At 65.4% G+C, this 111437-nt stretch carries 108 protein-coding genes, 1 tRNA gene, 5 pseudogenes and 1 riboswitch (2 of these 115 only partly in view); of the genes and pseudogenes, 49 read left to right on the top strand and 65 right to left on the bottom strand.

Features of this window, described 5'->3' with window-relative positions:
- Positions 1–720, top strand: partial view of a porin gene (locus RZE77_RS09660; protein ID WP_319442331.1) — the 3' portion only. It extends 507 nt beyond the left edge of the window; the window shows 720 of its 1227 coding nt (coding positions 508–1227); its start codon lies off the left edge, out of view; its stop codon occupies positions 718–720.
- A gap of 502 nt (positions 721–1222) precedes the next feature.
- Here RZE77_RS09660 and RZE77_RS09655 read toward each other — a convergent pair.
- Entirely contained in the window at positions 1223–2026 is an 804-nt protein-coding gene (locus RZE77_RS09655) for a helix-turn-helix transcriptional regulator (RefSeq protein WP_130422513.1), read from the bottom strand.
- A 332-nt stretch (positions 2027–2358) separates the two neighbouring features.
- On the opposite strand from RZE77_RS09655, the gene RZE77_RS09650 reads away from it, so the two are divergent.
- From RZE77_RS09650 to RZE77_RS09640, 3 genes are all read left to right on the top strand, one after another.
- The gene (locus RZE77_RS09650; protein WP_165403202.1) at positions 2359–3759 is read left to right on the top strand and encodes an amidase family protein; all 1401 of its coding nucleotides are present in this window, start codon (positions 2359–2361) and stop codon (positions 3757–3759) included.
- Between the two features lie 705 nt (positions 3760–4464).
- On the top strand, positions 4465–5460 hold the full coding sequence (locus RZE77_RS09645; RefSeq protein WP_319441640.1) for a Bug family tripartite tricarboxylate transporter substrate binding protein: 996 nt from the start codon (positions 4465–4467) through the stop codon (positions 5458–5460).
- Positions 5461–5474: 14 nt separating this feature from the next.
- Positions 5475–6365, top strand: coding sequence for a dihydrodipicolinate synthase family protein (locus RZE77_RS09640; RefSeq protein WP_319441639.1), 891 nt, complete (start codon positions 5475–5477; stop codon positions 6363–6365).
- A 178-nt stretch (positions 6366–6543) separates the two neighbouring features.
- On the opposite strand, the pseudogene RZE77_RS09635 reads toward RZE77_RS09640, so the two are convergent.
- The 16 genes and pseudogenes from RZE77_RS09635 to RZE77_RS09560 all read right to left on the bottom strand — a co-directional run.
- A pseudogene (locus tag RZE77_RS09635) lies at positions 6544–6855 on the bottom strand (ATP-binding cassette domain-containing protein); the annotation flags it as partial.
- Between the two features lie 42 nt (positions 6856–6897).
- Positions 6898–7581, bottom strand: coding sequence for a malonate decarboxylase holo-[acyl-carrier-protein] synthase (gene mdcG / locus RZE77_RS09630; RefSeq protein WP_319441638.1), 684 nt, complete (start codon positions 7579–7581; stop codon positions 6898–6900).
- Between the two features lie 5 nt (positions 7582–7586).
- Positions 7587–7871 carry a hypothetical protein gene (locus RZE77_RS09625; protein ID WP_319441637.1) on the bottom strand — a complete coding sequence of 95 codons (285 nt, stop codon included), beginning with the start codon at positions 7869–7871 and terminating at the stop codon, positions 7587–7589.
- A gap of 454 nt (positions 7872–8325) precedes the next feature.
- Positions 8326–9030 (bottom strand): annotated as a pseudogene (locus tag RZE77_RS09620) (GNAT family N-acetyltransferase); the annotation flags it as partial.
- Between the two features lie 47 nt (positions 9031–9077).
- Positions 9078–9872, bottom strand: a complete 795-nt coding sequence (locus tag RZE77_RS09615) for a deaminated glutathione amidase (RefSeq protein ID WP_319442330.1) — start codon at positions 9870–9872, stop codon at positions 9078–9080.
- Positions 9873–9916: 44 nt separating this feature from the next.
- The gene (locus RZE77_RS09610) at positions 9917–10732 is read right to left on the bottom strand and encodes a Bug family tripartite tricarboxylate transporter substrate binding protein (RefSeq protein WP_319441636.1); all 816 of its coding nucleotides are present in this window, start codon (positions 10730–10732) and stop codon (positions 9917–9919) included.
- 489 nt (positions 10733–11221) lie between these two features.
- The gene (locus RZE77_RS09605) at positions 11222–13177 is read right to left on the bottom strand and encodes a DUF3363 domain-containing protein (protein ID WP_319441635.1); all 1956 of its coding nucleotides are present in this window, start codon (positions 13175–13177) and stop codon (positions 11222–11224) included.
- 375 nt (positions 13178–13552) lie between these two features.
- Positions 13553–14086 carry a S26 family signal peptidase gene (locus RZE77_RS09600; RefSeq protein ID WP_319441634.1) on the bottom strand — a complete coding sequence of 178 codons (534 nt, stop codon included), beginning with the start codon at positions 14084–14086 and terminating at the stop codon, positions 13553–13555.
- Positions 14083–14532, bottom strand: a complete 450-nt coding sequence (locus tag RZE77_RS09595) for a DUF2840 domain-containing protein (protein WP_455685328.1) — start codon at positions 14530–14532, stop codon at positions 14083–14085. The genes RZE77_RS09600 and RZE77_RS09595 overlap by 4 nt, the downstream gene beginning before the upstream one ends.
- 77 nt (positions 14533–14609) lie before the next feature.
- Complete coding sequence (locus RZE77_RS09590; protein WP_319441633.1) at positions 14610–14873, bottom strand: chromosome partitioning protein ParB; 264 nt, start codon at positions 14871–14873, stop codon at positions 14610–14612.
- The gene (gene parA / locus RZE77_RS09585) at positions 14870–15631 is read right to left on the bottom strand and encodes a ParA family partition ATPase (RefSeq protein ID WP_319441632.1); all 762 of its coding nucleotides are present in this window, start codon (positions 15629–15631) and stop codon (positions 14870–14872) included. The genes RZE77_RS09590 and parA overlap by 4 nt, the downstream gene beginning before the upstream one ends.
- A gap of 200 nt (positions 15632–15831) precedes the next feature.
- Positions 15832–16677 (bottom strand): annotated as a pseudogene (locus tag RZE77_RS09580) (replication initiator protein A); the annotation flags it as partial.
- Between the two features lie 3 nt (positions 16678–16680).
- Positions 16681–16977 carry a helix-turn-helix transcriptional regulator gene (locus RZE77_RS09575; RefSeq protein ID WP_319441631.1) on the bottom strand — a complete coding sequence of 99 codons (297 nt, stop codon included), beginning with the start codon at positions 16975–16977 and terminating at the stop codon, positions 16681–16683.
- A gap of 92 nt (positions 16978–17069) precedes the next feature.
- Entirely contained in the window at positions 17070–17612 is a 543-nt protein-coding gene (locus RZE77_RS09570) for a DUF2285 domain-containing protein (protein WP_319441630.1), read from the bottom strand.
- Positions 17613–17664: 52 nt separating this feature from the next.
- The gene (locus RZE77_RS09565; RefSeq protein WP_319441629.1) at positions 17665–17877 is read right to left on the bottom strand and encodes a transcriptional regulator domain-containing protein; all 213 of its coding nucleotides are present in this window, start codon (positions 17875–17877) and stop codon (positions 17665–17667) included.
- Between the two features lie 109 nt (positions 17878–17986).
- A complete protein-coding gene (locus tag RZE77_RS09560; RefSeq protein WP_319441628.1) occupies positions 17987–18328 on the bottom strand; it encodes a DUF2958 domain-containing protein in 342 nt (113 codons plus the stop codon).
- Positions 18329–18547: 219 nt separating this feature from the next.
- Here RZE77_RS09560 and RZE77_RS09555 point away from each other — a divergent pair, with 219 nt between their 5' ends.
- Positions 18548–18838, top strand: coding sequence for a helix-turn-helix domain-containing protein (locus tag RZE77_RS09555; protein WP_319441627.1), 291 nt, complete (start codon positions 18548–18550; stop codon positions 18836–18838).
- A gap of 29 nt (positions 18839–18867) precedes the next feature.
- Here the strand turns inward: RZE77_RS09555 and RZE77_RS09550 are convergent, their stop codons facing one another.
- The 4 genes from RZE77_RS09550 to RZE77_RS09535 form a co-directional block, all read right to left on the bottom strand.
- Positions 18868–19209, bottom strand: coding sequence for a DUF2958 domain-containing protein (locus RZE77_RS09550; protein ID WP_319441626.1), 342 nt, complete (start codon positions 19207–19209; stop codon positions 18868–18870).
- A 602-nt stretch (positions 19210–19811) separates the two neighbouring features.
- Positions 19812–20120, bottom strand: coding sequence for a DUF736 domain-containing protein (locus tag RZE77_RS09545; protein ID WP_319441625.1), 309 nt, complete (start codon positions 20118–20120; stop codon positions 19812–19814).
- A 710-nt stretch (positions 20121–20830) separates the two neighbouring features.
- Entirely contained in the window at positions 20831–22867 is a 2037-nt protein-coding gene (locus tag RZE77_RS09540) for a ParB/RepB/Spo0J family partition protein (protein WP_319441624.1), read from the bottom strand.
- A gap of 75 nt (positions 22868–22942) precedes the next feature.
- Positions 22943–23770: a DUF932 domain-containing protein gene (locus RZE77_RS09535; protein ID WP_319441623.1), complete on the bottom strand. Its 828-nt coding sequence runs from the start codon at positions 23768–23770 to the stop codon at positions 22943–22945.
- Between the two features lie 543 nt (positions 23771–24313).
- Here RZE77_RS09535 and RZE77_RS09530 point away from each other — a divergent pair.
- Positions 24314–25123 (top strand): NYN domain-containing protein, encoded by an 810-nt coding sequence (locus tag RZE77_RS09530; RefSeq protein WP_319442328.1) that lies wholly within the window; start codon positions 24314–24316, stop codon positions 25121–25123.
- A gap of 31 nt (positions 25124–25154) precedes the next feature.
- Here the strand turns inward: RZE77_RS09530 and radC are convergent, their stop codons facing one another.
- Positions 25155–25685, bottom strand: a complete 531-nt coding sequence (gene radC / locus RZE77_RS09525) for a RadC family protein (protein ID WP_319441622.1) — start codon at positions 25683–25685, stop codon at positions 25155–25157.
- A gap of 321 nt (positions 25686–26006) precedes the next feature.
- Between radC and RZE77_RS09520 the strand changes: the two genes are divergently transcribed.
- The 3 genes from RZE77_RS09520 (at position 26007) to RZE77_RS09510 (ending at position 28335) form a co-directional block, all read left to right on the top strand.
- Positions 26007–27245 carry a hypothetical protein gene (locus RZE77_RS09520; protein WP_319441621.1) on the top strand — a complete coding sequence of 413 codons (1239 nt, stop codon included), beginning with the start codon at positions 26007–26009 and terminating at the stop codon, positions 27243–27245.
- A gap of 53 nt (positions 27246–27298) precedes the next feature.
- Entirely contained in the window at positions 27299–27739 is a 441-nt protein-coding gene (locus RZE77_RS09515) for a hypothetical protein (RefSeq protein ID WP_319441620.1), read from the top strand.
- A 200-nt stretch (positions 27740–27939) separates the two neighbouring features.
- The gene (locus RZE77_RS09510; protein ID WP_319441619.1) at positions 27940–28335 is read left to right on the top strand and encodes a helix-turn-helix transcriptional regulator; all 396 of its coding nucleotides are present in this window, start codon (positions 27940–27942) and stop codon (positions 28333–28335) included.
- Positions 28336–28781: 446 nt separating this feature from the next.
- On the opposite strand, the gene RZE77_RS09505 is transcribed toward RZE77_RS09510, so the two are convergent.
- The 4 genes from RZE77_RS09505 to RZE77_RS09490 all read right to left on the bottom strand — a co-directional run bounded on the left by RZE77_RS09505 (position 28782) and on the right by RZE77_RS09490 (position 32599).
- The gene (locus tag RZE77_RS09505; RefSeq protein WP_319441618.1) at positions 28782–29786 is read right to left on the bottom strand and encodes a Bug family tripartite tricarboxylate transporter substrate binding protein; all 1005 of its coding nucleotides are present in this window, start codon (positions 29784–29786) and stop codon (positions 28782–28784) included.
- Positions 29776–30753, bottom strand: a complete 978-nt coding sequence (locus RZE77_RS09500) for a Bug family tripartite tricarboxylate transporter substrate binding protein (RefSeq protein ID WP_319441617.1) — start codon at positions 30751–30753, stop codon at positions 29776–29778. Before RZE77_RS09500 ends, RZE77_RS09505 begins: the two co-directional genes overlap by 11 nt.
- Positions 30754–30855: 102 nt before the next feature.
- Positions 30856–31161: a DUF4387 domain-containing protein gene (locus RZE77_RS09495; RefSeq protein WP_319441616.1), complete on the bottom strand. Its 306-nt coding sequence runs from the start codon at positions 31159–31161 to the stop codon at positions 30856–30858.
- The gene (locus RZE77_RS09490) at positions 31148–32599 is read right to left on the bottom strand and encodes an acyclic terpene utilization AtuA family protein (RefSeq protein ID WP_319441615.1); all 1452 of its coding nucleotides are present in this window, start codon (positions 32597–32599) and stop codon (positions 31148–31150) included. Before RZE77_RS09490 ends, RZE77_RS09495 begins: the two co-directional genes overlap by 14 nt.
- A gap of 38 nt (positions 32600–32637) precedes the next feature.
- Here RZE77_RS09490 and RZE77_RS09485 point away from each other — a divergent pair, with 38 nt between their 5' ends.
- Complete coding sequence (locus RZE77_RS09485) at positions 32638–33852, top strand: citrate synthase family protein (protein ID WP_319441614.1); 1215 nt, start codon at positions 32638–32640, stop codon at positions 33850–33852.
- Positions 33853–33945: 93 nt separating this feature from the next.
- Positions 33946–34974 carry a cyclase family protein gene (locus tag RZE77_RS09480; RefSeq protein WP_319441613.1) on the top strand — a complete coding sequence of 343 codons (1029 nt, stop codon included), beginning with the start codon at positions 33946–33948 and terminating at the stop codon, positions 34972–34974.
- A 296-nt stretch (positions 34975–35270) separates the two neighbouring features.
- Here the strand turns inward: RZE77_RS09480 and RZE77_RS09475 are convergent, their stop codons facing one another.
- Entirely contained in the window at positions 35271–36164 is an 894-nt protein-coding gene (locus RZE77_RS09475; RefSeq protein WP_319441612.1) for an SDR family oxidoreductase, read from the bottom strand.
- A 125-nt stretch (positions 36165–36289) separates the two neighbouring features.
- On the opposite strand from RZE77_RS09475, the gene RZE77_RS09470 reads away from it, so the two are divergent.
- On the top strand, positions 36290–36811 hold the full coding sequence (locus tag RZE77_RS09470) for a TetR/AcrR family transcriptional regulator (protein ID WP_319441611.1): 522 nt from the start codon (positions 36290–36292) through the stop codon (positions 36809–36811).
- A 336-nt stretch (positions 36812–37147) separates the two neighbouring features.
- On the opposite strand, the gene RZE77_RS09465 is transcribed toward RZE77_RS09470, so the two are convergent.
- Positions 37148–37963: a GntR family transcriptional regulator gene (locus RZE77_RS09465; RefSeq protein WP_319441610.1), complete on the bottom strand. Its 816-nt coding sequence runs from the start codon at positions 37961–37963 to the stop codon at positions 37148–37150.
- Between the two features lie 80 nt (positions 37964–38043).
- Here RZE77_RS09465 and RZE77_RS09460 point away from each other — a divergent pair, with 80 nt between their 5' ends.
- From RZE77_RS09460 to RZE77_RS09400, 13 genes and pseudogenes are all read left to right on the top strand, one after another.
- Positions 38044–38919 (top strand): isocitrate lyase/PEP mutase family protein, encoded by an 876-nt coding sequence (locus RZE77_RS09460; RefSeq protein ID WP_319441609.1) that lies wholly within the window; start codon positions 38044–38046, stop codon positions 38917–38919.
- A 7-nt stretch (positions 38920–38926) separates the two neighbouring features.
- Positions 38927–40336 (top strand): 3-isopropylmalate dehydratase large subunit, encoded by a 1410-nt coding sequence (gene leuC, locus RZE77_RS09455; RefSeq protein WP_319441608.1) that lies wholly within the window; start codon positions 38927–38929, stop codon positions 40334–40336.
- Entirely contained in the window at positions 40336–40965 is a 630-nt protein-coding gene (gene leuD / locus RZE77_RS09450) for a 3-isopropylmalate dehydratase small subunit (protein WP_319442327.1), read from the top strand. Before leuC ends, leuD (RZE77_RS09450) begins: the two co-directional genes overlap by 1 nt.
- Positions 40962–41504, top strand: coding sequence for a YbhB/YbcL family Raf kinase inhibitor-like protein (locus RZE77_RS09445; protein ID WP_319441607.1), 543 nt, complete (start codon positions 40962–40964; stop codon positions 41502–41504). The genes leuD (RZE77_RS09450) and RZE77_RS09445 overlap by 4 nt, the downstream gene beginning before the upstream one ends.
- A 31-nt stretch (positions 41505–41535) precedes the next feature.
- Positions 41536–42531, top strand: coding sequence for a Bug family tripartite tricarboxylate transporter substrate binding protein (locus RZE77_RS09440; RefSeq protein WP_319441606.1), 996 nt, complete (start codon positions 41536–41538; stop codon positions 42529–42531).
- Between the two features lie 14 nt (positions 42532–42545).
- Positions 42546–43724: a 2-methylaconitate cis-trans isomerase PrpF family protein gene (locus tag RZE77_RS09435; RefSeq protein WP_319441605.1), complete on the top strand. Its 1179-nt coding sequence runs from the start codon at positions 42546–42548 to the stop codon at positions 43722–43724.
- Between the two features lie 38 nt (positions 43725–43762).
- Complete coding sequence (locus tag RZE77_RS09430; RefSeq protein ID WP_319441604.1) at positions 43763–44743, top strand: Bug family tripartite tricarboxylate transporter substrate binding protein; 981 nt, start codon at positions 43763–43765, stop codon at positions 44741–44743.
- Between the two features lie 16 nt (positions 44744–44759).
- Entirely contained in the window at positions 44760–46187 is a 1428-nt protein-coding gene (locus tag RZE77_RS09425; RefSeq protein ID WP_319441603.1) for an MmgE/PrpD family protein, read from the top strand.
- Between the two features lie 32 nt (positions 46188–46219).
- Positions 46220–47191 (top strand): Bug family tripartite tricarboxylate transporter substrate binding protein, encoded by a 972-nt coding sequence (locus tag RZE77_RS09420; protein ID WP_319441602.1) that lies wholly within the window; start codon positions 46220–46222, stop codon positions 47189–47191.
- On the top strand, positions 47188–48339 hold the full coding sequence (locus tag RZE77_RS09415; RefSeq protein WP_319441601.1) for a 2-methylaconitate cis-trans isomerase PrpF family protein: 1152 nt from the start codon (positions 47188–47190) through the stop codon (positions 48337–48339). Before RZE77_RS09420 ends, RZE77_RS09415 begins: the two co-directional genes overlap by 4 nt.
- 346 nt (positions 48340–48685) lie before the next feature.
- Positions 48686–50041: an MmgE/PrpD family protein gene (locus tag RZE77_RS09410; RefSeq protein ID WP_319441600.1), complete on the top strand. Its 1356-nt coding sequence runs from the start codon at positions 48686–48688 to the stop codon at positions 50039–50041.
- A gap of 32 nt (positions 50042–50073) precedes the next feature.
- Positions 50074–51066: a Bug family tripartite tricarboxylate transporter substrate binding protein gene (locus tag RZE77_RS09405; RefSeq protein WP_319441599.1), complete on the top strand. Its 993-nt coding sequence runs from the start codon at positions 50074–50076 to the stop codon at positions 51064–51066.
- A 29-nt stretch (positions 51067–51095) separates the two neighbouring features.
- Positions 51096–51390 (top strand): annotated as a pseudogene (locus RZE77_RS09400) (long-chain fatty acid--CoA ligase); the annotation flags it as partial.
- A gap of 693 nt (positions 51391–52083) precedes the next feature.
- Here the strand turns inward: RZE77_RS09400 and RZE77_RS09395 are convergent.
- Genes RZE77_RS09395 through RZE77_RS09365 form a run of 7 tightly spaced genes read right to left on the bottom strand, consistent with a single transcriptional unit; the run spans position 52084 to position 59645 of the window.
- Positions 52084–53055 (bottom strand): Bug family tripartite tricarboxylate transporter substrate binding protein, encoded by a 972-nt coding sequence (locus RZE77_RS09395; protein ID WP_319441598.1) that lies wholly within the window; start codon positions 53053–53055, stop codon positions 52084–52086.
- A gap of 10 nt (positions 53056–53065) precedes the next feature.
- Positions 53066–54505, bottom strand: coding sequence for an MmgE/PrpD family protein (locus RZE77_RS09390; protein ID WP_319441597.1), 1440 nt, complete (start codon positions 54503–54505; stop codon positions 53066–53068).
- Positions 54502–55485, bottom strand: a complete 984-nt coding sequence (locus RZE77_RS09385) for a Bug family tripartite tricarboxylate transporter substrate binding protein (RefSeq protein ID WP_319441596.1) — start codon at positions 55483–55485, stop codon at positions 54502–54504. Before RZE77_RS09385 ends, RZE77_RS09390 begins: the two co-directional genes overlap by 4 nt.
- A gap of 19 nt (positions 55486–55504) precedes the next feature.
- The gene (locus RZE77_RS09380; RefSeq protein WP_319441595.1) at positions 55505–56680 is read right to left on the bottom strand and encodes a 2-methylaconitate cis-trans isomerase PrpF family protein; all 1176 of its coding nucleotides are present in this window, start codon (positions 56678–56680) and stop codon (positions 55505–55507) included.
- Positions 56681–56709: 29 nt separating this feature from the next.
- Entirely contained in the window at positions 56710–57333 is a 624-nt protein-coding gene (gene leuD / locus RZE77_RS09375) for a 3-isopropylmalate dehydratase small subunit (protein ID WP_319441594.1), read from the bottom strand.
- A 12-nt stretch (positions 57334–57345) separates the two neighbouring features.
- The gene (locus RZE77_RS09370) at positions 57346–58752 is read right to left on the bottom strand and encodes a 3-isopropylmalate dehydratase large subunit (RefSeq protein WP_319441593.1); all 1407 of its coding nucleotides are present in this window, start codon (positions 58750–58752) and stop codon (positions 57346–57348) included.
- Positions 58749–59645: an isocitrate lyase/PEP mutase family protein gene (locus RZE77_RS09365; RefSeq protein ID WP_319441592.1), complete on the bottom strand. Its 897-nt coding sequence runs from the start codon at positions 59643–59645 to the stop codon at positions 58749–58751. Before RZE77_RS09365 ends, RZE77_RS09370 begins: the two co-directional genes overlap by 4 nt.
- 139 nt (positions 59646–59784) lie before the next feature.
- Between RZE77_RS09365 and RZE77_RS09360 the strand changes: the two genes are divergently transcribed.
- Positions 59785–60585, top strand: coding sequence for a GntR family transcriptional regulator (locus RZE77_RS09360; protein WP_319441591.1), 801 nt, complete (start codon positions 59785–59787; stop codon positions 60583–60585).
- Between the two features lie 151 nt (positions 60586–60736).
- Here the strand turns inward: RZE77_RS09360 and RZE77_RS09355 are convergent, their stop codons facing one another.
- The gene (locus RZE77_RS09355; RefSeq protein WP_319441590.1) at positions 60737–61516 is read right to left on the bottom strand and encodes a GntR family transcriptional regulator; all 780 of its coding nucleotides are present in this window, start codon (positions 61514–61516) and stop codon (positions 60737–60739) included.
- A 124-nt stretch (positions 61517–61640) separates the two neighbouring features.
- On the opposite strand from RZE77_RS09355, the gene RZE77_RS09350 reads away from it, so the two are divergent.
- Entirely contained in the window at positions 61641–62600 is a 960-nt protein-coding gene (locus RZE77_RS09350) for a Bug family tripartite tricarboxylate transporter substrate binding protein (RefSeq protein ID WP_319441589.1), read from the top strand.
- A 58-nt stretch (positions 62601–62658) separates the two neighbouring features.
- Positions 62659–63825 carry a TauD/TfdA family dioxygenase gene (locus RZE77_RS09345; RefSeq protein ID WP_319441588.1) on the top strand — a complete coding sequence of 389 codons (1167 nt, stop codon included), beginning with the start codon at positions 62659–62661 and terminating at the stop codon, positions 63823–63825.
- Positions 63826–64469: 644 nt separating this feature from the next.
- Here the strand turns inward: RZE77_RS09345 and RZE77_RS09340 are convergent.
- Together RZE77_RS09340 and RZE77_RS09335 are read right to left on the bottom strand one after the other, a co-directional pair.
- Positions 64470–65450 (bottom strand): tripartite tricarboxylate transporter substrate binding protein, encoded by a 981-nt coding sequence (locus RZE77_RS09340; protein ID WP_319441587.1) that lies wholly within the window; start codon positions 65448–65450, stop codon positions 64470–64472.
- 49 nt (positions 65451–65499) lie between these two features.
- Positions 65500–66678: a M20 aminoacylase family protein gene (locus RZE77_RS09335; RefSeq protein WP_319441586.1), complete on the bottom strand. Its 1179-nt coding sequence runs from the start codon at positions 66676–66678 to the stop codon at positions 65500–65502.
- Between RZE77_RS09335 and RZE77_RS09330 the strand changes: the two genes are divergently transcribed.
- Positions 66671–67717, top strand: a complete 1047-nt coding sequence (locus tag RZE77_RS09330; protein ID WP_319441585.1) for a LysR family transcriptional regulator — start codon at positions 66671–66673, stop codon at positions 67715–67717. The genes RZE77_RS09335 and RZE77_RS09330 overlap by 8 nt on opposite strands.
- A gap of 84 nt (positions 67718–67801) precedes the next feature.
- Here the strand turns inward: RZE77_RS09330 and RZE77_RS09325 are convergent, their stop codons facing one another.
- From RZE77_RS09325 to RZE77_RS09290, 8 genes and pseudogenes are all read right to left on the bottom strand, one after another.
- A complete protein-coding gene (locus RZE77_RS09325) occupies positions 67802–69451 on the bottom strand; it encodes a 3-(methylthio)propionyl-CoA ligase (protein ID WP_319441584.1) in 1650 nt (549 codons plus the stop codon).
- A 94-nt stretch (positions 69452–69545) separates the two neighbouring features.
- Positions 69546–70571 (bottom strand): alpha/beta fold hydrolase, encoded by a 1026-nt coding sequence (locus RZE77_RS09320; protein WP_319441583.1) that lies wholly within the window; start codon positions 70569–70571, stop codon positions 69546–69548.
- Complete coding sequence (locus tag RZE77_RS09315) at positions 70568–70987, bottom strand: VOC family protein (RefSeq protein WP_319441582.1); 420 nt, start codon at positions 70985–70987, stop codon at positions 70568–70570. The genes RZE77_RS09320 and RZE77_RS09315 overlap by 4 nt, the downstream gene beginning before the upstream one ends.
- On the bottom strand, positions 70984–72603 hold the full coding sequence (locus tag RZE77_RS09310; protein ID WP_319441581.1) for an FAD-dependent monooxygenase: 1620 nt from the start codon (positions 72601–72603) through the stop codon (positions 70984–70986). The genes RZE77_RS09315 and RZE77_RS09310 overlap by 4 nt, the downstream gene beginning before the upstream one ends.
- Positions 72604–72653: 50 nt before the next feature.
- Positions 72654–73430 (bottom strand): alpha/beta fold hydrolase, encoded by a 777-nt coding sequence (locus tag RZE77_RS09305; RefSeq protein WP_319441580.1) that lies wholly within the window; start codon positions 73428–73430, stop codon positions 72654–72656.
- A 9-nt stretch (positions 73431–73439) separates the two neighbouring features.
- The gene (locus RZE77_RS09300; protein ID WP_319441579.1) at positions 73440–74399 is read right to left on the bottom strand and encodes a Bug family tripartite tricarboxylate transporter substrate binding protein; all 960 of its coding nucleotides are present in this window, start codon (positions 74397–74399) and stop codon (positions 73440–73442) included.
- Positions 74400–74529: 130 nt separating this feature from the next.
- Positions 74530–75453, bottom strand: coding sequence for a LysR family transcriptional regulator (locus tag RZE77_RS09295; protein WP_319441578.1), 924 nt, complete (start codon positions 75451–75453; stop codon positions 74530–74532).
- Positions 75454–75631: 178 nt separating this feature from the next.
- Positions 75632–75830 (bottom strand): annotated as a pseudogene (locus RZE77_RS09290) (IS481 family transposase); the annotation flags it as partial.
- A 278-nt stretch (positions 75831–76108) separates the two neighbouring features.
- Between RZE77_RS09290 and RZE77_RS09285 the strand changes: the two are divergent.
- The gene (locus RZE77_RS09285; protein ID WP_319441577.1) at positions 76109–76276 is read left to right on the top strand and encodes a hypothetical protein; all 168 of its coding nucleotides are present in this window, start codon (positions 76109–76111) and stop codon (positions 76274–76276) included.
- 259 nt (positions 76277–76535) lie between these two features.
- Positions 76536–76658, top strand: coding sequence for a tyrosine-type recombinase/integrase (locus tag RZE77_RS33370; protein ID WP_455685329.1), 123 nt, complete (start codon positions 76536–76538; stop codon positions 76656–76658).
- Between the two features lie 336 nt (positions 76659–76994).
- Here the strand turns inward: RZE77_RS33370 and RZE77_RS09275 are convergent, their stop codons facing one another.
- The 12 genes from RZE77_RS09275 to RZE77_RS09220 all read right to left on the bottom strand — a co-directional run bounded on the left by RZE77_RS09275 (position 76995) and on the right by RZE77_RS09220 (position 88822).
- A complete protein-coding gene (locus RZE77_RS09275) occupies positions 76995–78245 on the bottom strand; it encodes a tyrosine-type recombinase/integrase (RefSeq protein ID WP_319441576.1) in 1251 nt (416 codons plus the stop codon).
- Between the two features lie 193 nt (positions 78246–78438).
- Positions 78439–78515 (bottom strand) — tRNA-Pro (locus tag RZE77_RS09270).
- Between the two features lie 26 nt (positions 78516–78541).
- Positions 78542–79021: a MerR family transcriptional regulator gene (locus RZE77_RS09265; protein WP_319441575.1), complete on the bottom strand. Its 480-nt coding sequence runs from the start codon at positions 79019–79021 to the stop codon at positions 78542–78544.
- A 65-nt stretch (positions 79022–79086) separates the two neighbouring features.
- The gene (locus RZE77_RS09260; RefSeq protein WP_012747012.1) at positions 79087–79458 is read right to left on the bottom strand and encodes an integration host factor subunit alpha; all 372 of its coding nucleotides are present in this window, start codon (positions 79456–79458) and stop codon (positions 79087–79089) included.
- Between the two features lie 5 nt (positions 79459–79463).
- Positions 79464–81905, bottom strand: a complete 2442-nt coding sequence (pheT, locus tag RZE77_RS09255; protein WP_319441574.1) for a phenylalanine--tRNA ligase subunit beta — start codon at positions 81903–81905, stop codon at positions 79464–79466.
- Positions 81906–81947: 42 nt separating this feature from the next.
- A complete protein-coding gene (gene pheS / locus RZE77_RS09250; protein ID WP_319441573.1) occupies positions 81948–83024 on the bottom strand; it encodes a phenylalanine--tRNA ligase subunit alpha in 1077 nt (358 codons plus the stop codon).
- Between the two features lie 113 nt (positions 83025–83137).
- A complete protein-coding gene (gene rplT, locus RZE77_RS09245; RefSeq protein WP_012747009.1) occupies positions 83138–83497 on the bottom strand; it encodes a 50S ribosomal protein L20 in 360 nt (119 codons plus the stop codon).
- Between the two features lie 24 nt (positions 83498–83521).
- Positions 83522–83725 carry a 50S ribosomal protein L35 gene (rpmI, locus tag RZE77_RS09240; protein WP_007832497.1) on the bottom strand — a complete coding sequence of 68 codons (204 nt, stop codon included), beginning with the start codon at positions 83723–83725 and terminating at the stop codon, positions 83522–83524.
- 172 nt (positions 83726–83897) lie between these two features.
- The gene (gene infC, locus RZE77_RS09235; protein ID WP_080515731.1) at positions 83898–84518 is read right to left on the bottom strand and encodes a translation initiation factor IF-3; all 621 of its coding nucleotides are present in this window, start codon (positions 84516–84518) and stop codon (positions 83898–83900) included.
- Positions 84519–84622: 104 nt separating this feature from the next.
- Positions 84623–86530 carry a threonine--tRNA ligase gene (gene thrS, locus RZE77_RS09230; protein ID WP_319441572.1) on the bottom strand — a complete coding sequence of 636 codons (1908 nt, stop codon included), beginning with the start codon at positions 86528–86530 and terminating at the stop codon, positions 84623–84625.
- Between the two features lie 293 nt (positions 86531–86823).
- A complete protein-coding gene (aceA, locus tag RZE77_RS09225) occupies positions 86824–88143 on the bottom strand; it encodes an isocitrate lyase (protein ID WP_124959328.1) in 1320 nt (439 codons plus the stop codon).
- A 247-nt stretch (positions 88144–88390) separates the two neighbouring features.
- A complete protein-coding gene (locus RZE77_RS09220) occupies positions 88391–88822 on the bottom strand; it encodes a gamma-glutamylcyclotransferase family protein (RefSeq protein WP_405547291.1) in 432 nt (143 codons plus the stop codon).
- Between the two features lie 33 nt (positions 88823–88855).
- On the opposite strand from RZE77_RS09220, the gene RZE77_RS09215 reads away from it, so the two are divergent.
- Both RZE77_RS09215 and RZE77_RS09210 read left to right on the top strand, forming a co-directional pair.
- Positions 88856–89782, top strand: a complete 927-nt coding sequence (locus RZE77_RS09215; RefSeq protein ID WP_319441571.1) for a DMT family transporter — start codon at positions 88856–88858, stop codon at positions 89780–89782.
- Between the two features lie 155 nt (positions 89783–89937).
- Complete coding sequence (locus RZE77_RS09210; protein WP_012747003.1) at positions 89938–90381, top strand: SWIB/MDM2 domain-containing protein; 444 nt, start codon at positions 89938–89940, stop codon at positions 90379–90381.
- Positions 90382–90469: 88 nt separating this feature from the next.
- Here RZE77_RS09210 and RZE77_RS09205 read toward each other — a convergent pair whose 3' ends face one another.
- A complete protein-coding gene (locus RZE77_RS09205) occupies positions 90470–92179 on the bottom strand; it encodes a thiamine pyrophosphate-binding protein (protein ID WP_319441570.1) in 1710 nt (569 codons plus the stop codon).
- A gap of 93 nt (positions 92180–92272) precedes the next feature.
- On the opposite strand from RZE77_RS09205, the gene RZE77_RS09200 reads away from it, so the two are divergent.
- The 9 genes from RZE77_RS09200 (at position 92273) to arsC (ending at position 100797) form a co-directional block, all read left to right on the top strand.
- Positions 92273–92929: a TetR/AcrR family transcriptional regulator gene (locus RZE77_RS09200; RefSeq protein WP_319441569.1), complete on the top strand. Its 657-nt coding sequence runs from the start codon at positions 92273–92275 to the stop codon at positions 92927–92929.
- 141 nt (positions 92930–93070) lie between these two features.
- Positions 93071–94054: a tripartite tricarboxylate transporter substrate binding protein gene (locus RZE77_RS09195; protein ID WP_319441568.1), complete on the top strand. Its 984-nt coding sequence runs from the start codon at positions 93071–93073 to the stop codon at positions 94052–94054.
- A gap of 47 nt (positions 94055–94101) precedes the next feature.
- On the top strand, positions 94102–95265 hold the full coding sequence (locus RZE77_RS09190) for a Gfo/Idh/MocA family protein (RefSeq protein WP_319441567.1): 1164 nt from the start codon (positions 94102–94104) through the stop codon (positions 95263–95265).
- 13 nt (positions 95266–95278) lie between these two features.
- Positions 95279–96466: a dihydrodipicolinate synthase family protein gene (locus RZE77_RS09185; protein ID WP_319441566.1), complete on the top strand. Its 1188-nt coding sequence runs from the start codon at positions 95279–95281 to the stop codon at positions 96464–96466.
- 8 nt (positions 96467–96474) lie between these two features.
- On the top strand, positions 96475–97353 hold the full coding sequence (locus RZE77_RS09180; RefSeq protein ID WP_319441565.1) for a sugar phosphate isomerase/epimerase family protein: 879 nt from the start codon (positions 96475–96477) through the stop codon (positions 97351–97353).
- A 337-nt stretch (positions 97354–97690) separates the two neighbouring features.
- Positions 97691–98785, top strand: coding sequence for a DNA glycosylase AlkZ-like family protein (locus RZE77_RS09175; RefSeq protein ID WP_319441564.1), 1095 nt, complete (start codon positions 97691–97693; stop codon positions 98783–98785).
- A gap of 119 nt (positions 98786–98904) precedes the next feature.
- Positions 98905–99074, top strand: a riboswitch (FMN riboswitch).
- A 97-nt stretch (positions 99075–99171) separates the two neighbouring features.
- Entirely contained in the window at positions 99172–99684 is a 513-nt protein-coding gene (locus tag RZE77_RS09170; RefSeq protein WP_319441563.1) for a 6,7-dimethyl-8-ribityllumazine synthase, read from the top strand.
- A gap of 32 nt (positions 99685–99716) precedes the next feature.
- Positions 99717–100403 carry a glutathione S-transferase family protein gene (locus RZE77_RS09165; protein WP_319441562.1) on the top strand — a complete coding sequence of 229 codons (687 nt, stop codon included), beginning with the start codon at positions 99717–99719 and terminating at the stop codon, positions 100401–100403.
- 10 nt (positions 100404–100413) lie between these two features.
- Positions 100414–100797, top strand: a complete 384-nt coding sequence (arsC, locus tag RZE77_RS09160) for an arsenate reductase (glutaredoxin) (protein ID WP_319441561.1) — start codon at positions 100414–100416, stop codon at positions 100795–100797.
- Between the two features lie 19 nt (positions 100798–100816).
- Here the strand turns inward: arsC and RZE77_RS09155 are convergent, their stop codons facing one another.
- Together RZE77_RS09155 and RZE77_RS09150 are read right to left on the bottom strand one after the other, a co-directional pair.
- Positions 100817–101569: a sulfite exporter TauE/SafE family protein gene (locus RZE77_RS09155; protein WP_319441560.1), complete on the bottom strand. Its 753-nt coding sequence runs from the start codon at positions 101567–101569 to the stop codon at positions 100817–100819.
- A gap of 43 nt (positions 101570–101612) precedes the next feature.
- Entirely contained in the window at positions 101613–102866 is a 1254-nt protein-coding gene (locus tag RZE77_RS09150; protein WP_319441559.1) for an MFS transporter, read from the bottom strand.
- Between the two features lie 88 nt (positions 102867–102954).
- On the opposite strand from RZE77_RS09150, the gene RZE77_RS09145 reads away from it, so the two are divergent.
- From RZE77_RS09145 to RZE77_RS09120, 6 genes are all read left to right on the top strand, one after another.
- Entirely contained in the window at positions 102955–103797 is an 843-nt protein-coding gene (locus RZE77_RS09145; protein WP_012746986.1) for an AraC family transcriptional regulator, read from the top strand.
- A gap of 76 nt (positions 103798–103873) precedes the next feature.
- Positions 103874–104590 (top strand): phosphatase PAP2 family protein, encoded by a 717-nt coding sequence (locus RZE77_RS09140; protein ID WP_319431491.1) that lies wholly within the window; start codon positions 103874–103876, stop codon positions 104588–104590.
- A 93-nt stretch (positions 104591–104683) separates the two neighbouring features.
- Positions 104684–104926, top strand: a complete 243-nt coding sequence (locus tag RZE77_RS09135; RefSeq protein ID WP_307654415.1) for an acyl carrier protein — start codon at positions 104684–104686, stop codon at positions 104924–104926.
- Positions 104923–106134 (top strand): beta-ketoacyl-[acyl-carrier-protein] synthase family protein, encoded by a 1212-nt coding sequence (locus RZE77_RS09130; RefSeq protein WP_319441558.1) that lies wholly within the window; start codon positions 104923–104925, stop codon positions 106132–106134. Before RZE77_RS09135 ends, RZE77_RS09130 begins: the two co-directional genes overlap by 4 nt.
- Before the next feature lie 75 nt (positions 106135–106209).
- On the top strand, positions 106210–106632 hold the full coding sequence (locus tag RZE77_RS09125) for a DUF2501 domain-containing protein (RefSeq protein WP_319441557.1): 423 nt from the start codon (positions 106210–106212) through the stop codon (positions 106630–106632).
- A gap of 89 nt (positions 106633–106721) precedes the next feature.
- A complete protein-coding gene (locus tag RZE77_RS09120; RefSeq protein WP_319441556.1) occupies positions 106722–108464 on the top strand; it encodes a SulP family inorganic anion transporter in 1743 nt (580 codons plus the stop codon).
- 5 nt (positions 108465–108469) lie between these two features.
- Here RZE77_RS09120 and RZE77_RS09115 read toward each other — a convergent pair whose 3' ends face one another.
- A complete protein-coding gene (locus RZE77_RS09115) occupies positions 108470–109039 on the bottom strand; it encodes a DUF3299 domain-containing protein (RefSeq protein WP_319441555.1) in 570 nt (189 codons plus the stop codon).
- 113 nt (positions 109040–109152) lie between these two features.
- Here RZE77_RS09115 and RZE77_RS09110 point away from each other — a divergent pair, with 113 nt between their 5' ends.
- On the top strand, positions 109153–109683 hold the full coding sequence (locus tag RZE77_RS09110; protein ID WP_319441554.1) for a hypothetical protein: 531 nt from the start codon (positions 109153–109155) through the stop codon (positions 109681–109683).
- Here the strand turns inward: RZE77_RS09110 and arfB are convergent.
- The 3 genes in view from arfB to RZE77_RS09095 are tightly spaced (at most 49 nt apart) and all read right to left on the bottom strand, a layout consistent with a single transcriptional unit that may run on beyond the window.
- On the bottom strand, positions 109652–110059 hold the full coding sequence (gene arfB / locus RZE77_RS09105) for an alternative ribosome rescue aminoacyl-tRNA hydrolase ArfB (protein ID WP_012746979.1): 408 nt from the start codon (positions 110057–110059) through the stop codon (positions 109652–109654). The two genes, RZE77_RS09110 and arfB, sit on opposite strands and share 32 nt — an antisense overlap.
- A 16-nt stretch (positions 110060–110075) precedes the next feature.
- Positions 110076–111260: an acetyl-CoA C-acyltransferase family protein gene (locus tag RZE77_RS09100; protein ID WP_319441553.1), complete on the bottom strand. Its 1185-nt coding sequence runs from the start codon at positions 111258–111260 to the stop codon at positions 110076–110078.
- A gap of 49 nt (positions 111261–111309) precedes the next feature.
- Positions 111310–111437, bottom strand: the final stretch of a protein-coding gene (locus RZE77_RS09095; RefSeq protein ID WP_319441552.1) for a TetR/AcrR family transcriptional regulator. 574 nt of this gene lie beyond the right edge of the window; 128 of the gene's 702 nt are visible here — the last part of the coding sequence; its start codon lies off the right edge, out of view; the stop codon is at positions 111310–111312.

Here is a 111437-nt window from a genome sequence, read left to right as displayed (position 1 = left end):
GTTGCTGGGATTCCCAGCGTGTCTGGCAATAGCTATGCTCGCGCCAGCAACAGCGTGGGCTACTTCCTGCCCCCGAACCTCGGCGGCTTCTATGGCCAGGTGATGTATGCCTTCCACGAGAGAGACAAGTTCGATCCTGGCACGGTTACCCCAACCGCGCTGAACAACTCGCGCACGGGACGCTATGTCGGCGGACGAATCGGCTACGCAAATGGCCCGCTGGACTTTGCGCTCGCCTACGGCAGCAGCACCATCGGTGACGACTTCTACGCCGGCACAACCACCGCGGTAAAGACCATCAACCTTGGCGGTTCATACGATTTCGGTGTGCTCAAGCTATTCGGTGAGTACTCAAAGGCAAGCAAGGAGGTGGACTACCAAGTCAAGCCGCTCATGGCCGCAGCGGACATCGACCTTAAGGGTTACGTATTCGGTGTCACCGTGCCCGTGGGCCCTGGGCTGATCCGCTTGGGTTACTCGCAAGTGAAGTACGACTTCAACCTGCCGTTCTCATTGCTTGACGATCCGAAGGCAAACAAGGTCGCCATCGGCTACGTTCACAACTTGTCGAAACGCACGGCGCTCTATGCGACGGTTGCTCGCCTGAGAAACAAGAATGGTGCCGCACTGACCGTCGGCGGTCCGGCGTTGATCAATAACGCGACGTTCACTCCACAGACCTCGACGGGCTACGACGTCGGCATTCGCCACGCCTTCTAGTTGCTCCCTGCTCCGGCCGGATTCGTTGGGGGACGTGAACTCAACCCGGCGAAGGCCAAGAGGCCTCTCGCGCCGACAACGCGTAGTCACAATCAGGCCCCGGCGGCGCGTTCGCACTCCATCAGCGTCGTCGGAGCGAAGCGCCGATTCGGCCCCGCATTCTGCATGCGCTACATGGTCGCTTCCTTGCAGTTCGTCCTTGGCGAGGCGCCGGGTCTGAGTGCGTATCACCGCTGCGGCATCCCAGCCCGACATTCGCGTCGAACTTCAGCCGTTGAAACACGCTGGTGCCCGGAATCACCGCGCCAACGACGCAACCCAGATAAAAAGGTCGACCGCGTGAGGCCGAAGGCGGGAGACACAAGCTCACGTACAAGGAAGTGCTCACGGACGTTCGCTGGCGTCAACTAGCTCTCGTCCGTGTAAGCCCTCGCAAGCGGGTCATTCCCAAACAAGCCGCCACAACCCACCCTCCTCGGTCTTCTGTCTACATATACATCTTTCAACGGGTATGTGTGGGAAACAGTTGCTCCGAGTTCGCCAGCAGGCTAAGACGGGCAACCGCTGCAGTACGGTTTCGCACCCCCAGTTTGCGCATCAGGTGTCCCACATGGAAGCGCACCGTCGCGTAGCTAATACCAAGTACACAAGCAATGTCCTTATCGGCTGCGCCTCGATGAAGGAGCCTCGCGACCTCGCATTCACGAGGGCTCAGGTCTTGAAATCGTTCAGGCTGTCGCGCCGCAGCATTCACCATGCCCTCTTGCGCTTGGTTCTCATCGGCCTTACGGATCCGGGTCAACGATGCAAGGATCACCGGCTCGATTAGCCCAAGCATGCCGATGTCGTTGTCGTCAAAGTCGCCTCTGCTGTATGACCGCCAAATCCGCAGGTCCCCAAGGCATTCTCCAGCGTCGAAGAAAAATACATTGATTCCCCAGTGCATCTGCTGCGGTCGCAGGAAGTCGCCGAAGAATTCGGATCGCACAAGCTCCCGACGAGCGACGATCTGAGTGGCAACTGTAGGCACCTGCCGTCGCATGAACTGCATTGTCAAAGGATCGACATGCCGGTAGTAGCGCTGCCAGTCGCGCAAGCGATCATGATCCATATCAACGGCAACCACTCTGCAAAACCGTTTTTCGACTGCACCCCAAACCATGGAGGCATAGGTATCTGCCCGAAGCAGATCCAACAGCGGAACTCCAACTGATTCACGGAGCTGGTCCGAATCGACAGACCCGGCTGCAATCTCCGAAAGACGGCTCCATGCGCGAGTCTGAGAGGTGTTTAAGTGAATGGCCATGATCCCCTGCCGTAGGCATTGCGGACGGACGGCTGGATAGTACCTCGTTGCTCGTCAGGCAACGCAGCATCCATGCACGCGCGCACGCACGCACGCACGCACGCACGCACGCACCTAGCGATGCTGCTAGCTAGCGTCCCTCCCCTAGCGCCAGTAATGTTCGAGAGAGCACTAGAAGATTTCGACACGGTGTCGAAAAAAACAATCAGGAGCTATTAATGGATGGTCTACCCATGACACGTCGCCGCGTTCTATCTGCCGCAACAGTTGTTCCGCTTCTACACGGGTGTAGCGCTGCAAGCTCCCTGAACCCCACAGAGAGCTCCAATTCAATGAGCGCCACGCAGGCCATTGCAGCCATGCGCAGTGGCACCATGACTTCGGAAGACTATGCCAACTCCCTGTTGGCTCGTGCACGTGCACTGCGTGAACTGAATGCCTTCATTTCTCTCAACGAACAAGACATCCTCGACGCTGCGCGAAATGCCGACAAGATGCGCCGCGCCGGCAACACGGGCGGCGTACTTCAAGGGCTTCCGATCGCCATCAAGGATAGCGTCAACACCCGTGCCTACCCGACAACAAACGGAACGCAATCCCTGAAAGCATTTCGGCCCACAGCCAACGCGACGCTGGCTCAGAGGCTGTTCAGTGAAGGGGCAATCTGCTTCGGGAAAACCAATATGACCGAACTGTCCTTCGGTTGGACGAGCAACAATGGGACGTTCGGGGCCGTACACAATCCCCACAACTTCAAAAGAATACCTGGCGGTAGCAGCGGTGGCTCCGCGGCTGCAGTTGCCGCAGGAATCGTCCCTATAGCTGTTGCTGCAGATACCCTTGGTTCCATTCGGGTGCCTGCGGCCATGTGTGGCATCTATGGATTGCGTCCGACATTCGGTCGATATTCGGGCGATGGAATCTTTTCCCTGACGTCCGAAAAATTCGATCAAGCTGGACCGCTTGCACGGTCGGTTGCAGACCTCGCCCTGTTTGATGCGGTTCAAACGGGAGGTGCAGCAGCCACAGCCGTCAAATCATTGAAAGGTGTTCGACTTGGAATTGCACCGTTCTATCACTCCGACCTGGATCCTGAAATTCAGCAAGTAACTCAAGAGGCTTATCGCAAACTGCAACAAGCCGGTGCCGTGCTGGTAAACGTCGACATATCCGGAGAAATGAAGAGTGCCTTTGACGTCGCCGCCACCATCATGTTGTATGAAACGATGCCCTCGATTGCTCGTTTCCTGAAGGAACAACAGACCGGCGTTGGCTTTGACCAGTTGCTTTCTCAGGTTGCTCCCGAAATGCAGGAATTCATGAAGCACACGGCACTGCCTCCGAGCAGGCCACCCGAGGAAGCCTTCCGATCCATGGTCGCGCAGCGTGCCAAGATTCGAGAGGCTACTGCTCGCTTTTATCGCGACCACAGGATAGACGCGCTGGCTTATCCAGCCATTTCGGCGCTGCCCGCACCCATTGGAGAAGAGTCCGATGCACTCGTCTCTGGCAAGAAAATCTCGTTTTTCCAAGCTTATGGACGCAATACTGCACTGGGGCCAGTCGCCAGCCTAGCAAGCCTGGTTGTTCCTGTGGGCCTGTCGAAGGACGGGTTACCGATAGCCCTGGAGTTCTCAAAATTGCCAAATCAGGATCAGGAGCTTCTTGAGCTTGGCTTCGCCTTGGAAAGAGCCATCGGTGCCATATCAACACCGCAGTTTTCGCCGCAATGACCAGGAAGCAGCGAGCTGTCGATTTCGTGCGATGTCGCACTTGCGAGTCCATTGATGCTGGCGAACTCAGGCGGCATGCGCACAGTTCGCTGCGCATGTATCACGGCGTCGCGAGGTCGCCGTCTTGCTGATGCACGCACAGCTGGGCGAACGGACGAACGGACGAACAGGCAAACGGGCAAACGGGCGAGCAACTTCAGGTCACCGGACGGTTGGTTCGCCTTCTGTCCTAAATTTGATGCGCGCCGCCTCGACTTCCCTGGGTGCCAAGCCAGCTCAGTTGCACACGCAATACCTAACGTCTGATGACACTCAGTGTCGCCACGTCAACCCCTCCTGTGCTTCTGTCGCTAAAAACCGCGGTACTTCCGCGGCACCGGCCTGGTGCTGCGCCTATCGAGTACGTAGATGTGAGCGCCACCAAAGGCTGGCGTATGGACGAGATGCTGCCCTCGGCCGAGGTGGTCGCACGCGTAGTCGCCGACTTCCGCCTGCGGCCACACAGCGTGTTAGAGGGTCGACCGTAGACCTAAGGCGCGCGAAGCTAGTGGCCCCGACGGTCTGCGAGTGATCACCACGTTGGTGCGCCATCCACCGGCCTGTGCGCACTGGACTTAGCGTCGGTGTTCAAGTGGTTCTTTGTCTTGCGCTCCAGCACCCGCATGCTCAAGCCCGTGTGCACCCTACTCATTACGAGGAACCATCATGATGCTCGACTTGAAGCGTTGTCTCTGCGCCGCCTTGAGCGTGCTCTCGCTCTCTGCGTTCGCCCAGACAACACGGGGCGCCGTGCCTGCCTCGGACTATCCCAACCGTCCAGTGAAGATCGTGATCGGCTTCCCGGCCGGCGGTCCAACGGACATCATGGCGCGGCTGTTCGCTCACCATCTTGGTGAGTCGCTCAAGGGCAACTTCGTGGTCGACAATCGCCCTGGGGCTGGCTCGACCATCGGGACAGATGTGGTCGCCAAGTCGCCGCCCGATGGCTACACGCTTCTGCTGGGCACGCTGGCCGGACAGGGTATCGCACCTAACCTCTACAAGAAACTTCCTTACGACCCTGTCAAGGACCTCACGCCCATTTCGATGATGGCCAGCGCCCCGAACATGCTCGTCGTCTCGCCCGAGCTGCCCATTACCACGGTCGCTGAGTTGATCGACTACGCCAAGAAGAATCCCGGCAAACTGAACTACGCGTCGACCGGCAACGGGACATCGCAGCACATGGCAGCGGAACTCTTCAAGTCGATTGCACGCGTTCAACTGGTCGGAGTGAACTACCGCGGCAGCGCGCCGGCTATCACCGATCTTCTGGCCGGCCAGACGAACGTCATGTTCGACAACGTCTCAACGCTTCAGCCCTATGTGAAGTCCGGTCAACTTCGCGCGCTTGCTGTGACCAGCTCAACGCGCTTGGCCGCATATCCGCAGCTGCCGACGATGCGAGAAGCCGGCGTTCCCGGCTATGAAATCGTGTCGTGGTTCGGACTACTGGCGCCAGCCGGCGTTCCCACGCCGATCGTCGAGCGCTTAACCGCAGCCTCGAACAAGCTGCTGCGTAACCCCGCGGTGATCCGCCAACTGACCGAGCTGAGCGTGGTGCCGGTGGGATCAACGCCCGAGCAGTTCGACACAAAGATCAAATCCGAAATCCAAAAATGGGGTGCCGTCGTCAAGACAGCTGGCATCGAACTCAACTAACGAAATTTGTAAACATGTCTCCTATCGACTTTTCGGGCGTTCACCTGTTTTCTGTCACGCCGACCGACATCGACGGCCATATCGCGCCGGCCCTCTTCAAGCCCCACTTCGACCGCGCCATCTCGGCCGGCGTTCGTAGTATCACGGTGTTCGGAAGCGCGGGGGCCATTGGCTCATTCGACGAGACTGAGCGCAAGCGGATCGCCGAGGCTGCTGTAGACGCGGCCGACGGGCGCGTGCCGGTATTCGTTGGAACAGGTGCGATGACCACGGACGAAGCTCTCCGGCTGACAGTGCATGCACGCGAAGTCGGGGCTGCTGCGGCCCTGGTGGTGCCGATCACCTACTGGCCGTTGACTGAGCCGGAACTAACGCAACACTACCGCGCGATTTCAGAGCAAGGCGGCCTGCCAGTAATCATCTACAACAATCCCCGTACCACGGGCGTAGACATGGCGCCGCCGTTTCTCGCAACCTTGAGTCGAATGCCGGGTGTGGTCGCGATCAAGGAGAGTGGTCCTGACGTGTCTCGCATCTCCGAGACGCTGCGGCTGAACTCCAACTCGGCCGCTGTTCTTACCGGACGCGACCCACAAATCATCGACGCACTGCGCGTCGGCGCGTCCGGGTGGTTCTCAGGCGGCGCCAACGTCATGCCAGAACTCTGCGTCCAGCTCGACGAACTTATGCGGGCCGACCAAATGTCCGCGGCCCTCAGTCTCTTCGAAAAAATGGTGCCCCTAACCGACTTCGCCATCACCAAAGGTGGTGTGCGGGTCCTGCATACGGCACTTGAACTGATGGGACGGAGCATGGGCGCCCCCCGTGCGCCCCTTCTGCCGCTGCAATCTACAGACCGCAGTAAGCTCAGCGAAATTCTTCAAGGCCTCGGGCTCATGGGCTGAATTGTGCGCCGAGAGTTTCAGCAAGCTCGAGTACGCGCAGTTGGTTGAGCTCCCGTTGACTCGAATCCCAGCCATGGAACTTGATCCTCGGTGGCGAGTGACGAACGCCATTGTCAAAGTGTGAGGCAGGTCTATGGCCAAAGCGTCACCTTGTTGCTCCGCCTCGTCATCACGGGGGATAGAGACCGATCTGCAGGGTTGCGGTGACGGTCAGGCAGGTGAGTATTCCGCGGCCTTCCAGCACCATGAGCAGCCCCTCACCTATCAGGGCCCAGGCGCAGCACACCTTGATGCTCATGCCAAGGAATTCGATGTCGCCACCTAGGAGCGGCAGCGTCCCGACGATCGCCTTCTTCGTCGTGGTCATGCCTGCACCGTTGGAGCCGATTAGGGAGACCAGTCCGCCTTCGCGCACTTCGAAGTCCACGCCTATAACTGCCTTCGATAGTGTCGTGAGATGCGCCCGTCGCGGCGTGTCCGACGGCAGCAGTGCGAATCACGGCGCATGTGTCGCGCGGAATCGGGAGCGCAGTCATGCAGCTATCTCCACCGCTGGCGCATGCTGGCGCACGAAGGACGCATCCGCGATCGACGCGCCATGCAGATGCTTGACGAGCACGTGCCGCACACGGCCGGCGCGCCATGCCCGCCATTCACACCATGCCACGGCCGTGCCATCCTCGAAGATTAACTCGCCGCCGAGCCTCTGATGACGTAGCGCGAGGCTTTTAAGGTGGTGTGCGACAGAGTCCGCATGACCAGTATCACGTACGCCGATCCACAGGTCGATGTCGGAAGTCTTGCAAACATAAGGGAGTCCCGTCAGCAACTGCCAGCCGTAAGCACCGTAGACGCGCGCCGGGGCAAGGCATCCCGCGAGTTGCCTGCCCAGCGTGCGCCAGGCGACGCGAAGATTGCGCGGCAGCAGGCAGGCTGCATCGTCGAAACGCGGGAACTCGTCAAACCATGCCAGCGCACTGAGTGGGACATGGATCAAGAGGCGCCGCCGTTCCCATTGCAGCGGGGCCGGCAGGCCGAGTGCAATCGGCGCGTTGCCCGATGCGTCCAAGGGCTGCCGCGCGACGACCAGCGGGAGCCGATGCGCGGCCCAGTGATCGATGCATACCCGCGACTGTGCGTCCCATGAGCGCGCGCGGACCGCGGCCCAGCCCGTCTCCGAAAGAAAAGCCAGCCGGTGGCGGCGCAGCGGCACCATGGCGATCAGGCTACTTCAAGTACGCGCGGCCCGACCGCGGCAATGGGGCGCCGTCGGCGGCGCTCGGCGCCGTTGATGGCCCATCGATCTTTCTTCGGCGTGACGCCGAACGGCGCGACGGCCGTGGTCGGCCGGCCGCCGAACTGCATGGCGGCGTGCAGCAAGTTGTCATCTACTTTGATGCCATGCTCCCCGCCGAAGCGCCGGGAGCCGATAACGTTCCAGTCCATGTTCTTATTTCTCATGCAAGGCGCAGCACCGCGCACTTCGGGCACATCGAAATCAGGCACGCCCGCACCTTCCGAAACACTCAACCGCGGCTACTGCGCGGGTCGCGTCGTCGCCCTCCTCCCTCGTTCGCAAGCATGCGCGGGCGAGCCGCCAAGCAGGGGCCTGTTCGCTAAGGGCCGAAGATCGTTGACGACAACCAGTACTAAGGCACTAAGTGCAAACGAGATGGGGCAATAGTGCTGAACCAGCTTTGACTCGGATGCCTGGTACTGCCGTAACAATGCACCCGGCTCTGTACGATCGATTCGGTCCAAACAAGGTGGTGGCAAATGTGGCGCGCGGGGCGCCCCCTGTCGCCCATGCCGGGTCGCGCGGCCCTGACTCTCCTGCACACGACGACGGACTAAGTTCAACTCCCACCTTTTGGAGCGCAGTGAGGCAATGGCGTCAATGCCCTACTTGGCGTCCCAAGTGGCCTTGCGTCGCAGGGGAATATTAGACCGTTGCCGGTTGCCGCAGATCTGTCAAAGACCGACGCTGAATGCCATCTGCGTCAAAGTTGGATGGACTGAGCCAACATTCCAACGCGGAACGAATTGCAGGCCACTCGCTGTCGACGATGGAAAACCACGAAGTATCGCGAGAACGCCCCTTGTAGAGCATATGTTGGCGAAAGGTTCCTTCGAACTGGAAGCCAAGCCGCGCAGCCGTCTTTCGCGAGGGTTCGTTGAAGCTATCGCACTTCCACTCGTAGCGCCGATACCCCAGTTCATCGAACACATACTTCATCAACAGAAACTGCGCCTCCGTGGAATACGGCGTGCGCTTGAGCAGCGGTGAGAACATCACGCTACCGACTTCAACCACACCGTTTGCCGGGTCCATTCGCATGAGGGCAAGCGTCCCGACCGCCTTGCCAGAGGTGCGATCGATGACGGCATAGTGAAGTGGGTCCTGCGATGCAGCGGCCTTCTTGATGTATTCCTCAAAGGCGATCTGATCAGAGAACGGGCCCATGACCATGTAGGTCCAATCGCGCCCATCTGAAGCAACTCCATACGCCTCATAGAGTTCGCGCGCATGCCGCGGATGGAGTGCCTCAAGATAACAATATCGACCCTCAATTGCCCTTCGCTCAGGACGGGGCCGACCGGACCACTCAGGCATCGGTTGCCCGACCGGTTGGTTGTATTGATTTGAATAGTTGCTCAATTTCATATCTGCAGACAGGTTGAGGGTTGAGGATTGAGGAGCTTGCTGCGACATCATTGCGGCAGAGCAGGCGTCGCGAAACGTCGGTTCTGGAGAACCGGTAGCACTTTCCTTGCATGCTCGATACGCTTCATGTCGACGTCTGCAAAGATCAAACCGGGGCCTTCGGCAGCACGGGCCGTAGCCACACCCAACGGGTCCACTACCATGCTCTGGCCGATGTTGTTGGGCCCGCACTCGCCGCAGGCCAGGACGTAGCAGGTGTTCTCAAGGGCCCGAGCCGTAACCATCACTTCCCAGTGCGCTTCCTTCATTGGGCCCTTGACCCACGCTGCCGGAACCACGAGCACATGTGCGCCGTCAAGCGCCAGTCGCCCGGCCAGGTCCGGGAACCGAACGTCATAGCAAGTCAGGAGACCCATCTTGAGCCCGTCGATCTCCACGATCGGTGGCAATTCGTGGCCGGGCTCCACGTTGTCGGACTCCTTCGTGACGAAAGCGTCGTACAGATGCAGCTTTTTGTATTGGGCGACGATGCGACCGTTCTGCACGACAACAAAGATGTTGCCAACTCGTTCGTTTGCCGTCGGCACGTGCACCGTCATCATGAGGGTCACCGGAATCTCTTTGGAGGCCTCTAGCATGCGCTGCATGAACGGCCCATCGAGTGCCTGGGCCGACTTCTTGGTGTACTGAACATCCTGAGGATCCCGACCAATAACGCCTTCAGGAAGCACGAGCAGCTTCGCGCCCGACTCGCGGGCCTTCACCATCAACGCAACATACTCGCGTGCGTTGTCTTCCCAGTTCCGGCCCACCACAACTTGACCAAGGGCGATCTTCATGATTTCCTCTTCACTTTCAAATAATCAGAATCGTTCCAGCATCTACGCTAGTCCAGCGCGATGTTCTTGCTCTCAGCGAATTTCCGCAGTGCCTCGCGCCCCTTGCGCTGCTCCTCCAAGAGGGCGTTGCCAATGAGGTTGTCTGGCACCTGACCCATGCTCACGAGGCGCGCTTGCATTTCCGGCGACCCCTGGACGGTTCTCAATGCGTCCTGCAATCGCTTGACAACGGGTGCCGGGCTTGCCCGCGGGGCGTAGAGCGCATTCCAGCCCTGCAGCTGCATCTGCGGAAAGCCCAGTTCCGCGAAAGTTGGAACGTTGGGAAGTCCCGGCGGACGCGTGGGGCCTGAGGTGGCCAGAGCTCGGAGCTTTCCTGCCTTAATGAACTCCATGGTGGTTGACTGGGTATCGAACTGCATGTCAACAACTCCGCCGAGCAAATCGGTTTGCGCGGGGGCCGGGCCCTTGTACGGGACGTGCATCAGGTTGATGCCGTATGCCGTATTCATCAACTCCCCCAAGAGGTGATTGTTGGTCCCAACTCCTGCTGTTGCGTACGAGACCCTCCCCGGTGCGGCTTTGGCCTTATCAACCAGTTCGCCAACAGTTCGCACATTTGAGTTCGCGTTGACGACGAGCAGGTAGGGAACAAGGCTCACTCGACCGATCGGCACAAAGTCTTGATCGGGGTCGTAAGGCAACTTCCTCGTGGTCAGTGCAGGCCCAGTCACCATGACGCTTGAGGCACCTGCCAGCAGGGTGTAGCCATCGGGCGCAGATTTGGCCACGAACTCTGCTCCGATCGCCCCTCCCGCTCCTGCTCGGTTATCTACAGTGATGGCTTGCCCGAGCGTTTTGCTCAACGCCGCTGCTAGGAGGCGGGCAGTCTCGTCAGAGGAGGAGCCAGGAGTTGTGTGAACGACAAGCTTTAGCGGGCGAGCAGGCCAACTTTCCTCGGCCGAAGCTTGGCATGCAGCAGCCAACGCAAGCAGGCTAAGTACGGCGCGGCGGCGACCGATGCAGTTCAGAGTCATGTGGAGCCTCTCCGGAAGCAATTGTTGAGGATGAGGTGAATCTATCGACCCGACACCGTCCATCAAAGGGCCACTTTGGCGGTCGCGGAGGGTCCAATCCACTCCGGATCCCAGTGTCACGAGTGAGAAGTTCGTTGAACGACGGCCCGCCAGCACTACCCGCAGCCATCAGAGAGGAGCGCCACGCTGAACCGCCTCTGGAAGGTTCACAAGGCATCTCGAGGCCGACCGTTGATGAAAGCCAGCGCGTCATTTGGGCATGAAAAGGCACTGGCGCTAGCGCTCCAGCCGATGGAAGCCTAAGAGAGTGTGAAAACACTAGCCGACTGAAACTCCACGCTGCCTACCAACTTCCCATGAAACCGCACGACCGCGTACTGTCACAGCGATCTGCTGCCCTAGTCGCCTTTCGATCACAGGCTTCCACGGCACCAGGTTGAATCCCATACCGTCGTCAAGCATGGCGTAGCGCCCACTGGCGAGAATGATGCTGCGGCGGTAGATCCCGGCAACGCGTTGGCCGTCGACGACAGGTCGAGGCTCCAGTCCGGTTTCGGCAGCAATGTCCTTGGCGGCTTGCGCTACCTCCCTATTGCGTAGCGTCGCCAATAGGTTGCGCGCCAGGATCACGCGCTGGCCACGCCGCTCGGCAAGTTCGTGTTCGGCCAGGAAATCGGCACGCTTCTGTAGTGCCTCCTTGACCTCGCTGCCAAAGCCCGAGTCGCCCAGTCCTTTGCCCCCGCCGATCAACTGCCGATCCAGCCAGGTGGCGCCGATCACGCGGGCCTGCCGCTCAATGGGCAGGTTCGATTTGAGTTCCACCGCCACACTCCCGCCCAGGCGTCGCGCGTCATACTGTCGGCCCCGTTCGCCCAGGTCATGGGGCACATGCCAGATGCCTTCGGCCGCGCGCTCCACGATGCCGGCGCGGCGCAGGGCTTCCAGCCTCCGCACATGGGCGGCCACAAGGTCGCGCGGGTCGCAATCTGATGTGACCTGTCGCTGCGCGACAGCCAGATGATGATCGGTGCGGTAGACGCCGTTCACAGCCAGCGTGGAGATAGCGCGGTCAGCAGGATGCACGTCGGCCGAGCCTTTCACTTCCACCACGGCGCCGGTAGGGTACTGCCCCAGCTCCGAGCGGGCCGGTAGTGCGACGTAGTGCGCCTTTCCGTCGATGCCGTCGATGACCAGGTAGCCCTTGTCGGACAGCTCATCGGCTATCCCTTTGCCGATAACACGACCGACAATCGCGCGACCGTCATCGCCGGGTTGGAACACCACGAGTTCACGCTGCTGATCCTTGAGCGCCCGGCGCATCGTGACCAACGCATCCTCGCGCTCGCCCATGGCGGCGAGCATCTTCTCCATGCCGGGCTCGAGCTTCCATCGGTTCGCATCCACTCGCTCAGCTAGCCCCATCCCTTCGAGCCGCTGCAGTCGAGCGCCTAGGACGTTTTGGTGCTCGCGATTCGGAGAGTTGCCCGTCAGGTCGATGCCGTCCCGGCTTGCTTGCCGGATCAACGCTCGATCGAGACTGGTCAGTCGCTGCTGATCCACTTCACGTATCAGGCTCTGCCGTATCTCGGCTTCCGTGCGCGGCCCCAGCCACTCGGTGGCGATCTCGCTCGCTCGCATGCGCATGCCGTGCGCCATGTAGTCCGGTGAGATGACCAGATCCTTCTTGCTGGCGGTGCGACCGTTCAGCACGATGTGGATATGCGGGTTGTCCGTGTCCCAGTGATCCACGGCGACCCAGTCCAGTCGGGTTTCCAGGTCGACCTCCATGCGGCGCATGAGCTGGCGGGTGAACCCCTTGAGATCTTCCAGCTCCAGCCCGTCCTCGGGCGAGACGATGAAGCGGAACTGATGGCGGTCGCCATGGCCGCGTTCCTGAAATGCCGCGAGGTCGGCCACGTCGGTACCTTGCCCGTAGGCCAGGCCCCTCTGTCCGCCGCGGGTGACGCCATCGCGTTCGATGTATCGCAGGTGGACGGAGACGGAGTTCGAGCTGGCGCCCTGGAGCACCACGAAGCGGGTCTTGATAATGACGCGTCTTGCACTCGCACCCAGGCGCTGGCCTGCTATGGTTACCGCGACACGGCCTCGGCCGAAGGTGTTGGCAGGCCTCCCTGCGTTCTTGCCAGAGCGCTTCGCGCCGGCCTTCGACACCTGCTTGAGCACCTGCAAAATGAAGCGCGGCGAGCGCGGCCCGTCGCGCGATCTTGGCACGGCGGGCTTGACGCGAAAGCGATCATCGTCACCTCCGGGCATGGCGAAGCCCTGAGCGCACTCTGGCGCAGTCCATCGAAGACGGCACGCGCCAGACGCTGCAACCATGCGGATTCCCGTGTCTGCAAGGCACCGGCGAGACCGCTCGCGGTGCCGCCGAAAACCCACGTGCAGACTGGCTTGGCGGGTGGTGGCGTGCCACCCCTTTTATCTGGCCCTCCGTCTTCGCCTCCCGCATCCGCTCCCGGCTCCGAACTGCCGCCAGCCGCGCACAAGGTGCGCAACGCTGCCGAAGAGGCAGCGACGGTGCAACTCGCGCTGCACGCTGACGGCGGCCCCTCTGCACGGCGAGGTGCAGCACGGACGCACGTCCGGCTGCAGCTCGGCTGCATGCTCGGTCGCTGGACACGGTGAAGTTCATGGCGCACTCCATGTCCATAAGGGCCGCGCGACCCCAACCACGGCTGACACAGAGACGGGCCCGAAATACCGGCTGTCGAACGACGCCGGGTTTGTGTCACCGAGCAGGAACAGTTCGCCCACCTCGAGGGGACGGCATTGCGACCAGGCTTGCAGCGGGCGATGCGCCCCGTCATGCGTTCGCAGGCTCGCCACCACGGCACCGTCAATGCGCACGAGCTGATCGCAAACACACACCGATTGCGGCGCGAGTGCGCCGATGCGCTTGAGGATAGGCACGCCGCTCGGCAGGTAGCCGCGCCGTGCCGCGAAGGCTGCCACGTCGGCCGGAAGCCGTGCCAGCACGATGCTTCCGACGTGCAGCGAGGCCGCGCTACCCAGGCTGCCGATGCGGTACCAACCGCGCGGCACGCTATCACTCGGGTTGTAGACCACGAGCACGCGGTCGCGTGTCGCCACCAGCATGACGGCCGGCGCGCACAGCGCAGCCAGGCCGACGCCCATGCAGGCGAAGAGCACACGCGGCGTCATCGCAGCGCCCGGCGCGCCAGATGTGCCGCGTGCCGTTCGGCGGTATAGGCCGGCAGCGGCTGGCGTGCAGCCAGCCGGTTGCCGACCGTGTGCCAGTACGTGACGGCCACTGCGGATGGTTCGATGCCCGAGGCCTCGATCGCGTCAATTGCCACCAGCACGGCCTTGACCTGGGCCTCGCCATCGGCGCGCAGCAGAATGCGCGCGCCCGGCTGTACACCGGCAACGCGCTGTGCGCCGTGGGACGGCATGGGGGCCTGCAGCACCATCAGCTGCCAGAGCGCCGCGCCATAGTCGTTGCCGATCCACTTGACACGGCAGCAGACCGCATCCGGCTCGAAGATCGCAACGCGCCGCCAGCGATCGAGGATGGTCTCGCGCGCCGGCCGACCGAAGCGCAGCCAGACGTTCACGCGATGCTCGACGAATGCCAGTGACACTCGCATGGGGGTCGGCCCGCGAGTGGTCCCCGGAGACACGACGGCTGGAGGCGAGGACCGCGCAGAAATCGGCTGCGGCTGCATCACGGTTCACCTCCGCCGTACTCGCGCTCCAGCAACTCGCGCAGCATCTCGGCCGCGGTCACGCCGCGCTTGAACGCGACCACCTTAATGTGACCTCGAAGCGCCGGCGTCACGTCGATGGTTAGGCGCGCGGTGTAAATCGACGCCTTGTCCGCGCTTGCCGGTTCGTCGGCGCGCCGCACCCAGGCCGACGCCGGATCGGCAGCCGGCCTGCGGCCGATCGGTGCGCGCTTCGGCGGTGCCGATGTCGCTCGCGACGTCATCGCAGCATCTCCCGCACGGCCTGCGCCAGCGCAGCGATCTCGCGCGCCGCGGCGCATGTCGGCGCCGCTTCGCAGGCGAGTCGACCGGCAGCAACGCTGTCGGCAAACACGATGCGCTGCGAGATTTCAGCGTGCAGTGCAGCGAACGGCTGATCGGCCAGCGCCGCGCGCGCCTCGCGCCCGATGACAGTGCCGACCACGCGCCGATTGATCACGAAAGCGGCGCGCAATGCGGGGCGAAACACCCTCGCCTCGATGACGAGTTGCACCATCTCATGGCTGGCCCACACGTCGTAGGCACTCGGCTGCACCGGGATCAGCACCAGGTCGGCGGCCAGCAGCGCGGAGCGCGCGAGGGCTGCGACACGGGGCGGCCCATCGATCACCACGAAGTCGGCCTTCAAAGCGATCTGCGGCGCCTCCTGGTGCAGCGAGTCCCTTGCCAGTCCGAAGACGCCGTACAGCCGCTCCTGGCCGCTCTGAAGCCGCCGCTGCGCCCAGTCCAAGGCCGACCCCTGCGGATCGGCATCCAGCAGCGTGACGCGGCTTCCCTGCAGGGCCAGTTCGCCGGCCAGATGCGTGGCCAGTGTCGTCTTGCCTGCCCCGCCCTTCTGGTTGAGCAGCGCGACCACCTTGCCGGGGCGGCTGTCCTCTTTTCCTGGCGAGCTGGTTTCGGAGGCCGGGTCTGCCTGATTTGCAGTCGCCGAACCATTGCCCATTTTTTGAGCAGCATCTGCTCGCGCGCGCGTGACTTCCATTTATGTATCCCTTTAGATGTTTAGGGAGGTCCGAAACCGTTGCTGGGCGCGGCTTGCGGGCTGTTTGGCGCCGGTGATCCACCGATAGATGCGCCGGTGATCCACCGAGTCGCGTGCCGGTGATCCACCGAGTCCGTCCCCACGTCATCCACAGGCTCTTCAACAGAAGTTGTGGACAAGTCGGTTTGGGAGGGCTCGGCTGGGGTTGGGCGGAATGCCAGCCATTCGATGCCGCCGCTGCGCTCGATGAAGAGGCGGTAGCCCGGCAGCGCCTGTCGTACAGACAGCCCGCGCACGTGCGCGGCGAAGTCGCGGTAGCGCTGGAGCGCCCCGGATTTCAGGTACAGGTGGCGCATGTCGAAGCGCCAGCCACCGGGCTGCCGTCCACCGTGCTTGCGCACGAGCCGGTACAGCCAGCGCTCAATTCCTCCGGAAAGCCGGAAGTACGTGGGATCGAGCGTGAGCACCAGGGCTTCGTCCATGACGCCCGAGAAGAACCAGTCGGCCAGGATCAGCTCGATACCGTCGGCGCGGCCATCGGGCCGGAGGTACTCTTTCCACTCGTTGATCCAGGAGAAGCGGTGCACACGCATGGCGCCGTTCGCACGTTCGCGCTGGCGCAATGTGGTGGCGACGGTGGTGGACTGTAGGCGGTCCAGCGCGGCGCGCAGCGCCAGGTAGTCGCTGCGGCCTGTGCCGCGCTGCGCGAAGCGCAGGATCTCGTAGGGCGTGGCCACCATCAAGCGCGAAGGCGCGATGCCCTCCTTCTTGGCCTGGACGATCTGGCTGGCGGCCCAGATCAGCACGTCGGCATCCCAGATCGTGGCAATGCCATGTTCCGGCACGCCCTCGACCGTGAGCGACACGCCACCGGCGTCGAAGCGGATCGGCACGGTGCGCGGCGACTTGGCCAGCGAGAAGAACGGGTAGGCCATCAGGTCCTGTGCATCGCGCAGCGCCATGTCGCCCGGCAGCGCGCGGAACAGCGAGAGCTGCTCGCGTTCGCTTGGGCGCTTCGACATGGATGGAGCCTCCCTGCCCTGCATCAATCAGCGGACGGAATCGCGCTGCACGTAGCCGGGATCGGAGGTCATGCCGTAGGCACGGCTGTCGGCCCAGGCGCGCAGGTCCTCGACCGCGTAGACCACGCGCGCGCCGAACTTGCGGAAACGCGGCCCACCCCCGAGCACGCGGTGCTTTTCCAGCGTGCGCGGGGACAGACGCAGGAAGGCGCCGGCCTCGTCGGTGGTCAGGAACTCGGGGTTGGCGGGCGCGACGGGTGCTGCAAGGGGCTGCGGCGGGGCCGCCGCAGCGCGGACGGGAAACGGGGAACTGGCACTTGCCATGAGGGCCTCCATCGCTGTCGAGGGGCCGCGAACCATTCGCAGCCCAATGGAGGCAGTCTCGAGAGTAAGGGCCTTCTTGCGCAGGGAGATATTCAGCGCATCGGTTCGTCTCCGGCGGGCTCGGCTGCGGTGCGCCGTACGCCCGCGAGGCTCAGATAGCCGCCGCCCATGTACGCTTCGGCGCGCCGCAGCAGGTGCCGGACCTGGGCGCGAAGTTCGCTGTCGGCCTGCCAGCGCAGCGCCACGGCTTCGAGACCGAACAGGGCTTGGGCAATTTCTCGGTGCGTCGCGCCAGCCTGCGCGCCATCGAGCGCCTGCAGGGCACGAAGGTGCAGCAGCGCTGCACGGGTGACAGCCCGCATGGACTCCTCGGCTGGCGCATGGCCCCGAAGAACCTGCGCCTGCGCATTGAACGCATCCAACTGGCCGCGCAGGCCGGGGCCAAGCGGAACGGTGAAGGCACAGGCCGCGCCGTCGACAAGGTCATCAGCCAGTGACATGCGCATGCGATGTGCGGATACCTCGGTCAGCAGCGTGAGGCCTAAGCCGCCGAGCGCCAGGCGCTTGCGGCCGGGCACGCGCCAGAGATCGAAGGACGGCCGAGTCGACGCACCGTGCGCGCGTGAAGCGCGCACGTGCAGCAACTCGTCAGCCGCCGTGATCCAGCACGGCCGCGCTTCGCGCGCATCAAGACGTGGGTCTTCGGCGCTGTCGCAATCCCCACCGCTCGAGCGATGCGGCGCGCCGCGCCCAATCCGCTTGGTACTGTGGATGGCGGCGCAGGTATTCCCACGCGAGTGCGGGGCTGTCGAGGTCGAGCGTGTAGAGGTAGGCCGCCGACGCGCGCCAGGGCGCGCTCGGCAGGCCTTCGGCCTTGCGGTCGGTCATGGCAGAACTCACTTCTTCTTGCTTGGAAGAACACTGCCACAGGCGTGGCCGGCATGGCTGGCTTTTGCGGCGACGCGCTCTCGCGCGGGCGGCGACGATCCCACGCGCCAGCCAATGAAGATCAATCGTTGATCGATCCGTCGCGCTGCGCGTCGACTGTGTAACCCGAGAGCGGCTGCCGCGGCTTGAAATGCGGATCGGCGACGATGCGCAGGCCCCGCGGGCCGCGTACACCTTCGAGCGCCGACAGGCTCACGTGCCCGAGTTCAGGAAAGCCAGTACCGGCATCGGTCAGTCCATAGGCGCGATCACCATCGGCATCGAGTTCGGTGAGCAGCCAGCAGGCGGGGGCGTCCAGCGTGTACAGCTTGACGACAGGATGGGGGTCGACGGCCTGGCCACTGGCGCGCGCCGCGCCATTGGCCAGCATCTGGTCACGCTGCTGTTCAGTGAGGATTGCCATGGCTTCGGGAAGAGACCTTGGATGCTAGCGACGGACGAGAACTTGTAAGTCAAATTGGTGACTTCACGCGACTCAAAGCCTGCATGAAGCACTGCTGCTGCAACGCCTTTCGCGCCGGCACAAAGCCAATGCTTGATGAGAATGCACCGTTGAACACTATAGATTGTAGCCCTATAGAGGTCGATGGGTTGTCATCGCCGTTCTCCGACGAACGACCGAATGACCTCCACCACACACTCTTTCCCCGCGGCCCTCAAGGCTGTCCGGAAAGCCCGTGGCCTGAGTCAGGAAGCGTTCTCCGACGTGTCGAGTCGCACGTACCTGAGTTCGCTCGAGCGCGGCCTGAAGAGTCCGACCCTGAGCAAGGTGAACGACCTGTGCGAGGCCATGGACGTGCATCCACTCACGCTGCTGACGCTGGCCTACAGTGACAACGACAGGACCAGAGACAAGCTCTTCGAGCTTGTACGACGTGAGCTGGCCGAAATCCAGGGCTCGCAAACAGAATGAAAGCGCGGCCGTTGGGCCGCGCTGCGACGCTACGCCACGATGCGGCCTGCCAGCCGCGCTTCACGTGCGTAGCCGCTGAGCCGCTTGTCCGCGACGAAGTAAAGATCGCGCTCGATGGGCAACCCCCACTTCCAGCGCAGGCCATCCAGCTCCGCCAGGCTTACATAGCCCAGTTCGGGAAAGCCTTGCCCGAGATCGCAAAGCCCAAATGCGATTTCTTCCGAATCAAGTTCGGTGAGCAGCCAGGTCGCCCCCGCACTGGGCGTGAACAACTTGACCACCGGCCGCGGGTCGAAGTCGGGATTCTCGGCCGACTCCCGGCCGTTGGCCAGCAGTAGCGCGCGTTGTTCGTCGGTGATGAGCGTCGTCATGGTCTTTCTCCTTGGAAGGATGCCGGGCGGAATTGCCCGAGACCGGAAGCGGCACGGCGCAGCGCAGCCGTCAGGGTTCGAAGACGGCCGCCAGGACGCCAGCGTGCAAGGCACGCGCAGACCTTGACGGCCAGACCGGCGTGCGACGATGAAGGGAACAGCAAGCCAGCCCTCGCCCTGCATGCACCCGCATCGCAAGCGGCTGCGCGCAGCACCGCAGGTGCGAAGGCGTCAGGGATGGAAGCCCGAACGGGGCGAGACGCCATGGGCGGCTCGATGCGCCAGCACGACAGCGCGGTCCGGCACAGCCGGAGACGCACAGAAGCGTGGAACATCGGAAGCGCATCTGCTGATACCCACCGAATCGCGAACCCGGCGTGGCGCATCTCCGCAAAGCCACAGACACACGAACCCGAGACGTCGGCTTTACGACGAAGTGCGAACACGACATCACGCTTTTGCGCCGATCTGCGCTTCCGCAAAGGAACACGGCACCAGGAACTGGAAGCCAGACACGACAAAGGCCCGCGAGCACTCCGCGGGCCGTCGAAGCGATTGGCGGAAGACGGCACCCCGCCGCAGCGGGGCGCCGAGGGCGACTCTCAGTCGCCCTTGCTGCGCGACCAGATCAGGTTGTGCGCGCCGTCGTCGCCCTCGACCAGGCGGGCATAGATGGTCGCCGGGAACGACGGGTCGTCCAGCGTCACCGACAGGTAGGGCCGGTCCGCCTTGCTGACCTTCTTCCACGCCGCGCCGATCTCGAGCCCGTTGCCCGCGATGACGCGGTAGTCCGGGGCGTTCTCGCTCGCCTTGTCGCTGGCGGCGATCTTGACCTTGACGTTCAAGGTCAGGGTGCGAACCGTGCCGGTGTAGCCGTCGCCCGAAGTGGTGAAGTTACCAATGGTGCTCATGATGAAGTCCTTTCGAGGTTGATCCAGGTCCGCGCCCATCGCGGCCTTGGCGTGATCCGGACGGCGCGGGTCCGGGCGCGCCGCACCCCAAAGCAAAGCGCAGGGGCCGCAGCGCAGCGAAGAACCGGGAGTCCCGAGAAATTTGCCTCGCGAGGAATCCGCGTAGCGGAGGGGAAATTTGTCGGGACGGACGGTTGCGGCGATGAAGCCCGAGGCAAGCGAAACGCAGAGCAGCGCCGCCGTGCCCGCGCCAGGATTCACGACACATACAAGGCCGTGGGCGCGGACCTGTCCTCGCAAGGGACGCATGCGCCCGGCAATAGCCCGACGAGACGGCCTCCCAGCACGGATTCGGCTGCGGCCGAATGCGAGGCCGACTGACCAGCGAAACCAAGAGAGAACGCACCGCCGCATGGCGGCGGCACACAAGATCGGCATCGGGGGCGTGGAAGAAGGTCAGCATGGCAGACGGCCCGCCGGTGACACCACCCGTTTTCAGGGGGCCTGTGCCCGCCAGCGTCAGGGACGGCGCCGCATTTCGGAACCCAGCGCAGCAAGGCCTGTCGCAGCCCTGCGCCCGTCCTTCGACGGGTGCTCACTTTTGAGATGTCGGCGACGCAGCCGTTGGATGTGAAAACGCGCGCGGCACACTTGCCGCGCGCGTCGCGCCGATTCAAAAAAGCCCCGGCCCGCAGGCCGGGGCGCCATGCTCACGCGACAGCGTGCATATCCTCGCGGTCTTCTGCCTCGGCACCGCCGCTGGACCCGACATCGGTATCTGTCTTGCCTTTCGGCACGGCCTGCATTTCGGCGACATCCCCCTGCCCTCGGAACATCACGGGCAGCCAGCCCGTCCCCGCCGCCAGCCGTTCGGCCTCGCTCGCGATCTCGGCCTTCCTGAGCTTGCCAAGCCGGTTGACATGATCCGGCGCGAACGCCAGCACCGCTTCCAGCGCCTTGGCTTTCGAGACATGCTCGAAGTAGCCCGCAGCAGTCGGCGTCCACCAGTCGTGCATGTCGAGGTCCACCGCTTGCGCGAGCGCAGCGGCGGGCACTTCTTCCTCATGCGAGGCCAGCGCGCTGACCGTGAAGGCCACGCACACCGCCAGCAGCGACAGCAGTTCCTGCTGCGGGAAGGCCAGCAGTTCGTCGAACAGCGCATCCGGGTCGCCGGGCAGGCGATCGGCCCACGCCTGTCGAACCTTGCGCATGCCCACCGCCGCCGGCGCTTCCCCGATGTCCGGCGCATGCAGCCCGAGCCCGTCCTGCGGCCTGGCGGTGATGTCGACCGGCGAGCCGCCCGAGCCATAGCTGTCCACGATCATGCGCAGCGCAAGCCGATGCACCAGCGCCACCAGCGCGACGTGCGGATGCCGGGCCACCTCGGCCTGCAAGGCCGCCGTGCGGTGCGCGCTCAGGCGCTTCGCCAGCTTCTCCGAGATGCCGGGCTTGGACGGTTCCTCGGTGGCCGCGTCCGAGCCACTGGCGTTCGCGTCCTCCTCCTCCCGCGCCTGTTCCCGCAACGCCTTGGCCTGTTCCTCGCGCAGCAGGCCGCGATGCACGACCACGCCGCCCATCGGATCGAGCGACACCACGGCACCGGCCAGCGCCACCACGGCCGGCGGGTACTCGATCAGCTGGCGTTCGATGGCCTCCAGTTCGTCGCCAAGTTCGTCCATGGCGTTGTGCAGCGCCTGCGCCTGCTCGTCGGTCATGTCCTCGTTGTCGTCATCCAGCCGCTCTTGCAGCTCCGCTTGCCGGTCCTCCAGCTTGGCGATGCGCTTGGCCTCGGCCTTGCTGGGTTCGCGGCGCGTGCTGCGCGCCCGCTGGAACTGGTACAGGTCTGATGACGTGGCGCGTGGGACGGCATCCACCCAAGCCCACCCTTCGGCCCGCACCTGCTCGGCCATTAAGGCGAGCCTGTCGCGCGCCAGTGCGTCCAGCAGCGCGCCGTCCGTCAGGAAGACTCCGTTCTGGTCGTCCGCGAACAGATCGCGGCGAACCCCACCGCCCGCCTGCTCATAGGCCTCTACCCCGACGAACCGCGCCACCGCATCGCGGCTCGCGTCGATCTCGTCGCTCGTCAGGCGATCGCGCAGCGCCTCCGGACTGCGCTGCCATTGCGGCGATTCGTAGAACGCGGCTTCCTGTGCCGAATGATCGTCGGTGATGGCGAGCGCCATCAACTGCTCCAGCGACACGGCCTGCGTTTCAAAGTCCGCCAGCAAACGGGGCGAGACGTTGGCGAGCTTGAGCCGCCGCTGCACCACGAGAGGCGTGACGCCGAAATCGGCGGCGATATCTTCCACTGGCCGGCCTTCGGCCACGAGGTCCTTCCATGCGAACAGCTCCTCGATGGGCGACATGGCTTCGCGCTGCACGTTCTCGGTGAGGCTGACAGTGCGGGCTGCATCATCAAGCACCAACAGGCAATGCACCCCGTGGTTCTTCGCCAGCTTGCGACGCTTGACCAGCAGCTTCAACGCGGCCAAACGCCGCCGCCCGGCCACCACGTCGTAGTGCTCACCATCGGGCCCGGCCACCACGGTGAGGTTGTGCAGCAGGCCGACGCGCACGATGCTCGCGGCCAGTTCGGGAGCCGACGTGCCGCCACTCTTGCGCACGTTGCGGCTCGAAGGCCGCAGCTTGGACAGCGGAATCAGCAGCAGTTCCTGCGAGGCCGCGACGGCGACGGCAGCGCCGGCCGTGGCGACGGTGTTGGCTTCTTGAAAGGTAGCGGTGTTCATGGTGTAGCTCCTATCGGAACAAGATGAAGAAAATGGGGAACGGATGGAGGGGCTGCGCCCCTCCGGGCTGAGGGTTCAGGCCTTGAGCTGGCGCATGCCATCGGCCAGCAGCCACAGGGCGCGGTTCAGGCGCAGGTTCTGGTCGATGCCCTGCACCGGGCGCGTGCTCTGGCGGCGCCCGTTGGCGGCGCGCCCGTTCAATCCGCCCTTGATGAGGTTTTCCTGCGTGCGGTTGAACACGCTCCACAGGTCCCGGCTGTCGTCATCCGTGCGGCGCGGCATCAGGATTTGCGTTTCCGTGATCGGCGCGGACTTGTCCGGATCGTCGTACTTGAGGGCCAGTGCAGCTCGGGCAAACACCTCCGACTCCTCGGCGTCCAGCGTGACCGCCTGCATGGATTCGCGCGATGCGTGCGCCCGGTCGAAACCGCTCAAGACTTCATAGGCGCCTTCGACAACGTGCCCCGCCACATCGCCCTTGTGGGGTACACGCACGTCCGCCACGGTGTCGCCGCACACCAGCCCGTTCTGGCAGACGAAGCGGAACATGCCCGCCAGCATCTGGTAGCTGCTGGTGCCGTCATGCGAGTTCAGCAGGATGATTTCGTTGGCCTCATGGCCGTTGATCTGGCTGGCGTGGCGCAGCCGGACCATGTGCTTGGTGAAGTCGCGCCGCCCCTCCTGCCGCACGCGGGTCTGGCACACCATGAAGGGCTCGAAGCCCTCCCCTCGCAGTTCGGTCAGCACGGTGGCCGTGGGGATGTAGCTGTAACGCTGCGAGCGGCTGCCATGGGGAGCGTCCGCGAAGATGGATGGGGCCACGGCCCTGATCTGGTCGTCCGACAGTGGGGATTCCGAGCGCAGCACCGGCGAAGCCGGTGCGAAACGGGAAGCAAGTTGCATGGTCTTTCTCCTGACAAGGTTGGCTGTTGAACAACCCCACCGGATTCCTAGATTCGGAGCCCTCTTCGGGTCTTCCGGTGGGGTCGGCACGAAGAACCCGGTTGGCCTCGTTGCCACCGTCTTTCCTGAGTTCATCGCCCGCGACGGTCAGGAGCGCGCGGCCGGGTGCCGTCAAGGAGGAAAGCGCCAGGGGTGGTGCGGCCCGCAGGCCGCAGCCGAGGACACGGCCTGGCGCGCCTTGACGTCACCCGGCCGCGGGCTACAGTCGCGCACAAGGTGATGAGGTCAGGAAAGAGGCTGGACAGGCAACGGACGCCTTCTGCGCGGACCCCCGCAAGCAAAGCGCGCAGGCCCGGATCAACGAACCGGGCCGGAGGCGTCAGTCGAGCGGAGCGAAGGAACGATGGAAGCCCACAGGGGCAAGGCGCCAAGGGTGGCTTGATGCGCAAGTACGACAGCGCGGCCGGACATCACCGCCTTGGCCGGCGACGCCCGAAATCAGCTACTGTTGTGAGCCGTTCAAACCAGCAACACGGAATCCGGATGAGCACCACCCCAACAACAGAGACACGCGTGGCCGTCCTGGTCGATTGCGACAACGTGCCGCCCGACATCCTCGAACATGCGCTGCGCATGGTGGCGCAGTTCGGCCGCGTCGTGCTGCGCCGCGGCTACGGCAACCAGGGCACGCTGGCCAACAAATGGCAGGACGCCTTGGTGCGCCTGGCCTTCACACCCTGCCTGCAGTACCAGTACGCCGCCGGCAAGAACACCGCAGACATTGCCCTGGCGCTCGATGCGCTGGAAGCGCTCTTCGACCAACGGGCCGACACCTTCTGCCTGGTCACCAGCGATTCCGACTTCGCCTACCTGTGCCGCAAGCTGCGCGAACGCGGCGCCACCGTCTGCATCGTTGGTGAGCCCAAGACACCCGACGCTCTGCGCAACGCCAGCGACCAGTTCTTCGAATGGGTCCGCCCGGAGCCTCCGGCGGAGGCAGTCGTCGAGGCCGCACCGAAGACCACGGCGAAAGCAGAGGCTGCCAAGGCCGAGCCGCCAAAACAGGAATTGCCCAAGCCGGCGCCGAAGCGCCGGCCACGCTTCCTCGTCGAGGCCGTGTCGCTGCTCGCCAGTGACACGTCAGAAGGCAAGGTCGGCCTGGGTGTCCTGGGCCAGTACCTCAAGCGCACCGACCCGGCCTTCTCGCCTCAGACCTATGGCCACTCGGGACTGTTGAACATGGTCAAGACCTATGACCTGTTGGCGCCTCAGCAGGAGCAAGGCGGCCATTGGTCGGTGAGCCTATTGCCCAAGGCCGAGGGCATCGCAGAAGCCGACGCGTCGCGCGCCTAGTCGTCGGCACAGGGGCCCGAAGGCCCCTGGGTCACAGAAGCCCTCGCTCGGCCATCGACAGGACCGTGCTGCCCGCGACGATCAGGTGATCCAGCACCCGCACATCCACCAGCGCGGCCGCCTGCTTGAGCGTCCGCGTCAGATGTTCGTCGGCCAACGAAACCTGGGCACAACCGCTCGGGTGGCAATGCACCAGCAGGAGCGCAGAACTGTTCAGCGCCAGCGCATCCTTGACCACCTCGCGCGGATAGACCGAGGTCTGCGTCACCGTGCCCCGGAACATCTCGACGTAGTCCAGGACCACATGCTGCGCATCCAGGTGGACTACCGCGAAAACTTCATGGGGCAAGGCCCCGAGCCGCGTCCGCAGGAAGTCCTTGACCACCGTCGGTGAAGTCAGCACGTTGGCGCCACGCACCCTGCTCGCCAGCACCCGCTGCGCCGCAGCCAGCACTTCATCGGCCTCGGCCGGCCGGTACGCGCCCGCGGCATCGCGAACCAGCAGCGAAGACGAAGAAACCGAAACGAAGGAATGGAGGGAAGAGAACAGATCGTGCGACATGGCGGACTCCAGTGCTCGGGCGGGATTGCCCGAGACCGGAACCGGCACGCCGCAGCGCAGCCGTCAGGGTTCGGTGGACGGCCGAAGGACGCCAGCGTGCGCAGCACGCGCAGACCTTGACGGCGAGAACGGTGTGCAAGGATGAAGGGAACCAGCAAGCCGCCCCACCACGCAATCCACCCGCACTGGCAAGCGCAGCGCGGTGGCTCTTCCATGAGGAAGGGGCACAGGACGCTGATAAAAAAGAGGGTCAGAGGCTCGGATTCGGCGTAACCAAACGGCCTGCCGGGGCCTTCCTTTTGACTGACGATGGAGATGTGCGTGAGACGATCCGAACTATATGCGTTGGTCTGGCAGACACCGCTTCGCCATCTGGGGCCGAATCTCGGCCTGTCCGATGTCGGGCTCTCCAAGCTCTGCCGCCGATACAACATCCCTGTTCCGCCCGTCGGCCATTGGACCCGTCTCGCGGTCGGCAAGATCTGTGTGCAGACCCCGTTGCCGCCTTCCGACGTGGATCACGAAATCCACTTGCCGGAGAAAGACACCACGGCGGCCCGTTCCTCCGACGCCACGAGGATCCAGCAGGTCCAGCATGCGTTTTCCCGGGCCAAGGATGCCGTCGTGCTGCAGCCCATCGATGTCCCGCCCTCACTCGATCACTGTCACCCGCTGGTGGCGAAGACCGCCCGCTTCTTCCAGTCCATCGAGCGCGATGAGGCGAAGTTGGCAGTGGAGGCCGAAGAAGCCAGGCGACTGCGCAAGCCCTTCTTCGGCGCCATGTCGAGGCACCGGATGACCTCGGGCCGGTACACCTCGGGCAGCGGCTGCCTGCGCATCACCGCGACCCTCACCCACATCGATTGGATTCTCCGTTTCCACGAAGCGCTCATCCGGGGACTGATCGCCGGAGGCTGCCAGGTCGTCGCTGGCCGGGGAGACGCATCGAACACGGTTGAGATCCGGCGCGCGGGCGGCGCCATCAGGCTGAACTTCTCCGAACAGGTGGAGAAGATTGCGCAACCCAAGCGCCCGGATTTCCTCTTTCATCGAGATGAATACAGGGCCGTCGATGGCTTCAAGCTGAAGCTGGAGAGAGACTGGCACGTCATCGCCCGCCAATGGACAGGCAACCGCGAACAGTTGGAGCAACAGCTTCCGGAGATCACACGCGCCCTGATCGCATTCCCCGAAGCCGAAGCAGTCAGGTCCAAGCTGGTGGCCGAAGAAGCCGCCATCCGACGACAGCAGGAGCGGGAAGCAACTCGGGCACACAACATCGCGATGGCCGCAGAACAGGCGCGTGCCCAGCGCCGGGAAGCGCGGGCGAATCAACTACCTCGCGCCATCGCGGTCGGCCAGTCCCTGGCGACCTATCACAGCGCCCTGGATGTGCTGTCGCGCCTGGAGGGGATTGCCAGCGATCAACCTGAGGATGACGCATTACGTACATGGATCGCACTCGTGCGAAGCAGCCTCCAGGACCCCGTGCATGAACTGGCCGCCGCGTTGCGTGCCGAAGCAGCGCAGCCGGCACGGCCGCTTTGGTGGCCGGAATGAGGCGCGCCCCCAGACCACATCACCAACCTTCGCAGAAGCGATCGGAACCCGACATGGCCGAAAACCGCCGAATCCTTGCGCACGTTCTCATCGAGATGAACCCGCTCACGGGCCAAGGCGCGGAGGCCACCAAGGCCGCACTGCGGTCGGCGATCCAGGTGGGGTCGAATGCCCAGGTTCTGGAGCTGAACGTCTACCCCATCGCCGCGGGAGACGGAGCGCGTCGTGTGAAGGCACAGATTCCGCACTCGGAACCCTCGGACCATGATCAGGTCGTCGAAGAGTATGTGCACAGCGGCATGCAGGTACAGATTTTCCGCAATGCAGGATCCAAATCGCCGCCCACCTACTTCGCCGTGGTCGTGAACCCGAACGTAAAGAACCCCAGCGGAGGGGTTCTCCACGCAAAGTCCTACACCGAACTGAAGCAAGTTGCCGAAGCACGAGCCGAGCGCAAGGCGTTTCTGCTGCAAAGAAAGAAGAGCAGAGATTGAGGAGTATCGGCCCAACACCCACCTTGATCAGAGTGCACGAATGTTCACCATGTGCTGAACGCCTCTTCCGATTCGCACACCTCCGCTCCGGTACGCCTCGCATTGCTACAGCGAGTTGGTCTCAGCAGACATGCCCGGCAATCTATGGACATTCCGCAACGGGATTGGACGCGCTGCGGAAGAACCGAAAGGCAATGCCCATGCGAGCCCAGACCAACCGTGAATCGAGCGCACGCGTCGCCACTGACCATACCGATCAACGAGTCCTGCAAGCGGCTCGTCTGCTGCAGGAGGCGCTCACGCTCCTTTGTGACGACTCAACGATGCTCTTGGCGCAAACGATCAAGCGCGCCCCCGACAGGCTTTTGAGACTGCCTGAAGTCGAGCGCCTCACCGGCCTGCGCAGGTCAGCCGTCTACGAACAAATGCGCAGGGGCATCTTTCCGCGCTCGGTGAAAGCCGGACAGCGCACTGCGGCGTGGCCGGAGAGCGCAGTGCAATCGTGGATCGCGGACCGCATCCGAGAGCGGGCGCCTCGAACCCGTGCGCACCAATCGCAGCACGGCCCTCTGGGAAACCTTCCGGAGAGCGCGTGACGCGCGCCCTTGGAGAACGCCGACGTGCGCAGCACGGCGATCGTGAACAACGCCGAAACGTACATTGCCGGTTGCCGAGCCGGCACCGGACCGGGTTGGTTCAGATGCCGATCTCGCTCCTGTATCTCCACCTTGCGCCAGCGCTCATGGCGTCTTGTCGCATTCGTGGAATGGTTCTCTGAACTGATGGAGCCCATCTAGAGCGCGCGGCATGAGAGCTTGGCCAGAGAGTCGATCAGCGCGCCGAAGCGGGCGAGAGCCGCCGATGCGGCGCGTAGATCACTGAAAACGGCGGCGTGCACTCCCGCGTCGGCGGCAGCACCTCGACAGCCCGGCCCCGGCGTGCGATGAAGGTCTGGCAGCCAAGCCGCTCAGCCCCAGCGAAACCACGCCTCGCACGTTGTCCAGCACCTGCGGTGCGTCATGCGGCAGCCAGTTGCTTTCGTTCACTCGGCCTGGATGTTCTTTGCTCTCGCAATCTGGCGCCAACGAGTCAGATCCTTTTTCACTTCATCTGCAAATGCGGCTGGCGTGAATGCTCTAAAGGAAGAGGCATCCCCGGCGAGCGCCTTTTGGCTTTCCGGACTGGTCATCGCCTCGTTGATCGCCGCATTCAGGAACGCCACGGTGGCAGGTGGTGTTCGGCCAGGGGCCAGAATGCCAGCCCAGCCGCTCAAAGTGAAGTCCCCCAGCCCAGCCTGTCTGCAAGTCGGCACAGTGGGTAATCCAGGCATGCGTTCATCGCCTGTGGTCGCGAGCGGCAAGACTCGGTGATTGCCCAGGAACGCCTGGGCGGACGGCAGACTGGTGATGACCAAATCGATCTGCCCACTGGCAAGATCCGACATTGCCGGATTCATGCCCCGATACGGCACGTGCACGAGCTGGATGCCAGCAGCGCTCGCGAACAATTCCGCCGCGAATTGGTTCATGCTTCCGACGCCTGAACTTCCATAGTTGAGTTGCCCTGGACGCTTGCGAGCGATGGCGATGAAGTCGTCCAGAGTCTTGGCCCCCAGACGCGGCGTGGCCAGAATGACCAACGGGCTGCTGTTGATCCTTGCGACGGGTTGGAAATCTCGAACAGGATCAAACGTCAGCTTGGGCTGCACCGTCACGGCCGTGGTAAACGACGAGGACACCAGCGCGAGGGTGTAGCCATCTGCCGGCGCGCGCGCAACAGCACCCAATCCAATGAGTCCGCTCGCGCCGGGCCGGTTCTCGACGATCACCGGCTGTCCGAATTTGTGGCTCAGCTGATCGGCGATCACCCGCCCGAACACATCGTTGGACCCACCAGGTGGATACGGAACGAGGATCGTGATCGGGCGACTCGGAAAACGGTCCTCGGCCGCATACGCCACCGGCGCACGGACACTGCAGAAGAGGCCGATGGCCAACAGGTCACGCCTGCGGACGGCGCAGGCCCGCGTGAGAAGTTCATTCGACACGGATGTTCGCCTCCTTGGCCAGCTTTGCCCAGCGCTTCGCTTCGGCATCGATCATTCGTTCAAAGCCGTCTCGGCTCAAGTCTTCCGCCGGGACGAAGCCCTGCATCTTCATGGCCTGCTGAGTGGCAGGACTGGCAATGAAGGTGCGTACCTCTGCATTGAGGCGGTCGAGGATCGGCGTCGGCGTCTTGGCAGCGGCGGCCAGTCCGATCCAGCCAACGGCTTCGGCATTTTTGATGCCCAGCTCCGCAAGGGTTGGCGTCTCCGGCAGGAACGGGGACCGTTTTTGGTCCGCGACCGCCAGCGGGCGCAGCTTTCCACTTCGCACCAGGGGCAGCGAGCCGGGAACCGTGTCATACATTGCAGCGACGTCGCCCGCGATGACCTGGGTGGCCGCGTCCGTGTTGCCCCTGAAAGGGATCAGATTGAATTTGACCTTCACGGACCGCGAGAAGGCTTCGTACGCAAGATGACTGGTCGAGCCTAGCGGCGGGATGCCGAACGGCAGGTCCTTCCTGCTCGCCGCGGCGATGAGGTCGGACAGCTTCGCATAGGGTCCCGATGCACTTGCCGTGATGAGCTGCGGCGTCAGCGCGATGTTGGCAATGGGCGCCAGCTCCCGCAGCGGATTCACGGGCAGGTTGGTCATGACCGCGGGAGAAATGGTGATCGCGCTCGATGCGATCGTCAGCACATAGCCATCGGCCGGCGCGCGCGCCACCGCTGTCACCGCAATGAGGCCGCCCGCACCCGGACGGTTCTCGATGAAGAAGGCCTGCCCCAAGGATTTCGAGAGATGGTCGGCCAACAGGCGCGCGAGTGCGTCCGAGGCCAGGCCGGGGGCCGTCGGCACGATGATCTTTACCGGCTTGCTTGGCCATTTGTCGTTGGCCGCCGCCGGCCCGGTCGCCATCAATGCGGCAGTCAGGGCCAGGCCTGACGCCAGAAGGTGAATCGCTTTGCACATGGAACTTGTCTCCGTCATTTTTTTGGGTATAGGGTCCCTGGCCCTCTACCAGAGGACCCGTTCGACTTCCACCGATCGAGGGTCCGCTGGACCCTCATCGACTCAGGGAATGTTCACGTCGAGCAGCGGAATGAACTGCTGCCCTCCATGCAAGTCGGCCGCGCCCAGCGCCCCCTGGGTCGTGGGATGGGGGATGCTGAACTTGAAAGCCCTTGCGAGGTCGCACTCGAAGAAGCTCACCTGCTCAACGCTCGTGCGGTAGAGCCGGGCAAACATCTGCGCATTCAGCGCGCCCGAATGCTTGACGCGCCGGTAGCTTTCTTCGTCCGAGAACAGGATGTCGAAGGTCAGGACGAAGGGCCCTGCATTCTTGCTTCGGACCATGGCGGCGAGGTCAGACAGTCGCATGGCGTGCTCCTTCGAACTGGTGGATCGTGGTGCGGAAGAGCGAGTGCGGTGTCTCCGGCAACACGACGTGATTCAGATTGAACTTGTAGACAGCACCTCGTTCGATGTGCGAGGGGTTGTGCAGGCAGGCGAAACCCGTGATCGACCCTTTCCATTTCGACGTGGGCTGGTGCAGGAGCGGCTGGCGCGTCAACTGGACGAGACCCGTCGCAGTTGCCTGATCGGGGGCGGTGGCCTCAACCACGATCCCCACTTCGTGCGGCACGCGCTCGCGCTGCGGCTCCAAAGGCCCCATCACGCCGTCCCGACCGTAGACGTGATAGTCGATTCTTGCGCCGAGCACTTCGAGCGAACGCCCGAACACGCGTTCCACCGAGGCGTGAACACGCGCCTGCACGCGTCCCAACCAAGTATCGAACTCGCCGAGGATGAAAGGATCGCGAATCCCGCCGATCAGGATGCTCTGGTAGCCGACAAGCTCGGCGCCTTCGAGCTTGACGGTGTACTGCTTCGCGGGACGGAACGCGCTGCCGCGGATCCGGACGCTCGTGTCGTCCAGCTGCTCGTAGGTGGTCTCGGTGAGGTCGAGCGCCCCGGACGCCTCGACGAAGTGGAACGGGTTGGCGTTTTCATAGAGGCTGTGGGCGGCCACGGACTGCGTCGTGCAGCGCAGGCCCGGACCCATCGGCTGGATGACGACCTCGTCGGGTCGTATATAGCCGACCACGACGCCGGGGCCGGGCTTCTCGCAAACCGACTGTCCGCACTCGACCACCTTTCCTGCATGCCACGACAGACCGTGCGGCAGGCCCATGAGAATCGGCATCGCGGCAAAAAGCGCAGGGTCGCTGCAGCGGCCGGCGACGATCAGGTCCACGCCCTCCTTCAAGGCCGCCTGCAAGGGCTCGGCGCCCATCATCGCCACGATGCGCGTGCTGCGCCGGATAACGTCGCCGCTGAGCGGCGGAGCCGGATCGAGGGCCCGGATCCGGCCTTGCTCCAGTTGATCGACCAGGAAGTCCTTGCTCTGCTCCGAACGAATCGCTGCCACCTTCAGATCGAGCTGCTCGTCCTTTGCGACCTGCGCCGCAATCTCGAGGAACCAATCCACATGCACGTCGGCGCCGCCGGTTCCCACAGAGCCGATCAGCACCGGGATCTTGCGAGGACGGGTGTTGCGCAGGATGACGGCGAGGTCGCGGCGGATCGCCTCGCGCGGAAAGGCGCTGATCCCCATCCCAAGAGCGAACGGCCCCGCATCCGTCGTGCCGGCATCGCACGCCACGAAATGAGGCTCCAGTTCAAGGGCCTTCTTGAGGCTGTCCTCGCAGATGCCCACTCCGAGCATGCCGCTTGCGGCGATGAATCTACATTCCTTCATGGTGTCTCCAGTGATCGACTGGCACGGAATATCGACGACAATCACTTTTGCCGTCAATCTCGACGCTTCGCATCGATATAAAGATGGAGCCAATCATGAACCGCGAAACGCCTCCTGAACTCGGCTCCAGCAGCGGGCTCTACATGACGGCCGAAGAGGCGGCGCGCGCCCTCAATGTCAGCGTGCCGACGCTCTACACCTACGTGAGCCGCAAGAACATCCGCGCACATCGCCCGCGGGGCGCGCGCAGCAGCCGCTATCTGCGCTCAGACATCGAGCAGCTGAAAGCCGGTATCTCGCTGGGGTCGTCGCGCGATGCTTCACCGGGCCTGACCAACTCATCCGCGATCACCCTCATGACCGAAGCGGGATCGTTCTATCGCGGCGTCAGCGCGGTACACCTTGCTGAAACGGCCAGCCTCGAGGACGTGAGCCGCCTGCTCTGGCAGTGCGAGGACTTTGATCCGTTCGAGCAGACTGCGGCAAAGCTCCCGTCTCGGTGGGATGCGCTTCAGCGAGCAAGCGCCGATTGCAGCGCGTTGGACCGCGCAACGATGCTGCTGCCCGTCATCGAGGCTGCCAATCCTCGAGCCTACGACCTTTCGAAGCAGGGGTTTCTCCGTTCGGGGGCCGACGTGCTGCGCTGGTTTGCCGCTCTGATGTTGAGGCAGGAAGCGCCGCCGGATGGTGTACCGCTGCATCGATACATTGCAATGACAACGCGCTGTGGTGCCAAGCTGGAGGATGCGCTTCGGCGCGTCCTGGTCCTTTCCGCAGACCAGGGGATGCATCCGTCAACTTACGTCGTTCGTGCCGCGGCGAATACGGGCGCGACGCCCTACCGCTGCGTGATTGCAGGACTTTCGGCCGCCACGGGCAAGCGGCTCCCGGCGGTGCGGGCGAGCGCATTTGCACGCTTCCTTGCGGAGATCGACGCGGCGGCCGATCCGACCGAGCCGGTTCGAACGCGCGTGCGCGAAAGCGAAGAGATACCCGGATTCGGCTATTCGCCTTTCGAGGTGCCCGATCCGCGCGCCGCTGCTCTTTGGGGCTCACTGCGATCGCTGCTCGCCTCAGAGCGGGCCTTCTCCCGCTTCGAACGGGCCGTCGAACTTGCGAGCGACCTCACCGGTAAGTTGCCTGATTTCGCGTTCCTGGCGGCCTACGTGAACCGTCGCATCGGCGCCGAGCCTGATGCCAACCTGGTGCGCTTGGGACGCATCGCCGGCTGGGTCGCTCATGCCTGGGAGCAGCAGAGCGAATTGCCGTTGGTGCGCTGGAAGGTGAACTACAACGGGATTCTTCCGTAGAGATCTCAGATATATCGATGCAACCAATCGATATTGACTGAAAAAGGCCGAGCTTCTACCGTCGGGACTTTGATTGCAGCAAAAGGAGACCCGATGGCAAAGCGATGGATCAACCGACCCGACGGATCGAACTGGGGCGAATTTGGCGACATGGACGTCCTCGGCCGGATGAATCTGCTGACGGCGGAAAAGGTCATGCAGGGCATCGCCGAGGTCCGAGAAGGACGCAACTTCTGCCTCAGCCTGCCGCTGGACTTCCCCGGTGGTGCGGTCGCGAATCCTCGGCGGCGGCCGCCACGGCTTTTCGGTGCGGTTCTCGGAGATCAGTGCTTCCACAACCATATCCGGGAGGTCCCGCAAGGCCGCATGCGATCGGTGGTGTGTGACGACGCCGTGCTGCTGTCCACTCAGTATTCGACGCAGTGGGACAGTCTTGCGCACGTCGGCGCCGAGTTCGATGCCGACGGTGACGGCAACGCGGAGATCGTCTACTACAACGGCTGGCGCGGCGGGAAGGACGTGGTGACGCCACCCGCGCGGCTCGATGCGGAAGAATGGGCGAGATACGAGGGCGTGACGGCCGGCCCTCTGGGCATCGACGGCATGGCCGCCTCATGCGTCCAGGGGCGCGGCGTGATGGTCGACCTGCACAGGCACTTCGGCCGTGCGCAGCATTGGGTGAGCTACGACGACCTGATGCGCATCCTCGAACAGGACAAGGTCGACGTGGAGCGAGGCGACATGCTGTGCCTGTGGACCGGGTTCGACGACCTTCTGCTGGAGATGAACAAGCAGCCCGATGGCGAGCGACTGCATGGCAGCTGCGCCGGTCTCGACGGTTCGGACGAGCGACTCCTTCGCTGGATCACCGACTCTGGTGTGGCGGCGCTGATCTCGGACAATCGCGCCGTCGAGATCCTGCCTCCCCGTCCCGGTGCGACAACGACCATCCATGAGCATTGCCTGTTCAAGCAAGGCATACCCCTGGGCGAACAGTGGCTGCTTTCGCCGCTGAACGCCTGGTTGCGAGAGCATGGACGCAGCCGGTTCTTGCTGACGGCACCGCCCCTTCGGCTGCCGGGTGCTGCGGGCTCCCCAGTGACGCCAGTTGCGACTGTTTGACCCATCTCGAACCGCAATTCGGCTGTAGTTCAGCCCGCCGGTTCGAGTACTGCGGATTCTGGCCGAGTCCGCACCATTGCAGGTTTCACAGGCTCAGCTATCCCCATTGCAACAACCGATGCGCGCTCTGGATGGCAAAGGCCAAGGGCAATAGTCGGCAAGCGCGAGGGTGTACACCGGACACCTCGACGCCAACCTCCGCCGCGTGATCAACAAGCAGGATTCGCCCTGCGTTCTGCGGCCGGACGAGGTTCACGGCTCCAGCGAACTTGCGACCCGCATTGCATCCGACTGCGTCAGTTGCCCGCATAGCGGCCTGCCGCGATGTCTTCCAGCAGCGTCGGCTGCGTCGGCGCCCAGCCCAGCAGCTCGCGTGTCCTCGTGCTGGACGCGGGTGCGTCGGCGCCGAAGAACATGCCGATCCAGCCGAAGTGCGCGGCAGCGCGGTCGTCGGGTATCGACCCCACCGGAACATCCAGGAATCGCCCGAGTGCCATGGCGATGTCGCGCGTCGCGATGCCCTCCTCTGCGACGGCGTGAAGCACGGTGCCGGGCTTCGCCTTGTCGATCGCCAGTTGGACGAGCTTGCCGGCGTCCAGACGGTGGACCGCGGGCCAGCGATTCCGGCCTTCGCCCAGGTAGCCCGAAACGCCCTTCTCGAGGGCGATCTTCGCCAGGGTCGCAACAAAGCCATGATCTCCCCCAGCGCCATGCACCGTGGGCGCGAAACGCACGACAACCGAGCGGATGCCGCGGTCGGCGAGGCCGAGCGTGTAGGCAGCGTTGGCCAGGCGTGGATGCGTCGCGTTGTTCGGCATGTGGGTCTCGGTGCCGATGCTTCCAGGCGCCAGGCTCAGCGTGCCCGAGGCGATGAGTAGCGGCCCGCCTGTGCCTTGCAGGACATCGGCGAATGCGTCAATGGCGGTGCGGTCGGTCTGCGCCGCGGCGGCCATCTGCGAGAAATCGTGGTTGTAGGCGAGGTGGACGACGCCCTCCGCGCGTGCGGCGGCGGCACGAAGACTGGCCGGATCGTCCAGCGTGCCGCGCACTGCCTCGGCGCCCAATCTCTCGATCCTGGCCGCTGCCTCGTCGTTGCGGGCGAGCCCGAGCACGTGATGTCCTGCGGCGATCAGTTCGGTGACGCTGGCCGAGCCGATCCAGCCCGAGGCGCCTGTGACAAGAATTCGCATGGGTGTTCCTTTGATGTCAGTGAGTGACATCAGTATAGGCCTATGATGTCACACTGTGTCAACACCTTGGAAATGTCATGGGTCGCTGGGAGCCTGATGCGGAGGGCCGCTTTCGCATGGCAGCCATGGAATTGTTCGCGGAGGTCGGCTATGAACAGACGACGGTCGCGGCCATTGCCGAGCGCGCCGGCCTGACCTCGCGGACCTTCTTTCGCTACTTCGCCGACAAGCGCGAAGTGCTCTTTGGCGGATCAGAAGTGCTGCAGGAATCGATGGTGGCCGCGCTCGCCGGTGCTGCGGCTGGCGCCACGGCCTTGGAGGCCATTGCCGCTGCCCTCGCCGCGGCGTCTGAATTCTTCGATGAAAAACGCCGCGGCTTTGCCCGCCAGCGAGCCGCCGTCATCGCTGCCAACGGCGAGCTGTACGAGCGAGAACTGATCAAACTGGCCAGACTCTCCGCTGCACTGGCCGAGGCCTTGGGCGCGAGGGGATTCGACGAGCCCGACGCAAGCCTCGCTGCGGAGGCGGGTATCGCAGTCTTTCGCGTCGCATTCGCGCAGTGGGTCAGGAAAACCGAGCGACGCAGCTACAGCATCATCGTCGACGCTTCACTGGCGCGACTGAAGACACTCGCGACCGCCGTGTGAGGCTCAGGTGCCCCGTTTGGTCAGAAACATTCACGGGCTCCAATCGGCACATACGCCTCCGGCGCGGCGAGTTTCGAACGCCATGCAAAGCTCGTGTCCGGGACCGGGACCGGCATGGTGCCTGTTCGGCTCGCCTGTAGCTCGGATGAGGTCTAAGGATGCCTGGCTGGCTTCGAGGCTGCTCACTCGACGCGGCCCCTTCCCCGGTCGAATCCACCCATCCGCTCAGCAACTCGGCCCGGTTCGTCGCGGCATCGGCCGAGAAGAGAATCTGCGGCGAAGCGCCCGTCAGCCGGAAGATCAGATGCAGATGGCCAGACGACACTGCTCCTGAAATCAGGCCGGGCTCATTGCGACGGGCGCATCGAGCACGATCTGCCCCGCCGTGAGTGTGTTCACCGTGGCACCGGGAATCTCCATAAGGATGCTGGCCCTTTCGGCCACCATGTAGGCCGTGAGATGCAGCACCGGGCGGTCCTCTAGATCGTGCATCAGTCGCACCAGCTTCAGCAAGGGGCCGCCTACCTCCGTCTGCAGCAAGGCGGCGCGCTGCGGGTCGGCCACGGTAGCGCTGATTTCCTGCACCACGCGTCCGAACTTCACGCCCTGGTCCATCAGGATCTCGTAAAGCGCACGTTTCTTCAGCGCGGCCTCAGTGGCGCGACGGCCGACAGACACCGGTACCCAGGCATCGGTAAGCATCGCCGGGCGGCCGTCGCGATGAGAGCGCACGCGCAGGGCGTGCACTGCCTTTTCGGCGGGCTTTAGTTCCAGCAGGCGCGCCACGTCCGCTGGCGGCGCAGTCTGCAGCACGTCCAGAACCCGCACGACCGTCTCGGTGGCGGTCTTGCGCAGGCTGTCTATCACGCTGAGGCTGGGGGCAGGCCGCCAGGCCATTCCCGCATCGCCCCGCACGAAGGTGCCGCGGCCGTGTCGGCGCTCCACCAAGCCAAGAGCCGCGAGGTCGCTCAGGGCCCGGCGCACGGTGATGCGCGAGACGCCGAAGCGCTCGCACAACTGCTCTTCATTGGGCAGGACGCCGCCGGCAAAGAGTCCGCGCGAGATCTCGTCGCGTAGCACCAGGAAGATCTGCCGGTGAAGCGCCGTGCCGCGCGCGCTGTTCATAGAGTTTTCCGGGATTGCCGTGTTCATGGAGCGCGAGCATAGCCCGTTGACTTGTCGTGATGTTGTGATATTCTCAATACAACTGAGCCAACAAAAGACAACCTGTCATGAGCCAACCCGCCTCGCAACTTCGACGACTGCTGGCCGCGCCCGGCATGGTCATCGCCCCCGGTGCCTACGACGCCATCGGCGCGCGGCTGATTGAACAGGCCGGATTTCCCGCCGTCTATATGACCGGTGCCGGCACGTCCGCCGCGCGCGGCTTTCCCGACTTCGGCCTGCTGGACCTGGGTGAAATGGTGGGCAACGCCGCCACCATGGCGCGTTCCATCTCCGTGCCGCTCATCGCCGATGCCGACACCGGCTATGGCAACGAACTGAACGTGACGCGCACCGTGCGCGAATACGAGTCGCGCGGCGTGGCCGCCATCCATATCGAGGACCAGGTCTCGCCCAAACGCTGCGGCCACCTCGACGGCAAGGAGGTGATCGCGCGCGTGGACTTCATCTCCAAGATCCGCGCCGCGGTGGAAGCCCGGCGCAATGAGGATTTCGTGGTCATCGCCCGCACAGACGCACGCGCCGTGCTCTCGCTGGACGAAGCCGTGTGGCGTGCCAACGCCGCCCTCGATGCCGGCGCCGACATGGCTTTCGTCGAAGCCATGCAGACCATCGAGGAAGTTGCAGCCGTACCGAAGCAGGTGAAGGGACCGTGCCTGCTCAACGTCGTGCCCGGCGGCCGCACCCCGATCTTCGATCTGCGCCAGGCAGAGGAGATGGGCTACAAGCTCGCGATCCTCCCTGGCCTGATGCTGAAGGCGGCCATCGAGGCCGGCGACGCGGCGCTGGACGAACTCAAGCGCACGCACCAGGCGCCGGGCGTATCGCAGAGCGTCGCCCAGACCTTTCGCCGCTTCGGTGCCGACGAGTGGGACGCGCTGCGAACCCGATTCAATGCCGGCGCCGCGATGGAGCAGAAGTGAGCCGGCCATGAGCGCGCCACAAACGCTTTTCGACAAACTCTGGAATGCGCACGTGGTGCGCGAGCTGGGCGACGGATGGGCGCTGCTGCACATCGATCGCCACCTGCTGCACGACCTGTCGGGCCCGCCGGCGCTCGGCGAGGTGGCGGCGCGCGGCCTGCCGCTGCACAACCCCGAGCTGGTCTTTGCCACGCCGGATCATGCTGTTTCTAGCCAGCCCGGCCGTATGGCCACTACGTTTCCGCTGGGTGGCAAGCTGCATGGCGCGCTCAAGCAGCTGAGCCAGAAGATGCAGGTGCGCCTGTTCGATCTGGGCGAGCGCGGCCAAGGCATCGTGCATGTGATGGGGCCGGAACTGGGCATAGTGCTGCCCGGCCTCACCGTGATCTGCGGCGACAGCCACACCTGCACCAACGGCGGCCTGGGCGCCATGGCATTCGGCGTCGGCTCGTCCGAGAGCACACATGCTCTGGCGACGCAGACGTTGCGCCAGCAGAAGCCCCGGCAGTTGCGCGTGCGCGTCAACGGTCAATTGCGCGACGGAGTGAGCGCCAAGGACCTCGCGCTGCACATCATCGGCAGGCTGGGCGCGGCGGCCGGCGTGGGCCATGCCATCGAATTCGCCGGTCCGGCGATCGAGGCTCTCGAAGTGGAAGGCCGCCTCACGCTGTGCAACCTTTCGGTGGAGCTGGGCGCGCGCTTCGGCTTGGTGGCGCCGGACCAGCGCACCTTCGACTACTTGCGCGGCCGCCCCTTTGCGCCACAGGGCGCCGGCTTCGATGCGGCAGTGGCGCAATGGCGAGAGCTGCACAGCGACGAGGGCGCGGGCTTCGATCGCGAGGAAGTCTTCGACGCGAGCGAGGTGCGTCCAACCATCACCTGGGGCACCAGCCCCGAGCACGCCATCGCCGTCGACGGCCGCGTGCCCGACCCGCTGGCAGCCGGCAACGAACCGCAGCGCGACAACCTGCGCGCAGCGCTCGATTACATGGGCCTGGTGCCAGGCCAGCCAATCGCCGGCACCAAGGTGGACTGGGTCTTCATCGGCTCCTGTGCGAACGCACGGCTTTCTGACCTGCGCTCGGCCGCCGAAGTGGCGCGCGGACGCAAGGTGGCACCGGGCGTGAATGCGTGGGTGGTGCCGGGCTCCGAGAACGTCAAGCGCGAAGCCGAGTCAGAGGGACTGCGCGAGGTCTTCGAGGCTGCCGGCTTCTCTTGGCGCGAGCCGGGCTGCAGTATGTGCGTGGCCGCGAACGGCGAACAGGTGCCGCCACGGCAGCGGTGCGTCTCCACCTCCAATCGCAACTTCGTCGGACGCCAAGGTCCCGCGGCGCGCACCCACTTGGCGAGCCCCGCCATGGCGGCGGCGGCTGCCATTGCCGGCGCCATCACCGATCCCGCCTCTCTCCAAGCATGATGCAAGCCTTTGTCTCCGTGACTGGTGCCGCCGCGCACCTTCCGCGCGCCAATGTCGACACCGACGTGATCGTGCGCATCGAGCGCCTGACGACGCTCACGCGCGACCAGCTTGGCCGCTATGCGCTGGAAGCCCTGCGCTACCGGGAAGACGGCAGCGAGGCACCCGAGTTCGTGCTCAATCGCCCGGAATTCCGCGGCGCGCCGATCCTTTTGGCCGGCGAGAACTTCGGTTGCGGCTCCTCGCGCGAAGGTGCGGTGTGGGCCCTCATGGGCATGGGCCTGCGCTGCGTGATCGCGCCGAGCTTTGGCGACATCTTCTTCAACAACTGCTTTCAGAACGGCATGCTGGCCATCCGGCTGCCGGCCGCCGAGATCCAGGCCCTGGCAGCTGCCTGTGCCGACGGCTCACCGCTCACGGTTGACCTGCAAGCCTGCACGCTCGTACATGGCACCCATGGCACGCGTTGCTTTGCCGTCGATCCGCTGCGCCGCGAGGCACTGCTGCAGGGGCTGGACGACATCGGCCTCACACTCAAAGACGACGCGCTGATCTGCAGGTGGCAGGCCGCCGACCGGCTGCGCCGCCCCTGGGCCTGGCCCACGGCCAGCGCGGAGTTGCGTGCATGAGTCCCTGGCTGCTGCGCTGGATCGGGCTGCCGCTGCGCGGGCGCCGCGCCGGCGAGGGCGCGCTGGTCTGCAACGATCCAGTGTTGGCCGCCCTGCCCCAGACGCTGGCACTGCGCAGCGACAGCTTCGGCCACAACCAGGCGCTGAACCTGCGGCAGGCCGGCGAAGGCGTCGGCCGCAACCTGTCGCCTGAACTGAACTGGGCCCCCTTGCCCGACGGCGCCACGCACTGGGCCCTGCTGATCGAGGATCCGGACGTACCGCTGCGCCAGCCTTGGCTGCACGGTGTGGCCACCGGGCCTGCGGACGTGCGGCAACTGGCCGAGGGTGCCATGTCGGGCTACGCCGGCGCGCGGCCGCTGCCTGGCCACGGCACACACCGCTACGTATTCCAGCTCTTCGCGCTGAACGAAGCGCCCGGCCCGGCGAGCACGCGCGAGGCACTCATGCCTTCGCTCCGGCGCCACGCGATCGCGCGGGGGCGGCTCGACGGCCTCTTCCGGCGCGACTGGCTGCATGCCCGGCCTGTCGCGCCCTGACCCAGACACAAAGAACCGGAGACAAGACCCTGTGAACATCACGCACTACCGGCGACGCTTTCGTGCCGCCTTTGCCTTGGCAGGCACCCTGCTGGCCGCCTCGATGGCGCATGTGGCCCACGCCCAAGCGACCTCCAGCTGGAAGCCCAACCGTCCCGTGTCCCTCGTGGTGCCCTACACCCCGGGCGGCGGAACCGATGCCACCGCACGTGCCGTGGCACGGCGCTTGGGGGAGCTGTGGGGCCAGCCGGTGGTGGTGGAGAACATGCCCGGCGCCGACGGCCTGATCGGCACCCGCCGCGTGATGGAGGCGAAGCCGGACGGCCACACGTTGCTGCTGCAAGTCCCGTCCATTTTGGTGACCAAGCACGTGCCGGGCCTCAAGGGCGTGGATCCGCTGGCGCGTCTTGCGCCGGTAACGGCCGTGTCCGTCTCGCCAGCCGCCATCGTAGCCAGCGCCAAGGTGCCGGCGAAGACGCTGGGCGAATTCGTCAGCTACTGCAGGGCCGCCACTACGCCCTGCTCGCTGGCCAGCGGCGAGAACCTGGCGCGCATCTCGGCCAAGCAGCTGGCCGCCGAGGCCGACATTCCGAACCTGATCGTCGTCAACTACAAGGGCACCGGCGCCATCGTGACGGACATGATTGCGAACAACGTGAACATGGCCTTCACCGGCATCACCGCGGCCTTGCCGCACTACAAGGCCGGTACGCTGAAGATCTTCGCCACGCAGGGCAAGAAGCGTGCCGCCGCACTGCCCGAGGTACCCACGAGCGCCGAGGCCGGCTTTCCGCAGTTCCAGTCGGTGACCTGGTACGGCGTGTTTGCGCCGCAGGGAACGCCGGCCAACGTGACCCAGGGCATCGTGAGCGCATTGCGCGAAGCGGTGAAGGACCCCGAAGTACAGAAGACCATCGCCGCCGCCGGCGCCGAGCCGCTGGTCAACTCACCCACCGAATTCTCGGCGCAGATACGCGAAGACGGCCAGCGCTTGGACGCGCTGGTAAAGCTGTACCCGCTCGAATGAAGGAAGGCCAGCCCATGACCGAAGCGATACACACCTTCGACGACAACGAACAGGTCAGCGTACGCTGCGTTCTGATGCGTGGCGGCACCAGCAAGGCCCTTTTCTTCCAGGAGGCGGACATACCGCCGCCGGGCCCGGCGCGCGATCGTTTCCTCAAGCGCGCCATGGGAACGCCCGACGTGCTGCAGATCGACGGCATGGGCGGTTCACGCCTTGTCACTTCGAAGATCGCGATCATCAAGAAGTCCGGGCGCAGCGATGCGGACGTGGACTACACCTTCGCGCAGGCCGATGTGGAGCGCGACCGGATCGGTTACGACGCCAACTGCGGCAACATCTCCTCAGCCGTGGCGCCATTCGCGGTAGACGAAGGCCTGGTTGCAGCGATCGAGCCGCTGACCACGGTGCGCATCCACAACACCAACACCGGCACGCTGCTGGTGTCAAAGGTGCAGGTGAAGAACGGCAAGGCACGCGTTCTGGGCGACTGCGCCATCGCCGGCGTGCCGGGCACTGGCGCCGAGATTCTGATGGACTACACCGACACGCTGGGCGCCAAGACGGGCAAGCTGCTGCCCACCGGTCAGCCGGTGGACACCATCACGCTGGAGGACGGCCACCGCATCGAGGTCTCCATCGTCGACGCCGCCACGCCCTGCGTGTTCATTGCGGCCAACTCCCTGGGCCTTACGGGCAGCGAGCTGCCATCGGAGATCAGCGCCGATCGCGCGCTGATCGAGACCATCGGCGAGATCCAGTCGAAGGCGGGCGCGCGCATCGGCCTGTACAAGCATTGGAAGGACATGCACCTGCCGGGCCTTCCGCTGGCCGTGATGGTGGCGCCGCCGGCCGACTACGCCGACACCAATCGCAAGACCGTGAAGGCAGCCGACTGCGACCTGCGCGCGCGCCTTGTGTTCCTCGGAAAGTGCCACGACAGCATGGCCGGCACCGGCTCCATGTGCGCTGCGGCGGCATCGCGCGTGCCCGGCACGCTGGTGAATACGGCCGTGGGCGAGCGCGCTGGCACCGACACCCTGCGCATCGGCCACCCCTTGGGCGTGATGACGGTGAAGGTCGTCGCCCGCGCCGGTGACACACCGGGATCGACGCGCTTCGACGCACTGGGCCTGCAGCGCACCGCGCGCCGGCTGATGGACGGCATGGTGTACGTGCCGCGCGAGGCGGACTGAACGCCCGCAGCATTTCAGAAGAACCAACGGAGACAGACATGACCTCGACCTTGACGCACCGCCGCGCCTGCGCAGCCTTGGCCGCCTTCGCGCTTGCAGCCCCTGCGTTTGCGCAGAACGGCGTGCTGGGCAAGCCCCTGCGCATCGTCGTCGGCTACCCGGCCGGTCAGACCGTGGACATCGTGGCCCGCAATTTCGCCGCGGCCCTCGGGAAGGAGATCGGCCAACCGGTGATCGTCGACAACCGCCCGGGCGCCAATGGCAGCCTGGGCGCGCAGGAGGTGAAGAAAAGCACGCCCGACGGAACCACCATCCTCCTGGGCACGCTGGGGCAGATGACCATCAATCCCACGCTGTACAAGAAGCTGCCCTACGACACGCTGAAGGACTTCGCGCCCATTGCGCAGGTCAGCACCGGCGCGCTGCTGCTGGTGGCCACGCCTTCGTTCGGGCCGAACAATTTGCGGGCTCTGATCGACTACGCCAAGGCGCGGCCCGGCGAGGTCGACTTTGCTTCGGGCGGCAACGGCATCACGGCGCACCTGGCGATGGTGGTGCTAGAGCGCCAGGCCGGGATCCAGCTCAATCACATTCCCTACAAGGGCTCGCCGGCCGCCATCAACGACGTGATGGGCGGGCAGGTGCCGATCATGTTCGATGCCATTGCCGCCACGCTGCCGCAGGTCAGGTCCGGCAAGCTCAAGCCGCTGGCCGTCTCCAGCCCGAAACGCAATCCGCAGCTGCCCGACGTACCCACAGTGGCCGAGCAGGGCCTCACGGGTTTTGACATCAGCTCGTGGGTGGGCTTCCTGGCGCCGGCGGGTACTCCGCCGGCCACGGTGACGGCGCTGCACGACGCCATCGCGCGCGCCTCGGCCAACCCCGAGATCCAGGAATCCATCCGCGCCACCGGCAGCGAGCTCGCCATCACGTCGCCGGACGAGTTCGGCCGCTTCCTGCAAAGCGAGATCCGCAAGTGGGGCCAGGCGGTGAACGATGCCGGCGTGCAAGTCGATTGATAGAAAGTCAAGGAACATGACGAATCGCCCCCCTCCCACCGACCCGCGCGGCCCCACAGGCCAGTTGTGCGACTGGCTCGCCGGCTTCTCGCTGGACCAAGCGCCGCCCTCGGCCCGTGAGCGCGCCAAGGCGCTCACGCTGGATGGCATCGGCTGCGCCATCGTCGGCGCGCAGCTGCCGTGGTCGCGCACCGCCGTCGACATCGTCCGCCGCTTCGAAGGCGCTGGTGACCGCAGCATCGTCGGCTGGGGCGCAACCACCAGCGCGCCGGCGGCTGCGCTGCTCAACGGCACCTTCATCCAGGGCTTCGAGCTGGACGACTACCACCCGCTGGGGCCGCTGCACAGCGCCTCCATCGTCTTGCCGGCCTTGTGGGCCGCGGCCGAGGGCGAAGGCACCCAGGCCAGTGGCCGGCGCTTCCTCGAAGCTGCGCTGGCCGGCTACGAGGTGGGCCCGCGCGTCGGGATGGCACTGCACGGCGCGCAGATGCTGTCGCGCGGCTGGCATTCGGGCTCGGTCTTCGGCACGCATGCGGCGGCGGCCGCGGTGGGCAAGCTGATGGACCTGGATGCCGCACGCTTCGAGGATGCGCTGGGCCTGGCCGGCACCCAGTCGGCCGGCCTGATGGCAGCCCAGTACGAGGCCATGTGCAAGCGCATGCACCACGGTTTCTCGGCGCGCAACGGCCTCTATGCCGCAGTGCTGGCCGAGGGCGGCTACACCGGCATCAAGCGCGTGTTCGAGCGGCCCTACGGCGGCTTTCTTTCCACCTTCGGCGAGGGCCACGAACCCGATGCCTCGCAGATCACCAGTGGCCTGGGCGAGCGCTGGGAGGTGGAGCGCATCGTCATCAAGCCCTACGCAGCCATGGGTGGCATCCATTCGCCGCTCGATGCGCTGTTCGACGTGGCGGCGAAGCGAGCGCTCGTGCCTGGGGAGATCGCGAAGATCGAGTGCGATGTGTCGCATGCGGTTTACCACCACGGATGGTGGGTGCCCGAGCGGCCGCTGACGCCGATCGGAGCGCAGATGAACATCGGCTATGCGCTGTCCGTGGCCGCTATCGACGGGGCGGCCATGGTGCGGCAGTTCTCACCCGCACGCATCGACGCGGACGACGTGTGGGCGCTGCTGCCCAAGGTAGAGGTACGGCATGACCCGGCCTTCGACGCCGGTGGAATGATGAAGCGCGGCCAGACCCGCGTGGCTGTCATCTTCACCGACGGCCAGCGCATTGTCGCGGAGCGCGCCAGCTCGCGCGTGATCGAAAAGCCGCAGGACACGGCAGGCGTGACCGCCAAGTTCCGCAGCCTCACCGATGGGCTCATCGATAAAGCGCGCCAGAACGCCATCGAGGAGATGGCGCTGGGCATTGAGGACCTGAAGGACGTGCGCGAGCTGATGGCCCTGCTGGCCCCTGCCGTACGCCCCGCCTTCGACTGATCTACCGGCACTCAGAACACGGAGACAAAACCATGCAAGCGACTCTTCGATTCGGCATCGCCGCTCTCGTCGGATTCGGCCTTTGCGGCCTCGCGCTGGGCCAAGGCGACTGGCCCCAGCGCCCCATCCGCATCGTGGCACCCTACGCCGCCGGCGGTGCCGGCGACGAGAGCGCACGCGCCATCGCCGACGGCCTGTCGAAAGCGCTGGGCCAGCCGGTTGTGGTGGACAACAAGCCCGGCGCGGGTGGCGTGATCGGCGCGGACCTGGTCGCCAAGTCGCCCGCCGACGGCTACACGCTGCTGGCCGGTGCCAACGGCACGCTCATCAATCCGATCATCCACCGCAAGTTGCCCTATGCCGCCAGCGACCTGGTGCCTGTGAGTGGTGTGTCCTTCTCGCCCTCGCTGATCGTGGCGGATCCGGACATCGGCGTGAAAACGCTGGCCGAGCTGCAAGCGCATGCCAAGACCGACCCTAGAGGCATTTTTTTCGGCACCACTGGCGTCGGCAGTACCGGCCACTTCTCGGGCGAGATGATCAAGGCGGCGCTGGGCGTTCCCTTCACCTTCGTGCAGTACAAGGGCAGCGGCGAGACCAATCTGGCGCTCGGCTCGCATCAGGTGCAGTTGATTTCCGACGTGCCCAACGTCTCGCTGGTGAACCTTGGCAAAGCTGGCAAGGTGCGCATGTTGGCGGTGGCCTCGGACAAGCGCATGCCGCAGCTGCCCCAGGTGCCGACAACGGCCGAGGCGGGCTTTCCAAGCATCCGCATGATTCATTGGCTGGGCCTGTTCGCCCCCAAGGGCACCCCGCCTGCCATCCTCGACAGGCTCAACGCCGCGGCGCAGGCCTTCGTCACCTCGCCCGCCGAGCGAGCCAACATGGCGGCCCGCAATTCGGAGCCCATGGTGGGCAACCGCGCGCAGTTCAGCGCCTTCGTCGACAGCGAGACCGCCCGGCTGGGCAAAATGGCGAGGGAACTGAAGATGATTGCGGAATGACGCCCTTTCCCTCGCACGGCCGTCTGCCGGCAGTCTTCATGCGCGGCGGCACCAGCAAGGCGCTGGTCTTCCACGCGCGCGACCTGCCAACCGACCGAGCGCTCTGGGCGCCGCTCTTCCTCAGCGCCATGGGCAGCCCCGACCCCCACGGGCGGCAACTCGACGGCATGGGCGGCGGCGTGACTTCGCTCTCGAAGGTCTGCGTCATCGGGCCGCCCACGCGCGGCGACGCCGATGTCGACTACAGCTTCTTCCAGGTGCTGGTGCGGGAAGCCCGCGTCGCCGAGAACGGCAACTGCGGCAACATGTCCGCGGCCATCGGCCCGTTCGCGGTGGATGAAGGTCTGGTGCAGGCCCGGGGCCACAAGGCCACCGTCCGCATCCACAACACCAACACGCGCAAGATCATCCGCGCCACCTTTCCCCTGCACGAAGGCCGCGCCGCCATCGACGGCAAACTGCGCATCCCCGGCGTGACCGGCAGCGGCGCGCCCGTGCGGCTGGACTTCCTCGATCCCGGCGGCGCGGCCACCGGCGCCCTACTGCCCAGCGGCAGCGCCTGCGAGCACATCGACGTGCCCGGCGTGGGCCGGCTCGAGGTGTCGATCGTGGACGCGGCCAACCTCTGCATGTTCGTCGCCGCATCGGACCTGGGCCTGGCGGGCACCGAACTGCCGCAGGTGCTGGAGGACGATGCGGCCGCGCTCGAGCGATGCCGTGCCGCTGGCGCGGCCGTGGTCCTCTCGCTCGGGCTGGCGGCCGATGCGAAGGCGGCGCGCAGCAGACTGCCCTTAATCGCGCTGGTCTCCCCGCCCGTCGATGCACCCACGCTCTCGGGTGAAACCATCGAGGCCGGCGCCTCGGACCTGTGTATCCGAATGCTTTCCAGCGGCCAGCCGCACCGGGCCCTGCCCGCGACCGGCGCCGTCTGCACGGCTGTGGCCATGGGCGTGCCGGGCAGCATTCCTCAGCGACTGGCGCGCGCTGCCGTGTCCGGCGCGCCGCGCCGGCTGTCCATGCCTTCAGGGGTGATCACGGTCGATGCCGACGTGGGCCTGTCGCGCGGGAGGGAGCCGGCGCCGCATGCCGGATCGGGCACGCTCTACCGCACCGCGCGCCGTCTGTTCGACGGCCACGTGTATTACTGAGCCGGGCGACCAGCGGTAAATCGAAAGCGCGTCCGGCGGCGCGGGCCATGTGGTCATCGTCGCACGACTGGAAAAAGCGCAACGACACGTCAGCACGACCGCCCGAACTTTCCTGTATTACCAAGAGGCGAGACGGGCCGTCTCGGCGTATGTTGACTTATGTTTATGTTGTGATACTCTCATAACAACCATCAAAATGGAGACGACCTTGTGAAGCAGCATCCTCCGCATCCAGAGACCACCATATCTCCTCAAAACGGCTATCGCCCAATAGGCGGCAGCATCAGCAGTAGATCCGATGCGAACGGCAGGCAAAAGCGCGGCCTCGATGCCGGTCGGAATGAGCATGAGAGACACATCTAATCCGACGCGCGACCTCGCCGAGTTTGCGGCCGGCCCGTGTCAGATTCCCACGGACTTGCTAGGCCTCATCGAGGAATGCGTTCTCGATCTCGCTGGCCACAGTGCTTTCTCAGCTCAGTTCGCAGAAAGCAGCGCGTCCTTCAGGAAAGGAGCGTGTGCGTTGGATCCAGGGCGTGGTGGCTTTACCGTGATCGGCGATGCCGAGGGCTATACGCAGGGTCAAGCTGCGCTGCTCAATGGTGCCTTCGCCCACACGATGGATTTCGACGATACCAACGTCTACGGAGTGCTGCACCCGGGCGCGCCCGTGATCGCCGCCGCCTTGGCGGTGGCCGAAGAGATGGACGTAGGCGGCCGCGCACTGCTTGAAGCCGTCGCCATCGGCTATGAGGTCGCGAGTCGGATCGGCGCCGCACTCGGTGAAAGTGCGTACGACCGAGGTTTCCACGTCACGGGGGTGGCGGGCATCTTCGGCGCGGTGGCAGCCGCAGGGCGCCTGCGTATGCTCGATGCTGCGCAACTCGACACAGCGTTTGGCCTGGCAGGCAGCTTGGCCGGAGGGTCGATGCAGTATCTGGAGAACGGCGCCTGGAACAAGCGTCTCCATCCAGGTTTCACGGCGCAGGCGGCACTCATGGCGTTGGGGTTCGCCCAGGCCGGCGTTCTCGGCGCGAAGGATGCGGTGGCGGGCCGCTTCGGCCTCCTCAATGGACACTCGAACCACCCGCGGCCCGAGCGACTGACACAAGGCCTCGGCCAGGATTGGGTGGCCAGGCAGACCGGCATCAAGCCCTATCCGTCGTGCCGTCTAACGCATGGCGCGGTGGATGCCGCGCTCGCACTTCGCGAATTGGTGCCCGAGTCAGAGCTCCAGCAGGCGTCGCTGGTCGTGACGCTCAGCCCGAAAGGCTTCGACATAGTAGGCGAGCCCCTTCCAGCCAAGATCGCTCCGCGCAACGTCGTCGATGGCCAGTTCAGCGTGTACTTTCAGGTGGCCTGCGCATGGCTTCACGGCCGTGCCGATTGGCAAAGCTACGCTTGCCTGGGCGATCCCGCCGTGGAAGCGATGGCGCGTCGCATTCAGGTTGGAGCAGAAGCCGAGCTCAAGGGTCCCGCTGCTCGACTTCACGTGGTAGGTCGCCCTACCGCGTGCTTGGAGGTCTCCACCCCTCTGGGCGAGCCTTCGACCCCACTTAGCCGCGACCGACTCACGCAGAAGTACCTCTCTTTGGCCGTGCCTGTCTATGGCGAAGCGCGAGCCTGCGAACTGGCGGCTACGTTGCTGGCATTGCGCGAAGCGCCCAAGGCAGCCGAGGTTATCCGCAGTCTGCGCGCCTGAGGAACACTCGTCCAACTATCCCGGAGACATTCGTGCCTAACTTTAGCCGTCGCAACACCTGCGCGCTCCTGCTCCTTGCCGCCTCAGGCGGGTGCACATTCGCCCAGGGGAACTCCTTTCCGAATCGCAGTGTCAAGATCATCGTACCCTTCAGCGCTGCGAGCACAGCCGACAGCGTCGCTCGCAGCGTTGCCGAACGCCTCTCGGCGAAGCTCAAGCAGCCCTTCATCGTAGACAACAAGACCGGTGCCGGCGGCACATTGGGCGTGGCCGCGGTCGCGCACGCACCAGCCGACGGTTACACACTAGTGCTAACCACGTCCTCGCCGCTGGTCATCAACCCGCTTATCGATCGAACCGTCAGCTACAACATCGAAAAAGATCTGACTCCCGTGGCAATGATTGCTGAAGGAGGCCTGGTACTGGTATCGAATCCGAGCTTGCCTGCGCAGACACTTCCGGAACTGGTCGCGCTACTCAGGCAGAACCCCGGCAAGTACAGCTTCGCCTCGAACGGTAACGGCAGCTACTCGCACATGGCGATGGAATTGTTCCAGCAGATGGCGGGCGTGAACCTGGTGCATGTTCCTTACAAGGGCCCAGCCCAAGCCGAAACCGACGTCATGGGCGGACAGGTCACGCTGATGTTCGACTCCGTGACCACCGGCGCAGCAATGGTCAAGGCTGGCCGACTCAAAGCCTTTGGCATCAGCTCGGCGCAGCCTGATGCGGTGGCGCCGCAGTTTGTTCCTATCGCCCAGCAAGGCGTCGCGGCACTCAAGGCATTCGATGTGGTCGGCTGGACGGGCCTGCTCGCGCCCGCGTCCACGCCGCAGGACACCATCGCAATCCTGCAGGGCGCAATGCGTGAGCTGATCTCGGACCCAGCATTCCGCGCTGACATGCTCAAGCGCAACAGCGCTTTGGTGCCGCCCGGGATGGTCGGAAACATGGCCGCTCAGATCCGCCGCGACCGCGTCAAGTGGGAAGCCCTGGTGAAGGCGGCAAACATCCGACTCGACTGACAGCTAAGGCCATTCACGCCGTTCCCTTGATGGTGGGCCCGATGCAGGACCGTCCCCTTCTGATTCTCAATTGATCGACTTCGTCGAACGCCACAACCGCGATACGGAAATCGTCTCGCGTCGGGTCGAAGGCGACCTCCACCGCTACACATGGGCCGGCTGCGCAAAGCGTTCCGTCGCGTGGCCAATGCGTTGGACCGCGAGCGTAGGCCACCGTCCGATCGAATAGCCACGCTGGCTTGGAACGGCTACTGCCACCTTGAGCTGTACTACGGCGTCAGCGGATCGGGCCGCATTCTCGGCACCATCAATCCGCGGCTACACCTTGGGACCTGCGCCGGATGGAGGCCATCCGCGTAGGCGGGCCCGGGGTCTCGCTGCGGGAGATCGAGACGCTGATCGACCGGCCCGCCGGACGGCTCAACCGCCCTGCGCGGATTGCATAACATTCGGCAGCGGCTGCGCATCCGATCCGCCAAGCTGGCGGCAATGAGCGCCTTCGTCGACGCGAAGATCACATGGCTCGAGTCGTCTCGCGAAGGGCCACGGCCGAATTTCAAAGAGGACATGGCAGGCGTCGAGTCTGGCAAGGGTGACGTTAAGTGGCGGCTTCGACTCTTGGCTCTTTGCCGAAGCTCGCGCAAGAGATCGCTGTGCCGGCCCATTCCTGACTTGACGGCGAGTCGGCGCAGTCGCCGGCCAACTATCATCTCCGGACGACATCAACTCGCTCGCATGGGAGCGCGAAGAGTCTTGGCTCAAAGTTGCTCCGCCCGCTGTACAGGAGTGGTGTAGGTGGGCGAAGGACATACGCGCCCGCATCGATTCAACGTGAGGCAATTGCCGCACTTTGAGTTGGCCGCCGGCCAACGGCTCGTTCGCGAATACCGGCAGCCCATCACCGCTGACGTGCGTTGCCTCCCGTGGGCGCAGGATTGCCACCCCATAGCAAGCGGCGCACCGTGGTGCTCATGCCCAACGCTGGTCACCTGGGCCGACAGGAAAAGCGCCCCAGCATCAGTTGTCGGCCTTGAGGTTCTCGCTGCGCACGATCACGGACCACCTCGCGAGCTCGCTTGCGTATAGCTTGTCGGCCTCCTCCGGAGTGCCAGCACTGGCCTCCACGCCCAGCAGCGCGAACTGCTTGCGCAGTCGATCGTCGGCCATGGCCGTGTGCACTGCCTTCGACAGCTTGCGGATGACGTCCTTAGGCATGCCGGCCGGGCCGCCGATGCCGTACCAGCTGGCGACCTCATAGCCTTTTACCGTTTCTGCACCGGCTGGGACGCCCGGTGCGAGCTCGGTGCGCCTGGCAGTCGTCACGGCCAGGATGTTGGCGCGCGAGGCGATGGGTGCCACTGCCGGCGGAGTGCCAAACTGGACGTCGATCTGACTGCCCACCAAGGCGACGGCCGTTTCACTACCGCCTTTGTAGGGAATGTGAGTCATCTGGATGCCGGCGTCGCGCTGCAGAACCAGCGCAGCCAAGTGCGGCGTGGTACCCACGCCGCCCGCGCCGTAGTTGAGTTTGCCCGGCTCCTTTTTCGCACGGGCCACCAGGTCGGCGAGAGTGCGAATGCCCGACTCCTTGGACGCCGCGATCAGCATCGGCCCGTGTGCGATGGTGCTGATCATGTTGAACCCAGTCGCCGGGTCGTAACTTAGCGACTTGTACATGGAGGGAGAGATGGTGTTGGTGGAGGTCAGCAACATCAGCGTGTAGCCGTCGGCGGGCGAGCGCGCAACGACGCCGGCGGCAAGGGTCGTTCCTGCGCCGGGCTTGTTGTCCACGATCACACTTTGCCCGAGCGCCCGTCCCATGGCGTCGGCCAGGGCGCGCGCCACGTTGTCGGCGCCGCCGCCGGCGGAGAATCCGACAACCAGTCGAATGGGTCTGTCGGGATAGGCCGGCTGCTGCGCGAAGGTTGGCGCGCCGGTCAGCGACGAGACGGCCGCGAGGCAGGTGAGCATGAAATTGAAGCGGTTCAAGGGTGTCTCCTTATCGGGGGGTTGAATCGGTCAGGGCTTCTAGGCCGCGGACCCATCGGTTGATGAATGCGGTTTCTCGCAGGGCTTGGCAATGACGCAGCAGTCGCGCACCTGCCCCGGCATGTTGGGCGGGACGCCCCCAGTTCAGGCAGTCCTCCAGCTTTGCTTCGAGTTGTGAATTGCTGAGCGGCAGTTGCGACGAACCACGCAGGACCTCGACCCGCCGGCTCACGCTGCGTCCGTCGCGAAGCTGCAGCCGCACGTCGGCCGAGCGGGCCGCGACCGCCCCCTCCTCCTCGCGCCAATCCACCTGCGCTAGGAAGCGCTGGACTTCCGGCCTGCTCACGGCCTCGTCGGTGAAGCTGGCGAGGCGAACCTCCCCATCCAGCAGCGCGGCGGCCATGGCATAGGGCAGGCTGAACTTGCCCTCCAGGCCCGTCTCCGGCCGCGGATGCACCAAAGGTACGAACGCGCCGGCACTCCCGGTGACGTCGACCCGCTCAACATCGCCAATCCGCAACCCGTGTTCTTCACGCAGCGACAGCACGGCGTCTATGGCACGATGCGTGGCATAGCACATCGGGTACTGCTTCACGTCGAGGCCACTTCGTTCGACCTCGAGGGGCAGATCGCCGAGCCTGGCGAGCCACTCGTCCGCGGAGAACCCGCCGGCATAGATGCTTAGGTAGCCGTGCGGACCGTCAATGGCGTGCTCCCCGGCCTCGAAGCCGGCGGCGGCCAGCAAAGCCGCGCGCACCGCAGCGCCGCTAGCCTGACCCGCCTGGAAGGACTTGGCTTGCGTGCCGACGTTCTCGCGGGAGCCGGCGGCCTGGGCGACCGCAAAGCCCATGGCATGCGTGATCTGCGAGGCGTCGAGTTTCAGAAGGTACGCGCAAGCGACGGTAGCACCGAGCACGCCCATGCTGGCCGTCGAGTGCCAACCAGCGGCGTAGTGCGACGCGGCAAAGCCGCGCGACAACTTGACCAGCACTTCGAGCCCGACCACGAATGCTGCGTTCAGGCGCGATCCGTCAAGATCCCGCGCCTGCGCCACCGCAATCAGCGCCGGCCACAGCACCACGCTCGGATGGCCGCGCAGCGGAACGTTGACGTCGTCATAGTCGAGCACATGGCCCAAAACACCGTTGTGCCAGGCGGCGATCTCCGCGCTCGCCCATTCGCAGCGGCCCCACAGGCGCGCCAGCCTGGGCCCGCTTTCCGGGTGCAGCAGTCCGCTGTCCCCCAGATAGCGCAAGGCGGATTCAGATGCCGGCTCGGCACATCCGCCCAGCGCGACGGCATAGGTGTCGGCCAGCGAGCGGGCACACAGTTGATGATGTGCCGGCGTAAGGTTGTCCTCAGCAAAGCCGAGCAGGAAGGTCGAGATGCGCTCGGCTGCACTGGGCGAGTTCAGTTGATCGGACATGCCTTCGATTTGCTCGCTGCTCATTCGGGCTTGACGCCCGCCGCGTCCGCCGCCTTTTTCCAGCGCGCGGTCTCGGCCGCCATGAACGCACGCATCTGCGCCACGTCGAGGTGGCCCGGCTCGCTGCCGCCTGCGCGGACCGCCGTCATGGCGGCGGGGTCTTTGCTGGCGGCGCGCATCGCCGCGTTCAGGCGCTCGACGATTGCGGGGGCCGTGCCGGCCGGTGCGAAGAGCGCGGTCCACGAGGTGATCTCGAAGGCCGGGAAGCCCTGCTCCGCCACCGTTGGCACCTTCGGCATCTCGTCGTAGCGCGCCTTGCTGGACACCGCCAGTACCTTGACCTTGCCCGACTTGATGAGCGGAAGCAGGAGCGCCCCCGCATCGAACATCACTTGCACGTCGCCCGCGAGCAGGCCCGTCACCGCAGCCGGCGAGCCCTTGTAGGGCACGTGCAGCGCGTCCATGCCGGTCTCGGACTTCAGCATCTCCATGGCCAAGTGCGCCGTGATGCCGGCGCCACCCGAGCCGTAGGTGAGTTTGCCCGGATGCGCCTTGGCCCAGGCGATCAGCTGCTTGAGGTCGTCAGCCGGGAAGTCGCGGTTGACCACGAGGTAGAGACGGCCGTTCGCGCCCGAAGCCACCGGCACGAAGTCGCGGCTCGTGTCATAGGGCAGCTTGGCGTAGATGGCCGGGTTGATCGTCATCTGGCCCGAGGTGCCCATGAGCAGCGTGTAGCCGTCCGCCTCGGCCGACTTGACGGCCTGCGCGCCGATGATGCCGTTCGCACCGGCCTTGTTGTCCACGAAGACGGCCTTGCCCAGCAAGCGGCCGATGGCGTCCGCATAGGCCCGCGCGGTCACGTCCACGGTCTGGCCGGCCGGATAACCCACCACCAGGCGGATCTGCCGCTGCGGCCACGCCCCCTGGGCGCGCGCCCCTCCGAATCCGGCCGATGCCGCCGCCAGACCCACGAGCATCTCGCGGCGCGTCAGTCCCTTGTTCATGCTTGTCTCCAGTTGAGGATCATTGATGTGCTTCGAGCACGGTGGCGGGATAGAAGGCATCGCCTTCCATCAGCCGGCGCGCCGTGCGTCGGATGCCCAGGCGCACGAATTTCGGATTCAGTTCGCTGCCGCCCTTTGCCATCTCGCGGACGACTTCCATCGCGCCCAGCGGATGGCCGATGCGAAGGCGGCCTTCGGCCGCACCGCTAGCGGCCTGCTGCACGATCGTTCCGGGCACGCAGGACATGGCGGCGATGCAGATCGAACCGGTGCCGGCCATGCTCTCGTGGCAGCGGTTGTAGAAGACCAGGCGCGCCTGCAGGTCGGTGTCCTCGCGCCGCACCTTGCGGCCCTGGGCGTCCTGGTAGTCGTGCGGCGGCGCCACCACGACCATCAGCGGCAGCGCTGGCGACTGCGTCTCGGCCTCGCGCCAGTCGCTGGCCAGGCCCATCAGCAGTGCGGCCTTGCCGCGGATCTCCTTCAGCAGCTCGATGAGGCGCGGGTCTGCATCGACCTTGTCCGGCAGCTGCAGCACCGGGCCTTCGCAGTCGACGTCCGCGGCGCGCACGAAAGCGCAGGGGTTGGCCACGTCGCCCAGCGTCGCCTCGATGACGCGGCCGTCCTGCAGCTCGATGCGATCCACCACCCGGCCGGTGGGAAACACCTGCCCGGTCTTGGCGCCGGTGGTGGCGCTGTACTCCATGAAGATCTCGGCGCCGGTGCCGGGCACGCCGGGAATGGCCAGCTCACCTTGCACGCGGGCGCGACCACCCGCCACGGGCACGTGGGCGACCAGCACCTTGCGGGTGTTGGTGTTGAAGATGCGCACCTGCGTGATCGGTTCGGTGGCTTCGACCAGGCCACGGTCGATGGCATAGGGGCCGACAGCGGAAGAGATGTTGCCGCAGTTGCTGGTGAAGACCACCATGCCGCGGCCCGGCGGCACGATGCCGTAGGTGTAGTCCACGTCCGCATCGGGGCGGCTGGAGCGGCCCACGATGGCCAGCTTGGCCGTCACCAGCCGCGAGCCGCCGAGGCCGTCGATCTGCAGCAGGTCCTCGCTGCCCACCAGGGCCTTGAGCAACGCGTCGCGCGCCGGCCCGGGCGCGGGCAGGTCCTCGGCGTTGAAGTACAGGCCCTTGCTGGTGCCGCCGCGCATCAGCGTGCAGCGCACCGAGCGTTGTTCGTCTTGCATGAGAAGTGTCTCCGTTGAATCTCGAATGGCTAGGCGTGCTGCGCCACCGGCTCCCAGACCCAGGGCCGCGCGAGGCGGTCCTGCGCCTGCCATGCCTGGATGGCAGCCTGCCTGCGCAGCGTCAGGCTCACGTCGTCCAGGCCTTCGAGCAAAGCGGCGCGCTTCATGGCGTCGATCTCGAAGGCATGCGCGCTCTGGTCAGGAAAGATGACCTGCTGTGCCTGCAGGTCGACGACGACCGCACTGCCGTCGGCCGCCTGCGCGGCCAGCCGCTCGACCTCGTCACGCGGCAGCCGCACTGGCAGCACGCCGTTCTGCAGGCAGTTGTTGAAGAAGATGTCGCCGAAGCTCTCGGCGACGATGCTTCGGACCCCGTTGCTCGCCAAGGCCCAGACAGCTCCCTCGCGCGACGACCCGCAGCCGAAGTTGCGCCCGGCCACCAGGATGGGTGCGCCTTTGAAGCGCGGCTGGTTGAGCACGCAGTCCGCATCCTCGCTGCCGTCCGGCCGCAGCCGGATGGCTTCGAGCGCATAAGGCCCCAGCTCGTCACGGCCGAGGCCGGCCAGCCGCTCGACGCGAATGATCATGTCGGTGTCGACGTTGTCCAGCAGCAGGGGAATCGCGGCGCCGCGCAGTTGCTTGAAGCTTTCCATGGCTGTCCCGATTCAAAGAAGACGCGCGTCCGCGATCTCGCCGGCCAGCGCGCTGGCCACCGCGGTGACCGGGCTGGCCAGGTGCGTGCGGGCACCGGGTCCCTGACGGCCGACGAAGTTGCGGTTGCTGGTGGAGACGACGCGCTCGCCCGGCGCGGCCACCTCGCCGTTTGCCGCCACGCACATGCTGCAGCCCGGCAGGCGCCAGTCGAATCCGGCCTCGCGGAAGACCTCGTGGAGCCCTTCGCTTTCCGCGGCCCGGCGCACGTCCTCGGAGCCGGGCACGACCCAGGCCCGGACGTGGGGCGCCACGCGGCGGCCGGGACGCAGCAGCGCCGCGGCGGCGCGCAAGTCCGACAGGCGCGAGTTGGTGCACGAGCCGATGAACACGCGGTCGACCTTCATGCCGGTCAACGGCATGCCTTGTGCCAGGCCCATGTAGTCACGGGCATCGCGCCAGGCATTGCGCCTGGCGGCATCCGGTACATCGTCATCGCCGGGCACCCGTCCATCGATGCCCACCACCTGCTCGGGGCTCGTGCCCCAGGTGATCTGCGGCACCAGGGCACTGACGTCGAAGGCTTCCTCGCGGTCGAAGCGGGCGTTCGCGTCGGTGCACAGCATTGTCCAGTTCGCCACCGCCTCCTCGAAGCGCGGACCCTTCGGGGCGAAGGTGCGCCCGCGCAGGTAGTCGATGACCTTGTCGTCGGGCGCGACCATGCCGACCTTGGCGCCCATCTCGATGGAAAGGTTGCACAGCGTCATGCGCTCCTCCACCGGCATCGCCTCAATGGCTTCGCCGGCGTATTCCACGGCATAGCCCGTTCCTGCCGAAGCACCCAGGCGGCCGATGGCGTGCAGGATCACGTCCTTGGCCGAGACGCGCGGCTGCAGCGCCCCGTCGAAGCGGATACGCATGAGGCGCAGCTTGCGCTGCATCAGCGTCTGCGTCGCCAGCGCGTGCATCAGCTCGGATGAGCCCACGCCAAAGGCTATGGCACCGAGCGCGCCGTTCGTGCAGGTGTGGCTGTCGCCGCAGATCACCGTGGTGCCGGGCAGCACGACGCCCAACTCTGGCCCCATCACGTGCACGATGCCCTGCCCCGGCTGCCCGAGGTCGAAGAAGCGGATGCCGTGGCGTGCGCTGGACGCGGCGAGGCGGCTGCGAAGCGGCGTCTCGACGGTCTCGCGTCCTACCGCGGTGGACACGGTGTGGTCGGGCGTCGCGAACGCCAGTTCAGGATTGGGAGTGGGCAGGTTGCGCGCATCGAGTTCGCCCAGGCTGCGCGAGCCGGACATGTCGTGCAGCAGCTGCCGGTCGATGTGCAGCAGGCACCAGCCGTCGCCGAGCTGCTGAATCACATGGGCGTCCCATACCTTCTCGAACAGAGTGCGCGGCGCCGGCACGGGATTCTTCATGCCGAGGCGCCCGTCTCGGGATCGCGGAAGCGCGTGCGCAGCGCGTTCCACTCGTCCGCGCCGAAGCGGCGGAACCGTTCGGCCACGGGCATCGCGCTGCCCTTGGGCGGCGGACGGCGTGTCTGCGCCAGCACGCTCAAGGTTTCGTCGCAGGCGCCCATCACGGCGCCGATGAGCAGGCTCGGCAGGATCGCCAAGCGGTAGCCCATGGCCTCGGCATCGGCCAGCGGAATGTCCGGCGTTTTGCCGGCGCGCACGATGTTCAGCAGGCACGGCCCCTTCACGCGGCAGGGAATCTCGGCCAGTTCTTCCAGGCTCTGGGCGGCCTCGACGAAGGCCATGTCCGCGCCGGCCGCCAGCGCCGCATTGGCACGCAGGATGGCCTCGTCCAGGTCGACTACGGCGCGGGCGTCGGTACGGGCGATGATGAGAAAGTCCGAATCGCGCCGCGCGGCCAAGGCGGCGCGGATCTTGGCCACGAACTCTTCGCGCGACACCAGTTCCTTGCCGTCCAGGTGGCCGCAGCGCTTGGGCGCGACCTGGTCCTCGATGTGGCAGCCGGCGACGCCCGCCTTCTCGTACTCGCGGATGGTGCGCGTCACGTTCAGCTCGTTGCCGTAGCCCGTGTCCGCATCGGCAATGACCGGGATGCCCACCGAGCCGGCCATGATGCCGGCGGCTTGGGCCATCTCGGTGAGGGTGAGCAACCCGAAATCGGGAAAGCCGCGCGAGGCCGATACGCCAGCGCCCGACATGTAGGCACAGCCGAAGCCCGCCTGCTCGATGGTGCGGGCGGTGATGCCGTCGTAGCCGCCCGGCGCGGCGATGAGACCGGGTTGTTCCAGCAGGGCACGAAGCTGCTTGCGGGGGCTGAGGCGTGGGTGGTCGGTCAAGGGAACTCCAGGGAAGCGGCAGGCCGGATACCGGCAAAATGAATACATCATTCACTTATGACGTCTTAGAACTATAACGATATGGCTTGATGATGTCTACTGCCGGTAGACTTCGGCGCCCTCTCCCACTTCCTTCTTCATGACCGCCGCTGCCTCCGCCGCCAACGAGCCATCCCTGAGTCGCAAGGACGTCGTGCCCTTGCACCACCAGCTCTTCGTGGTGCTGCGCGACCAGATCCTGCGGGGGCTCTATGCGCCGGGCGCACCCATTCCCAACGAGACGCGGCTGGGCGAGCTATTCCGCGTATCGCGCATCACCGTGCGCCGCGCGGTGGCCGACCTGGAGGCGCAGGGCCTGCTGGAGAAACGGCACGGCCACGGCACCTTCGTGCGCATGGACCTGCCGCCGCAGCGCCCGGCCGCGACCCTGGGTTTCGTCGATTCGCTGCGCAAGCAGCAGCAGAACACGCAGGTCACGGTGCTCGAGCTGGAGGTGGCCACGGCCCCGCCCGTGGTGGCGCTGCAGCTGGCGCTGTCGCCCACCGAGCGCGCGGTGCATGCCGTGCGCCTGCGCTCGGCCGGCGGACGGCCGCTGATGGTGACCGACGCCTGGGTGCCCGAGCGCCTCGGAGCGCGCATCACCCGCGCCGGCCTGCGTCGCCAGGGGCTGTACGAGCTGTTGATGGGCGAAGGCATCCGCTTCGGGAGGGTGGTGCAGGAGATCAGTGCCGAGCCTTGCGATCCGCGCATGGCCCACCTGCTGCAGGTGGCGGCCGGCTCGCCGCTGCTGCGCATGTATCGTCTGCTCTACGACACCGATGGCCAGGCGGTGCAGCACATCACAATTCACTTCACGTCCGAGCGCAGCCGCATCCTGATGGACGTGGACATCAAGAGCCTCAACACCCTGGGTGCGGGGCAGATCACCCACGACGTGTAAGCGCCGTCAGCCGAAGCAGGTGTTCTCATCCTCGATCCGCTACTTCGAAGAAGTCGCGGGCCCGATCATCAATTTCTCCGAGCGCGCCGCGGTGACCCGGATCGTCCTCCAAGCCGGAAGTCTTAGCGAAGCTAGCCCCGCGCAGTAAGGCCTACACCCTGTCGTGGACTAACCGACCTGCGCCAAGCGTGCGCAGGTCCTTGCCCGCGATGTCCATCAGGAGGCGGCTGCGGGTCGGCGTGGACCTGATTGCGAGGAACTGAATCGGCCGCTGCTGCAGGTCGTGAACCAGCCTCTCGATGCGCAGGACGGCCGAGTTCAACTCAATGCCCAGCACCGAAGCCGTGAAGGGGTCCGCGAGTTCCGCATTGACCTCCTGGGTCACGCGACCCACGTCCTTCTCTTCATTTGAAACCAAGTTGAAAAGAGGCCGCCGGGCCAGGGCTTCGCGCGTCACCAAGGACTCGAACCTGGGCGGCAGCCAAGCCTCCAGCAGCATGAGCGGCACGTTCTTGCGGGAGCGTGTCCGCATCACATGCACGGCTGGCGAATCCGCCTCGATCTGCAGTGCCATGGCGATGTGAGCCGGACATCGCGCCATCGCGAGATCGAGTACCTGCACCTTCGTCTCTTCCACAACCTGCCGCAAGGTGTCGACAAACCCCAGCGTGGGCGGGGGCTTCCTGACCGTCGAGACGGGCGCCACAAAGGAACCGACGCCCTGCTCGTTGCGCACGAGACCCGCCGCCTGCAGGTCCGCCAACGCGCGGCGCACCGTGATGCGCGATACGCCGTACGCCCCGCACAGCTCCTCCTGCGTCGGCAATCGATCCCCTTCGGCAAGTACCCCGCGCAGGATCTGCTGCTGGAGGACGACGAAAAGCTGCTTGTGCAGCAAAGTGCCGGCCTGCTTGGCCAGAGACGAAGCCATGGATTCGTGTTCCCTCTAAGAAAGTCTGGAGCCTACCAAACCGCTTGCGCCATGGCATGTTGGCATGTTGTAATGTCTACATACCAACAAGATGCGACATTCACTCAACACTTCAGGAGACAACATGAAACGTCTGGTAGCGCTCTGCGTACTTCCCTTCGCAGCAGCCAGCGCCCTCGCGCAAGCAGGGGCCTTCCATCCGACCAAGCCCGTCACCCTCGTCGTTCCCTATAGCGCCGGCGGCGGCACGGATGCGGTGGGCAGGCTCTTCGGCAAGGAACTCGGCGAACTATGGGGTCAGCCCGTGCTGGTCGACAACCGAACCGGCGCCAGCGGTGTCATCGGCTCCGCCGTGGTCGCCAAGGCCGCGCCAGATGGCCAGACGTTGCTGCTGTCGGTGGCTTCGATCGCGATCAATCCTTACCTCATTGCCAAGCTTCCCTACGACACCAGAACAGACTTCACGCCCATCACGCCGGTAGCAAGGCCCGTCGTGGTCATGGTCGGCTCGCCCACCTTGAAGGCCAACGACATCAAGTCCTTCGTCGCGCTGGCGAAGGCCGAACCAGGCAAACATTCGTTCGCCAGTTCCGAACCCAGCACGCGCCTTTACGGCGAGCGCTTGGCCAAGGCAAGCGGCATCAAGCTTGTGCATGTCCCGTACAAGGGTGCCGGCCAGTGGATGACGGACGTCGTCGGCAGCGTGGTGGACACGGGCTTCGCCAGCATCACCTCCGCCCAGCCAATGATGCAGGACGGACGCCTCAAGATCCTGGGCATCGCTTCGCCGCAGCGAAGCGAAATGATGACCAACGTGCCCACCTTCGGCGAACAGGGCGTGAACGACCTGGAGTCCAAGAGCTGGTACGGCCTGTTCGGCCCCGGGCACATGGCACCCGCCACCGTCGCCGCCATCCATTCAGACGTGGTGAAGGTACTGGCCAAGCCCGAGGTCAAGGCCAAGCTCCAGTCGCTTGGTGCGGAGCCTGGCGGCGAAACGCCAGAAGCCTTCACTAAGCGGTTTCAGCACGACCTCGTGGAGTACGAGGAGCTGACCCGGGAGCTGGGCATCCAGGCTCAATGAAGCCCCTTCCTCTTCCAATGCGGTGCCCCCGCCCGCGAACGCCATCCCGCCCATTCTCATGACCATTGTCCTTCACTCTCCGATCGTGACAAGCCACACCGAACCCCTTTCCGACAGCACCAATCTCCCCGAACACGCAGAGGGCCTGCCATGCGCCTGGACCGTCGCCGACATCGAAAACGAAAGCCGATGGATCTTCAGGCTCAGCGCGCCCGAGGCGAACGAACTGATCGTCGGTGTACGCCGCGCCTATGTCGCAGGCAAGTCCCTGCTCGACTACCACCGAGAAAACTTCGACTTCAAGCTGTCGCTGCCACGGCTCGCTGATGCCTTCCGGGAGGTTCGCGATGGCCGCGGCATGGCGTTGGTGAAGAATCTTCCGCGCGAGGGCGTCTCGGCAGAAGAATTCGAGCTCATGACCTGGGCCATAGGCCTGTACTTCGGGGTTGCAAGACCGCAGGACCGGCAGTCGCGTTACATCAACGTGGTCAAGGATGTCGGGGGCGTGTATCGCAGCCCCACTGGGCGCGGCTATTCGACGAACTCGGAACTCGACTTCCACGTCGACGGTTCCGACGTCGTCCTGTTGAGCTGCTACAACCAGGCGCCCGTGGGCGGCATGAGCATGTGCACGAGTTCGATCAAGGCCTACGAAGTCGTGCGCAAGGAGCGCCCGGAACTCGCGGCGGCACTGCACACGCCCTATCCGTTCAGTCGCAACGGCGAGCAGACGGAGGACGAACCGCCATGGTTCCTCGCGCCGCTGGCGGGTGTAGAGGGCGGCCACCTGTTCTGCGCCTGGAACCGAAACCGCCTGGAGAACGCGCTCAAGACGGAAGGCGTGCCGCCGATCACCTCGTTGCAGCGCGAGGCCGTCGAGTATCTTGACACCGTGGTGCGTCGCCCCGACCTGATGTACTGCATGCACCTGGAGCCGGGCGACTTGCAACTGCTGAGCAACCAGACGGTGCTGCACTCCCGCACCAGTTTCGAGGATCACGCAGACGAGTCCCGGAAGCGTACGCTCTACCGTCTGTGGCTGGCGACGCCCGACTCCCGCGAGCTGCCTCCCGGCTGGGAACACGCCTACGGAACGCGCGAAGGCGGAGCCGTCCGTGGAGGCACCAAGGGACACCACTACGACGAGGCGTGCCGGCGCTTCGACAAACGGCAAGCTCAGGCGATGAACATGAAGCAACCCGAATCAACGAGATCACTGAGGTAGTGGCACATTCCAGCCAACGGCTAGATCCTTAAAGAAGTCCCAGGGATCTGGGCAGCGAAAGGACTGCCCATTCCAAGTCCGGGCCCCGAACGTGGAAACTCAATCGAGAACGATGCCCAGCGGCGGAAAGTCCGGCATCATCACGTCGCTCAGTCACTCGTTCAGGGCTCGGTGCCGTTCGGCAGTTCGGCACCGCAGTCGCAGAGATCGACAGAAGCGCCGATCTGCCGGCCATGGATATCTGCGTCCGCCTAGCCCCACGACCTGGCCGTCTGAAGCCTTGTGAGTCGATGAAGGAGGTGATTCGGTTGCATCGTCATTCGGGGGTAGTCCTTCGGATCGACGCTCACGCCGGGCGCGCTATGTACCCGTCCTTGAGTTCGCCCCCCGTCCAGGCAGTAAAAGTCGTCGAACCGGTCATCCTGCCGCCGCAGGTGTTCGGCGCGCGCACGTTCGCTGGGGAACTCTGCGACCCCGTCCTTCCCCGTGGCTACCGAGACCACGAAAAGCGTGTCAAGCGGTCTCCTTCACAGATCTATTCGCATTGGTCGGTCCATGAGCGAAGGCATAGCCGCGGCAGGACGGGGAACCGCATACAAGCAGGTTTCTGAGCGCCCTGGGGAACTGCGTCGACTGGAGCGCGTTCAGTCGACCGAAGCGCCAGTCTGGCGCACGACGTCGCCCCAGCGCGTCACCTCGGAAGACACAAACGAAGTGAACGCCGCTGGCGTCGATGGCTCGGGGTTGGCGCCCAGCGCCGCGAGCTTTTTCTTCATTGCCTCGCTCGCCAGCGCTGCGTTCATCGCGGTATTCAGTTTCACAATCACTGGCGCAGGTGTTCCCTTGGGCGCAAGTACGCCGTACCAGGACTTCACAACGAAGCCCGGCAGGCCCGATTCCGTCACCGTTGGCAAGCCTGACGCAAGAGGCGCACGGGCCTGACTGGTCACCGCCAACGCGCGCAGCTTGCCGGACTGGATGAACGGCAGCACCGAGGGCGCATTGTCGAACATGAGATCCACCTGGCCGGACATGAGGTCGGTCAGCGCAGGCGCACTGCCCCTGTAGGGCACGTGGGTCATCCGCACACCTGCCATGCGACTGAACAACTCGCCCGAGAGGTGGGTGGACGAGCCCGCGCCCGAGGACGCGAAGTTGATCTTGTCTGGATGCGTCTTGGCATAGGCAACGAGTTCGGCAACGTTCTGCGCGGGGAACGCCGGGGTCACCGCCAGCACGTTCGGAAAGCTGGTCACCAGACCCACGGCAGCGAAGTCCTTCTGCATGTCGAACGGAACGTTGCGGTACAGCGTCATGTTGATCGCGGTCGCGTTGGAGCCGAGGAACAGCGAATAGCCGTCAGGCGCCGAGCGTACGACGTTGGTGCCTGCCAGGTTGCCGCTGGCACCGGGCCGGTTTTCCACGATGAAAGGTTGTCCAAGCCGGCTGGCGAGTTCGTTGCCGATCAGGCGTGCGATCGCGTCGGCGGAGCCGCCGGCCGCATAGCCGACGACGATGCGCACGGGTTTGCTGGGATAAGCGTCCTGTGCGTGGCTCGCTGCGCCGGCCATGGCCAGCAGCATCGGCAGCATCGCACGCGTCATCGTCGGAAAAGAAAGGAACATCGGAAATTTCCTGGAACGTGAGATCAATAGAACAAGTCGGCGGGGCTGGTCAATCGACGAGGTAGCGCTCGACCAAGCGCGACCAATAGGCCGCGCCCACGGGCAGGTTGCGATCATTGAAGTCGTACTTCGGGTGATGCACCGGAAAGCCCTCCTGAAGGGTTCCGTTGCCCAGCCGAAGAAAGCAGCCGGGGCGTTGCTGCAGCATGTAGGCGAAATCTTCGCTGGCCGTCACGAGGTCGAAATGGGCATCGACCTGTGCGTCGCCGAACAGCTCGCGGGCCACGCTGACCGCCAGTTCGGTCTCCACAGGAGTGTTCACGAGCACCGGATAGCCCGGAAGAAAGCTCACCTGCGCGGTAGCGCCGTAGCTTTCGGCTTGCCCTTGCGCAATGGCGGCAATGCGTTCGCGCAGCTGCCGCTGCACCGCGTCGCTGAATGAGCGCGCACTGAGCTCCAGCGTGGCCGATCCTGCGATGACATTGTTGGCGCTGCCGCTTTGCAGCACGCCCACCGTGACGACCGCTGCCTGCGCGGGATCGATGTTGCGCGAGACGATGGTCTGCAGGGCCATGACCACGCTCGCCGCGACGACCGCCGGATCGATCGCCAAGTGGGGCCGGGCTGCGTGCCCGCCCTTGCCGTGGATGGTGATGACGACCTTGTCGCTTGCCGCCATGAACGGCCCGCTGCGAAAGAGAAACTTTCCCGCAGGCTGCCCCGGGTGGTTGTGCAGCCCGAACACCGCATCGCAGGGGAAGCGCTCGAACAGCGCGTCCGCGATCATGCGCGAGGCGCCGCTGTCGTGGCCCTTTTCCTCGGCAGGTTGGAAGTACAGGTTCAGCGTGCCCGAAAACTGCCGCGTGGTCGCCAGGTACTTCGCAGCGCCCAACAGGATCGCCGTGTGGCCATCGTGGCCGCAGGCGTGCATCGTTCCCGGCACGCTGCTGGCATAGCCAAGGCCCGTCTCTTCGTGGATCGGCAGCGCGTCCATGTCCGCGCGAAGCCCGATGCAACGAAGACCGCTGCCGGCGCGCAGGGTGCCGACCACGCCGGTCGTGCCGACTCCGGTGGTGACCTCGTAGCCCCACGAACGCAGCCGTTCGGCGACCAAGGCCGCGGTCGCATGCTCTTCGTAGGCCAGTTCAGGGTGTTGGTGGATGTGCTGACGCAATGTGCGCAGCTCAGAACTCATGGCTTCGAAGTCGAAAAGTTTGCCAATGGTCATGTCGTGGTGCTGTTGTTTCAAGGTGCTTGCGGAGTTTGCGTCCGGCATACTTCACGATCAACGGCATCCAAGACAGGATTGCGTTGCTTTTTGGTCAACACTGAATGAGGGGCTTGCTTTGGCAACGCGGGGATTGAGCGATCGACGATTGCGGTATTTCTACGAAGCGGTGGCGGCGGGCTCGCTGCGCGCCGCGGCACAGAAGCTGGACGTCGAGCCCTCGGTGCTCAGCCGTCAGATCCAGTTGCTCGAAACGGACCTGGGGGTGCAGTTGCTCGAACGACGCGGCCGCGGCGTCATGCCGACCGATGCAGCCCTGGTGGTCGTAGAACACTGCAAGGCGCGCTTCTCCTGCGAAGAAACGCTGCTGGCCCAGCTCGACGAACTCAACGGTCTGCAGCGCGGCGAAGTCCGGCTGGTCGCCGGCGAGGGGTTCATCGCCCACCTGCTCGCGCCCGTGCTGGAAGACTTCTGCGCCCGCCATCCCGGTGTGAGGATCTCGCTCGACCTGGCCAACGCGGCCGATGCGGTGCGGCTCGTCGTGCAGGACCGGGCGCACATCGGCCTGGCCCTGAGTCCGCCGCCGGAAGAGCACACGCAGGTGATGGCGTCTCGCAAGCAGCCGCTGTGCGCCATCGTCTGGCCGGGGCATCCGCTGCTGGCGCAGTCGCGCACGCGCCCGTCGCTGGCGGAGGCCACAGCGCATCCGCACGGCCTGATGTCGCAGGGTTTCGGGTTGCGGCAGCTGGTGCAGCTCGCGGCCTTTGCCGAGAACATCACGGTCAATCCATCGTTCACCAGCAATTCGATTGCCGTGCTGAAGCACTATGTTCAAGCGCGCGCCGGCATCACATTCCTCTCGACCTCGGCCGTCAGCGCCGAAACCGAGGCCGGCACGCTGGTAGCGCTGCCGATGCGCAACAAGGTCATGGCGCAAGCCGAGGCGCGGTTGATCGTGCGACGAGGGCGCCCCCTGTCATTCGCTGCGCAGCAACTCATCGCGTCCATTCGTCAACTGGGGCTGTTCACCGGGTCCTGAGCCCTCAAGAATTCGAGCATGACTTCGTCCGCTGCGTATCCATCGATTCAGCGGACAGCATGTCCTTGATGCGGGCGGTGTAGCTCATGCCCGATCCTCGGGCAGCTTGTAGTCCTTGAGCAGTTCGCGAAGCTTGGTCTTGAGGATCTTGCCGGTGGCGCCGATCGGAATCGCCTCGACGAACACCACGTCGTCGGGAATCTGCCACTTGGCCGTCTTGCCCTCGTAGAACTTCAGCAGCTCCTCGCGCGCGACCTCGGCGTTGGGCTTCTTCACCACCGCGATGATCGGACGCTCGTCCCACTTGGGGTGGTACACGCCGATGCAGGCGGCCATGGCGACGGCCGGGTGCGCGACGGCGATGTTCTCGATCTCGATCGAGCTGATCCACTCGCCGCCGGACTTGATCACGTCCTTGCTGCGGTCGGTGATCTGCAGGTAGCCCTCGGCGTCGATGGTGGCGACGTCGCCGGTGGGAAACCAGCCGCGGCCCTGCTCGTCGCGGATGAGCGGATCGCCGCCCTCGCCCTTGAAGTATTCCTTCACGATCCACGGGCCCTTGACCAACAGGTCGCCGTAGGCCTTGCCGTCCCAGGGCAGCTCCTTGCCCTCGCCGTCGACGATCTTCATGTCGACGCCGAAGATGGCGCGGCCCTGCTTCATGCGGATCTGCAGTTGCGCATCGGGCGGCAGCGACAGGTGCTTGTTCTTGAGCGTGCACAGCGTGCCGAGCGGGCTCATCTCGGTCATGCCCCAGGCATGCAGCACCTCGACGTTGTAGTTCTCCTGGAACGCCGTGATCATGGCCGGCGGGCAGGCCGAACCGCCAATGACGGTGCGGTTGAGCTTGCTGAACTTCAGGCCGTTGGCCTGCATGTGGCCGAGCATCATCTGCCACACGGTGGGCACGCCGGCCGCGAAGGTCACGCCCTCGGATTCGATCAGCTCGTACACCGACTTGCCGTCGAGCGCCGGGCCGGGAAACACGAGCTTGCAGCCCACCAGCGCGGCCGAGTACGGAATGCCCCAGGCGTTGACGTGGAACATCGGCACCACCGGCAGCACGGAGTCGCGCGCCGACAGCCGCATGACGTCGGGCAGCGCCGCGGCGTAGGCATGCAGCATGGTCGAGCGGTGGCTGTAGAGCGCGGCCTTGGGGTTGCCCGTGGTGCCGCTCGTGTAGCACATGCTCGAGGCCGAGTTCTCGTCGAAGGTGGGCCAGTCGTACGCGGTGGACTGCCCGCCGATCCAGCTTTCGTAGCTCACGAGGTTGGGCACGCCGCTGTCCGCCGGCAGCTTGCCGGCATCGCACAGGGCAATCCATTTGCGGACCGTGGGGCACTTGGCATGCACCGCCTGCACCAGCGGCAGGAAGTTCAGGTCGAAGCACAGAATCTGGTCTTCGGCATGGTTGGCGATCCAGGCGATCTGGTCAGGGTGCAGGCGTGGGTTGATGGTGTGCAGCACGCGGCCGCTGCCGCTCACGCCGTAGTACAGCTCCAGGTGCCTATAGCCGTTCCACGCCAGCGTGGCGATGCGGTCGCTGAACAGCAGCTGCTCGCCGTCCAGCGCATTGGCCACCTGCCGGGCGCGAGATGCGATACCGCCCCACGTCGTGCGGTGGATGTCGCCCTCGACCCGGCGCGAGACGATCTCGCCGTCGCCGTTGTGGCGCTCGGCAAACTCGATCAGCGACGAGATCAAGAGCGGTTGGTCTTGCATCAAACCCAGCATGAATATGTCCTCAATTGGAAGAACTCGGCGCAGCGCTGTGGACCACCGTCTGACCATTTCGTCCAGGCAGCGTCACGGCGTGCGATTCCGGAGATCACCACGTGTTCGCGTTGTGAGGGACTGAGCGCAGAAACGAGTTCAGTGCACCCGCCCACAGTGTGGCCAGTCCTACAGTGCCGTGTCCTCTGGTCTGTTCGCTCGCGGGGATCAGCAGGAGCCGGCCATTCGCAAGCTGGGCGATTCCACGTTCAGCGATGCCGGTCTCGGGTGGATTTCGTTCATCGTCGGCCGAGTTGACGGCGAGCAAATGTGCTCGGATTCGCTCGAGTCCGGCTGACGGGTCGTAGTCGCGCGAAGCCTCCCATTGGTAGAGCAAATCGTTGGCATCGCTGCTGAACGGCAATGCCCGCCGAGCCTCCAGCCAGTCGTCTGCCATCGCCCGAGTGCCGGCGACCTTCTGCAAGGCAAGCGAGCCTCCGTTGGTGGCAATACTGAAGAACTCCCACGCGGCCCTTACGCCAGGGGGTTGTTCGACGTAATTGCCTCCAGCCCACTGAGGGTCGTTGCGGATCGCATCAACAAGCAGCCGACGCATCAGCCAGTTTCGCCCCGACATGGAGGCCGGTAGCGACGACATCGGCACCAACGCGTCCATGAAGCGTGGGTGCCGAATGCCCCAAAGCCATGTGTGCATGCCTCCCATGGACACGCCAAGAACCAAGCGCAGGTGGCGCAGGCCCAATGCCTCGGTGACCACGCGGTACTGCGCATCGACCATGTCTTCATAGTTGTAGCGTGGGAAGCTCGCGCGCAGGCCATCGGACGGTTTCGCGCTACCGCCATGCCCGATTGCATCGGGCAGCACGATGAAATGCCGCGCCGCATCCAGCGGCTGGCCGGCACGGAACAGCTGGTTGCCGAACTCCGGCGACAGAAGCCCGCGTCCCGTACCCCCGGTTCCATGAAGGACGAGGACCGGCTCGCCCTGAGGATTCCCCAGCACGGTATAGCTCAGCGCGAGCGCCGGCATGACCTCGCCGCCGTGAAATCGGAACTCACGCGCCACGAATTCCCGCGTGACAGGGGTGTACCAATCCTGCGAACCAGATGCCTCGTTCATGTGGCGCGCGGGACGACGTGCCCCTCGACCTCAAGATCGAAGTTCAGCTCGACCTTGAGGCCGAGGGGATCGTTCAGGAATACCTGGTGCAACGATGTGCCCTTCAACGGGGTTTCGCTGAACTGCACATTCGCGGCACGCAGCGCCTCCCGCGTCGCATCCAGACCATGCGCCTTCAAGGCCACGTGATCCAGCGGACCGGGGCCATGGCTCGCCGACGGCGACGCCTGATGCAGTGCGTTCAAATGAATGATGGCATGCTCGCCTGCATAGAGCCAATACCCCGGATGCCGAAGCGCGGGTCGATAGCCTTCGCGCAGGCCCAGCGTGCCCGCATAGAAGTCGCGCAGCACTGGCAGGTCCTCGGGCGCACAACCGATGGTGAAATGATGGATCGCGGAGACCTCGACGCTCATGCCGCTCTCCGTTCGGCCATTGGATCCCGGCACAGGATGGCGTTCATCGCAGCCTGAAGTACCCACGGCGCATCTCCTGCGGCGGAGCGTGACCGCCAGGCCACATGCCCGTCAGGTCTGACAAGCACGGCGCCGTGTTCATCGATCCCATAGACGTCGAGCCAATTGACGTCCTCTGTCTGCAGATCGTCCCCGACGATCGTGCTGACGACGTGCCGCCCTTGCAGTCGAGCCGCGGCGTCGCGCCAGACCGAACCGCCGGGCGCGGTCAGCAATACGAAGTCGCGGCCAAACAGATCGGTCGTCGAGATCTCCTGCCCCGCCCTCCTCAAGCGTACGTGTGGGGCGCGGCAACCTGGCGTAGCACTCGGAACGTACTGCTGCACCTGGTCTTCGCTCTGCGCGGGCTGTCCGTCGGGCACGACCGCCGCCGATTCATAGCGCGCGCCGAACACCAGTCCGATCTCGTTGAGAAACTCCTTGCGCGGCAACACGGCCTCGGTCTGCCGGGCGGTGCGTCCCATCGACAGTGCATTCAGCAGGCTGGAATGGGTAACGGCTTCCCCGACAGGCCGGCGTTCCAAATCGTAAGTATCGAGCAGCGCGTCGCCGGCCTCTCCGTGCAGCACGGCAGCCAGTTTCCAGGCGAGGTTCTGTGCGTCCTGCACACCGGTGTTCAGGCCGAAGCCCCCGGTCGGCGGCATTTCGTGGGCGGCATCGCCTGCGAGAAAGACCGGACCGGAACGATAGCGTTGCGCGACCAGCGCCGACGCTCGCCACGCGCTGACACCCAGCAGTTCGATGTCGAGGTCATCGACGCCGACCGCGCGCCGGATGATCTCTGCGCAGAACGCGGGCGTGAACTGCTCGGGCGTGAAGCCATAGAGCGATAGCGATGTCACGAGGAAGCCCCAGCGGTCGGTGCCGTTGATCGTCAGGAAGGTGCCGCGCAGTTCGGGTTGTTCGATCAAATAAAGCGCCGACGGCCGTTCCGATACCCAACGCGAGAGGTCGCACTTGAAATGGATGTTGACGCTGTCGTAGACGTCGACTTCACCGGACCGCGAAATGCCCAGTTGGTTGCGGATCCTGCTCTGCGATCCATCGGCGGCGATGAGGTAGCGTGCCCGGACCTTTTCTCTGCTTCCATCGGCGCTCTGGAGGATGGCGCGCACGCCATCGGTGGTGCATTCGAGTTCGCTCATCTCCGTGTTGAAACGCAACCGCCCCGACCCGGCAGCTTCGGCGCGGTGCCGCAACACCGGCTCCAGAATGTCTTGAGAGCATCCGCAATTGCCGGCGATGGAAAAGGCCAGGTTGGAGGTTGACCCCCGTCCCGGCTGGAGGCGCTTGATCTCGCGGCCGGCCAAGCTCTCGGACCAGAGGATGGAGCCGGTGAATCGCTCGGGCATCGCCACGGCGCGAATCTGATCCTCCATGTCGATCTGGCGATACATCTCCATCGTGCGCGCGTTGAGCGCCCGCGCCTTCGGCAGGATCGCAGTCCCCGGATGGCGCTCGACCAGCAGCGATTCGATGCCAAAGAGCGACAGATAGATGGAAGCGGTGAGGCCAACAGGCCCGCCACCGACGATAAGAACTGGCACGTCAATCATTGAAAAAGCTCCATGCGCCTGCAGGCGCGGGTCAGAGAATTCGGGAGTATTTAGATCAGGAACTCGCGCAGGTGTTGCGCGACGGTTTTTGGCGCCTGTGCGGTGCCCAGGTGACCCACATCGGGCAACACGACAGAACGTGTGTCGCGAATGGAATTGGCGAGCTGCAGCGTGAGCGCAGCAGGCACCACGCAATCGATGGCGCCCGCCATCAGAAGCGTGGGTTGATCGATGGTCGAGATATCGAGATCCGGCATATCTGCGACCACCGAGGCCCGCCGGTCCGATCTGGCTGAACGCGCAGGCGCCGACTTGAAGTGATCGCGAAACGCTGGGTTGTCGACGAGGAATGGCGCCGGGAAAAAGATCTCGGCGAGCCGCTCGGCGCTGGCTGGCAGCGTTGCCCGCAAACGGCCGATCTCCTGCGCAATCTCCGGATTGGCCTCGGCGATCGAGACCGACAGCGGCCAGGTACTCGCCAGGACGAGGCGCCGCACCATGTCGGCGTGATGCACCCCGAGCGTCTGCGCGATGCGTCCGCCGAACGAAGTGCCGAACACGAATGCCTTGCTGTGTCCCAACGCCTCGAGCAAAGCCCGGGCGTCATCGGCCAGATCAATGAGGGAGGGGTGCGATTCCGGGCTCACGGTATCGCCGCAGTCACGTTGGTCGTAGGTGACGACCGTGTAGCGATCAACGAGTTCCGGAAGGATGCGAGCGAACTGACGGCGGCTGCCTTCGGCGCCATGAAGCATCAGCAATGCCGGCCCCTTACCCGTCGTTTCAAAGGCGGTCCGCGTTCCACGAAGTTCGATGAATCCAGGCATCTTTCTCTCTCAGCCCATCTGGATGTTGAGCGGTGGAAGCAACTTGCGGTAGCGTTCGATCTCGCTCGCCACATAGGCCTTGAACGGCTCGGGCGGTAGAAGCTCGGGTTCGTCGCCGTTGTCGCGCATGAAGGCCTTCACGGCGGGAGACCGCCCTGCTCTTGCGATCGTGTCGTAGAGTGAGCGCACCATGTCCGGCGGCATCTTTGCGGGGCCGAAGATGCCCGACCAAGCCGGAATTTCTTCGACTTTCAAGCCCTGTTCTGCGAACGTCGGCACGTCAGGCAACAAGGCGGAGCGGACGCTTCCGGAGATCCCGAGGGCGCGCAGTTGCCCCGCCCGAATCTGCTGCCCTGCAGTCGATGGTGCCAAGAAAGCCGAATCGACGGTTCCCGCCAGCAAGTCGGTGATCGGCGTGCCCTTGAACGGCACATGCAGCAGTTCGATGCCCGCGCCCAGGCAGAAGAAAACACCCATCACGTGCGTGGTGTTGCCAACGCCCGATGAACCGAAGCTCAGTTTTCCCGGCTGCGCCTTGGCTGCGGCAACGAACTGCTCCAAGGTCTTGTACGGCGACTTCTGGCTGACCAGCAGCGCGAAACCTACCGAGTGCGCAAGCCGCGTGATGGGCGTAAAGTCGGCGATCGGGTCGAAGGGCAGTTTCTTGATGAGGATGGCGTTCGTCGTGTAGCCGCCTGTCGTGAACAACACTGTGTTCCCATCGGGCCGTGCGCGTGCCACGTCGAGTGAACCGAGCACACTGCCTGCTCCGGGCTTGTTGTCCACGATCACAGGGCGCCCGCTGTTCTTGCTCAGGGCGTCTCCCAGCACTCGCGCCGCCACATCCGTTCCGCTGCCCGCAGTGAAGGGGACCACGATGCGCAGTGGTGCGTCCTGCGCCCAAGCCAGCTGCGGTGCCAGCGTCGCGGCCGCGACAGCTCCCAAAAATGCTCTTCGATCACTCAACATTGCGTGTCTCCATTCTTGTGAAATCCATTCCGACATCACGAGATTAGATTTCGACGCCGCTCACGTCCAAGTGAATTTTCTGACCGCTTTCATAACTTCCCGGCATCGCTCTGAGGCACCGGACCCATCTTTAGGACAGCTCGGCGTGCGGCCACTTTCCCTCACGCACATGGCGCTCGACCACCATGCGCAACACCCCCATTACGCCCTCGGTGGCACGGGACGGCGGTCGGTCCGAGGCACGCGCCAGCAAGCGGTGCAGGAACAGGCCGTCAATGGGCACAGCGCGCAGCCGTTGCGCCTCGATGTCCTCCCTGACCGCTGCCGCGAAGTGTGCGGTGAGGCCAACGCCGTTCAATACAAGCCGTCGCGCGACCTCGACGGTCTCGACCTCGACGAGATGATGGAGTTCGATTCTGGCGCGTGCGGCAGCCGCCTCCATTTCGAGCCGTACGCCGGGCTTCACCAAGCCAGTCATGACAAGCGGTACGCCAGCCAGATCGCGGATCTTGATGCGGCTCTTCTGGATGTGAGGGTCGTCCGGTTTGCCGATCAGACAGATTTGCTCCTTCAGTAGCGGCGTGGTCGACAAGTTCGTTCGATCGACGGGCTCGATCAACAGCGCGATATCGACATCGCCCTGCGCGAGCATGGTATGCAGCGAAGGGGCGAAGCCTTCGATGAACCGCAGCCGCACTTCCGGAAAGTGCTGCAGCACCGCCTTTGTCAAGATGACCGTAAGTTGCTGCGCAAGCCCTGGCGAGAGACCTATCGCCACTGGGCCCCGTGGCTCTCGCTGCATGCCCAGCAGGTCGGACTTTATCTGCTCGGTGTAGCGCAGCAGGAACAGAGCGCGCTCGAGGAGCAAGCGAGCCTCGTCCGTTGGTGACGCCCCGCGCGCGTGGCGTTCGAAGAGCTTTACGCCAAGCTCTTCCTCCAGTAGGCGAATCTGTCGGCTCAGTGCCGGCTGCGTCACGTGAAGTACGCCTGCGGCCTTGCCATAGTTCTGCTGTGTTGCCAGTGCGACGAAGTAGCGAAGTTGCCTGAGGTCCATTTCAATATGTTAGCGAGGGCTGAGCTATGGATTCCAAGTACCCGCGTGGGGCGCGATCTGCAGGGCCTCACGGTCAATCCGCTGTCCAACGGCTGCTCGACCGCCGGCTTTTCACGGGTCCATCCAGAAACCTATCCAGCCGTCGAGCATCGCCAAGTTTGGTCGGCGTCACGTTGGGTCGATGGGCTGAGTTCTGGTAGGTCCAGCCGTAGGCCCGCTCTCGCAACGCGGAACTGGACGAACCTCTCGGCCTTGCCGTTGGTCTGCGGCCGGTAGGGCCGAGTGAAGATGTGCTTGGTGCCCAGCTCAATCCAGTTTCCCCTGAACTCGCGCGAGCTGAAGGCCGCACCGTTATCCGTCAGCAGTCGCTGCACGGTGATGCTCAGGCGGGAGTAATAGGCCGTCGTGACCTCAAGACGATTAATCGCGTTAGCTCTCGCGTAGGCCAGAACGGCAGCATGCTTGTGGTTATACAGGCGGTCTTCTCGAACAAGCGGAGTATCGACATCGCGGGCGTTCTACCCGCTTCCAAACGAGTCCATTGGAACTGCCTCGCATTGCTACAGCGAGTTTGTCTCGGCAGACATGCCCGGCAATCTATGGACGTTCCGCAACGGCATTGGACGCACTGCGGAAGAAGCGAAAGGCGATGCCCATGCGAAGCCAAACCAACCATGAACTGAGTGCGTGCACCGCCGCCGGGCCGATCGCTCAACGAGCCATGCTGGCGGTTCGTCTGCTGCAGAAGGCACTCGCGCTTCTTTGCTCCGATTCAACGATGCCGCTGGCGCAGACGATCAAGTGCGCCCCCACAGGCTTTTGAGACTGCCTGAAATCGAGCGCCTCACCGGCCTGCACAGATCAGCCATCTAGGAACAAATGCGCAGAGGCCTCCGGGCCGGCGTCGAGATACGTCATGCGCTGGAGCGCAAGTACCCTCGTGCAGGATCGAGCTGGGGTTGATTCTGGGTCTTTCCTCAAGACCAACATTCCACCGCCCGGCGCAGCGGCATCTTCCGGCGTCACCATCTCTATGACGAGACCTTCCAGCGGGCGTTCAAGCGGCCGTACGTCAGGCCGGCATCACCAAGCCGGCAACGCCCCACACGCTGCGGCACAGCATTGCTACACACTTGCTACAGGCAGGCAGCGACATCCGCACCGTGCAGGAACCCTGGACCACGCGGATGTGGCAACGACCATGATCTACACCCACGTGCTGCGGATGGGTGGCAGCGCAGTACGCAGCCCCTTGGACGCATTGACCAGTGCTGAGACGCCGCAAAGCTTCCCTTGGTGAACTTCCGCCTTCAGGCTTGACCGCCCGCAGGCCGACACCGAATGAGGGACCGTTCATGGCTGAGACTTCTCGCTCGCTCCAGCGTGGCCAGCGCCAGTAAGCTGATGTTCGTCCCTAGTTCGGAATAACGAAGGGCCGCTCCCCGCAGCGATGATGGGCGATGCCCTCGGCAAAGAGCGGTCGTCGGCGACGCTCGACAGCAGATCGGGAGTGCCGTAATAACACCCGGGGGGGGCAGTTCTCAAGCGGCCGCTTTCAACGCAACCGCCGGAGAGCCTGCTTTGGTAGCCAGAACGTCCAGATAGTCCGCCCATCGCTGGAGCATCACGGCGCGCTGTTTGAGGTACTGCGTACGGTTGTAGGCGCGCCCGTTGGCGTCCTTGACAGCGTGCGCCAACTGGGCCTCGATTACCAGCGGATCGATTTCCAGCACTTCAGCGAGCAGGGTGCGGGCTGTCGCTCGGAAGCCATGAACCGTTTGGACGGTCGGGCCGTACCCCAAGGTCAGAAGCGCTGCACGCAGGGTGTTGTCGGAGATCGGCCGCTCATGACTGCGCTCGCCCGGGAAGACAAGCGCACCTTGACCGGTAATGGGATGCAGCTGGCGCAGCAGCTCCACAGCCTGCCTGGGCAGAGGCACCAAGTGCGGATCACCATGCTGCTTGCCGTCGATGCGCCGCTTCATCCGCGCAGCGGGCACGGTCCAGAGCGCCCCGTCAAGATCGATCTCGGCCCAGGCCGCCGCTCGCAGCTCGTTCGGGCGTTGAAAAAGCATAGGCGCCAGCTGAAGCGCCGTACGCACGATGGCTCCGCCCTGGTAGCCCCGAATGACGCGAATCAGCGTTCCCAATTGGGCCGGATCGGTGATCGCCGCAAAGTGCCGCTTCTTGTGGGGTGTCAGCGCCCCCTTGAGATCCGCCGTGATATCGCGCGGCGCCCGCGCGGTGGCGACCGCATAGCGCCACACTGCGCGTGCTGTCATCAGCACGCGGCCGGCCACGTCGAGAGCGCCACGCTCCTCGACACGGCGCAGGGCGGCCAACAACTCGATGGCTTCGATTTCGCTGATGCGACGAGCAGCGAAGTACGGAAACAGGTCCTTTTCCAGGTTGCGCTTCTCGCGCGTGGCGTAGTGGCCGCTCCAGCGCTCATGGTGCTTGTCGAACCACTCTAGCGCCGTCTCTCGAAAGGTATCACCGGTGTTCACGGCCGCCTTGAGCTTGACGACCTGCCTCGCCTGAATGGGATTGATCCCGGCCGCCTTCTGCGCCTTGGCCGCATCACGCGCCTTGCGCGCCGCCGCAAGGCTCACGTCGGGATAGGAGCCCAGCGCGAATTTCTTCTCGGCCCCCTGAATCTTGAACTTCCAGAACCATCGGCGAGAACCCGAGGCCGCAACCTCCAGATAGAGGCCGCCTGCGTCGGCGTAGCGTGCCTGCTTTCGGTCAGGCGGACAGGAGGCGTTGCGGCATGCGGCATCGGTCAACGGCATGGGGGTACATCCATAGGGGTGGGGGTACAAAACCGCCGTTCCAGGGGGTTCAGGCGGTTTGTACCCCCTTTTGTACCCCCACTTGGCGCTGGCAGTCACCGGATTTCAGTGTATGCCTCCGGACACGATTCGCCAATTTCCCCAATGAAAAAGGGCGTCCGGTGATGAAACCGGACGCCCTTGGACGTTTTATTGGTCGGTGTGAAAGGATTCGAACCTTCGACCCCTTGCACCCCATGCAAGTGCGCTACCAGGCTGCGCCACACACCGAAGCTCTCAATTATAGCCGGCTGAAATCACCGTCCGATGGTCAGCAGCTCACGAATTTCAAAAAGCTCGCGGCGCAGGTGCAGCAACTGCGACGGATCGACCGTGCGGGCCGCCGCCTTGGGCTCGGCCTCGGGGCTGGTCTTGCCTTCTTCCTGGTGGATGGCCGCGTCGAATTCTTCCTGGTCGATCTCGACGGCTTCCATGCCCTCGAGCGGCACCACGCCGGCCTTGCGCCGGTCGCGTTCGCCCTGCACGAGTTCTTGCAGTTTGTTGCGCGCGCCGCTGATGGTGAAGCCCTGGTCGTAGAGCAGGTCGCGGATGCGGCGGATCATGAGCACCTCGTGGTGCTGGTAGTAGCGCCGGTTGCCGCGCCGCTTCATGGGGCGCAGTTGCGTGAACTCCTGCTCCCAATAGCGCAGCACGTGCGGCTTGACGCCGCAAAGCTCGCCAACCTCACCAATGGTGAAGTAGCGTTTGACGGGAATGGGCGGGAGCGTTTTCTCCATTGAAATCAAGACCGTGCGCGGGAAACCTTAGAGATTACTCTACGCACGCGCAGGGCTCCAAGCACTTATTCGGCGCCCAGGCTCCACTCGACCTCGGAAGTGCCGCTCTGCTCGATGCTTCCGTGGATTTGTTCCTTGAGCTTGGCGCTCGCATGGAAGGTGGCGACGCGGCGCTCGCCGATGGGAATGGCCTCGCCGGTGCGCGGGTTGCGGCCCGGTCGCGGCGCCTTCACGCGGATCTGGAAGTTGCCGAAGCCTGAGATCTTGACGTCGGTACCCTCGATCAGGCTGTTGGCGATGAGGTCGAAGAAGGCCTCGACCATGTCCTTGGATTCGCGCTTGTTGAGGCCGATCTGCTCGAACAGCAGATCGGCCAGGTGCGCCTTGGTGAGTGCGGGCGTTTCGAGGGCTTCGAGCGTGAATTCCGCAGCGTTCATTCTCATCAACCTCTCAGGCGTGCGCCGAGTCTGGCGCTCAGTTGTTCGACGATGGCGCGCACGGCCGGTTCCACCTGCTCGTCGGTCAGCGTGGCGCTGTCGTCCTGGAAGCTCAGGCGGACCGCCATGCTCTTTTCTCCCTGCGCCAGGCCGCCCGATGCCGGCACCGCACCGTCGCGCGCGGGTTGCGGACGGTAGATGTCGAACAGCGTGGCGTCGCGCAGCAGCCCCTGCCCCGCTGCCGCCGATTGAATGGCCTGCATCAACGCATTGTGCGTGACGGCTTCGGCCACCACCACCGCAATATCGCGCTCCACCGCCTGGTGCTTGGGCACCGGCCGCGCCACCGGCACGGGGCGCGCGGCGACGGCGTCGAGGTCGAGCTCGAACAGCACCGGCGCCAGCGCGAAGTCCCACTTCTGGCGCCAGCGCGGATGCAACTCGCCGATGAAGCCGATGGCCTTGCCGTCGACCAGCACGCGCGCCGAGCGGCCGGGGTGCAGGGCCGGGTGCTCGGCCGGCTCGAAGCTGGCCACGCGCGGCGCGAGCAGCGCTTCGACGTCGCCCTTGGCATCGTAGAAGTCGACGCGCTGCGGCTTGCCGTCCCAGCGCGCTTCTTCCGCATCGCCCCAGGCAAGGCCGGCCACGCGCATGGGCTGGTCGACGCCACGCACGGTGCTGTCGGTGGTGGCCACGCTGTCGTCGCGCATGAACACGCGGCCCACTTCGAACACGCGCACGCGCGGCGCCTTGCGGTCGAGGTTGAACTTGAGCACCTGCAGCAGCGAGCCCAGCAAGGACGAGCGCATCACGCTCATCTGGCTGGCAATCGGGTTGAGGAGCTTCACCGGATTGGCATTGCCGGCCAGGTCCTGCTCCCAGTGCGCTTCGACAAAACTGAAGTTGATGGTTTCCTGGTAGCCGAGCGCGGCCAGGCTGCGGCGCACCGCGAAGCGGCTGCGCCGGGCCTCGGGCCGCACGCGCGCGGTGATGGGCGCGAGCGGCGCATTGGTCGGCAGGTTGTTGAAGCCGATCAGGCGTGCCACCTCTTCGAGCAGGTCTTCCTCGATCAAGAGGTCGAAGCGGTGCGGCGGCGGCGTGACGGTCAAGGTGCCCTCGCCTTCGCGCAGCGCAAAGCCGAGGCGGCGCAGCGCATCGGCGCATTGCGCCTGCGTGAGCGGCATGCCGATGACGCGCGCCGCACGCGCCACGCGCAGCGTGACGGGCATGGCCTCGGGCACGTTCAGTATCTTGTCGTCCATGGCGCCGGCCTGGCCGCCGCAGATCTCGATGATGAGCTGGGTGATGCGCTCGATGATTTCCACCGTGCGGCTCGGATCGACGCCGCGCTCGTAGCGGTGCCCCGCATCGGTCGAGAAGTTGAAGCGGCGCGAGCGGCCCTGGACGGCCTCGGGCCACCAGAACGCGGCCTCGACGTAGATGTTGCGCGTATCGTCGGACACCGAGGTGGCATCGCCGCCCATGATGCCGGCGAGCGATTCGACGGCCTGGTCGTCGGCAATCACGCCGACCTTGTCGTCCACGCCGATGGTGTTGCCGTTCAGCAGCTTGAGCTGCTCGCCCGCCTTGCCCCAGCGCACCGTGAGGCCGCCGTGGATCTTGTCGAGGTCGAAGATGTGGCTGGGCTGGCCGTACTCGAACATGACGTAGTTCGAGATGTCGACCAGCGGCGTGACGCTGCGCTGGCCGCAGCGCGCCAGGCGATCGACCATCCAGGCCGGCGTAGCCACCTTGGTGTTCACGCCGCGCACGATGCGGCCCGAGAAGCGGCCGCAGAGCTCGGGCGCTTCCACCTTGACCGGCAGCACGTCGGCAAACGACGCGGCCACCGGCGCGATGGCGGGCGTCTTGAGCGGCGCACCGGTCAGCGCCGCGAGTTCGCGCGCAACGCCGTACACGCTCAGGCCATGCGCGAGGTTGGGCGTGAGCTTGAGCGTGAGCAGCGCGTCGTCGAGCCCGAGCACGTCGCGCACGTCGGCGCCAATGGGTGCGTCGGCATCGAGCTCGAGCAGGCCGCCGTGGTCTTCACTGAGCTTCAGCTCGCGCGCCGAGCACAGCATGCCCTGGCTCTCGACGCCGCGCAGCTTGCCGAGCTTGATGAGAAAGGGCTTGCCGTCTTCACCGGGCGGCAGTTCGGCACCGACCAGCGCGCAGGGCACCTTGATGCCGACACGCGCATTGGGCGCGCCGCACACGATGTTGAGCAAGGCGCCCTGCCCCGCGTCGACCTGGCACACACGCAGGCGGTCGGCATTGGGATGCTGCACGGCTTCCTTGATTTCGCCGACCACGATGCGGCTGAAGGGCGGCGCCACGGGGCGGCGTTCTTCGACCTCGAAGCCGCCCATGGTGAGCGTTTCGGCCAGCTCGGCGCTGCCAAGAGGCGGATTGCAGAACTCGCGCAGCCAGGATTCCGGGAATTGCATCTCTTCGATCTCGTATTCGTATTTGTTTCTGTGGACGGGTGCTTACTGGAACTGCGAGAGAAAGCGCAAGTCGCCGTCGAAGAACAACCGCAGGTCGTTCACGCCGTAGCGCAGCATGGTGAGCCGGTCGGGACCCATGCCAAAGGCAAATCCGATGTAGCGCTCGGGGTCGAGCCCCATGTTGCGCACCACGTTCGGATGCACCTGGCCCGAGCCCGCGACTTCGAGCCAGCGGCCGGCCAGCGGACCGCTCGCAAACTGGATGTCGATCTCGGCGCTGGGCTCGGTGAACGGGAAGAAGCTCGGACGGAAACGCAGCACGAGATCGTCGCTCTCGAAGAAAGTGCGGCAGAAGTCGGTGAACACGACCTTCAGGTCCTTGAAGCTCACGTTCTCGCCGAGCCACAGGCCTTCGCACTGGTGGAACATGGGCGAGTGCGTGGCGTCACTGTCGACGCGGTAGGTACGGCCCGGCGCGATCACGCGGATCTCGGGCGCCTTGACGGTGCCGGTGGTGTCGGCCGCGGCCGCCGCGAATTCGGCGGCGTACTTCTTGATGTGCTGATGCGCATAGCGCACCTGCATCGGGCTGGTGTGCGGACGCAGGTTGTAGGGGATGCCGTCGTCGCCGTTCAGGTCGACGTAGAAGGTGTCCTGCATCGAACGCGCCGGATGGTTCGGCGGGTTGTTGAGCGAGGTGAAGCTGTGCCAGTCGCTCTCGATCTCGGGGCCGTCGGCCACGTCGAAACTCATGCTCGAGAAGATCTCCTCGATGCGCTCCAGCGTGCGGCTCACGGGGTGCAATCCGCCCGGAATGCGGCGGCGGCCGGGCAGGCTCACGTCGAGCGCCTCGGCGCGCAGCTGCAGCGAAAGCTCTTCGTCGGCGAGCTGCTGGCGGCGCTCGGTCAGTGCGGACTCGATGGCCTGCTTGGCCACGTTGATGGCGGCGCCGCGCGACTTCTTCTCGTCGACGCTGAGCGCGGCCATGCCCTTCATCAGCTCGGTGATGCGGCCCGACTTGCCGAGGAACTGGGCCTTGGCGTTTTCGAGCTCGGCGGGCGTTTTCGCTTCGGCGAAGGCGGCGCGGGCGGTGTCGACAAGGGAGTCCAACTCGTTCATAGCAACAAAAATTAGGCGGGGAAATAAAAAAAGAGCTGGAGCCTTTTCAAGCGCCAGCCCTTGTGTCGTGGGCGCAGGAAGCCACCCGAAGGCGGCACTCCTGCTGTGCAGAATCAAGCAGCCAGCTTGGCCTTGACCTGCTCCACGATGCCGGCAAAAGCGGCCTTGTCGTGCACTGCGATGTCCGCAAGCATCTTGCGGTCGATCTCGATTCCGGCCTTGCGGATGCCGTTTGCGAACTGGCTGTAGGTCAGGCCCAGTTCACGCGAGGCGGCGTTGATACGCGCGATCCACAGTTGACGGAAAACGCGCTTCTTGGTGCGGCGGTCACGGTAGGCATATTGCCCAGCCTTCATCACCGCCTGCTTGGCGATGCGGAAGACATTGCCGCGGCGACCGCGGAAACCCTTGGCGAGTGCGAGAACTTTCTTGTGGCGGGCGCGAGCCGTTACACCACGTTTGACGCGAGGCATGTGTGTACTCCTTGTTCGTCTGAGTTAAATGCCACGGCCGGGCAGCATGGCGGCGACAGAAACCATGTTGGTCTCATGCACTGCGACTGCACCACGCAGGTGACGCTTGTTCTTGGTGGTCTTCTTCGTCAAGATGTGACGCTTGAAGGCTTGACCGCGCTTGACGGTGCCACCGGGACGAACGCGGAAACGTTTTTTCGCGCTGCTCTTGGTCTTCATTTTGGGCATGTGAATGCTCCTTTAGTTTGTGCTCGTGAGGCGCCGCGGATACTCCACGGACTTGTTGGCCCCGAGACACTTCTTTATCCCGCCCCTGCCTGCCCTTCCTGCGAAGCGCCGGCAGCGGCGAAATTCTTCATCAAACCCTGCAATCTCTCTACCTGCCGCCGTGGCAGCCTTTTCAGGCCGCCGCGGGCGCCGAAGCTTCCGAAGAAGCAGGCTTTGCGGCACCACCGCCGCCGCCCGGCTTCTTGCGGCCCGGCGCGATCATCATGATCATCTGCCGGCCTTCGAGCTTGGGAAACTGCTCCACGACGATCAGGTCGCCCAGCTCATCGCGGATTCGCTGCAGCAACGCCAGACCGAGCTCCTGGTGCGTGATCTCGCGGCCGCGGAAGCGCAGCGTGATCTTGCATTTGTCGCCCTCTTCAAGAAAGCGCTTGATGTTGCGCATCTTGATGTTGTAGTCGCCGTCGTCGGTACCGGGGCGGAACTTGATTTCCTTGACCTCGATGACCTTCTGCTTCGACTTGGCCTCGGCCGCCTTCTTCTGCTCGTGGTACTTGAACTTGCCGTACTCGATCAGACGGCACACGGGCGGATTGGCCGCGGCAACGACCTCTACCAGATCCACGTCAGCCTCACCGGCGAGGCGCAAGGCCTCGGAGAGACTCATAACACCCAATGGCTCGTTTTCCGGGCCTACAAGGCGGACTTCCGGGGCCATGATTTCCCGGTTCAGGCGGTGTTGGCGTTCCTCGCGGTGGCGGCGGTCGCGAAATGCAGTAGCGATGGTCAGAATCCTTCAAAAATTGCTACAAAATCTGTAGCGGAAGCCGGGTCAGTCCTCGCGGACAAGCGGCATGATGGGTCAAGAAACACACATGAGGGTGCTTCCAGGACAAATCAACGCTTGTCAGCAATATCCTGATTGAGCCGTCGTACGAACGACTCGAGGGACATTGCACCGAGGTCTTGATTGCCCCGGGCGCGCACTGCGACGGCACCAGCCTCCTTCTCTTTGTCACCCACGACAAGGATGTAGGGAAGCTTTTGCAACGAATGCTTGCGTATTTTATACGTAATCTTCTCGTTGTGCAGATCCAGCTGGACCCTAAGCCCTTGATTCTGCAGCGTTTTCGCCACTGAAGCGGCGTAGTCGGCCTGTCCTTCGCTGATGTTGAGCACCGCCACCTGCACTGGAGCGAGCCATGCGGGCAGCGCGCCGGCATGGTGTTCGATCAGCATGCCGATGAAGCGCTCGAGGCTGCCGACGATGGCGCGGTGCAGCATGACGGGGTGCGCGCGGCCGCTCGTTTCCGTGACGTACTCGCCGCCCAGGCGCTCGGCCGTGTTGAAGTCGACCTGCATCGTGCCGCACTGCCACTGGCGGCCCAGCGCGTCCTTCAGCGTGTATTCGATCTTGGGGCCGTAGAAGGCGCCGTCGCCGGGCGAGATGATGAAGTCGACGCCCGAACGGCGCAGCGCCTCCATCACCGCATGCTCGGCCTTGTCCCAGAGCTCGTCGGAGCCCACGCGGTTGTCGGGGCGCGTGGCCACCTTGTAGAGGATATCCGTGAAGCCGAAGTCGGCGTACACCTTCTGCAGCTGTGCCGTGTAGGCCACGCACTCTTCGAGGATCTGGTCCTCCGTGCAGAAGATGTGGCCGTCGTCCTGCGTGAAGCCGCGCACGCGCATGATGCCGTGCAGCGCGCCGCTGGGCTCGTTGCGGTGGCACTGGCCGAACTCGCCGTAGCGCAGCGGCAGGTCGCGGTAGCTGCGCAGGTCGCTCTTGAAAATGAGCACGTGGCCCGGGCAGTTCATCGGCTTGAGCGCGTACTCGCGCTTTTCCGACTCCGTCGTGAACATGTTGTCGCGGTAGTTCTGCCAGTGGCCCGTTTTCTCCCACAGGCTCTTGTCGAGGATCTGCGGACCCTTCACTTCCCAATAGCCCGTGTCGCGGTAGATGCCGCGCATGTACTGCTCCACCGCCTGCCACAGGGCCCAGCCCTTGGGGTGCCAGAACACCACGCCCGGCGCCACTTCGTCGATGTGGAAGAGATCCAGCTCCTTGCCCAGCTTGCGGTGGTCGCGCTTCTCGGCTTCCTCGATGCGCTGGATGTACTGGTCGAGCTGCTTCTTGTCGGCCCAGGCCGTGCCGTAGATGCGCTGCAGCTGCTCGTTCTTGGCGTCGCCGCGCCAGTAGGCGCCGGCGAGCTTCGTGAGCTTGAAGACCTTCAGGAAGCGCGTGTTCGGCACGTGCGGGCCGCGGCACATGTCGACGTATTCCTGGTGGTAGTACAGGCCCATGGCCTGTTCGTCGGGCATGTCCTCGACCAGGCGCAGCTTGTAGTCCTCGCCGCGTGACTTGAAGACCTCGATGACTTCGGCGCGCGGCGTCATCTTCTTGACCACGTCGTAGTCCTGCGCGATGAGCTCGCGCATGCGCGCCTCGATGGCGGCCATGTCCTCGGGCGTGAAGGGGCGCTCGTAGGAGATGTCGTAGTAGAAGCCTTCCTCGATCACCGGGCCGATGACCATCTTGGCCGTCGGATAGAGCTGCTTCACGGCGTGGCCGACCAGGTGGGCCGTCGAGTGGCGGATGATTTCCAGGCCCTCGTCGTCCCTGGGCGTGATGATCTGGAGCCTGGCGTCATGGTCGATGACGTCGCTGGCATCGACCAGCCGGCCGTCGATCTTGCCGGCCACCGTCATCTTGGCGAGCCCGGGTCCGATGGACTGGGCAACTTCGGCCACCGAAACCGGGCCGGGGAACTCGCGGCGCGAGTTGTCGGGAAGCGTGATCTGGATCATGGAAAACCTCGGGCGAAAAAACAAAAAGCGCGGTGACTGGCCGCGCTTTGCTTGGGATGAGAGCTGGAAGAAACCAGCGAGCGCGGGCTACCGGCCCTTTTCTTCGGAGATGAAGAAAAAGCCGCTGAATCCTTGCGGAGTAGTTCGCGGTGTCATAACCAAGGTGCCTTTCTCGCTCTTGTTGGGTGCAGAGGGCGCAATTCTATCCGCTGGCCGCCAGGCCAAAAAAAAGCCCGGCGCTCGGCCGGGCTCGAAGGTGACAGCGAAATCGTTGTGCTGGCGGAATCAGCGGATCAGTGGAACTGCTCTTCTTCGGTCGAGCCGGTCAGCGCCGTGACGCTGGACTTGCCGCCCTGGATGACCGTGGTCACCTCGTCGAAGTAGCCGGTGCCGACTTCCTGCTGGTGCGACACGAAGGTATAGCCGCGATCGCGCGCCGCGAATTCGGGCTCCTGCACCTTCTCGACGTAGGCCGACATGCCGCGCTGCACGTAGTCTTGCGCGAGGTCGAACATGTTGAACCACATCGAGTGGATGCCGGCCAGCGTGATGAACTGGTACTTGTAGCCCATGGCGCCGAGTTCCTTCTGGAACTTGGCAATGGTCGCGTCGTCGAGGTTCTTCTTCCAGTTGAACGACGGCGAGCAGTTGTAGGCCAGCATCTTGCCGGGGTGCACCTTGTGGACTGCGTCGGCAAAACGCTTGGCAAACTCGAGGTCGGGCGTGCCGGTTTCGCACCACACCAGGTCGGCGTAGTGGGCGTAGGCAATGGCGCGGCTGATGGCCTGGTCGATGCCCTTCTTGGTCTTGTAGAAGCCTTCGGCGGTGCGCTCGCCGGTGAGGAAGGGCTTGTCGTTCTCGTCGTAGTCGCTGGTGATGAGGTCGGCGGCTTCGGCGTCGGTACGGGCAATCACGAGCGTCGGCGTGCCGCAGACGTCGGCGGCCATGCGCGCGGCGATGAGCTTCTGCACGGCCTCGGTGGTGGGCACGAGCACCTTGCCGCCCATGTGGCCGCACTTCTTGACCGAGGCGAGCTGGTCCTCGAAGTGCACGCCGCCGGCGCCGGCCTTGATCATGGCCTTCATCAGCTCGAAGCCGTTCAGCACGCCGCCAAAGCCGGCTTCGGCGTCAGCGACGATGGGCGCGAAGTAGTCGACGTAGCCCTTGTCGCCGGGGTTCACGTTCTTGGACCACTGGATTTCGTCCGCGCGGCGGAAGGTGTTGTTGATGCGCTCGACCACGGTCGGCACCGAGTCCACCGGGTACAGCGACTGGTCGGGGTACATCGCCGAGTAGGTGTTGGCGTCCGCGGCAACCTGCCAGCCCGACAGGTAGATGGCCTTCACGCCGGCCTTCACCTGCTGCATGGCCTGGCCGCCCGTGAGCGCGCCGAGGCAATTGACGTAGGGCTCGTTGTTCACCAGCTCCCAGAGCTTCTCGGCGCCGCGGCGCGCGAGCGTGTGCTCGATGGGGAAGGAGCCGCGAAGGCGGACCACGTCGGCCGCGCTGTAGCCGCGCTTGATGCCCTTCCAGCGGGGATTGGTGGCCCATTCTTTCTCGAGGGCGGCAATTTGCTGTTCGCGGCTCAATTGTTCGGTGAGGGTCTGGGGCATGGTCACTCCGTGAGGTTGATTGAAAGGATCGGGCGCTGCGGCCGTGGAGTTACTCTAAACCGAAGCCAGACTCTTATGTCTTATAGAAGACATATTTTTAGTCCATCAAAATCAACTACTTACGCAGACATTTCTCAATGCAAAATTATTTTTCTCATATTGAGAAAAAATATTGCGCCGCAGCAGCCACTCTTTTCGCAATGTGCAATCGGTCTTTCAGGCGTGAAAACCCGGCGCCGGGAACGCCTCAGCTGGCAGCGGCGTGCGCGATCCAGTCGCCGCTGTCGATCACCGCGCGCCCTTCGATGCGCGACGGGTGGATCTCGTAGACCAGGCATTCGAAGCGCTGCGCACCCGCTTCCACGATCAGGTGGCGGCGGATGTATTCGCCGGAACCATCATCGGCAACTCCCTCGAGCCGGTCGAGCTCGGCTTCCACCTGGGGCGCGACGCGGTAGATCTCGCCGACCACGCGCCGCTGTCCGCCGAACACCGCGCCTGGGTAGGCGCCCAGGTCGTACAGGGTGGCGGCAATGCTCGCGTCGGCCACGTGGACCGGCGCGGGCCGATAGCGCGCGATGTCGTTGCGCCCGCCGCGGCGCAGGGTGCCGTAGACGAAGACGTGGCGCTGTGCGCTTGCGTCCGGCGCGCCATCGGGCTCGGGGGAATGGGGCATCATCGAATCCATCGTTCCAACAAGCCGTCCAGTCTATTGAACACCGCTGCTCCCGCCAGCCGCCTGCTGGCCTATGGTTGCCTGGCCCTGAGCATGTCGCTCGTCGGCAGCTACGTTGCCCTCTCCAAGCCGCTGGTGGCGGCCTTCCCCGTGCTGCTGCTCGCCTGGCTGCGCTTCGGCATCGCGGCGCTGGCCATGCCGCACTGGCTGCGGCGCGCACCGGGCGAGCCGCCGATGAGCGCACGCACGCGCGGGCTGGTCTTTCTCGAATCGTTCCTCGGCAACTTCCTGTTCTCGATCTGCATGCTGTTCGGCGTGAGCCTGACGAGCGCGGTGTCCGCCGGCGTGATCATGGCGTCGATCCCGGCGGCCGTGGCGGTCGCGAGCTGGCTTTTCCTGCGCGAGCGCATCACGGTGCGCATCGGCCTGGCCATCGGCTGCGCTGCGATCGGCATTGGCCTGCTGGCGCTTGCGCCGGCGCATGCACCCGCAGCGGGCGACAACAACGCCGCTTCGCCTTCGATGCCGTGGCTCGGCAACCTGCTCGTGTTCTGCGCGGTGCTGTGCGAAACCGCCTATGCGGTGATCGGCAAGTCGCTCACCGGCCGCCTCGGTCCCAAGCGGATCTCCTCGCTCATCAACCTCTGGGGCTTCGTGCTGTCGATGCCCTTCGGCATCTGGTTCGCGCTGCAGTTCGACTTCACTACAGTGCGCCTCGGAACCTGGGCGCTGCTCGTGGTCTACGCGCTGGCCGCGAGCATCTGGACCGTGTGGCTCTGGATGACCGGATTGCGCCATGTGCCTGCTGCGCAAGCGGGCGTGTTTGCCGTGATGCTGCCCGTGAGCGCGGCCCTCGTGGGCGTGCTGGTGCTCGGTGAAAGCCTCTCCGCGGCACAGCTGCTTGCGTTCGCTCTTGCGCTCGTTGGCGTGGTGCTGGCGACCTGGCCTGCGCGCCGAAGCTGAAAACCACGGGTTCTCCCCTCTGAAAAAACAACAACTCCCAATGAAAAAACCGCTTTTTCCCTTGGAAACGCGTTTTTTCTCCTTTAGCATCCGCAATGCCACTGGAGACGCAAGTTTTTCATTGGTGACTGTTTAACCAAAAAAGGAAATCAACCATGGCAACTGCAAAGAAGGCTCCGGCCAAGAAAGCTCCGGCAAAGAAGGCCGCTCCCGCAAAGAAGGCTGCGGCTCCTGCGAAGAAGGCCGCACCGGCCAAGAAGGCTGCTCCCGCAAAGAAGGCTGCTGCTCCTGCGAAGAAGGCTGCACCGGCGAAGAAGGCTCCTGCAAAGAAGGCCGCACCCGCCAAGAAGCGCACGCCCAACGCCGCGTTCATGAAGGCCCTGACCCCCAGCCCGGCACTCGCCGCCGTTGTGGGCTCGACGCCTCTGCCGCGCACCGCAGTCGTGAGCAAGCTGTGGGACTACATCAAGAAGAACAACCTGCAGGACAAGGCCAACAAGCGCAACATCAACGCCGACGCCAAGCTGAAGGAAATCTTTGGCAAGCCGCAAGTGTCGATGTTCGAACTGGCCGCGCTGATCGGCAAGCACGTCAAGTAAGCACTTGGGGGCCTCGCGCTCCTGCATCAGAAAGCCGGCTCATGCCGGCTTTTTTTTCGCCTGCGGCAACCGCGCGCCGCGGCTCTCTTCAGCCCCGCGCCTGCGCCGCCCGCGTGATCGACGCGAGCGTGCCGCGCGTGGTGATCACCTCGGGGTCGAGCGGGATCTCGATCAGCGTGCCCGTATCGGCCGCCAGCGCGCGCAGCAGCGCGGCTTCGAACTGCGCGGTTTCGGTCACGCGCTCGGCCGCATAGCCGTAGGCCCGCGCGAGGCCGCAGAAGTCGGGATTGCGCAGCGCGGTGCCGCTCTCGCGCTCGGGGTACTCGCGCTCCTGGTGCATGCGGATGGTGCCGAACATGCCGTTGTCCAGCAGCACGATGATGCTCTTGCCTCCATGCTGCGCAGCGGTCGCGAGCTCTTGCCCGGTCATCAGGAAATCGCCGTCGCCCGCGATCGTGAAGGCCACCCGTCCCGTCGCCAGGTTGGCCGCGATGCCCGCCGGCACGCCATAGCCCATCGCACCGCTGGTGGGCGCCAGCTGCGTCTTGTGGCCCTTGGCCAGGCCGTGGTAGCGGAAGTAGCGGTGCACCCAGCTCGCGAAGTTGCCGGCGCCGTTGGTGATGGCCGCGTCCGGCGGCAGGTGCTTCTGCAGCAGCGCAACCACCGCGGCCATGTCGACCGGGCCGCGCGGCGTTTCGGCCGGCATGCCGGCGAGCGCCTGCGGCTCGAGGTTCGCCTCGTAGTCCACATGGGCCTGCGCCGCCCATTCCTCCCACGGCAGGGTGTTGGGTGCGCTCAGCACCTCCAGGCTGCGCGCGGCGGCGCTCATGCCGGCGTTGATGGCCAGGTCGGCCTGGTAGACGCGGTTGAGCTCCTCGGCGCTGGCGTGGATGTGCACCAGCTTTTGCCTGGGCTTCGGCGCCTCGAGCAATGTGTAGCCGCCGGTGGTCATCTCGCCGAGGCGCGGGCCGATCGCAAGGATCAGGTCCGCATCCTTGACGCGCTGCGCGAGCTTGGGGTTGATCGCAATGCCGACGTCGCCCGCGTACAGCGGATGGTGGTTGTCGAAGGTGTCCTGGAAGCGGAAGGCGTTGGCCACCGGCAGCCGCCAGTTCTCGGCAAAGCGCTGCAGCGCCTGCGCGGCCTGCGCCGTCCAGCCGCCGCCGCCCGAGATCACCAGCGGCCGCTCGGACTTCAGCAGCAGTTCGCGCAGCGCCCCCGGGTCGCTCCACGGCTGGACCGCCTCCACGCGCTTCAGCGGCCGCGCCGCGGTCTGGCTGCGCAGCATGTCCTCCGGCAGCACCAGCACCACCGGCCCCGGACGGCCGTTCATCGCGGTGGCAAAGGCGCGCGCCACGTATTCGGGAATGCGGTTGGCGTCGTCGATGCGCTCCACGCGCTTGGCAAAGCCCTTGGTGCCGGGTCCGAAGAAGCTGCCGTAGTCGACCTCCTGGAAAGCCTCGCGGTCGCGGAAGTCGCTGCCGACGTCGCCGACGAACAGCACCATCGGCGTCGAATCCTGGAACGCGGTGTGCACGCCGATCGACGCGTTGGTGGCGCCCGGCCCGCGCGTCACGAAGCACACGCCCGGGCGCCCCGTGAGCTTGCCGTGCGCCTCGGCCATGAAGGCCGCGCCGCCCTCCTGCCGGTTGACGATGAAGCGGGCCCGCTCGCGGTAGGCATGAAACCCGTCCAGCACCGCCAGGAAGCTCTCGCCGGGCACGCCGAACGCGATCTCCATGCCCTGCTCGACCAGGCATTCGACGATCAGGTGGCCGGCGGGTTGTGATGTACTCATGGGAAGTCGAACCTCAGCTGCAATGTCTCCGGCAATTATGTGCGCCCGCTCCCAACGCCTTGCGTTAATTCACCAAATGGTTAAATTCGCGCCATGAAAGCCACCAAGGATCCCTTGCCCGAAACGGTCGAGCCGCGCTCGCGCGATGCCGACCGCTCGCAACTCGCCATCCTTGCGTCGGCACGCGACGAGTTCGCGCAGCGCGGCCTGGCCGGTGCGCGCATGGACAGCATCGCGGCGCGCGCGGGCCTGAACAAGCGCCTCATCTACTACTACTTCGGCAGCAAGGACGACCTGTTCCTCGCGGTGCTCGAACGCACCTATGCCGACATCCGGGAGGCCGAGCAGCAGCTGCACCTGGACGAGATCGATCCGGTCGAGGCCATCCGCCAGCTGGTTTCGTTCACCTGGCACTACTACCTGGAGCACCCCGAGTTCATCACGCTGCTGAACAGCGAGAACCTGCATTGCGCCGCGCACCTGAAGCGCTCCGAACGCATCCAGGAAATGAACTCGCCGCTGGTGCAGCTGCTCGACACGGTGCTCGAACGCGGCAAGCGCGACAAGCTGTTCCGCGCCGGGGTGGACCCGGTGCAGCTGTACATCTCGATCGCCTCGCTGTGCTACTTCTATCTCTCGAACAACCACACGCTGTCGGCCGTCTTCGGCCGTGACCTGCGCGCGCCCAAGGCCATGGCGCAGCGCCTCTCCCACATGACCGACCTCGTGCTGGGCTACGTGCTGCACTGAGCCTTCGGGCACCCCCAGCCTCTCCGGGTATCTACCGATTCGCAGCGGTTGCGCTGCGGGGACAGCCTTTCTAGAATCGCCAATTCACTCACTGGTGAATTAATCGACGACACAAGGCGGCCCGCCCGCACGGAGACAACCATGAAGCAACTTGTACGCACCACCGCACTGGCCACGCTCACCTGCCTCGCCGCCCTGATGCCGGGCCTGGCGTCGGCGCAGAACGGGTATCCCAGCAAGCCGATCCGCGTGATCGTGCCGTTCGCGGCCGGCAGCACCACCGACATCATTGCGCGCGCCATCGCCGACAAGATGGGCGCCAGCATGGGCCAGACGCTGGTGGTGGACAACCGCGGCGGCGCCAGCGGCACCATCGGCCAGCAGGCGGTGGCCACGGCCGCGCCGGACGGCTACACGATCATGATCCACTCGTCGTCGCACACGGTCAGCCCCTCCACCTTCGCCAAGCTGCCCTTCGACACGGTGAACGACTTCGCCGGCGTGACGCCGATCTCGTCGCTGCCCAACGCGCTGGTGATCTCGCCCGCCAAGGGCATCAAGACGCTGCAGGAGCTGGTCGCGGCGGCCAAGGCCAAGCCGGGCGCCATCAACTTCGCATCCGCGGGCCAGGGCAGCGCGACCCACCTCAACGCCGAGAAGTTCAAGCTGGCCGCAAAGATCGATGCGACCAACATCCCGTTCAAGGGCTCCGCCGAGGCTGTGACCGAAGTGCTGTCGGGCCGGGTCGACTACTACTTCTCGCCCATCGCGCCGGTGATCGGCCAGATCAAGGATGGCCAGCTGCTGGCTCTGGCCGTGGGCTCGCCCAAGCGCGCCGCCGCCCTGCCCGACGTGCCGACCACCACCGAGGCCGGCGTGCCCGGCTCCGAGTTCAACTTCTGGATCGGCATGATGGCGCCGGCCAAGACGCCGCGCGACATCGTCAACCGCCTCAACGAGGAAGTCGTGAAGGCGCTGGCTTCGCCCGAGGTCAAGGAGCGCTTCCTGAAGCTCGGCGCCGACGCATGGACGCTCAAGCCCGAGCAGTTCGACGCCTACATCAAGGACGAAATCAAGTCCAACGCGACGCTGGTCAAGGCCGCGGGCCTGACGCCGGCGCAGTAATTCCTTCCCCTTCTTTCTCTCTCTCCAACCCTCTTTCAGCAGAAGACATGGCCACACAACGACTCGGAATCATCATGCACGGCGTCACCGGACGCATGGGCATGAACCAGCATTTGATCCGCTCCATCTGCGCGATCCGCGCGCAAGGCGGCGTCACGCTGTCCAACGGCGACAAGGTGATGCCCGACCCGATCCTCATCGGCCGCAACGCCGAGAAGATGGAAGCGCTCGCAAAGAAGCACGGCATCGCGCGCTGGGGCACGGACCTCGACGCCGCACTGGCCAACAAGGACGACACCATCTTCTTCGACGCCGGCACCACGCAGATGCGCCCCACGCTGCTGGCCAAGGCCATCCGCGCCGGCAAGCACGTGTACTGCGAGAAGCCGATCGCGACCAACCTGAACGAAGCGGTGGAGATCGCGCGCCTGGCCGAAGGCTCGGGCCTGAAGCACGGCGCCGTGCAGGACAAGCTCTTCCTTCCGGGCCTGCGCAAGCTCGACATGCTGCGCCGCGCGGGCTTCTTCGGCCGCATGCTCAGCGTGCGCCTGGAGTTCGGCTACTGGGTGTTCGAAGGCGACCTGCAGCCGATCCAGCGCCCGAGCTGGAACTACCGCAAGGAAGACGGCGGCGGCATGATCCTGGACATGATGTGCCACTGGCGCTATGTGCTGGACAACCTGTTCGGCGAGGTGAAGTCGGTGTCGTGCATTGGCGCCACCCACATTCCCAAGCGCTGGGACGAAGCCGGCAAACCGTACGAAGCCACCGCCGACGACGCGGCCTACGCCACCTGCGAGCTCACGGGCCACAACGGCGAGCCGGTGATCGCGCAGATCAACATGAGCTGGGTCACGCGCGTGCGCCGCGACGATCTCGTGACCTTCCACGTCGACGGCACCGACGGCTCGGCCGTGGCGGGCCTGTCGAGCTGCCGCGCCCAGTCGCGCGTGGCCACGCCGCGGCCGGTGTGGAACCCGGACGAGAAGCAGACGATGAACTTCTTCGACCAGTGGCAGGAGATCCCCGATTCGCAGGTCTATGACAACGGCTTCAAGATCCAGTGGGAGCACTTCATTCGCCACGTGGTCGAGAACGAGCCCTACAAGTGGACGCTGCCCGAAGGCGCCAAGGGCGTGCAGCTGGTCGAGGCCGCGCTCGAGTCGTGGAAGGACCGCCGCTGGGTCGACGTGCCCGCGCTGAAGGTCTGAAGAAGAACAAGCCATGGCACTGACGCTGACCCTTCCCTCCACGAGCGGCGCGCTCGCGCCCTACGCCCTGCGCGGCACCGCGCCGGTCAAGCCCGATGCGGGCGTGAAGTTCAACCGCATCGCCTACTCGGCCGCGCACGTGGTGGCCGATCCGCTGGCCGCGGTCGATCCCTGGCTGCAGGCCGCCGTCGACTGGGACACGACCATCGCCTACCGCCGTCACCTTTTCTCGCTGGGCCTGGGCGTGGCCGAAGCGATGGACACCGCGCAGCGTGGCATGGGCCTGGACTGGCCCACCTCGCTCGAACTGATCCGCCGTTCGCTCGACGCCGCGAAGGACGTGCCCGGCGCGCTGGTGGCCTCGGGCTGCGGCACCGACCACCTGAACCTCGACGACGTGAAGAGCGTCGACGACGTGATCCGCGGCTACGAGGAACAGATGGCGGCCATCGAGGCACTCGGCGGCAAGCTGATCGTGATGGCGAGCCGTGCGCTGGCGCGCGTGGCGAAGAGCCCCGCCGACTACGAGCGCGTGTACGACCGCATCCTGTCGCAGGCGAAGCAGCCGGTCGTGCTGCACTGGCTGGGCGAGATGTTCGATCCGGCGCTGGCCGGCTACTGGGGCACGAAGGACGTCGACGCCGCGATGGACACCGCGATCGGCATCATCGCGGCGCACCCCGACAAGGTCGACGGCATCAAGATCTCGCTGCTCGACAAGGACAAGGAAATCGCAATGCGCCGCCGCCTGCCGCCCGGCGTTCGCATGTATACCGGCGACGACTTCAACTACGCCGAGCTGATCGCCGGCGACGGCTTCGGGAGCGAGCCGACGCACGGCAAGAGCGACGCGCTGCTCGGCATCTTCGACGCCATCGCACCCGCGGCGAGCGCTGCGCTGGGCGCATTGGCCCAAGGCAACACCGAGAAGTTCCACGCGATCCTCGGCCCGACGGTGCCGCTGTCGCGCCACATCTTTGCGGCACCCACGCGCTTCTACAAGACCGGCGTGGTGTTCATGGCCTGGCTCAACGGCCACCAGAAGCACTTCACGATGGTGGGCGGCCAGCAGAGCACGCGCTCGCTGCAGCACTTTGCCGAGCTGTTCCGGCTGGCCGATGCGGCCAACCTGCTGGAGCAGCCGGAGCTTGCCGTTCAGCGTATGAAGACGCTGCTGGCCTTGCATGGTGTGGAAGGCTGATCGAAGCCATGCGCGACTTCTCGCAGAACCACGACTGGCTGTCGATCAATACTGCCACCATCCGCAAGCAGCTGGGCGCCGAGGTGCCACTGGACCGCATCATCGACCAGTGCGCCGAACGCGGCATCCGCGCGATCAGCCCCTGGCGCGACCAGGTGGCTGCCGTCGGGCTCGACAAGGTCGCGAAGCAGCTGAAGGCGCATGGCATCGGCCTTTCGGGCTACTGCCGCGGCGGCTTCTTTCCGGCGGCCGATGCAGCGGGCCTGAAAACTGCGCTCGACGACAACCGCCGCGCGATCGACGAGGCCAGGACGCTCGATGCGCCCTGCCTCGTGCTGGTGGTCGGCGCCCTGCCCGGCGCGCTCGAGGGCAAGGCCGCCTACAAGAACATCGCCCGCGCACGCGGCGAGGTGCGCGACGGCATTGCCGCATCGCTCGAATACGCACGCGAAGTCGGCATGCCGCTGGCCATCGAGCCGCTGCACCCGATGCAGGCGGCCGACCGCGCCTGCATCAACACGCTCGAACACGCGCTCGACATCTGCGACGAGCTCGACGCGGGCAAGAGCGGCATGCTCGGCGTGGCGCTGGACATCTATCACGTGTGGTGGGATCCGAAGCTGCAGCAGCAGATCATCCGCGCCGGCCGCGAGCGGCTGCTGGCGTACCACGTCTGCGACTGGCTCACGCCCACGCGCGACCTGCTCTCCGACCGCGGAATGATGGGCGACGGCGTAGTCGAACTCAAGAAGATCCGAGGCTGGGTCGAAGCTGCAGGCTTCGCGGGGTTCAGCGAAGTCGAGATCTTTTCGAATCTCGACTGGTGGCAGCGGGCCGGAAGTGAGACGCTCGACGTGTGCATTGAACGGCACAAGCAAGCTGTCTAAAAAAACTCGGGGCGCTTTTATTCGGGGCGCGTGCACAGGCCACCGGGTACTCCCCTCCGCGAATGTCCTCCGGCCTTCGGCCTCCCCCTTGATTTCGCTGCGGGGAGCACCCGATGCCCTGTGCACGAGGGCACGCTCGTGGTGTACCGCCGATCAACGACTGCTCTGTCCAACGCTCCCGCCGATGGGGTGCCTTGCGCAGCGAAATCAAGGAGGAGGCCGCAGGCCGGGGGACATTCGCGGAGCAAGGTACCCCGTCGGCGGGAGCGCGCCCTGAACAAAGCGGCCCGAACCGCGCCCTGAACAGCAGCGCCGCACTTGTGCTGCAATCCGCCCCATGGCCACCCCGACCCTCGACGACCTGCGCCGCTACGCCATAGCGCGCACCCTCTTCAAGCCGACCACGCTGCCGGGCGCAATCCGCCGGCTCGGCTTCGTGCAGGCCGATCCAATCCGCGCCCCCGCGCGTGCGCAAGACCTGACCCTGCGCCACCGCGTGAAGGACTACCGCGCGGGCGATCTCGAAAGCCGCTACACCCGGCTCGCCATCGAGGAAGACTGCCTCGTCAACTACGGCTTCTTGCCGCGCGAGCACCTTGCGCTGATGCATCCGCGCGAAGCCAGGCGCGCGTGGGACGCCGACACCCAGCGCAAGGCCGCCGACGTGCTGGCCTTCGTGCGCGAGCGCGGGCCGGTCCATCCGCGTGAAGTCGAGCAGCACTTTGCACACGGCAGCGTCAAGAACTACTGGGGCGGCTCGAGCAATGCGACGACGCGGCTGCTCGACGGCCTGCACTACCGCGGCATGCTGCGCGTGGTGCGGCGCGACAGCGGCACGCGCGTCTACGAGGCCGTGACGCATGTGCCGGCCGACGACAGCCCCGCCGGCCGCGCGCAACGCGCCGCCGCGCTGATCGACCTGGTGGTGCGCAAGTACGCGCCGCTGCCGGCCGCGAGCCTGACCTATCTCGTGCGGCTGCTCGGCTACGGCGCGCCGCATTTGTCGGCGCAGACGCAGGCCGCGCTGCGCCTCGCGCGTGACGAACGGCTTGCGAGCTGCCGCATCGACGGCACCACCTGGTACTGGCCCGGCGATGAGAACCCGGCCTCGCGGCGCCATGCGCCCGACGACCAAGTGCGCCTGCTCGCGCCCTTCGATCCCGTGGTGTGGGACCGCCGCCGCTTCGAGCTGCTGTGGGGCTGGACGTACAAGTTCGAGGCCTACACGCCGGCGCCGAAGCGGCAGTTCGGCTACTACGCGCTGCCTCTGCTCTGGCACGAGCGCGTGATCGGCTGGGCCAACATCACCGCGCCCGAGGGCCGGCTGCAGCCCGCATTCGGCTACGCCGGCCGCAAGCCCCGCGATGCGGTGTTCCGCGCGGCGCTCGACGACGAACTGCATCGCATGACGCAGTTCCTCGCGAGGCGCTGAGCCGCACGCTTCCCGCGCACGGCGAAAATCCCCGCGCCGCCGAAGGTCTGGCGCGCGGGTGACAACCCGGGCCGCCGGCCGCTCCTAGAATCGCACCGTCGTCCGGCATGCCGGACGGCAAGCGTTCTCAGGGCGGGGCGAAACTCCCCACCGGCGGTAATGGCGGTTTCTTCGAGAGAAAGGCCGCACGAGCCCGCGAGCGCCCAAGGCCTGCAACAGGCGGCGGGGTCAGCAGATTTCGGTGCAATCCCGAAGCCGACGGTCACAGTCCGGATGAAAGAGAGCGCGAAATGCGGGCCGGCCCGCGCGCTTTGCATTGGAGCGCGCAGTCTGCCCTGCGGTTTCGTGCGCCCTGATTCAGGAAACCTGCTTTCAAGAGGCACACCATGAGTCAGATCAACGACCTTCCCCTTTCCGCCGTCAACGCGCCGGGCAAGCCGCGCGGCGAGCGCATTGCCTTTGTCGAGGCGCAATGGCATTCCGACATCGTCCACCAGGCGCGCGACGCCTTCCTTGCCGAGATGGAGCGGCTCGGCGTGGCGCGCGAGCTGATCGACATCTTCGACGTACCCGGCGCCTTCGAGATTCCGCTGCATGCCAAGCGGCTTGCCAACTCGGGCAGGTACGCGGCCATCGTGGGCTGCGCGCTGGTGGTGGACGGCGGCATCTACCGCCACGAGTTCGTGGCCGGCACCGTGGTCGGCACGCTGATGTCGCTGCAGCTCGAGACCGACGTGCCGATCTTCTCGGCCGTGCTCACGCCGCACCACTTCCACGAGCATGTGGAGCACCGCAAGTACTTCCACCGCCACTTCGCCGTCAAGGGCACCGAAGTGGCCGAGGCCTGCGTGAAGACGCTCGAGGGCCTGAAGAAGGTCGACGCCTTGCTGGCCGCGTGACAAGCGGCACACGGCTGCAGTAATCTGGGCGGATGACTTCCTCATCCGCTTCCTCGAACGACCGCTACACCCTCTACGGCGCGCCCGGCTCGGGCGCCACGCCCGTTCATGCGGCGCTGACGCTGATCGGTGCGCAGGTCGACGTGGTCGACGTCTCGCCCTGGGAGGGAGAGTCCGAGCGCGAGCGCGTCTCGGGCATCAACCCGATGCGGCAGGTGCCCGCGATCGTGCTGCCTTCGGGCGAGGTGATGACCGAGAGCGCGGCCATCCTGATCTGGCTCGGCGACCGCTATCCCGAAGCCGGCCTCTGCCCCGCGCCCGGCGATCCGCTGCGCGCGCGCTACCTGCGATGGATGGTCTACCTGCCGGCGGCCATCTATTCGCTCTACTGGGTGCGCGACGACCCCACGCGCCTCACGCCCGATCCGGCAGCGCAGGCCGTGATGCTCGAACGCACGGCCGAGCGCATTGCGCACTGCTGGCACCTGATGGACACGCAGATCGACGAGCCCGCGCCCTACCTGCTCGGCGAGAAGATCAGCATGCTCGACCTCTACGTGACCGTGCTGTCGCGCTGGACGCCGCAGCGCAGGCGCTTCTACCGCGAGGCGCCGCGCATGGCCCGGGTGGTGCGGCGCGTGGATGCCGATCCGCGCCTGGCCGACTTCTGGGCGGCGCGCTTTCCCTTCACGATGGACCAGGAAACAAAGAAAGACTGACGACAACGCCATGGCCGCACGCACCCCGACCACCGCCTACCCGATGACCATCTTCCACAAGCCCAACTGCAGCACCTCGCGCAACGTGCTGGGCCTGATCCGCGAGAGCGGCGTGGAGCCCGAGATCGTCCTGTACCTGGAGACGCCGCCCTCGAAGAAGAAGCTGCGCGAGCTGGCCAAGGCCATGGGCCTGGGCGCGCGCGACCTGCTGCGCACGAAGGAAGCGCCCTACGAAGCGCTGGGGCTGGCCGATCCGAAGTGGAGCGACGACCAGCTGTTCGACTTCATCGCCGCGAACCCGATCCTGCTGCAGCGCCCGATCGTCGTCTCGCCGCGCGGCACGCTGATGTGCCGGCCCTGGGAGCGCGTGCGCGAGATCCTGCCCACGGCGTGAACGCAGCGGCAGCCACGGCTCAGCCGCGCTGCAGCAGCGCAGGCACCCCCGACGCCAGCATCGCCATGCCCGAAGCGGTCAGCAGGCCCAGCACCAGCTTGCGGAATGCCGCCTCGCTGATGCCGATGTAGAGCCGTGCGCCCAGCAGCACCGGCACGGCAACGGCCAGCGCCACCAGCCCCAGCATCGGCAGCGTCGAGCGCGCGATGCTGCCGTTCGCGAGGTGGAGCGCGAACGCCACCGCCAGCATCGAGAGGTTGAAGTTCTGGATCACCGCGCGCTGCGTATCGCGCTGGAAGCCGCGCAGCGTGCACCAGAGCGTGGGAATGGTGCCGGAGAAGCCGCCGATGCCGGCCATGGCCCCGCCGATGGTGCCGGCAATGCCATCTGCGAAACGTCCGCCGAAGGCGATCTTCGGCAGGTGCTGCGACATCAGCATCGCGGGGCACCACAGCACCAGCAGCACACCGAGGCAGACCTTGAAGAGCACGAGGTCGAGGTGCGGCAGCAGCCAGACGCCGAAGGGCACGCCGACCAGCCCGCCAAGCACGAACGGCCACAGCACATGCCGGTCGAAAGCGCGGCGAACCGTGACGGCAGCAATCACCTGCCCGGTGAGCGCGCCGAACAGCGAGAGCACGGCGGCCAATTGCGGCTCCAGGGTCCAGGCCCAGACGGACATGGCTACCAGGCCGAACGCAAAGCCCGAGAGGCCCTGCACGAAACCCGCCAGCACGGCGCCGGCGATCACATACACATACAGGGCCTGCATGCGGTCGATGATATCGGCCGCATGCAGCGCACAGCCGCGGCTGTTACGCCGAGGCCGGCACCAGCGCCGTGCGGCGCACCCGCGTCACGTTGAAGGCGCTGGCAATCAGCACGGCCTGCACCAGCGCCAGGCCCGCGATCACGCTCGTGTACTGGCCATGGTCCATCAAGCGGCCGAACACCAGCGGCGCCAGCGCCTGGCCGATGTCCAGGCCCGCATACACCACGCCGTAGACGCGCCCGGTGGCGTTGGGCGGCGTCGAGCGCTTGACCAGCAGGTCGCGCGAAGGGCCCGCAACGCCCGACACGAACCCCATGGCGCCGAACAGCACCGGCACCATCACCGGCGGAAACTGCGCAAAGGCCAGCACCAGCGCCAGCGCGGCCGCCACCCCGAAGCCGATGCCCACGATGCGTTCGCAGCGCGACGGATCCGAAGCCAGGAAGCCGCCCGCCACCATGCCGGCCGCGCCTGCCACCATGTAGACCGTGAGGCACACCGCCACCAGCGCCACCGGCACCGCATGCAGGTGGCCGGCCGCCACCGGCGCGAAGGTCTGCACCACGCTGATCACCACGGCATAGAAGAAAAAGAAGCCGAAGCACATCCACACGGCCGGGATGCGCAGGAAGTCGAACTCGCCGCCGACGGGTGCCGGCTCGCCGTGTCCGGTGGCCTTGTGCACCGCCTTCACGTCCAGCGCCAGCACGCTGCGGTAGGCCCAGAGCACCAGCAGCACCACGATGGCCAGCGCACCGGCCGAAGCCAGCGCCACGCGCCATGAAAAAGCGATGGCGATCGGCACCACGAAGGCCGGCGCCAGCGCCCAGCCCAGGCTGCCGGTGATGCCGTGCACGCTGTAGGCGTGGCCCAGCCGCGTCGGCGCCACCTTGCGGTTGAAGAGCGTGTAGTCGACCGGATGGAACACGCCGTTGCCGATGCCGCCCACAACGGCGCACAGCAGCAGCATCCAGTAGCTCTGTGCCAGCGCATAGCCGAAAGCCGCCAGGGCCAGCGCGCCCAGCCCCACGAACAGCACCGGCCGCGGACCCAGCTTGTCGACGATGAAGCCCGAGGCCGCCTGCACGATGCACGAGACCACGAAGAACACCGTCAGCACCGCGCCCAGCTCGGTGTAGCTCACGTTGAACGCGTCTTTCAGCCAGGGGAAGAGCGGCGCCAGGATCAGCTGGCTGAAGTGGCTGATGGCATGGGCCAGGCCGACCAGGCCAATGAGCTGCGCATCGCCGCGCAAGCTGGTGGAAGAGGTGGCTGTCGGGGAGGAAGGGGAAGACATGGATTGCTACAAAAAACCGCGCAGGCACCGATGCTATGCCCGCTCGCCGCGGCAGAATGGCGATACAGCGACAACATTTGTCGAAACCATGCCAAGCGCCGTTTCACTCCCTTCCCCGGTCACCAGCGTCGCCTCGCTCACGCCGCATCTCTACGCACCCGACGCGGTCCGGCCGCTGCGCGCCAAGGAACATTTCCTGAGCGCCGACACCTTCGTCGAACTGCACCAGCACCCGTGGCCGCAGCTCACTTTCTCGACCCGCGGCGTGATCCGGCTCAGCACGCAGGACGGCAGCTACATCGTGCCGCCGTCGCGCGCGGTCTGGGTGCCGGCCAACATGCCGCACAGCATCATGCTGATCGAGGATGCCGAGCTGCGCACCGTGTACCTGCACGCCTGGCTCGGCCCGCCCTGGGAAAAGTGCGAGGTGCTCGAGATCAGCCCGCTGCTGCGCGCCCTGATGCTCGCGCTCGACACCACGCCCGACGGCCTGCCGCCGGCCGACCCGCACGCGCCGCAGCGCGAACGCATGATCGCCCCGCTGCTGGTGGACGAACTCGAGCGCGCCACGCAGATCCGCATCGACGTGCCGCTGCCCTCCGACAAGCGGCTGCGCCAGCTGTGCGAGACGCTGCTGCGCAACCCGGCCGACCGTGCCACGCTGGCCGAGCGCGCCGCCGCCATCGGCGCCAGCGAGCGCACCGTGGCGCGGCTCTTCCGAGACCAGCTCGGCATGAGCTGGCAGCAGTGGCGGCAGCAGGCCGTGATGGCGCATGCGCTGCCGCTGCTGGCGCGCGGCATGGCCGTGAGCCAGGTGGCGGCGGCCAGCGGCTATGCCACCGACAGCGCGTTCTGCGCCATGTTCAAGGCCGCCACCGGACGCTCGCCCACTTCCTTCCAGCACAAGAAGCGATCCGCTGCGCTCGCCTGAATGGCGCCGTACAGTCACGGCGCTCTGGCAAGATCGGCCGGCCGACGAAAACCACGGACCACCGACCCACCTGCCCATGGCGCCCCTTCCGCGAACGCACAGCCCCCAGACCTGGACCGCAGACATCGGCGCGCGCATTCGCCGCCTCTTCTGGCTCAAGGCGATCGGCACCACGGTCTTCACCTGGCTGTTCTTCATCGGCTACTTCCACATGCTGCGCAACCCGGCCTACCCGGTCGTGGTGATGCCGCTCACGGCGCTGGACCACCTGATTCCGTTCCAGCCCTACACGCTGGGCGCCTACCTCTCGCTGTGGGTCTACGTGGGCGTCGCGCCCGGCCTGCAGCCCAACTTTCGCGAGCTGGTGGTGTACGGGCTGTGGATCGGCGCGCTGTGCCTGACGGGCCTGGGCCTCTTCTATTTCTGGCCGACGCAGATACCGCCGCTGGCCATCGACGTGTCGGGCTATCCCGGCTTCGCGATGCTGCAGGGCGTGGACGCCGCAGGCAACGCCTGCCCCTCGATGCACGTGGCCGTGGCCATCTTCACGGCGATCCGGCTGGACCATGTGCTGCGCGAGGCGCGCACGCCGGTCTTTCTGCGCCTTGCCAACTGGCTGTGGTTTGCCGCCATTGCGTACTCGACACTGGCCGTCAAGCAGCACGTGGTGCTCGACGCGCTGGCCGGCGCGCTGCTGGGAATGGCCTTCGCGCTCCCATCGCTGCGCTGGCGTCCGGAGGGCATGCGCCGAGGCAATACCCTGGTGGGAGCGGATATCATTGGCCATCACTGACCCACAAGCCGAGCGAGGAAGGGGTCGATCCCATGGCGCGCCCCGAGGGCGGCGATCGATCAGCGGCCGGCACACGACAACAGGCATCGCACGATGAGTTCGCTGAAGGAATTGCAGGACCTGATCCACGAGAAGTACGGTATCGAACCGTCGAAACTCGACCCCAACGCATCGATGCGCGAAACCGGCGGACTCGACTCGCTGGCATTGGCCGAGTTCCTGTTTGCCATCGAAGACCACTTCGGCATCACCATGCCCGATGAAGACGCCAACATCGACACGCTGACCGAGTTGGCGGTGCTGGTCGACAAGGTCAGGGCCGCGAAGACAGCGTGAAGCACGAGGTCTGCGTCACCGGACTGGGCGTCGTGGCGCCGCACGGCGACGAGCCCGGCGCGCTGTTCCAGGCCCTGCTCGACGGCCAGTCGGCCATCCGGCCAGTCTTCCCCGAAATGCCCAGGCCCGCCGCCGCGGCGTTGGTGGACTTCGACGAAACACGCTGGTTCACCAAGCTGCAGCTCGCCGGCGTCGACCGCGTGAGCCAGCTCGCGGTGGCCGCCGCCGACCTCGCGCTGCGCGATGCCGGTCTTGTCCCGAACAACGACGCCGACCCCGAACGTGTCGGCGTCTACGCCGGCTGCGGCATGGGCGGCGCGGCGGCGCTCGAGGCCGCCTACCGCGGCAACGGGCGGGTGTCTCCGCTCACCATTCCCGCCTTCATGCCCAACGCGCCCGCCGCCCACGTGGCCATGCGCCAGGGCGTGCAGGGGCCGGTGCTGACCTACTCGGTCGCCTGCGCCTCGTCGTCGGTGGCCATTGCCGAAGCGGCCAAGGCCATCGAGCGCGGCGAAGTCGACATGGCCATTGCCGGCGGCAGCGAAGCGCTGATCGTGCCGGGCGTGGTGCTGGCCTGGCAGGCCATGCAGACGCTGGCCAGCTTCCAGCCCGGCGAAGCGGCCGGCGCGGTGCGGCCCTTCGCGAGCGACCGCAGCGGCTTTGCGCTGGGCGAAGGCGCGGCCTTCCTGGTGCTCGAATCCGCCGAACGCGCGCGCGGCCGCGGCGCCCGCAGCTACGCCACGCTGGCCGGCTGGGGCCTCGGCAGCGACGCCACCCATCTCACCAAGCCCGACGCACCCGGCCAGGCGCGCGCACTGCGCCAGGCCCTGCGGCAGGCCGGCCTCGCGCCGCGCGACGTGGGCTACTGCAATGCGCACGGCACGGCCACGCGCATCGGCGACGTGGTCGAGCGCAACGCATTGGCCGATGTGTGGGGCGATGACCTGGACAGCCTGCGCGTCAGTTCCACCAAGGCGCTGCACGGCCACATGCTCGGCGCCGCGGGCGCCATCGAGGCGCTCATCACGGTGCTGGCGCTGCATCGCCGCCAGTTGCCGCCGAACGCGAACTGCAGCGAGGTCGATCCGGCCTGCCGCCTGAACCTCGTCACGCAGCACGACACCAGCGCGCCCAACATCGAGGCGGCCATGAGCAACTCCTTCGCATTCGGCGGCACGAATTCGGTGCTGCTCTTCCGCCGCGCCTGAAACCGGGGTTCCGTCGGGGGTATGCTGACGATGGAATCTTCGATCATTCACCTCGACAAACGGGAGTTCGTCATCATGCGTTTTCGCACCGCACTGATTTCCATCGCGCTGGTTGCGGCCGGCGCCTCGGCCTCGGCCCAATCGGACCTGCTCGGCAAGCTCAAGGACCAGATGGGCTCCTCGGGCGGCAGTTCTGCCCTCGGCGAGAACCTCGGCTTCAAGATGCCCGCGATCGGCTCCAGCACCATGGGCAATGCGGCCGGCGTGCTGCAGTACTGCGTCAAGAACAACTATCTCGGCGGCGATGCGGCCTCGGTGAAGGACAAGCTGCTGGCCAAGATCACCGGCCAGAAGCAACAGGAAACCGGCTTCGCGAGCGGCGCCAAGGGGCTGCTCAAGGGCGGCGACGGCAAGACGCTGAACTTCAAGATGCTCTCGTCGAAGGTGAAGGAGAAGGCCTGCGACTACGTGCTCGAGAACGCGAGTTCGCTGGTCTAGGTACTCTCCCCATGCGCGCGGCCCGAACGGCCGCCTAAGTTTCCGCCTGCGGTGGCGCAGGACAATCGTCAGCAAGCCACCCACCATCCATGAATCCGGCAGCCACCCCCTCCTCCTCTTCTTCCCTGCGCCAGCGCATCGCGCGCTGGGTTCCCTGCCTGGCCTGGCCCCGTCCTTCCGCGGCGCTGCTGCGCAACGAGGCAATTGCCGGCATCACGGTGGCGCTGATGGTGCTTCCGCAGGGCGTGGCCTATGCGGCGCTGGCGGGCATGCCGCTGGTCACCGGCGTGTATGCGGCGCTGTTTCCGGCGCTCATCGCGGTGATCTTCAGTTCGTCGCAGCGGCTGTCGGTCGGGCCCACGGCGCTCACCAGCCTGCTGGTGGGCGCATCGCTCGCACCGCTGGCGGTGCCCGGCAGCGCCGATTGGGTGGAAATGGCGGTGTGGCTCACGCTGATGTCGGGCGCGATCCAGATCGTGCTGGGCATCGGGCGCTTCGGCTGGCTGCTGCGGCTGGTCAACTCGCCGGTGCTGATCGGCTTCACGCAGGGCGCGGCGGTGCTGATCGCCATTTCGCAGCTGCCGGCGCTGCTCGGCTTCACGGGGCGCACCCTTCCCCAGGTGCTGCAGGGCGGGCCGCCGCCCGACCTGGTCGCCATCGCCTTCGGGCTCGGCAGCATCGCCGTGCTGTGGCTCGGCAAGCGGCTCGCGCCGCGCTTCCCCACCACCATGGCGCTGGTGGCGGGCGCCGCAGCCATCAGCTGGAGCATCAACTACGCCTTGCGCGGCGGGGCGGTGGTGGGCAGCCTGCCTTCGGGCCTGCCTTCTTTCTACTGGCCAGGCCTGCTGCCGCTGAACACGTTCAGCGCGCTGGTGCTGCCCGCGCTGATGATCACGCTCGTGAGCTTTCTCGAAACCGCGTCGAGCGCCAAGGTCGACAACGCGCGCGCCGGCACGCTCTGGAACGAGAACCAGGACCTGATCGGCCAGGGCCTGGCCAAGCTGGCCTCAGGCTTCACGGGCGCCTTTCCCACCAGCTCGTCGTTCTCGCGCTCGGCCATCACGCTGTATGCGGGCGCCCAGACCGGCTGGGCCACGCTTTTCAGCGTGGCGGTGGTGGCCGGGGCGCTGCTCTGGCTGATGCCGCTGCTCTATCACGTGCCGCAGGCGGTGCTGGCGGCGGTGGTGGTCACGGCCATCCTGGGGCTGGTCAAGCCGGCGAGCTTCGTCGCGCTCTGGCGCGTGTCGCGCATCGAGGCGGGCATTTCGTTCGGCACCTTCGTGCTGACCATTGCCACGGCGCCGAGCATCTACTGGGGCGTGCTGGGCGGCCTGCTCGCGAGCCTGGCGCACTACATGTACCGCCATCTGCATCCGCGCATCATCGAGGTGGGCCTGCATCCCGACGGCAGCCTGCGCGACCGCAAGCTCTGGAAGCTCCCGCCGCTGGCGCCGCAGCTCTATGCGCTGCGCATGGATGCCGAGCTCGACTTCGCCTCGGCCTCCACGCTCGAACGCGCGCTCACGACCGCACTGGCCGAGCGCCCCGAACTCACCGACGTGTGCCTCTTTGCGCAACCCATCAACCGCATCGACATCACCGGCGCCGAAGTGTTCGGCTCGATCCGCCGGATGATGGAAGCCAAGGGCGTGCGCCTGCACCTGAGCGGCCTGAAGCTGCCGGCCATGCAGGTGCTGGAGCGCGCCGGCCTGCTCGCACCGGGGCCGATGCTGTTCAGCTACCGCACCGACGGCGAGGCGCTGGCGGCGCTGACGCAGCAGCAGACCGAAGTTCCGCCGCTGCCGGTGCCGGAGGGCGACGACGGCAGCTGAACATGTCAGCGCGCCGCGACGAAAGGCTCCACCGAGGCCGACTTGATCTCGTAGCCGCTCACACCCATGTCCACCGAGGAATAGCGCGCCGCCTTCAGCAGGCCGCTCACGCGCACGGTGTCCATCGCATGCAGGCCCTTCACGGTATCGGCCGCAACCACGTGCACGATCTGGTTGGCCGGCGGCGGCGGCGTGTGGATGCAGGCGCCGAAATAAGGCACCAGCAGGAACTCGCGGATGCCGGCCTGCGTGTTGTCCAGCGGGACGACGAAGCCCGACAGCCGCGCGGCCGTGCCATCGAGCGCCACGTTGACCGGCGCGTTGTCCCAGACGGCGCGCATCTCGTCGAGCATCTGGATTGCGCGCGGGTCGTTGTCGCGCAGCGACTCCAGGCTCAGGTTGCGGTAGCGCCTGGTGGGATCCCAGTCCTTGGGAACGAGCTCTTCCCACTTGAGCTCCTGCACGGCACCCGCGGGCACCCCGCCGGTGCCCGCAGCCGGCCCGCAGCCCGCCAGGGCAACGGCACCCAGCGCCAGCAGGAAGGCCGGCAAGGCGCGGCGAAAGAAGGCTCTCATGGCGCCTATTGTGCTTGCGGTGCTCGTCCGCCAGCTTAGCGGGGCCTTAACAATGGAGACAAATTGCCCGTGCCCGGCCAGAATCGCGCCACCACGACTCCGAGGAGATCCGCATGGCTGCAACAGGATGGCTGGGACTCACGTCCCTTGGCATTGTCCACACCGCGATCAGCCTGATCGCCGTGATCGCGGGGCTGGTCGCCCTGTTCCGCTACCGGGAAATCACGCTGCGCACCGGCTGGGGCCAGGTCTTCGTGTGGACCACCGTGCTGACCTGCCTGACCGGCTTCGGCATCTTCCAGCACGGCGGCTTCGGCAAGCCGCATGCACTGGGCATCCTGACGCTCGTGGCGCTGGCCGTGGGTGCAGCCGCCGGGCGCGGCGCCTTCTTCGGCCAGGCCTCGCGCTACGTCGAAGCCGCAGCCTTCTCGGCCAGCTTCCTGTTCCACTGGATTCCGGCCTTCACCGAAACCCTGACCCGCCTGCCGCTGGGCGCGCCCCTGCTGCCCAATGCCGATGCGCCCGAACTCAAGGCGATCACCGCGGTGCTCGGCGTGCTGTACCTGGTCGGCGTGACGCTGCAGATCAAGCGGCTGCGCGGCGGCAGGCCGGTCAGTCCCGCACCGGTCCGCGCAGGTTCTTGATCTGCGAGCGCTGGCTCTTGCCTTCGAGCCGGCGCTGCTTCGAACCGTAGGTGGGCTTGGTGGCGCGCCGCACGCGCGGCGGCGTGGCCACGCTGTCGACCACCTCCTGCAGGCGCGCGAGCGCGTCGGCGCGGTTCATTTCCTGCGTGCGGTGCTGCTGCGCCTTCAGCACGAAGACGCCCTCCTGCGTGATGCGGCTGTCGCGCAGCGCGAGCATCCGTTCCTTCACGTCGGCAGGCAGCGAGCTCGCGTGGATGTCGTAGCGCAGGTGCACCGCGCTCGACACCTTGTTGACGTTCTGGCCGCCCGCGCCCTGCGCACGGATGGCGCTGAACTCGACCTCGTCGGGGTCGATCAGGATGGGTGGGCGGAGCATGCCCGCAAGTGTGCCTTCAAACGCGTTCGAACACGGCCGCGATGCCCTGCCCGCCGCCGATGCACATCGTGACCAGCGCATAGCGCCCGCCCGTGCGGTGCAGTTCGGCAATCGCCTTCGTGGTGATGATCGCGCCGGTCGCGCCCACGGGGTGGCCCAGCGAAATGCCCGAGCCGCTCGGATTGACCTTGGCCGGATCGAAGCCCAGCTCCTTGATGACCGCGCAGGCCTGTGCTGCAAAGGCCTCGTTCGATTCGATCACGTCGAAGTCGGCGACCTTCAGCCCAGTGCGCTCCAGCACCTTGCGCGTGGCCGGCACCGGGCCGATGCCCATGTACGCAGGCTCCACGCCGGCGTGCGCGTAGCCGACCAGGCGCGCCAGCGGCTTCAGGCCCCGCGCCTTGACGCTCTCGCCGCTGGCCAGCACCACGGCGGCCGCGCCGTCGTTGATGCCCGAGGCATTGCCGGCAGTCACGAGGCCGTCCTTCTTGAAGGCGGGCTTCATCTTCGAGAGCGTTTCCACGGTGGTGTCGGCGCGCACATGCTCGTCGGTGTCGAACAGCACGACGCCCTTGCGCGTCTTCACCTCGACCGGAACGATCTGCTCCTTGAAGCGGCCCGCCGCAATGGCCGCCGCCGCGCGCTGCTGGCTGGTCGCGGCCAGTTCGTCCATCTGCTCGCGCGTGATGCCGTAGCGCGCGGCCACGTTCTCGGCCGTGATGCCCATGTGGATCTTCTCCCACGGGTCGTGCAGGATGCCGAGCATGTAGTCGACCAGCACCGCGTCGCCCATGCGTGCGCCGTAGCGCGCCGAGGTGTCGAAGTAGGGGCCGCGGCTCATCGATTCCGACCCGCCGCCGATGGCGATATCGCAGTCGCCCAGCGCAATGGCCTGCGCTGCCGACACGATGGCCTGCAGGCCGGAGCCGCACAGGCGGTTGACGTTGAAGGCCGGCGTCTCGATCGGGCAGCCCGCATCGATGGCGGCCACGCGGCTCAGGTACGCGTCCTTCACGTCGGTGGGAATCACGTTGCCCATCACCACATGGCCGATGGCATCGGCCGCCACGCCGCTGCGCGCGATGGCGGCCTTGACGGCGGTGGTGGCCAGTTGCGTGTTGGGCACGTCCTTCAGCGCGCCGCCGAAGGTGCCGATGGCGGTGCGGGCGGTGCCGACCACGAAGATGTCGCGTGTTGTCATGGTGTGGTTCTCCTGGATTGAAAAATCAGTTCAGCGGCCTAGCGGCCTGTCATCGCCTTGTCTTCGTCGCCGCGGGCTTGCGGCGCGGCGTGGCCGGGCGGTTCAGTACGCCATTCAACAGCAGTTCGATGCCCTGGTCGGCAATCTGGTCGGGCGTCAGCTCGCCATCGGGTCGGT

The organism is Variovorax sp. SPNA7 (genome assembly GCF_033807855.1).
Classification (GTDB): domain Bacteria; phylum Pseudomonadota; class Gammaproteobacteria; order Burkholderiales; family Burkholderiaceae_C; genus Variovorax; species Variovorax beijingensis.
The sequence above is the reverse complement of the archived record's forward strand: the minus strand, read 5'-3'. Positions and strand labels throughout refer to the sequence as shown.

What these genes read in the sequence shown, in the direction of transcription:
- RZE77_RS09340 (WP_319441587.1), bottom strand. Translation starts at nt 65,450, where the DNA reads ATGTTCCTTTCTTTTCCGACGATGACGCGTGCGATGCTGCCGATGCTG.
- RZE77_RS09110 (WP_319441554.1), top strand. Translation starts at nt 109,153, where the DNA reads ATGGCTGCAACAGGATGGCTGGGACTCACGTCCCTTGGCATTGTCCAC.
- RZE77_RS09435 (WP_319441605.1), top strand. Translation starts at nt 42,546, where the DNA reads ATGACCGAAGCGATACACACCTTCGACGACAACGAACAGGTCAGCGTA.
- RZE77_RS09305 (WP_319441580.1), bottom strand. Translation starts at nt 73,430, where the DNA reads ATGCCTGGATTCATCGAACTTCGTGGAACGCGGACCGCCTTTGAAACG.
- RZE77_RS09325 (WP_319441584.1), bottom strand. Translation starts at nt 69,451, where the DNA reads ATGCTGGGTTTGATGCAAGACCAACCGCTCTTGATCTCGTCGCTGATC.
- RZE77_RS09185 (WP_319441566.1), top strand. Translation starts at nt 95,279, where the DNA reads ATGGCACTGACGCTGACCCTTCCCTCCACGAGCGGCGCGCTCGCGCCC.
- leuD (WP_319442327.1), top strand. Translation starts at nt 40,336, where the DNA reads ATGCAAGCCTTTGTCTCCGTGACTGGTGCCGCCGCGCACCTTCCGCGC.
- RZE77_RS09345 (WP_319441588.1), top strand. Translation starts at nt 62,659, where the DNA reads ATGACCATTGTCCTTCACTCTCCGATCGTGACAAGCCACACCGAACCC.
- RZE77_RS09540 (WP_319441624.1), bottom strand. Translation starts at nt 22,867, where the DNA reads ATGAACACCGCTACCTTTCAAGAAGCCAACACCGTCGCCACGGCCGGC.
- RZE77_RS09295 (WP_319441578.1), bottom strand. Translation starts at nt 75,453, where the DNA reads ATGGACCTCAGGCAACTTCGCTACTTCGTCGCACTGGCAACACAGCAG.
- RZE77_RS09645 (WP_319441640.1), top strand. Translation starts at nt 4,465, where the DNA reads ATGATGCTCGACTTGAAGCGTTGTCTCTGCGCCGCCTTGAGCGTGCTC.
- RZE77_RS09135 (WP_307654415.1), top strand. Translation starts at nt 104,684, where the DNA reads ATGAGTTCGCTGAAGGAATTGCAGGACCTGATCCACGAGAAGTACGGT.
- RZE77_RS09595 (WP_455685328.1), bottom strand. Translation starts at nt 14,532, where the DNA reads ATGCGAGTGTCACTGGCATTCGTCGAGCATCGCGTGAACGTCTGGCTG.
- RZE77_RS09180 (WP_319441565.1), top strand. Translation starts at nt 96,475, where the DNA reads ATGCGCGACTTCTCGCAGAACCACGACTGGCTGTCGATCAATACTGCC.
- RZE77_RS09430 (WP_319441604.1), top strand. Translation starts at nt 43,763, where the DNA reads ATGACCTCGACCTTGACGCACCGCCGCGCCTGCGCAGCCTTGGCCGCC.
- RZE77_RS09315 (WP_319441582.1), bottom strand. Translation starts at nt 70,987, where the DNA reads ATGAGCGTCGAGGTCTCCGCGATCCATCATTTCACCATCGGTTGTGCG.
- RZE77_RS09115 (WP_319441555.1), bottom strand. Translation starts at nt 109,039, where the DNA reads ATGAGAGCCTTCTTTCGCCGCGCCTTGCCGGCCTTCCTGCTGGCGCTG.
- RZE77_RS09650 (WP_165403202.1), top strand. Translation starts at nt 2,359, where the DNA reads ATGAGCGCCACGCAGGCCATTGCAGCCATGCGCAGTGGCACCATGACT.
- leuD (WP_319441594.1), bottom strand. Translation starts at nt 57,333, where the DNA reads ATGGAAAGCTTCAAGCAACTGCGCGGCGCCGCGATTCCCCTGCTGCTG.
- RZE77_RS09425 (WP_319441603.1), top strand. Translation starts at nt 44,760, where the DNA reads ATGACGAATCGCCCCCCTCCCACCGACCCGCGCGGCCCCACAGGCCAG.
- RZE77_RS09170 (WP_319441563.1), top strand. Translation starts at nt 99,172, where the DNA reads ATGAGTCAGATCAACGACCTTCCCCTTTCCGCCGTCAACGCGCCGGGC.
- RZE77_RS09145 (WP_012746986.1), top strand. Translation starts at nt 102,955, where the DNA reads ATGCCAAGCGCCGTTTCACTCCCTTCCCCGGTCACCAGCGTCGCCTCG.
- RZE77_RS09320 (WP_319441583.1), bottom strand. Translation starts at nt 70,571, where the DNA reads ATGAACGAGGCATCTGGTTCGCAGGATTGGTACACCCCTGTCACGCGG.
- RZE77_RS09285 (WP_319441577.1), top strand. Translation starts at nt 76,109, where the DNA reads ATGCGAAGCCAAACCAACCATGAACTGAGTGCGTGCACCGCCGCCGGG.
- RZE77_RS09210 (WP_012747003.1), top strand. Translation starts at nt 89,938, where the DNA reads ATGGCAACTGCAAAGAAGGCTCCGGCCAAGAAAGCTCCGGCAAAGAAG.
- RZE77_RS09470 (WP_319441611.1), top strand. Translation starts at nt 36,290, where the DNA reads ATGGAATTGTTCGCGGAGGTCGGCTATGAACAGACGACGGTCGCGGCC.
- RZE77_RS09125 (WP_319441557.1), top strand. Translation starts at nt 106,210, where the DNA reads ATGCGTTTTCGCACCGCACTGATTTCCATCGCGCTGGTTGCGGCCGGC.
- RZE77_RS09605 (WP_319441635.1), bottom strand. Translation starts at nt 13,177, where the DNA reads ATGCCCGGAGGTGACGATGATCGCTTTCGCGTCAAGCCCGCCGTGCCA.
- RZE77_RS09420 (WP_319441602.1), top strand. Translation starts at nt 46,220, where the DNA reads ATGCAAGCGACTCTTCGATTCGGCATCGCCGCTCTCGTCGGATTCGGC.
- parA (WP_319441632.1), bottom strand. Translation starts at nt 15,631, where the DNA reads ATGGAAGTCACGCGCGCGCGAGCAGATGCTGCTCAAAAAATGGGCAAT.
- RZE77_RS09600 (WP_319441634.1), bottom strand. Translation starts at nt 14,086, where the DNA reads ATGACGCCGCGTGTGCTCTTCGCCTGCATGGGCGTCGGCCTGGCTGCG.
- RZE77_RS09195 (WP_319441568.1), top strand. Translation starts at nt 93,071, where the DNA reads ATGAAGCAACTTGTACGCACCACCGCACTGGCCACGCTCACCTGCCTC.
- RZE77_RS09205 (WP_319441570.1), bottom strand. Translation starts at nt 92,179, where the DNA reads ATGAGTACATCACAACCCGCCGGCCACCTGATCGTCGAATGCCTGGTC.
- RZE77_RS09190 (WP_319441567.1), top strand. Translation starts at nt 94,102, where the DNA reads ATGGCCACACAACGACTCGGAATCATCATGCACGGCGTCACCGGACGC.
- leuC (WP_319441608.1), top strand. Translation starts at nt 38,927, where the DNA reads ATGAGCGCGCCACAAACGCTTTTCGACAAACTCTGGAATGCGCACGTG.
- RZE77_RS09150 (WP_319441559.1), bottom strand. Translation starts at nt 102,866, where the DNA reads ATGTCTTCCCCTTCCTCCCCGACAGCCACCTCTTCCACCAGCTTGCGC.
- rpmI (WP_007832497.1), bottom strand. Translation starts at nt 83,725, where the DNA reads ATGCCCAAAATGAAGACCAAGAGCAGCGCGAAAAAACGTTTCCGCGTT.
- RZE77_RS09575 (WP_319441631.1), bottom strand. Translation starts at nt 16,977, where the DNA reads ATGGCAAGTGCCAGTTCCCCGTTTCCCGTCCGCGCTGCGGCGGCCCCG.
- RZE77_RS09555 (WP_319441627.1), top strand. Translation starts at nt 18,548, where the DNA reads ATGACCTCCACCACACACTCTTTCCCCGCGGCCCTCAAGGCTGTCCGG.
- mdcG (WP_319441638.1), bottom strand. Translation starts at nt 7,581, where the DNA reads ATGGTGCCGCTGCGCCGCCACCGGCTGGCTTTTCTTTCGGAGACGGGC.
- RZE77_RS09465 (WP_319441610.1), bottom strand. Translation starts at nt 37,963, where the DNA reads ATGAACACGGCAATCCCGGAAAACTCTATGAACAGCGCGCGCGGCACG.
- RZE77_RS09140 (WP_319431491.1), top strand. Translation starts at nt 103,874, where the DNA reads ATGGCGCCCCTTCCGCGAACGCACAGCCCCCAGACCTGGACCGCAGAC.
- RZE77_RS09655 (WP_130422513.1), bottom strand. Translation starts at nt 2,026, where the DNA reads ATGGCCATTCACTTAAACACCTCTCAGACTCGCGCATGGAGCCGTCTT.
- arfB (WP_012746979.1), bottom strand. Translation starts at nt 110,059, where the DNA reads ATGCTCCGCCCACCCATCCTGATCGACCCCGACGAGGTCGAGTTCAGC.
- RZE77_RS09640 (WP_319441639.1), top strand. Translation starts at nt 5,475, where the DNA reads ATGTCTCCTATCGACTTTTCGGGCGTTCACCTGTTTTCTGTCACGCCG.
- RZE77_RS09480 (WP_319441613.1), top strand. Translation starts at nt 33,946, where the DNA reads ATGGCAAAGCGATGGATCAACCGACCCGACGGATCGAACTGGGGCGAA.
- radC (WP_319441622.1), bottom strand. Translation starts at nt 25,685, where the DNA reads ATGTCGCACGATCTGTTCTCTTCCCTCCATTCCTTCGTTTCGGTTTCT.
- RZE77_RS09515 (WP_319441620.1), top strand. Translation starts at nt 27,299, where the DNA reads ATGGCCGAAAACCGCCGAATCCTTGCGCACGTTCTCATCGAGATGAAC.
- RZE77_RS09415 (WP_319441601.1), top strand. Translation starts at nt 47,188, where the DNA reads ATGACGCCCTTTCCCTCGCACGGCCGTCTGCCGGCAGTCTTCATGCGC.
- arsC (WP_319441561.1), top strand. Translation starts at nt 100,414, where the DNA reads ATGGCCGCACGCACCCCGACCACCGCCTACCCGATGACCATCTTCCAC.
- RZE77_RS09390 (WP_319441597.1), bottom strand. Translation starts at nt 54,505, where the DNA reads ATGAGCAGCGAGCAAATCGAAGGCATGTCCGATCAACTGAACTCGCCC.
- rplT (WP_012747009.1), bottom strand. Translation starts at nt 83,497, where the DNA reads ATGCCTCGCGTCAAACGTGGTGTAACGGCTCGCGCCCGCCACAAGAAA.
- RZE77_RS09460 (WP_319441609.1), top strand. Translation starts at nt 38,044, where the DNA reads ATGAGCCAACCCGCCTCGCAACTTCGACGACTGCTGGCCGCGCCCGGC.
- RZE77_RS09510 (WP_319441619.1), top strand. Translation starts at nt 27,940, where the DNA reads ATGCGAGCCCAGACCAACCGTGAATCGAGCGCACGCGTCGCCACTGAC.
- pheT (WP_319441574.1), bottom strand. Translation starts at nt 81,905, where the DNA reads ATGCAATTCCCGGAATCCTGGCTGCGCGAGTTCTGCAATCCGCCTCTT.
- RZE77_RS09500 (WP_319441617.1), bottom strand. Translation starts at nt 30,753, where the DNA reads ATGTGCAAAGCGATTCACCTTCTGGCGTCAGGCCTGGCCCTGACTGCC.
- RZE77_RS09590 (WP_319441633.1), bottom strand. Translation starts at nt 14,873, where the DNA reads ATGACGTCGCGAGCGACATCGGCACCGCCGAAGCGCGCACCGATCGGC.
- RZE77_RS09355 (WP_319441590.1), bottom strand. Translation starts at nt 61,516, where the DNA reads ATGGCTTCGTCTCTGGCCAAGCAGGCCGGCACTTTGCTGCACAAGCAG.
- RZE77_RS09360 (WP_319441591.1), top strand. Translation starts at nt 59,785, where the DNA reads ATGACCGCCGCTGCCTCCGCCGCCAACGAGCCATCCCTGAGTCGCAAG.
- RZE77_RS09310 (WP_319441581.1), bottom strand. Translation starts at nt 72,603, where the DNA reads ATGATTGACGTGCCAGTTCTTATCGTCGGTGGCGGGCCTGTTGGCCTC.
- RZE77_RS09275 (WP_319441576.1), bottom strand. Translation starts at nt 78,245, where the DNA reads ATGCCGTTGACCGATGCCGCATGCCGCAACGCCTCCTGTCCGCCTGAC.
- RZE77_RS09445 (WP_319441607.1), top strand. Translation starts at nt 40,962, where the DNA reads ATGAGTCCCTGGCTGCTGCGCTGGATCGGGCTGCCGCTGCGCGGGCGC.
- RZE77_RS09175 (WP_319441564.1), top strand. Translation starts at nt 97,691, where the DNA reads ATGGCCACCCCGACCCTCGACGACCTGCGCCGCTACGCCATAGCGCGC.
- RZE77_RS09335 (WP_319441586.1), bottom strand. Translation starts at nt 66,678, where the DNA reads ATGACCATTGGCAAACTTTTCGACTTCGAAGCCATGAGTTCTGAGCTG.
- RZE77_RS09330 (WP_319441585.1), top strand. Translation starts at nt 66,671, where the DNA reads ATGGTCATGTCGTGGTGCTGTTGTTTCAAGGTGCTTGCGGAGTTTGCG.
- pheS (WP_319441573.1), bottom strand. Translation starts at nt 83,024, where the DNA reads ATGAACGAGTTGGACTCCCTTGTCGACACCGCCCGCGCCGCCTTCGCC.
- thrS (WP_319441572.1), bottom strand. Translation starts at nt 86,530, where the DNA reads ATGATCCAGATCACGCTTCCCGACAACTCGCGCCGCGAGTTCCCCGGC.
- RZE77_RS09155 (WP_319441560.1), bottom strand. Translation starts at nt 101,569, where the DNA reads ATGCAGGCCCTGTATGTGTATGTGATCGCCGGCGCCGTGCTGGCGGGT.
- RZE77_RS09485 (WP_319441614.1), top strand. Translation starts at nt 32,638, where the DNA reads ATGAACCGCGAAACGCCTCCTGAACTCGGCTCCAGCAGCGGGCTCTAC.
- RZE77_RS09475 (WP_319441612.1), bottom strand. Translation starts at nt 36,164, where the DNA reads ATGCGAATTCTTGTCACAGGCGCCTCGGGCTGGATCGGCTCGGCCAGC.
- RZE77_RS09300 (WP_319441579.1), bottom strand. Translation starts at nt 74,399, where the DNA reads ATGTTGAGTGATCGAAGAGCATTTTTGGGAGCTGTCGCGGCCGCGACG.
- RZE77_RS09530 (WP_319442328.1), top strand. Translation starts at nt 24,314, where the DNA reads ATGAGCACCACCCCAACAACAGAGACACGCGTGGCCGTCCTGGTCGAT.
- RZE77_RS09220 (WP_405547291.1), bottom strand. Translation starts at nt 88,822, where the DNA reads ATGATGCCCCATTCCCCCGAGCCCGATGGCGCGCCGGACGCAAGCGCA.
- RZE77_RS09120 (WP_319441556.1), top strand. Translation starts at nt 106,722, where the DNA reads ATGAATCCGGCAGCCACCCCCTCCTCCTCTTCTTCCCTGCGCCAGCGC.
- RZE77_RS09350 (WP_319441589.1), top strand. Translation starts at nt 61,641, where the DNA reads ATGAAACGTCTGGTAGCGCTCTGCGTACTTCCCTTCGCAGCAGCCAGC.
- RZE77_RS09545 (WP_319441625.1), bottom strand. Translation starts at nt 20,120, where the DNA reads ATGAGCACCATTGGTAACTTCACCACTTCGGGCGACGGCTACACCGGC.
- RZE77_RS09385 (WP_319441596.1), bottom strand. Translation starts at nt 55,485, where the DNA reads ATGAACAAGGGACTGACGCGCCGCGAGATGCTCGTGGGTCTGGCGGCG.
- aceA (WP_124959328.1), bottom strand. Translation starts at nt 88,143, where the DNA reads ATGCCCCAGACCCTCACCGAACAATTGAGCCGCGAACAGCAAATTGCC.
- RZE77_RS09410 (WP_319441600.1), top strand. Translation starts at nt 48,686, where the DNA reads ATGAGAGACACATCTAATCCGACGCGCGACCTCGCCGAGTTTGCGGCC.
- RZE77_RS09495 (WP_319441616.1), bottom strand. Translation starts at nt 31,161, where the DNA reads ATGCGACTGTCTGACCTCGCCGCCATGGTCCGAAGCAAGAATGCAGGG.
- RZE77_RS09165 (WP_319441562.1), top strand. Translation starts at nt 99,717, where the DNA reads ATGACTTCCTCATCCGCTTCCTCGAACGACCGCTACACCCTCTACGGC.
- RZE77_RS09260 (WP_012747012.1), bottom strand. Translation starts at nt 79,458, where the DNA reads ATGAACGCTGCGGAATTCACGCTCGAAGCCCTCGAAACGCCCGCACTC.
- RZE77_RS09200 (WP_319441569.1), top strand. Translation starts at nt 92,273, where the DNA reads ATGAAAGCCACCAAGGATCCCTTGCCCGAAACGGTCGAGCCGCGCTCG.
- RZE77_RS09535 (WP_319441623.1), bottom strand. Translation starts at nt 23,770, where the DNA reads ATGCAACTTGCTTCCCGTTTCGCACCGGCTTCGCCGGTGCTGCGCTCG.
- RZE77_RS09560 (WP_319441628.1), bottom strand. Translation starts at nt 18,328, where the DNA reads ATGGCAATCCTCACTGAACAGCAGCGTGACCAGATGCTGGCCAATGGC.
- RZE77_RS09265 (WP_319441575.1), bottom strand. Translation starts at nt 79,021, where the DNA reads ATGGAGAAAACGCTCCCGCCCATTCCCGTCAAACGCTACTTCACCATT.
- RZE77_RS09100 (WP_319441553.1), bottom strand. Translation starts at nt 111,260, where the DNA reads ATGACAACACGCGACATCTTCGTGGTCGGCACCGCCCGCACCGCCATC.
- RZE77_RS09380 (WP_319441595.1), bottom strand. Translation starts at nt 56,680, where the DNA reads ATGCAAGACGAACAACGCTCGGTGCGCTGCACGCTGATGCGCGGCGGC.
- RZE77_RS09550 (WP_319441626.1), bottom strand. Translation starts at nt 19,209, where the DNA reads ATGACGACGCTCATCACCGACGAACAACGCGCGCTACTGCTGGCCAAC.
- RZE77_RS09370 (WP_319441593.1), bottom strand. Translation starts at nt 58,752, where the DNA reads ATGAAGAATCCCGTGCCGGCGCCGCGCACTCTGTTCGAGAAGGTATGG.